The following is a 112,815-nucleotide window of genomic DNA, read 5'->3' on the forward strand; positions in this document are numbered from 1 at the left end:
CCTCACCCAGCGGAAGCGCACCGCCCCGTCCTGCCACGACGGCCGCGGCACTGCCACCGCGCCCTCAACCTCCCCCGTCGCCGAACGGAGTTCCGCCATGCCCAAACCCTGGGAGTACTCCCTCTACATCCCCAACGACCCCAGAGCCGTTCCCGTCTCCCGCCGCACCCTCCGCCTGATCCTCACCCTCCACGGGCTGATCCACCTGGCCGACACCGCCGAGCTGATCGCCACGGAGCTGATCGCGAACGCCGTGCGGCACACCACCGGCCCCGCCGCCCTCCGCGTCCGCTACGCCGACGGAGTCCTCCGGGTCGGAGCCTGGGACGCGGACCCCGAACCGCCCGACCCGCCCGCCAAGTTCGAGGAGCTGGCCGACGCGGAGGACGGCCGGGGCCTCGCCCTGGTGCGGGCCTGCGCGGACGTCTGGGGCTGGCAGCCGCTGTCCCGGTTCGGGCACCGGGGCAAGTACGTGTGGTGTGACCTGGCCGCCGCGTAACTTGTTTTGGCCGTTCGTCCTGGGGCCGGACAACGTGCCCGTGATCGCCGACCAGCAGGGGGCCGTGGACGACCCGCCCCTTGCGGTGCTGTCGGCCATGACGCACGGCCGGGGACCGAAAGCCGCAGCCATACTGGAATCCCTGGCAACTGCCCTGCGGACCATCGACGCGGACAGTGCCGCGGTCTTTGCTCACTCGTCGACTCGTGCCTGGCAGACCCCCAGGCCCAGCAGATGTGGAGGGACCTGATGACGGCGACTCAGTACTTCTGGCGGCACCCGCTCGCCGAGCAGGTTCGCGAACAAGGCCGCGAGGAAGGCAGGGAAGAAGGCCGGGTTCAGGAGAGGGCGGAGAGCATCCTGCGCAACCTCCGGTGGCGGCGGATCGACGTCCCCGACTCCGTCCGCGACCGCGTCCTCTCCTCCACCGACATGGACGAGCTGGGCACCTGGCTCGACCGCTCCTACCAGGTCACCGACGCGCGGGACTTGTTCGGCGAGGGGCCGGCCTGACTACTCAAGGGGACTCCGCCATGGGCCTTCATCCTGACGTGGCCGTACTGCTCGATCTGGTGTCGGCGGACTTGGCAGGTGGCGAGCGGATCGACTGGGATGCGGCTGAAGCCGCGCTGGGCACCAAGCTGCCGAGTGACTACAAGGCTCTGCTGGACACGTACGGCGTGGGCGATATCGGAGACCTCGTCATTCTGCCTCCGCTCCCGAGTGACGTGCGCGGGTGGGAAGCGTGTCACATCGGAAGCATGACAGTCGGCCTGCGCGGGCTCTGGGACGAGGACGCAGGTGTCCCGGGCGTGACGCTCGGTGCCGATGCCGTTCTGCCCTGGGGGTCCGGGATGAACGCCAACGAGATGGCTTGGCTGATGAACGACCCCGATCCGGACAAGTGGCCTGTCGTGGCCTGGCGTCGGCACCACTCATGGGACGAGTCGCCTTGGGCCTTGTTCGACTGCGGCATGGTCCGATTCATCACCCGCATGATGCTGGGCCGGTTCGACGCCTGCCCACTCGGCGATGCGTCCCTCTGGAAGCGGACAGACACGTTCGTCAGCTGGCGCGAGCAACGCCGACGGCTAGTGGCGGGCCTGGACCCGCGAACCGGCGAGCCCGACCCCTATGCCGACATGTACCCGATCGCTGACGACTGCTGAGGTTTTCGGTTCGGGTGATGGGAGCTCGCTGGTGGGTGTATCCCGGTCATGCGGTATCCCGATGGGGGCGGCCTGACCGCGAAGCAGCGGGCTCAGCGGAAGCAAGTACGGTTCGAGGCCGTCGAGTTATTCGCGCAGGGGGTGCCGCCGCCGCAGGTCGCGAGGCGGTTACGGGTCTCCCGTGAGTCCGCCTTTGCCGACGGAGGTTCCCACCCGCTGTCCTGTCGTGTCGCCGACGCGCTCGTTCGGCGTCTCGGACGCCACCGCCCTTACTGTGCGCCCTCCGTGCACTCGGCTGACCTCTCGACGGCCTCGGTGAAGGAGAGAATGAGACGCTTCATGGCTGCGGCATCCCGGTGTTCTGAGCCCTCTGCCTGGATCACGGTGTACAGCTCCTGCTTGTACTTCATGTCAACGCAGCCACGAGTCTTGCCGAACGCTTCGTGTCCCGAATACCTAAACCGTCCGTCCTCTGCTGATTGGTCGGGGGTGTCAAAGGACTGTCGGGCCGCAACATACGCCGTTGTCCTGCCCTCTTCCAGCCACATGCGCGCAGCGGTCACGATCAGCTTGTCGTCGACGACGACCTGGCAGCCCTCGGCTCCCGAGTAAGCCTTGCCCTTTACGGTGATCTTGCTTCCTGGCGGAAGGAAGGAAGTGAGAGCGTCGCTGTCGACAGCTGTTCCACACAGTGCTCCGGGAACCGCGTACTCGCGCTTCTGCTGCTCGTCGCTGCACCCCGTGAGGAGGAAAGCAAGGGCCGTGAGCACGGTGGCGGAAACCGCGCTGGCCTTCCTTGGGATCGCTCGGTGAGAGTTCATCGGTGTCTTTCTGTGGGGGTGAACGGAATCAGAAGTCCGTCATGCTGCCGGGGGCTGCTCCCTCAACAATCGCTCGCGAATTCAGATAACCTTGCTGGGCGGCCGTGCGGGCAATCATCCCGGCATCGCCTACATCCACCGATCCGTACTTCTCGGCCGCAGTTCGCGCTCCGCCTTCCGCGATCACCGTGTTTCTCATCTGGCCTTCCTGCCAGAATTGCCCACCATCCTTGCGGGCATCCTCCAGGGCGTGTCCTTCGGCGTCCTGGAATACCGATTCCAAGATGACGCTGGTCGCCGTCCCAGCAGCTCCGCCGGTCAGTGCTCCCACCCACGGGGTAGCGACGAAGGAGGTTCCGACGCCGACAAGGGTGCCCACCCCACCGGAAATCCAGTTCTTGCGCTGGGCCACCGAGTGTTCGTACGCCTTGTCCTTGTCCGAGGCTTCGGATCCGATGGCCTCTCGGGCACCCAGGTTGAGGGTGCCGGATACTTCACCCGACTTCGACGCGATTTGCTCGATGATGAGCTTGTGGTCGTCGGAGACGCGCTGAGCTTCGGGCAGGCTGGGATCCAAGTGGTAGTCCATCAGCTTTCCCATGTAAGCCTTCTGGCCGACCTCGACGGCGGCGTAACCCTCTGCGTTCTGACCGACAGCGAAGAGCAGCTTGGTCACGTCCGTGTGCTGGAGCTCGGCCTCGGAGCCGGCGACCGGGTACAGCTTCTCGATGTCCCGCCACTGATCCGTCACCTCCCCGTTTTTGTCCTGTCTTGGTACGTCGCTCATGGCTCGGTTCATATCGGGCAGATACTCCGAGGTGATCTGACCGATGCTGTCGGACATGTATCCGTGCTTGGTCAGCCGCTCGGGATCGTCCCCGATCGAGGCCACCAAGCTCTCCATGAGCTTCGCCTGCCCGGCATTGTGAGGTGGCGCGTCCGCCGTCGGCATTTCCCCCGCCGGATGCCCCGTGGTCGCCGCCTCCAGGGCGAGGGCCAGATTGTTCCGTCCGGCGATGCTGTCCTCGCCCTTGTCGTCCTTGTCCTGGGGCCAGTCGCGTTCCTCGAAGAGGTAGTCGAAGTTGCTGAGGGTTCGCTTGCCCTGCTTGCCGTCGCCGTCCGTGTCGTGGGTGAAGTCGTGGTCCTCGTCCTTGGTGACGAAGGTGTCGTTGAAGAACTGGGTCGCCGCGTCCGGACTGTTGGACAGGGCTTTGAGGTAGCCGGTCATCGGGTCATGGCCCGAGTCGGTGCCCGTGTGGTTGAGGAGTTGGTCGGCGCCCGTGCGGCTCCAGGCGCCGTGACGGCCGTTGCTGGTGAACTTCTTCTCCGTCTGGATCAGCTTGTCGCCGTAGTCGACGAGGAAACGGTCGTCGTAGTCACCCCACCGCATGAGGTTGGACATGACCTGGCCGCCGAGCGGGAAGCCGCCGCCTCGGCCGGCCGGCTTGTCGACCAGGTCGACCATGGTCGACTTCCATGCCGTCATGTCGGCGGTGTCGCTCTGCGAAGCCGTGGCGAGGGTGAGGCTGAGATTCTTCTGCAGGTCGTCGTACTGGTCGGCCCGCGCCTGCCCGACCTGCCAGGCGCTGTGCCGGTCGTTGATGCCGGTCCAGAAGTCCAGGGTTCCCTGTGCCCCCAGGCGCGTGGCGAAGCGTTCCGCGAACAGTTCGTCGCCGGCGTGGTCCTTCAGACCCTTGTTGAGCCGGTCGAACTCCGCGGGCGACAGGTCCTCCGGCTTCTGCCTGGCCAGGTCCGCCAACTCCTCGGCGTTCTTCAGAGCCTTGGCCGCGGAGTCCCGGTCGGAGTAGTCGACGTCCGAGAACCCCAGCTTGCTCCGGTCGGCGATGGCCATGAGGACAGTGCCGGCCGTGGTGTCGCTCTCGGTGGCCTTGTCCAGGATCCCCTGGATCTCGTCACGCAGCGCGGTGATCTCGCCCTGGCTGTCCTGGTTCTGCTGGGCGCGGCCCTCCGGCGGGACGTTCGTGGTGACGGTGAACCCGCCCTCGTAGCCGATCACCGTCACATTCTTCTGACGGCCCCGCTCGATGGCGTCGTTCAGCTGCCCCTTGTAGAGCTTCAGCTCGTCCCGGGTATCACCGAGGATCTTGTGGATGGACGACGCCTGGCTGTGCGCGTCCGCGAACTCCCCGGCCGTCTTGCCGATGAACTCCTTCGACACGGCGGCGTTGACACCCGCCCAGTTCGCCTTGTTGGCAGCGCCCCGCAGCCCCTTCTCGGCGGCGTCCATCAGCGTTTCGAGGTCATCGACCATCTTCGACCAGTCATCGACGGCGTCGTCCAGCAGAGCTAAGTCGGCGTTGCGAAGGGCATCGAGATCCATCAGTCCTTCGTGCCCTTCTTCTCGTCCTTCTCGCCGTACACCGCGTTGGGCTTGCCGGGTTCACCCACCCGTTCGTCGAAGCCCGCGTCCAGCACGTCGATACTGCTCATCTGCCGACGGATGTAGTGGTCATCACCGACGTGCAGCTTCTTGGTGACCGTCATGTGGTTCGAGATGTGCGCGCACGCGTCCCTGAGGGACCCCAGCTGCTCGTCCCAGCGCAGCGCGACGTGCCGGAGCGCGCCCCCCAGGGCGAAACCCCCCTTGCTGAGCGTGCCGGCGGCACTCTCACTGGTGGGGACGGCCCTGCGGCCCTTGTCCCAGAGATCGTTGTACAGGTCGAACGCGTGAGTGCCGATCTTCGCCAGATCACCCTGGTTCGCCTTCAGCTCGCCGTACTGACCGGGATCCGGCGCGGGACGTACCGGACCGCTCCCGGGATCCAACTGGTTCAGCCGCATGCGGGACGAGCCCCCCGCGGCCGCCTCCGACTTCAGCTGTTCCCATTCGTCCCACGCCATGCGCGAACCCCTCCCCTGTCCCCGTGAAGCCGGCACATCGAGCGGGCCGGTCCCAGCAACTGTCAACAGCCTTGATCTGTAACACGATTCAGGTGTATTCGACGCACGTCACCATACTTTCGGCGAGTCACGCTGTACCCACCACCAGTACGTTGCCCAGCCACGCCCACAGCCGCCAGAACTTGGTTGCCCCCACCGCCCCCACCGCCTGCTTTCCCCTCATGCTGCCCCCGGTCGGGACAGACGAGGAACGGGACGTGATCGTCCCCGACGAGACGGTCATGCGTCCCGGCGCGGAAGCCCGCGCCGCCCGCCCGGGGGCCCGCCGGTGCCCCGCTCACCCGCTTCCCGGACGGCCCCCAGCCGGTCCACGCCGTCGGCGACGGCCACGTCCCCGAGCTGTTCCCCGGGGCCGCCGCCGAGGACGGCATCGCGGAGGTTCCCGGCCTCGCCAGGACTGGTTCGGGACCGTCTGACGCAGGCGGAGGGAGATCCGTCCGGGGCTGGACCCGCCGTGGACTCCAGCCCCGGACGGCACGGATGCACCGTTATTCCGCCCGAGGCGGTTCCCCCGTGGCCGGTCCCGCCGGTCCCGCCGGTCCCGCCGCCTCCGGCGGTACCGGCGGCAACGGCGGTGTCGGATGCGCCATCGGCCTCAGCTTCAGCCAGGCCAGGAAGAAGATCCCCAGCAGCAGCATTCCCAGGCCCGTCCAGAGGTTGATGTTGATCCCCTGGGCCTTGTCGATGGCCGCGTCGCCGTCCGTGAGGCCGGCGATCGTGACGATGACGCCGTAGACGACGAACAGGCCGCCGATGATGCGGCGCAGGTCGAAGATGCGGGCCGCGGTCGCGGACTTCTGTTCCAGCTCGGTGACTTCCCGCTGGACGTCGGCCTCGGAGTACCCCGCGTGCCGCAGCCGCTCGGCTGCCTTGGCGCGCTCGTCGGGTTCGTATTGCTCGGACATGGTCCTTCCATCCTCCCGCGATCAGCGTCAGCGGGCTCAGAACGAGAACGGGATGTAGCAGGCGGCCGCCAGGATCACCGCGCCCCAGCCCAGCAGGGCCGGCTTGCGGTACCAGGCGTCGTCGCCCGCCGCGGGTGGCTCGGCCATGCCGGGGGAGCGGGTGCCGTAGACCAGGCCCTGGAGTTCCTCGTCCGGTTTGGGGGCGGTGAAGAGGGAGACCGCGACCATCACCACCGCGCCCGCGACGAAGCCCGCGATGGCCGAGACGAAGTTCGCGCCCTGGTCGGAGGGGATGTCGATGATCTGCTGCTTGTAGAGGACGAAGTAGTTGACCATCGCCGCCGTGGTGCCGGCCAGCAGACCCCAGAAGCCCGACTTCATCGACGCCCGCCGCCAGAACATGCCGACGATGAAGACGACGAACATCGGCACGTTGAAGAAGGAGAACAGCGTCTGGAGGTAGGCCATGATGTTCGAGAACGACGACGCGAGGAACGCCGTGCCGATCGACGCCAGCACACCGATCGCGGTGATCAGCCGGCCGAAGCGGACGTAGTACGCGTCCGGCCGCCCCACCATCACGTACCTCGCCCAGATGTCGTTGGTGAACACCGTGTTGAAGGACGAGACGTTCGCCGCCATGCCCGCCATGAAGGCCGCGAGGAGACCGGTGACCGCGATGCCCAGGACGCCGTTGGGCAGCAGTTGTTCCATCAGGTACGGGATCGCGTCGTTGTACTGGAGGTCCGAGTCCGCGGTGCCGATCCTCGGGACCAGGACCGCCGCCACCAGACCCGGGATCATCACCAGGAAGACGATGAAGATCTTCGGGAACGCGGCGATCAGCGGCGTGCGCTGGGCCGCGGAGAGGTTCCTGGCGGACAGGGCGCGCTGCACCTCGGCGAAGTTCGTCGTCCAGTAGCCGAAGGAGAGGACGAAGCCCAGGCCCAGCACGATCGTCAGCCAGTTCGCGCCCAGCGGGTTGTCGGTGCCGATGCCGGTGCCGCCCCAGGCGGTGACGAAGTCGTCACCGCGGGTGCTCGTCAGCGAGTCCGTCAGGCCGCCCCAGCCGCCGACCCTCTTCAGGCCCAGCACCGTGAGCGGGATCAGGGCCGCCAGGATGACGAAGAACTGGAGCACCTCGTTGTAGATCGCCGAGGACAGGCCGCCCAGCGTGATGTACGCCAGGACGAAGAAGCCCGCCACCACGATCGCCACCCACTGCGGCCAGCCCAGCAGCGCCTCGACGACGATCGCGAGCGCGTACAGGTTCACGCCGGAGATCAGGATGGCGGCGAAGGCGAACAGCAGGGAACTCAGCAGGTGCGCTCCCTTGTCGAAGCGCAGCAGCAGGAACTCGGGGACCGAGCGGACCTTGGAGCCGTAGTAGAAGGGCATCATCACCAGGCCGAGGAAGACCATGGCGGGGATGGCGCCGATCCAGTACCAGTGGACCGTGTACGCGCCGTACTGAGCGCTGTTGGCGGCCATGCCCAGGATCTCCGTGGCCGCCAGGTTGGCCGAGATGAAGGCGAGACCGGTGATCCAGGCCGGCAGGGAGCGGCCGGAGAGGAAGAAGTCCAGGCTGGTCTTCACCGAGCGGCGGGCGGCGAAGCCGATGCCGAGGACGACCACGAAGTAGATCCCGAGGATCGAGTAGTCGAGCCAGTTCGTGGGGAGCCGTAGCTCCGCAGCGAGATAAGTGGGGGTTCGCATGCACTGCTCGCTTCGTTTGGTGTTCTTTGTTTGGTTGTGAGGGTGACTGCCGTGGGGATTTGTGGTTTGATGTGTTTGGTTCTGTTGAGTGATCTGAGTGGTGTACGGATGGGGAGTCCGGCGTGAAGAAGACTTCGACCCGGCTGGCCGACGGTCGTGAGCTGATCTACTACGACCTGAAGGACGACTCGCTGCGCGACGCGGTGGACCGCCGCCCCCTGGACCCCACGGTCACCACTTCGGAGGTACGCCGCGACCCGCTCCTCGGCGACTCCATCGCCGTCGCCTCGCACCGGCAGGGGCGCATCTACCACCCGCCGGCCGACGAGTGCCCCCTGTGCCCGTCGCAGGGCGACCGGCTCAGCGAGATCCCGGACTCGTCGTACGACGTCGTCGTCTTCGAGAACCGTTTCCCCTCCCTGGCCGGCGACTCCGGGCGGTGCGAGGTGGTCTGCTTCACCTCCGACCACAACGCCTCCTTCGCCGACCTCACCGAGGAGCAGGCGCGACTGGTGCTCGACGCGTGGACGGACCGGACGTCCGAGCTGTCGCATCTGCCCTCCGTGGAACAGGTGTTCTGCTTCGAGAACCGCGGTGCGGAGATCGGTGTGACCCTGGGTCACCCGCACGGGCAGATCTACGCCTACCCGTTCACCACCCCGCGCACCGCCCTGATGCTGCGCTCCGTCGCCGCCCACAAGGACGCCAGCGGCGGAGAGAACCTGTTCGACGCCGTCCTGGAACGCGAGCTCGCCGAAGAGCGGGTCGTCCTCGAGGGTGAACACTGGGTCGCCTTCGTGCCGTACGCGGCGCACTGGCCGTACGAGGTGCACCTCTACCCCAAGCGCCGTGTGCCCGACCTGCTCGGCCTCGACGAGGCGGCGCGCACAGAGTTCCCCAAGGTCTATCTGGAACTGTTGAGGCGCTTCGACCGGATCTTCGGGGAGAGCGAGCCTCCGACGCCGTACATCGCCGCCTGGCACCAGGCGCCGTTCGGCCGGCTGGAGGAGTTCGAGGGCGTCAACCGCGACGACTTCGCGCTGCACCTCGAGCTTTTCACCATCCGCCGTACCTCCGGCAAGCTGAAGTTCCTCGCGGGTTCCGAGTCCGGCATGAACGTGTTCATCAACGACGTGCCGCCGGAGCGCGCGGCCGAGCGACTGCGAGAGGTAGCGAGTTCATGAGCGGCAAGTATCTGGTCACGGGTGGCGCGGGGTACGTCGGCAGCGTCGTCGCCCAGCACCTGCTGGAGGCGGGACACGAGGTCGTCGTCCTCGACAACCTCGCCACCGGCTTCCGCGAGGGCGTCCCGGCCGGAGCGTCGTTCATCGAGGGCGACATCCGCGACGCCGCCAAGTGGCTCGACTCCTCCTTCGACGCCGTCCTCCACTTCGCCGCGTTCTCGCAGGTCGGCGAGTCGGTGGTGAAGCCGGAGAAGTACTGGGACAACAACGTCGGCGGCACCATGGCCCTGCTCGGCGCCATGCGCGAGGCGGGCGTGCGCAAGCTCGTCTTCTCCTCCACGGCCGCGACCTACGGCGAGCCGGTCAGCACCCCGATCACCGAGACCGACCCGACCGCCCCGACCTCCCCGTACGGCGCCTCCAAGCTCGCCGTCGACCACATGATCACCGGCGAGGCCGCCGCCCACGGGCTCGGCGCCGTGTCGTTGCGCTACTTCAACGTGGCCGGCGCCTACGGGGCGTACGGCGAGCGCCACGACCCCGAGTCGCACCTCATCCCGCTCGTCCTCCAGGTCGCGCAGGGCAGGCGGGACGCCATCTCGGTCTTCGGCGACGACTACCCGACGCCCGACGGCACCTGCATCCGCGACTACATCCACGTCGCGGACCTGGCCGAGGCCCACCTCCTCGCCGTCGGCGCCGCCACCCCGGGCGAGCACCTCATCTGCAACCTCGGCAACGGCAACGGCTTCTCCGTCCGCGAGGTCATCGAGACCGTCCGCGAGGTCACCGGCCACCCGATCCCCGAGGTCGTGGCCCCCCGCCGCGGCGGCGACCCGGCGGTCCTCGTCGCCTCGGCGGCCACCGCCCGCGAGCGGCTCGGCTGGAACCCGTCCCGCGCGGACCTCGCGGGTATCGTCGCGGACGCGTGGGAGTTCACGCAGAAGATCGCAAGGGAGCAGTAAGTGGGGGCACAGCAGCAGGTCAGGGACGCCTTCGTCGAGCTGTACGGGGCCGAGCCCGAGGGCGTCTGGTCGGCGCCCGGCCGCGTCAACCTCATCGGTGAGCACACCGACTACAACGACGGCTTCGTGATGCCCTTCGCGCTGCCGCACACCGCGGTCGCCGCGGTCTCGCGCCGCGAGGACGGCCGGCTGCGCCTGCACTCGGCGGACGTCGAGGGCGGCGTCGTCGACCTGGCACTGGACGACCTCGCCCCCGAGTCGGACAGCGACTGGACGGCGTACCCGGCCGGTGTGGTCTGGGCGCTGCGCGAGGCCGGCCACCCGGTCGACGGCGCCGACGTCCACCTCACCTCGACGGTCCCCTCCGGCGCGGGCCTGTCGTCGTCGGCGGCCCTGGAGGTCGTCGTGGCGCTGGCCCTCAACGACCTGTACGACCTCGGCCTCCAGCGCTGGCAGCTGGCCCGCCTGTGCCAGCGCGCCGAGAACGTCTACGTCGGCGCCCCCACCGGGATCATGGACCAGACCGCGTCCGCCTGCTGCGAGGCCGGCCACGCCCTGTTCCTCGACACCCGCGACCTCTCCCAGAAGCAGATCCCCTTCGACCTGGCCGCCGAGGGCATGCGCCTCCTCGTCGTCGACACCCAGGTCAAGCACGCCCACAGCGACGGCGAGTACGGCAAGCGCCGCGCCGGCTGCGAGAAGGGCGCGGCCCTCCTCGGCGTCGACGCCCTCCGGGACATCCCCTACGCCGACCTCGACGCGGCCCTGGCCCGCCTCGGCGACGAGGAGGAGGTCCGCCGCCTCGTCCGCCACGTGGTGACCGAGGACCAGCGCGTCGAGCGGGTGGTGTCCCTCCTGGAGTCGGGCGACACCCGCGCCATCGGCCCGGTCCTCACCGAGGGCCACGCCTCCCTCCGCGACGACTTCCGCATCTCCTGCCCCGAGCTGGACCTGGCCGTCGACACCGCCCTCGCCTCCGGCGCCCTGGGCGCCCGGATGACCGGCGGCGGCTTCGGCGGCTCGGCGATCGTCCTCGCGGAGGCGACCGACGTCGACACCATCACCAAGACGATCCTGGAAGCCTTCGCCACGGCGGGCTTCACCACACCACGCGTCTTCGAGGCGGTACCGGCGGCAGGCGCACACCGACTGAAGTGACACATCTTGCCCAACGGCCCCCCTGCCTGACGGCCCCTGCCCCGACGGCACCCGGCCCGACGACCCCCACATCGGCCCCGTACGCGATCGACGCGTACGGGGCCGATGCGCGGTGCGTCCGAAGTGGCCGATTCGCGCGGGAGGTCGGGGAGCGCCGGGTAGCGTACGCCTCGATCAACGCGGTGTTGCGTACGGGGTACCACGGGACACGGGGAGGGACCACGCATGGCGTGGGAGGAGTGGGAGCAGCTGAAGACCCAGGCGGCCGAGCAGCCCACGCGGATGCAGCTCAACCAGTATCCGGTCGATCAGGGAGGGGACGGCACGCAGGGAGACCTCGTAGCAGGGCAGAAGGACCTCCAGGCGGTCGGCAAGGCGGCCCACGACCTGTTCGAGGACTTCACGATCTACAGCGGGCACGCGCGCGTGGCGTCCACGGCGGCTGCGGGCGGACTCAAGGGGGAGGGCTTCGCCCTGGGGGCCGCGCTCGAGCACGTGACGGAGCGCTGGAGCGAGCAGACGAAGACCTTGCTGGACGCCTGCGCCCACATCTCCAACCACCTGCGCTTCACCAGGAACCAGCACGCCGCCGACGACTCGTACATCGCCGGCGCGGTCAGCAGCATCGCCACGCTCGACGAGGGCTTCGACGACCGGAAGGGCCACTGAAGCCGATGGACCTCGACGCGCTGCGCCACGGCACCTTCGCCAAACTCGGTGAAGCGGTCACCGACTGGGAGCAGATGACGAAGAAGCTGGCGGATCTGAAGAAGGACGCGGAGGGCAATCTCAAGGCCAGGGCGGACAAGGCGAAGTGGGCCGGGGTCAACGCCACGGTGACCCGCGAGTTCATCACCAAGACCGCCGCGGAGTTCGCCGACGCGCACACCCAGGCCGACTCCATCACCAAGATCCTCAGCGACACCCGCGGTGAGCTCATCGGCTACCGCACCCAGCTGAACGACGCCATCGCCCGCGGCGCGAAACAGGGTCTGACAGTGATCGACACGGGCGAGGGCACCTTCACCGTCACCGGGAACACCCGGCCCGACTACACCTCCGACCCCGGCGGAAAAACCGGCGCGACGGACCAGAAGGCGGCCGAAGCCCTCCGCGACGAGATCCAGGGCATCCTGAGCAAGGCCACGGAGAGCGACAACAGTGCCGCGAAGGTCCTGCGGCTTCTCGTCGACCAGGCCAAGTACGGCTTCGCCGACGCTTCCTACGCCGACCGGGACTCCGCGGCCGAGGCCGTCGCAGCGGCGGAGAAGCTGGCGAAGATCGCCAAGAACCCGTCCGACATGACCCTCGACGAGATCGCCGACTTCAATCGCACGATGGAGAAGTACAACGGCGACCCGCTGTTCGCGGAGCAGTTCGCGACCCGTTTGGGGCCCAAGGGGACGCTGCAGTTCTGGACCGAGATGACCCACGCCCACGCCGGTGCCAGGGACTCGGAACTCGAGACGATGAAGAGCCTCCAGGAGAACCTCGGCCTGACCCTGGCCACGGCCTCCTTCTCGGACTCCGACGCCATGCGGGACTGGAAGAAGGACCTCATCTCCGAGCGCAACACGAACTTCCGCGCGGCGGACTCGACGAATCCCGCCGGAGCCCTGGGCTCCCAGGTCATCAGCAGCCTCATGCGGCAGGGGCAGTACGACACCGAGTTCCTCGACGACTACCGGTCGAAGCTTTTCAAGGCGGACAAGGGAGCGGGGGATTCGAACACCGATGCCCTGTGGGTGGAGGGGTACGAGGGCCTGGACCTCGTCTTCGGCGACGGCACCGGTCGGGACCCCCTGGAGGGGCTGTTCGAGGGCCTCTCCCACAACCCCGAGGCGGCGACGAACGCGTTCGAGTCCCAGCCGGACCTGAACCACATGCTGGGCACGACCAGGTACACGGACCGGGGGGAGTCTTTGGGGCGCGCTCTGGAGGCCGCCACGACCGGCATCACCGTGGGCGACTCGACCCAGCAGGCCCTGCCGCACAGCGAGACGCAGGTGCGGATCATGAGGAACGTCATGGAGGCTGTCGCGCAGCCAGGCGGCGGGGATCTCGTGAGCAAGGGGCTGGGAGACAGTTTCGGCAATATGGCGGCTTCCTATATGCCGGAGATCAGTCAGAAGCTGGCTGGTCCCGGTGCGGAATCCGTGTTTCTCACGAATAGCGACGACTCCGATGGTCTGGGGGAGGTTCGCGACGTCGTCAGATTCCTTTCCTCGGTATCTGCGGATCCCGACGGAAGGGCAGGCATCATCCTCGGAGAAAGTATCTACACCAGCTCTCTTCTTGAATCCCACCTCACGGACCCCTCGCTGTTCGACGGCTCCACGGAGCAAGCCATCGCGGACATCGGAAAGAACGCCGGAATTATCGAGGGGATCGTCGCTCATTCTGTGGCGGACGACGAGGTGCGAGCTGCCGTCGCGAGTGAGAAGGAGTACAACGACGCCTTGAAGGCGAAGGGGGACTACGCCAAGACCTGGATGGCGATCGGCTTGGCCAATGTCTCCGTGCCCGCCCAGTACGGAGGGGCGGCAATGGGGGCCGTGGGCGGAGGAATGGTGGGAGCCCTCGCCGGCCTGGCTGTCGACCGTGTGCTTGAAGGCCAGCAGCTCGACGGTGCCAAGGACGAGGCGCTGTACACGAGCGCCCAGGATCTCTACGACTCACGGGATTCCGTGAACCAGCAGACGCAGTGGGCGGCGGCCGACATCATCGACCGGCACAGCCTGGATCTTCCCCAGGGCGGCACCGACGACCTGATCCGTAATGCGGTGAACGACGGCTGGGACGCCAGCAGTGAATTTCTGAGCCGCACGAAGGAGCGTCCCTAGTGGATAAGTCGACGTGGAGTCGAGAAAGAATCGCCACCTGGGAAAGTGGCAGAGGATTCCTGCTCTGCCTCGTGGTTCTGAGTCTTCTGGGTGGTGCCACTTGGCTCTTCTTCATCAAGGGGCTTTACCTGCTTCCGGATGAAATGTGCGAAGGTACGCTCGAGCGGGGAACTGTCACTCGGGTGCTGCCGCAGGCACGATCGGCAGAGGACGGCTCCGATCGTCGGGGCGCCGGAAGTGACTTCACATTTTCCTGCTACGTCACCACCAGCAATGATTCGTCCCTCTCCGGACAGGCGCGAGTCCAGCCCGTCTCCAGCGAGAAGTGGCTCGCGAGCTATCGGGGAAGCGGCGGCGACAACCGGTTCGTCCGCGTCTCCCTCGACGGCATAGAAGCTCTGGCCCGACTCGACACCGGGAACGCCGCGGTGTACGTGCCCTGCGATCCTCCCGTCGTCCCTTCGTACAACGCCTCCGAGGACTACGCGGTCACCACCGAGGCGAGCGTCAGCGGCGACACCAAGGCCACCGGCACGGCACTGCGACAGCTCCTGACCGACGTCGCCTATGAACTCGCCGAGCACGCCTACCAGCGGGCCGGATGCCGGCAGACCGTTGACTTTCCCGAGGAACTGCCCCGCTACGAGGACGGCTGACGAAGGGCGAGGAGATGCTCGCGCACCGGCACGTCCCTCCGCGGGGACGTCTCCCGCACTCAGGCCTCACCCCAACCTCTTCGTCAGCGTGAACTCCGTGATCCCCGGGGGATAGTCCTCGATCACGCACACCACCTCGTACCCGAGCTTGCGGTAGAAGTCCGGTGCCTGGAAGTCCCACGTCTCCAGTCGGACCCGGCGGCAGCCGCGCTCCCTGCGGGCGAGGCGTTCGGCCTCGGTCAGCAGGCGGGTGCCGAGGCCCGAGCCGCGGTGGCGTTCGTCGACCCAGAGGTAGGTGACGTGCAGCCAGGTGGTCCAGGTGTGGCCGACGAGGCCGCCGGCCAGGTCGCCGGCGTCGTCCATCGCCCAGACGTGCAGCGGGGCCTCGCGTTCGGCGGGGGTGCCGCGCAGCGCGCGCAGGACGGGGGAGGCGGCCGTGTTGGTGTCGAGGAGCCGTGAACGGAGCAGTTCACGCCGGGTCCTGTCGACTTCTGTCTCAAGACGAAACATGCGGCACACCATAAACGCGCTGGACGGCCAGTTCTGCAAATCGCCTTCCGCTCCCCGCCCACGGCCCTACCCTGTGAACAGCATCGGTGGGGGCCGGTGCTGATCAGGGGGCGAGACAGTCGGGTACGACGCCCGCGGTGGGGGTATCGATGTCTGCACGGCGGCGGCCGTGCGGTCCGCACCACCCCGCGGGCGTCGTGCCCGCGCCGGTCGTCGTTCTCCGGGCCTGGGGTATCCCCTGCTCCGTGAAGGAGCCTGGGGAAGGGGGTTTCGTGGTTCGCATCCGAGTTCTGGTCGTCGACGACCACCGTATCTTCGCCGAGTCGCTCGCCGCCGCCCTGGCCGCCGAGCCCGACGTCGACGTCTCCGCGGCCGGCAGCGGCCCGGCGGCCCTGCGCAGCATGGAGCGCGCGGTCGCCGAGGGGCGCCGGTACGACGTGCTGCTCGTCGACGCCGACCTGGGCGGCCAACTGCCGGGCGTGCGGCCCGCGGTGCCGGTGCCCGTGCAGGAGGTGGGCGAGGACGGGCTCGTCGACGGGATATCCCTCGTCGCCGGGGTCCGCGGAGCCCATCCGCACGTCCGCGTCGTCGTCCTCGCCGAGAAGGACGACCCGCGTCGCGCGGCGCTCGCCCTCCAGGCCGGGGCGTCCGGCTGGGTCGCGAAGGACTGCTCGCTGTCGCGGCTGCTCACCGTCATCCGCGGGGTGCTGCGCGAGGAGACGCATCTGCCGCCCGCCCTGCTCACGGGCGTGCTCAAGGAGCTGACCGCCGCGCGCAAGCACCGCACCGAGAGCGAACGGCTCGTCGAGTCCCTCACCCCGCGCGAGCGGGAGGTGCTGCGGTGCATGGTGGCCGGGCTGGGCAGGAAGGCCGTCGCCGAACGCCTGTTCCTCTCCCCGCACACGGTCCGCACCCACATGCAGAACGTCCTCGGCAAGCTGGGCGTCCACTCCACCCTGGCCGCCGTCGCCCTGGCCCGCCGGGCGGGCGTGGGGCCCGCCGAGCTGGGGCCCACCGGGCGGATCAGGCCGGAGGAGACCAACAGCGCCTGAGCGACGCGGGATCCGCCGGGCCGGTCCTCAGCCGGGGATGTTGTCGAAGGGGGCGGTCAACTGCCGGAGCAGGCCCGCCAGTTCGCCCCGCTGGGCGTGGGACAGCTCGGCCAGGATCGCCCGCTCCTGGTCGAGCAGCCCGGCGAGTGCCTGGTCGGCGCGGTCCTTGCCGTCGTCCGTGAGGCGCACCAGCACGCCGCGCCGGTCACTCGGATCCGGCAGCCGCTCCACCAGGCCCTTCTTCGCCAGCCGGTCGATGCGGTTCGTCATCGTGCCCGACGTGACGAGCGTCTGCGTCAGCAACTGTCCCGGCGACAGCTGATACGGCGCCCCGGCGCGCCTGAGCGCGGTCAGGACGTCGAACTCCCACGGCTCCAGCTGGTGCTCGGAGAACGCCAGCCGGCGCGCCCGGTCCAGATGCCGGGCCAGTCTGCTCACCCGGCTGAGCACTTCCAGCGGCTCCACGTCGAGGTCCGGGCGCTCCCGGCGCCACGCTGCGACCAGCCGATCGACCTCGTCCTCCATGACGATCAGTGTAGTGGTTGTGTCGATGTGAAGTCTCTTGATGTCGAGTATCTTGACGTCAAGGTATAGCCTCGTCATGCTGGAACCGTCGAACCCGGCCACGACGAGGAGGCCCGATGTCCAATCCCACCTGGGACCCGGCCCAGTACCTGCGCCACGCCGGCCACCGCGCCCGCCCCTTCGCCGACCTCCTCGCCCGCGTCCCCGACCTGCCCGGTGACCCGCCCCGCATCGCCGACCTCGGCTGCGGCCCCGGCAACGTCACCGCCGTCCTCGCCGACCGCTGGCCCACCGCCCGCATCACCGGCTACGACAACTCCCCGCAGATGCTCGACCGGGCCCAGGCGTACGCGGGCGCACACCTCGACTTCGCCCACGCCGACCTCACCACCTGGGCGCCCGCGGAGACGTACGACCTGATCGTCTCCAACGCGGCCCTGCACTGGGTCCCCGGCCACCTCGACGCCTTCCCCGCCTGGCTCGACGGCCTCGCCCCCGGCGGCACCCTCGCCTTCCAGGTGCCCCACAACATCGACGCGCCCCTGCACGCCCTCCTGCGCGAACTCGGCACCACACCCCGCTGGGAGAACCGCGTCGGTCACGTCCTGCGCCACGAGGACTCCGTCCACGCCCCCGGCGTCTACCTCGACCGGCTCGCCCGCCTCGGCTGCGAGACCGACGTGTGGACGACGACGTACCACCACGTCCTCCAGGGTGCCGACCCCGTCCTCGACTGGGTCAAGGGCACCGGACTGCGCCCCGTTCTCGACGCCCTCGCCGACGACCCCGACGCCCGCGACGCCTTCGTCGCCGAGTACCGCGACCGGCTGCGCGAGGCCTACCCGAGCCACGACTACGGCACCGTCCTGCCCTTCCGCCGCCTGTTCGCCGTGGCCCGCAAGGCGTTTGAACCGCACGGAAAAGCTCACTCGTACACGTAGTGACACACCGACGTCGAAACCGGCTTGGAGTGATCGACGGTGGCACGACAGCAGAAGTCCAAGGCGAAGATGGAGCAGGCCAAGGGCAAGGCCAAGGAAGCGGCCGGCCGCGCCGTGGGCAACGAGCAGATGGAGGCCGAGGGCCGCGCCGCGCAGGCCAAGGGTGACGCTCGCCAGACGAAGGAGAAGGCGAAGGACACCTTCAAGCACTGAACACCTGCGAGCACCGACGAGTGCGCGCAAGGGCCCCCGTCCGGCGGACGGGGGCCCTTCCCTGCCCGGTCTTGCCTGCCCGGTCTTGCCTGTCGGTCTTGACTGCCGGGCGTGCCTGTCGGTCAGCTCTTGCGGTGCCCGATCAGCCGCGGCTTCTGCTCCAGCCCGTCCAGACCGTGCCACGCCAGGTTCACCAGATGCGCCGCGACCTCCGCCTTCTTCGGGCGGCGCACGTCCAGCCACCACTGGCCGGTCAGCGCCACCATGCCCACCAGCGCCTGGGCGTACAGCGGCGCCAGCTTCGGGTCGAAGCCACGGCTCTTGAACTCGCGGCCCAGGATGTCCTCGACCTGCGTGGCGATGTCGGAGATGAGGGACGCGAAGGAACCCGTCGACTGCGGGATGGGGGAGTCACGGACGAGGATGCGGAAACCGTCCGTGTACTCCTCGATGTAGTCCAGGAGGGCGAAGGCGGCCTGCTCGCACAGTTCACGGGGATGGCCGGCGGTCAGCGAACTGGTCACCATGTCCAGCAGACGCCGCATCTCCCGGTCCACCACCACCGCGTACAGGCCCTCCTTGCCGCCGAAGTGCTCGTACACCACCGGCTTCGACACCCCGGCCTTCGCCGCGATCTCCTCCACCGACGTGCCCTCGAAACCCTTTTCCGCGAAGAGGGTACGGCCGATCTCCAGCAGTTGCTGACGGCGCTCGGCACCGGTCATCCGGGTGCGACGCGCTCGCCGCGGCTTCTCATTGCTCGGGGTACTGCTGGAGTCGGTCGCCACGGCGTCCATCATGCCGCTTCGGCGGCCGCCTTCCGGCGCCGGGAGCCGTCCCCGTCCGTGTTCCGGCGCGAATCGATACGCGAGCGTGACGGCCAGCGCACGTCGTACGCCCAGCCGAGCATCTCGAACCAGCGGATGAAGCGCGCCGAGGAGTCCAGCTGCCCGCGCTCCACCCCGTGCCGCGCGGACGTCGGGTCGGCGTGGTGCAGGTTGTGCCAGGACTCGCCGCACGACAGGATCGCCAGCCACCACACGTTGCCCGAGCGGTCACGCGACTTGAAGGGACGCTTGCCCACCGCGTGACAGATCGAGTTGATCGACCAGGTCACGTGGTGCAGCAGCGCCACCCGCACCAGCGAGCCCCAGAAGAACCCGGTGAACGCCCCCCACCAGGACATCGTCACCAGACCGCCGATCAGTGCCGGCAGCGCCAGGGAGAGCGCCGTCCACAGGACGAACTGCCGCGAGATCGCCCGGATCGCCGGGTCCTTGATCAGATCCGGCGCGTACTTGTCCTGCGGCGTCTGCTCCTCGTCGAACATCCAGCCGATGTGTGCCCACCACAGGCCCTTCATCAGCGCCGGGACGGTCTCCCCGAACCGCCACGGGGAGTGCGGGTCGCCCTCCGCGTCGGAGAACTTGTGGTGCTTGCGGTGGTCGGCCACCCAGCGCACCAGCGGGCCCTCCACCGCCATCGACCCCATGATCGCGAGCGCGATCCGCAGGGGCCGCCTGGCCTTGAAGGAGCCGTGCGTGAAGTAGCGGTGGAAACCGATGGTGATGCCGTGGCATCCGAGGAAGTAGAAGAAGACCAGCAGCCCGAGGTCCAGCCAGCTCACCCCCCAGCCCCACGCCAGCGGCACGGCCGCGAGCAGCGCCAGGAACGGGACGGTGATGAAGAGCAGCAGCGTGATCTGCTCGATCGAACGCTTCTGCTCGCCACCCAGCGTGGCGGAGGACGTGGAGGAGTCGTCGGGTGCCTTCGAAGGGTCTTCGATCACGTCGGAGCTTGTGGTCATGCGCGTCCCCTGTGGGGTCGTGGATTGAGACAGATGCCGCGGCGGCGGGCAACCGCGGAGTACTTCCTACGGTTCCGTAACCTACGGCGTCGTAAGTATGGCAGTGCGTTGTCCGGCGGCAAGAGCCCGAAAGCCTGCGCGTCCACACGGACACCTATCCTTGGAGTCGGTCGGACAGCGCGGTCCGCTCTGTTTTCTTCCCTCATGTCCGGCCCGTATGCGGCACAGCCGCCCGGCCGGCCTGACGAGTTCCCCTCCCGGACGAGCTTCAACACTGCAAGGAGCCGCACCTGTGAGCAGTGCCGACGACCAGACGACGACCAGCACCGAGCTGCGCGCCGACATCCGCCGACTGGGTGACCTTCTCGGGGAGACCCTCGTCCGCCAGGAAGGCCCCGAGCTCCTGGACCTGGTCGAGAAGGTCCGCCGCCTCACCCGCGAGGACGGCGAGGCAGCCGCCGAACTGCTGCGCGGTATCGAACTGGAGACCGCGGCCAAGCTGGTCCGCGCCTTCTCCACCTACTTCCACCTGGCCAATGTCACCGAGCAGGTCCACCGCGGCCGTGAACTGCGTGCCCGGCGCGCCGCCGAGGGCGGCCTGCTGGCCCGTACCGCCGACCGGCTCAAGGACGCCGACCCCGACCACGTCCGCGAGACCGTCCGCCACCTCAATGTCCGGCCCGTCTTCACGGCCCACCCCACCGAGGCCGCGCGCCGGTCGGTACTGAACAAGCTCCGGCGCATCGCCGCGCTGCTGGAGACCCCGGTCATCGAGTCCGACCGCCGCCGCTACGACACCCGTCTGGCGGAGAACATCGACCTCGTATGGCAGACGGACGAGCTGCGCGTCGTACGCCCCGAGCCGGCCGACGAGGCCCGCAACGCCATCTACTACCTGGACGAACTGCACGCGAACGCCGTCGGTGACGTCCTGGAGGACCTCACCGCCGAACTGGAGCGCGTCGGCGTCACCCTCCCGGCGGACACCCGCCCGCTGACGTTCGGCACCTGGATCGGCGGCGACCGCGACGGCAACCCCAACGTCACCCCCCAGGTCACCTGGGACGTCCTCATCCTCCAGCACGAGCACGGCATCAACGACGCCCTGGAGATGATCGACGAGCTGCGCGGCTTCCTCTCCAACTCCATCCGCTACAGCGGAGCCACCGAGGAACTGCTGGACTCCCTCCAGACCGACCTGGAGCGGCTGCCCGAGATCAGCCCCCGCTACAAGCGGCTCAACGCCGAGGAGCCCTACCGGCTCAAGGCCACCTGCGTCCGGCAGAAGCTGGAGAACACCAAGCAGCGCCTCGCCAAGGGCACCCCCCACGAGCCCGGCCGCGACTACCTCGGCACCGGCGAGCTCCTCCAGGACCTCACCCTCATCCAGACCTCCCTGCGCGAGCACCGCGGCGGCCTCTTCGCCGACGGCCGTATGAACCGCACCATCCGCACCCTGTCCGCCTTCGGGCTCCAGCTCGCCACCATGGACGTCCGCGAACACGCCGACGCCCACCACCACGCCCTCGGCCAGCTCTTCGACCGCCTCGGCGAGGAATCCTGGCGGTACGCGGACATGCCCCGCGACTACCGTACGAAGCTGCTGGCGAAGGAGCTGCGCTCGCGCAGGCCGCTCGCCCCCAGCCCGGCGCCCGTCGACGCGGCCGGTGAGAAGACCCTCGGCGTCTTCCTCACCGTCAAGCGCGCCCTGGAGGTCTTCGGACCCGAGGTCATCGAGTCGTACATCATCTCCATGTGCCAGGGCGCCGACGACGTCTTCGCCGCCGCCGTGCTCGCCCGCGAGGCCGGCCTGATCGACCTGCACGCCGGCTGGGCCAGGATCGGCATCGTGCCGCTGCTGGAGACCACGGACGAGCTCAAGGCCGCCGACACGATCCTGGAGGACATGCTCTCCGACCCCTCCTACCGGCGTCTCGTCGCCCTGCGCGGAGACGTCCAGGAGGTCATGCTCGGCTACTCCGACTCCTCCAAGTTCGGCGGCATCACCACCTCCCAGTGGGAGATCCACCGCGCCCAGCGCCGCCTGCGCGACGTCGCGCACCGCTACGGCGTCCGGCTCCGGCTCTTCCACGGCCGCGGCGGCACCGTCGGCCGCGGCGGCGGCCCCTCCCACGACGCGATCCTCGCCCAGCCCTGGGGCACCCTGGAGGGCGAGATCAAGGTGACCGAACAGGGCGAGGTCATCTCCGACAAGTACCTGATCCCGTCCCTGGCCAGGGAGAACCTGGAACTGACCGTGGCGGCCACCCTCCAGGCCTCCGCCCTGCACACCGCTCCCCGCCAGTCCGACGAGGCCCTCGCCCGCTGGGACGCGGCCATGGACGTCGTGAGCGACGCCGCCCACGCCGCCTACCGCCGGCTCGTCGAGGACCCCGACCTCCCGGCGTACTTCTTCGCCTCCACGCCCGTCGACCAGCTCGCCGACCTGCACCTGGGATCGCGGCCCTCCAGAAGGCCCGACTCCGGCGCCGGCCTGGACGGTCTGCGCGCCATCCCCTGGGTCTTCGGCTGGACCCAGTCCCGGCAGATCGTCCCCGGCTGGTTCGGCGTCGGTTCCGGACTGAAGGCCCTGCGCGAGGCCGGTCTCGACACCGTCCTCGACGAGATGCACCAGCAGTGGCACTTCTTCCGCAACTTCGTCTCCAACGTCGAGATGACCCTCGCCAAGACGGACCTGCGGATCGCCCGGCACTACGTCGACACCCTCGTCCCCGACGAGCTCAAGCACGTCTTCGAGCGCATCCAGGCCGAGCACGAGCTGACCGTCTCCGAGGTCCTGAAGATCACCGGCGAGAGCGAACTGCTCGACGCCCAGCCCGTCCTCAAGCAGACCTTCGCCATCCGCGACGCCTACCTGGACCCCATCTCCTACCTCCAGGTCACCCTGCTCAAGCGCCAGCGTGACGCCGCGGCCGCCGGCGAGGAACCCGACCCCGTCCTCTCCCGCGCCCTGCTCCTCACCGTCAACGGCGTGGCGGCGGGCCTGCGCAACACCGGCTGACCCGCCGCCCGCACACGAGGGTGCCCCCGAGCCCGTACCGGCTCGGGGGCACCCTCGTCCCGTACGTCAGCCCCGGCGCGCGCCCCTGCGGCGGTGGAAGACCAGGAAACCGCCCGCGGCGACCAGCACGGCCGCGACCGCGGACAGGGCACCGACCGGGGCACCGTTGCCCGTCTCGGCGAGGTCACCGCCGGTGGCCCCCGCGGCCGGGGACGAGGACGGGGTGGCGGCACCGCCGGCGCTGGGCGACGCCGCGCCGGTCGACGTGGCCGGCTCCGTGCTCGTGCCGGTCGACGGCTCCGCGCTGGTGCTCGACGACGGCTCCGTGCTCGTGCTCGACGACGGGTCGGCGGAGCCGCTCGGTGTACCCCCGGTCACCGGGCAGGTGTGCGAAAGATTGAACAGGTCCAGCTCACCGCCGCGCACCTCGGCGACCGCCGACGTCAGCTCCGCCCCCGGCAGCGACCACACGTAGGCGTGCTTGTCGCTCGGCGGGCCGAAGCTGGTCAGCACCTGCTGCCCGCCCGGCTCGAACGTCACCGTCAGCTTCACGAACTCCGGCTCCTTGCCGGGCAACACGAAATGCCAGCCGTCCTTGCCGTCGGGGACACCGGGGCACTCGTCCCGCGACTCCCGCGGGGCACCCCCGTCGTCGGTGGTCGCGGTCCGCGGCAGCTGCTGGCGCAGCTGCACGGTGTACGTGTCGTCACCCGTGGCATGGGCGGCGGGAGCCAGCAGGAAAACGGCCGAGGAAGCGGCAACGAGGACACCGGCGCGAGGGAAGGTACGCATGGGGCAATCCATCTTCGAGTGACGAAAGGGGAAGATGTGGAGGGGGCGGTTCAGCATCCAGCCCGCGCTGACTCCTGGTCAAGGCACGAACCGGCAACGAATCCCCGCTCCACACATGGGAGAACGGCGCCACCCTCAGATCGTCACGAAAGCCGCCGTCAACAACGCCACACCCGACCCCGCCAGCACCCACCCGGCCCGCGTACGCCCCAGCCCGCCCGCGACCACCACCGACGCCAGCAACAGCGCACCGCCCATCGGGATCCACGCGTACAACACCCCCGCCGGACCCGACCGCACCACCTCGTCACCGTCCGGCTTCACCACCACGGTGTACGTCTGCCCGGCCCGCACCGCCACCGACTTCTCGATCACCACCCGCGCCCGCACCGTCGACCCCGCCGACAGCGGCGCGTACGGCCCCCAGCACATCTCCGCCCCGCACCGGGCCACCTCGATCGTGCCCTGCTCGCGCCCCTTCGTCAGCATCACGTGCTGCGCCGTGCCCCAGGACCCCCACACCCCCGCGATCAGGATGAGTACGGCGACCGTCCCCATCGCCGCGAACCGGCCCAACCGCAACACGGCGGCCGAGGCCGGACGGGAGGACCCCCGGCCCCTGTGCGACGACGCCCGGTGTGACGACGCCCTGCGTGACGACGCCCGACGGGAGGAGACGGCTGTGGCAGGCATGGCGGGGATCATTGGCCATGCCCGAACGGCCCGTCAACCTCGGTGGGTGACAAGTCGGGAGTTGTCCGTACCTTTCCCTGACCGGCCCCCGGCCTCAGGAGTTGTACGTCCCCTGCGCCCGCTCCAACCCCTCGATCACCAGGCACTCCACCGCGTCCGCCGCCCGGTCCACGAAGTAGTCCAGCTCCTTGCGCTCCGCCGACGAGAAGTCCTTCAGCACGAAGTCCGCCACCTGCATCCGCCCCGGCGGCCGCCCGATCCCGAACCGCACCCGGTGATAGTCCGAGCCGAACGCCTTCGTCATCGACTTCAGCCCGTTGTGCCCGTTGTCACCGCCGCCCAGCTTCAACCGCAGCGTCCCGTAGTCGATGTCCAACTCGTCGTGGACCGCCACGACGTGCGCCACCGGCACCTTGTAGAAGTCCCGCAGCGCGTTCACCGGACCGCCCGACAGATTCATGAACGACATCGGCTTCGCCAGGATCACCCGCCGGTTCGCCGGCCCCGGCGGCCCGATCCGCCCCTCGATGACCTGTGCCTGCGCCTTGCCCGCCCGCTTGAACCTGCCCCCGATCCGCTCGGCCAGCAGATCGGCCACCATGAACCCGACGTTGTGCCGGTTCATCGCGTACTCCGGCCCCGGGTTGCCCAGCCCCACGATCAGCCAGGGGGCGTTGGGGTCGCTCGTCACGTCTGTGTCTCCTTGATACGCGCCAGCCGCTGCCCCCAACGGGAACAGCGGCTGACGCACGAACGACGACGGTGAGGATCAGGCCTCGGCGGAAGCCTCTTCGCCCTCGGCGGCCTCGCCCTCCGGGGCCTCCTCGGCCTGCGCGGCCAGGACCTGAAGGACGACCGCGTCTTCGTCGACGGCCAGCTTGGTGCCGTTCGGCAGCGGGATGTCCTTGGCGAGGATGGAGTCACCGGCCGTCAGACCCTCGATGGAGACGGTCACGGACTCCGGGATGTGCGTGGCCTCGGCCTCGACCGGCAGCGCGTTCAGCACGTGCTCCAGCAGGTTGCCGCCGGGGGCCAGCTCACCCTCGGTGTGGACGTAGATCTCGACGTTGACCTGCTCGCCGCGCTTGACCAGCTGGAGGTCGACGTGCTCCAGGAAGCCCTTCAGCGGGTCACGCTGCACGGCCTTCGGAATCGCCAGCTCGCTGGTCTTGCCGTCGATGTCCAGGGCGATCAGGACGTTCGGCGTACGCAGCGCCAGGAGCAGGTCGTGGCCCGGCAGCGTCAGGTGCAGCGGGTCGGAACCGTGACCGTACAGAACGCCCGGGACCTTGTTGTCGCGGCGGATGCGGCGCGCGGCACCCTTGCCGAACTCGGTGCGCGTCTGGACGGCGAGCTTCACTTCGGACATATGGATCACTCCTCGTAGAAACTGGGAACGGACGTGGTCACCCGGCCACGAACGGCCTGCTACGAAGAGCGCGTCGATAACGGACCGCCGAACCCCATCAACGGGAACGGCCTCCCTCGCCGAGCAACTGGAGCAGTCTACTCGGGGAGGGAGGCCCCAGAAAAATCGATCAAGCAGAAGCCCCGACGGCCTACTGCTCGTCGAACAGGCTCGTCACCGAACCGTCCTCGAACACCTCGCGCACCGCGCTGGCGATGGTCGGCGCGATCGACAGCACCGTGATCTTGTCCAGCTCCAGCTCACCCGGAGTGGGCAGGGTGTCGGTGAAGACGAACTCGCTGACCTTGGAGTTCTTCAGACGGTCGGCGGCGGGACCGGACAGCACACCGTGCGTCGCCGTCACGATGACATCCTCCGCACCGTGCGCGAACAGCGCCTCCGCGGCCGCGCAGATCGTGCCACCCGTGTCGATCATGTCGTCGACCAGGACACACACCCGGCCCTCGACCTCACCCACGACCTCGTGGACCGTCACCTGGTTCGCCACGTCCTTGTCGCGCCGCTTGTGCACGATCGCCAGCGGCGCGCCCAGACGGTCGCACCAGCGGTCCGCGACCCGCACCCGGCCGGCGTCCGGCGACACGACCGTCAGCTTCTTGCGGTCCACCTTGCCGCCCACGTAGTCCGCCAGCAGCGGCAGCGCGAACAGGTGGTCCACCGGACCGTCGAAGAAGCCCTGGATCTGGTCCGTGTGCAGATCCACCGTCAGGATCCGGTCCGCACCCGCCGTCTTCATCAGGTCCGCGATCAGACGCGCCGAGATCGGCTCACGCCCGCGGTGCTTCTTGTCCTGACGGGCATAGCCGTAGAACGGCACGATCACCGTGATGCTCCGGGCGGACGCCCGCTTCAGAGCATCGATCATGATCAGCTGCTCCATGATCCACTTGTTGATCGGAGCCGTGTGGCTCTGGATCAGGAAGCAGTCCGCACCACGAGCCGACTCCTGGTAACGGACGTAGATCTCACCATTGGCGAAGTCGAAGGCCTTCGTCGGGACGACCCCGACACCCAGCTGGTGGGCGACCTCCTCGGCAAGCTCGGGGTGGGCGCGGCCGGAGAAGAACATCAACTTCTTCTCGCCGGTCGTCTTGATCCCGGTCACAGCACTGTCTCCTCAGAGGTGTCTCAGCCGGCTGGCGGGAGACCTCGCCGCTGGGCGCGACGGGGCCGTCTCAGCTGGTGGGGGTGCGGGTGTGCACTTATCACGGTACGCCGTGTTTGACGCGCCCGTTTCCGGTCAGTCCTCGCCGCCGGCCTGCTGGGAGGCCGCCTCGGCCGCCTTCGCCGCCGCGCTGCCCGGACGCTTGCGAGCCACCCAACCCTCGATATTCCGCTGCTGACCACGGGCCACGGCCAGCGAACCGGGGGGCACGTCCTTGGTGATCACGGACCCGGCGGCGGTGTACGCGCCGTCCCCGACCGTGACAGGAGCCACAAACATGTTGTCCGAGCCCGTACGGCAGTGCGAGCCGACCGTGGTGTGGTGCTTGTCCTGCCCGTCGTAGTTCACGAACACGCTGGCGGCACCGATGTTCGTGTAGTCGCCGATGGTCGCGTCCCCGACGTAGGAGAGGTGCGGCACCTTGGTGCCCTCGCCGATCGACGCGTTCTTCGTCTCGACGTAGGTACCGATCTTGGACTTGAGCCCGAGGCGGGTGCCGGGACGGAGGTAGGCGTACGGACCGACGGTCGCCTGCGGACCGATCTGCGCACTGTCGGAGACGGTGTTGTCGACCCGGGCCCCCGCCCCGACGGTCGTGTCCCTCAGCCGGCTGTTCGGGCCCACCTCGGCGCCCTCGCCCACGTGGGTCGCCCCGTGCAGCTGCGTCCCCGGGTGGATCACGGCGTCCTGCTCGAACGTCACGGTGACGTCCACCCACGTGGTGGCCGGGTCGACGACGGTCACGCCGGACAGCATCGCGGCGGTCAGCAGCCGCTCGTTGAGCGTCCGACGGGCCTCGGCGAGCTGGACGCGGTTGTTGATGCCGGCGATCTCACGGTGGTCGGCCGCGACGGACGCGCCGACCCGGTGACCGGCCTCGCGCAGGATTCCGAGGACGTCCGTCAGGTACTCCTCGCCCTGGCTGTTGTCCGTGCGGACCTGCTTCAGCGCCTCCGCGAGCAGCTGCCCGTCGAAGGCGAAGACACCGGAGTTGATCTCCCGGATCTCCCGCTGGACCTCGGTCGCGTCCTTGTGCTCCACGATCGCCGTGACCGCACCGGAGGCCTCGTCCCGCACGATCCGGCCGTAACCGGTCGCGTCCGGCACCTCGGCGGTCAGCACGGTCACGGCATTGCCGTCGGTGTGGTGGGTGGCGGCGAGCTGGGCGAGCGTCGCGCCGGTCAGCAGGGGGGTGTCGCCGCAGACGACGACCACCGTCCCGTCGACCCCGCCCCCGAGCTGCTCCAGGCCCATCCGGACGGCGTGCCCGGTGCCGTTCTGCTCCGCCTGGATCGCGGTCCGTACCCGCGGGTCGATCCCGGTGAGGTGCGCGGTGACCTTCTCCCGCGCGTGCCCGACCACGACGACCAGGTTCTCCGGGTCCAACTCGCGGGCCGCGGCCAGCACATGACCCACGAGGCTGCGGCCGCAGATCTCGTGCAGGACCTTCGGTGTGGCCGACTTCATACGGGTGCCCTCACCCGCTGCGAGAACGACGACGGCTGCCGGGCGAATGGCGCTCACGGAGTTGCCCTTCGGCTGTGTAGGGGTGGGGACACCCGAAGGATACCGGGGCGTTTCCCGGGCGACATGGGAGTGGGCCCCGACGGTGCTGTCGGGGCCCACGGGGAGGTCCGCGTGCGGTGGCTCCCCCGCAAGGATTCGAACCTTGTCCTGCTAGATCCAAAATCTAGTGTGCTGCCAGTTACACCACGGGGGAATGTGCATCAGACCTTACCGGAGTCGGGTGTCCGCGCCAGCACGGTGATCGGACGCCGGTGCCCGCCCGAGCGGCCCTCGCGGTCCGCGTACTTGCCCCGTGAATGTGCCCTGTGCCTACCACCTGGCCGGAATGATGGGTTCCGGGATCGAACAGGCGCTGGATCGGCAGTTCGAGGGATACCGGTGGGTTTCGGGGCTGTTCGGTTACGGAGGGTGGAGTGGGCCGCTCGCGGAAACTCGCCGGAAAAGCCGGGGCGGGCGCCCGTAGGCTGGAGGCATGACCACGACGGGGGAAGAGCACGCGACGGCTCGGGGAGGGCCGTTGTGGTGGAGCAGGCGCCGCAGTGCGGTGTTCGACTGGAGCCTCGCGGTGGTGTCCGCCGCGGAGTGCGCGGTGGAGGGGGTTCCGTTCGCGCGGGACGCGGGGATCCCGGTGCCGGCGGGGGTCGTCTTCGGACTCCTCGCGGGGTCGGTGCTGCTGGTGCGCAGACAGTGGCCCATCGCCGTGGTGCTGGTGTCGATCGCGATCACGCCCGCGCAGATGGGCTTCCTGATGGGCATCGTGGGCCTCTATACGCTCGCCGCGTCCGAGCTGCCCCGGCGGATCATCGGGTCGCTCGCGGGGATGCAGCTGGTGGGGACGTTGATCGTGACGTTCGTGCGGGTGCGGCAGGACATGGTGCGGGGGGATCTGGACCTGGGGGACTGGTTCGTTCCGTTCGCGTCGATCGCCACCTCGCTGGGGCTGACCGCGCCGCCGGTGCTGCTCGGGCTCTATGTGGGGGCCCGGCGGCGGCTCATGGAGAGCCTGCGGGAGCGGGCCGACAGTCTGGAGCGGGAGTTGCAGCTCCTCGCCGAGCGGGCGGAGGAGCGGGCCGAGTGGGCGCGCAATGAGGAGCGGACGCGGATCGCGCGGGAGATGCACGACGTGGTGGCTCACCGGGTGAGCCTGATGGTGGTGCACGCGGCCGCGTTGCAGGCGGTCGCGCGGAAGGACCCCGAGAAGGCCGTGAGGAACGCCGCGCTGGTGGGGGACATGGGGCGGCAGGCGTTGACCGAGTTGCGGGAGATGCTCGGGGTGTTGCGGAGCGGGGACGGGGAGCGGCGGGCGACGGTGCCGTCGGCGGCGGTGACCGCGGTGGCCGCGCGCGCCGCGGAGGACGGTGAGGGGCCGTGTCTGTCGGAGCTGGACGAGCTGATCGGGCAGTCGGCGGCCGCGGGAATGGTGGTGGATCTGTCGGTCGAGGGGGAGGTGCGGGGGTACGCGCCGGAGATCGAGCAGACGGCGTACCGGGTGGTGCAGGAGGCGCTGACGAACGTGCACAAGCACGCGGCGGGGGCGAAGACGCACGTGCGGTTGGCGCACCGGATGGCGGAGATCGCGATGCAGGTGGAGAACGAGCCGCCGCCGGAGGTGGGGTCGGCGTCGTCGGCGAGGCTGCCGTCGGGGGGCAACGGGCTGGTCGGGATGAAGGAGCGGGTGGTGGCCCTGGGCGGGGTGTTCGTGTCGGGGCCGACGGAGGCGGGCGGCTTCCGGGTGTCGGCGGTGATTCCGGCGGCGTAGGGCTCGGGTACCGCTGCGGCCTCGGCGCAGGGCTCGGGTGGGTGCGGTTCAGCCCGCGGTGAGGCGGACGGGTTCGGTGCCGGAGACGAGGGCGCCGAGGGCCTGGTCGATGTCGGGGCCGAGGTACCAGTCGCCGGTGTGGTCGAGGGCGTAGACGCGGCCTTCGGCGTCGATGGCGAGGAGGGCCCGGTCGTCGGTCTCGGTGCCGAGCGGGCTGACGTCGGTGCCGAGGGCGCGGCCGAGGTCGCCGAGGGTGCGGGCCAGGTGGAGACCGTGGAGGGGGTTGAGCTCCAGGGCGACCGGGGCGATCTGGCGGCCGGGTCCTGTGGGCGTGATGCGCAGGCCGCCGAACTCGGCCCAGGCCTCGACGGCGGCGGGGAAGACGGCGTGGCGGTGACCGGCGGGGGAGCTGTGGTCGCGGAGGGCGTCGGCCCAGATCTCGGCCTGCTTGATGTCCCAGCGCCCGGGTTGCCAGCCGGCGGCGCGCAGGGCGGCGTCGACGGGCACGGGGAAGCGCGTGGTGGAGGTGCGGTCGGGGTGCATCTGCCCTTCGTCCTTGGAGGTCATGGACCGGCGCGGGGCCGTCGTGCGGGTCTGCCGGGGCTGCCGGGTCTGTGGGGTCTCTCGCGTCCGGCGGGTCCGGCGGTTCTGTCCGGGGTTCAGCCCTCTGCCGCCGTCGGGTTGACGATGCGGACGCCGAAGTGGGCGCTGAGGGCGGTGCAGGCGCGGCAGGGGGTGGCGAAGCTGCCGTGGAGGGGGTCGCCGTCCTCGCGGATGCGCCGGGTGGTGAGTTTGGCCTGCTTGAGGGCTTTGCGGGCTTCGCCGTTGGTCATCGGTCTGCGGGCGGCGCGTTTGCTGCGGGCGGCGTCGACGGCGGCGATGTGGCGGGAGATGAGGAGCGCTTCGGCGCAGCGGCCGGTGAAGCGGTCGCGTTGGGCGCTGGTGAGCGTGTCGAGGAAGTCCTGGACGAGGGGGTGGAGCGCGGGGGGCTGGTCGCCGCGGGCGGCGGTGCCGGTGAGGGTGGCGCCGCGGACGGAGAGGGCGGCGGCGACGGTGGGGAGTATGCCGTCGCGGCGGTGACGGAGGGTGGGGGCATGGGGGGTGTCGTCGTGGCTCCAGCCGATGCGGGGGTCGCCGGAGTGGCTGGTGTGCGGTCCCGTTTGTGTGGCGTTCATGATCGTCTTTCCCCTCCGTGCATCCCCCGGACGACACAGAGTGCCAAATGGCGTGGCTGGTGCGGAAGCTGGGGCGGCGCGACACGCCCGGGCCGGGGCGGGCTGTCACGGCAGGGTGACGGCTGGTCACCGAAGTGGAGGGCCGGTGACCGGTGTCGTCGTACCGCTTAGGCTGTCGGCACCGCCTGGCGCGCGGTTGACGCGCGTTGGAGACCGTTGGAGACAGTCGAATACGGGACGTGGTGGTCGGAACCGGAAGCGGGGCCGGCGGCTGTGGTCCGTACAGAGTGCCGCAGGGGGCAACCGCCATGACGACAGGTCGGCTCGGGCAGCAAGCCGCGCCGCCGAACGCGGCCTATGCCGGGCAGGTCGTGCATTTCCCGGATCCGGTCCGGGCCGCGCGTCACCCGAGAGGGGTACGGGTGGACGAGCGCGGTTACCCCGACTTCTCGCCGTACGCGCGGGCGGCGGCGGAGATCGCGGAGCCGCCGGAGGGTTTCGGTGTCGACGAGTTGCGGTTGACGGACTACGTGTCGGCGAACGCGGCGCTCTCGGCGTCGGGGCACGAGCTGTGGGACACGGTGGTCCATGTGGCGACTCCGCACGGCTGGACGTGGCATCACGTGGCGGGTTCGCGGCGGCTGGAGCTGGTTCCGGTCGAGGTGAAGGCGTTGCTGCGGCATCACGGTGGGATCGCGACGGCCGCGGTGGACCAGTCGAAGCGCGGGACGCGTCCGTTGCAGGAGACGCGGCCGGCGCATGTCGGGCTGCCGAAGTCGGGTGTGGCGGTGACGGAGTCGCAGGTGCAGGGGGTCGAGGAGGACCTCGGGTACCGGCTGCCGGGTGCCTACCGGTCGTTCTTGAAGGCGGCGGGCGGGTGTGCGCCGGTGGGCGCGGCGCTGGACGCGGAGTTGGGGCTGCTGGTGGACCAGCCGTTCTTCACGGTGCGGGACGAGGCGGCGGTCAATGACCTGGTGTACGTGAACAAGTGCCTGCGTGACCACCTGACCAAGGACTACCTGGGGGTCGGTTTCGTGCAGGGGGGTCTGCTGGCCGTGAAGGTGAAGGGCGAGCGGCTCGGTTCGGTGTGGTTCTGCGCCTACGACGACGTGCGGGACGTGGATCCGGCGTGGTCGCCGGCGGAGCGGGTGGAGCGGTTGTTGCTGCCGTGCGGGGAGGATTTCGACGTGTTCCTGTCGCGTCTTGCGGGTCAGCCGCCGGAGTTGGAGACGGTGGCGAACCTGATGGTGGACGGTGGGTTCGCGCGGGCCGTTTCCGTGTCGTCCGTGGCTGTGGGGGAGTGATCCGGCGATGGTGACGTTCGCACAGGCGCAGGAGCGCGGTGAAGAGTGGGTCAACGGGGACGTTCCGGCGTACCAGCATCGTGAGGTGCGGGTACGGGAGTTCGGGCTCGGGTTCGTGGTGTGGGCCGAGGACCGTGCGGAGGGGCCGCGTTCGGACGGCGGCGCTCAGCGGTTGGTGCTCGCCCGGGACAGCGGGGAGGCCTCGTTGTGGCCTTCGCTGCCGGTGGGTGAGGTGATCCGGCGGTACGAGGAGGAGTACGGGCGTCCGGAGGGCGAGGCCGCGGAGCCCGCGCCGGCGCCCGCGGCCCGGGTGGATCTGAACCAGACGTCGTTCCTTTTGACGCCGCCGGAGTGGTTGCAGGAGGCGGCGGACAAGTTGGGGATCGGGGAGCGGCGGGGGGAGGGGGCTGCCGCGGGGTCCGGGGCCGGCTCCTCCGGCCCGGGTTCGGATTCGGACGCTGTCTCGGACGCGGTTCCGGCGGGCGCTTCGGCCTCTTCCGGCGGGGTGGCCTCTTCTGGTGGGCCGGGTTCCTCCGGTGGGGCGGCCGGGGCCGGCGGGTCCGTGACGCCGGATCCCTCGCTGCCTCGGACGCAGGCCGGGGTGCCTGTGGACGCGGGTGCCGGTGCGGGCCCGGGTGCCGGTGCGTCGGCTCCCGCGACGCCCGTCGGGGCCACGCCCTGGGCGGGCACGGACACCAACGCCGATCCCGGCGAGGACCGTTCCGTGCCGTTGCCGGCGACGGTGTTCGCGCCGCCGCTGAGCGGCTCCGACGACGATGCGCCGCCCTCCGCCCTGTCCGACGCCAAGACGGCTCTGATGTCGGGCGGCAGCCGGCTCCCGCCGACGGCGGTCGCACCGGCGCTCGACGACCCGAACGCGCCGGGTGGTGTTCCCGGTTCGCAGGGCGCGGGTGCTCCGGGCGGTGCGCCGGGGAGCACGCCGCCACCCCCGCCGGGTGCGCCGTCCTACGGCTCTCCGCAGGGGCCCGGTGCGCCGGGTGGTCCGGGGACTCCGCCTCCGGGCGGCCCGCACGGCACGCCGCCTCCGCCGCAGGGCATGCCCTCACCGCAGGGCACGCCCCCGCCCGGTGCGGCCTCGTACGGCTATCCGCAGGGTCCGGGCGCGCCGCAGGGTCCGGGTGCTCCGGGTGCTCCGGGCGTGCAGGGTGGTGCTCCGGGCGTCCCGGGGCGGCCGCTCGCGGCGAACGCCGGTGACATCGCCGACGCCGCGACCAGCAAGGCGGCGCCGCCTCCGCGTCGTGGGCGCGGTGGTGGGGCGACTCCGCCGCCTCCGCCGGGTGCGCCGGGGACGCCGGGCGCGCGGCCGGGCGCCACGCCTCCGCCTCCGCCTTCCTCCGGTCCGGGGGCGCCGGGTACTCCGGCGAGCGGCTATGTGCCTACGCAGCTTGTGTCGGCCCTCGGCCCCGAGGGCCTGGCGGGGCCCGGGGCTCCCGGTGCTCCGGGTGCGCAGGGTGGGGCCCCGGGCGCCCCGGGTGCGCCCAACCCGCCTGGCCCGCCGAACGCCCCCGGCGGTACGCCGCCGGGCGGGGTTCACCATGCCGCCACGATGCTGGCCGACCCCGGTCGGACGGGCTCGGGCGGCGGCGCACCGCAGCCTCCGGGCGCCCCGGGGTTCCCGGGCGCCCCGCAGGCGCCCGGCGCCCCCGGTGTGCCCCACACGCCGCACACGCCCGGCGCGCCGGGCGCTCCTGGTGCTCCCGGTGGGCCGCACGCGCCCGCCGCGCCGAACGCTGCCGGTGGTACGCCGCCGGGCGGGGTCCACCATGCCGCCACGATGCTGGCCGGGCCCCCGGCCGCCGGCCCCGGCACGCCCCCGCCGCCGCGCGCCCCCGGCGCGCCCGGTGTCCCGGGCGCCCCTGGGATGCCTCCGGGCCCGCCGCAGCCGATGCCGCAGGGTGCCATGCCGCCGGGTGCGATGCCTCCGGGCGGGATGCCGCCGGGTGCGATGCCGCCCCCGGGTGCGATGCCGCCGCCGGGCGCGCCCGGGCCGGGGCAGCCGCCGGCGTACGGGTATCCGCAGCAGGGGCAGCCGACGGTCGGCCCCGGCTACCAGGCCGTGTTGCGCTACCGCGCGCAGGACGGTTCGGAGCAGCAGCTGATCCGGCGTTCGGCGCCGGGGACACCGCATCCGGAGTGGCAGATCTTCCACGAGCTGCGGGCGATGAACGTGCCGCCGGACCAGGTGCTGGAGCTGCACACCGAGTTGGAGTCCTGCGAGCTGCCGGGTGCGTACTGCGCGCGGATGATCCGGGAGCAGTGGCCGCAGGCGCGCATCACGAGCATCGCGCCGTACGGCACGGACCACGCGAGCCGGCAGCAGGGGATGCAGCAGTTGCTGGCGCACCAGGGCGAGTTGCACCAGGTGGCCGACGGTCCCGCGCGCCCCGCGCCGGTGCGGGCGCCGTTGCCGCCGGTGCAGCCGGTGCCGCCGATCCCGCCGGAGGCGATCGGGCAGGAGCTGGCAGCGGCGTTCGGGCCGGGCCTGTTCCGGTTCGAGCAGGCGGCGGTGTCCCGGCAGGGTGTGCCGCCGGTCGTGGCGCACACGCTGGTGGTGGCGGGTCTGCCGATGGACATGGGCCCGTTCTTCTGGGCGCAGGCCCAGCCGGGGCGGCCGGTGCCGACGCTGGCGGAGCTGGCGGCCGAGCGGGGTGTGCAGCCGGCGCCGGACGCGGGCTCGTACCTCGTCATGGGCAGCGACTTCGGCAAGGCGATCTGCGTGCAGTACGGCACGGCGAACATCGTCGCCGTGCCCGTGGAGGCGGGGCCCGGCGGGGCGCCCGTACCGCCGCAGTTCGTGAACACCGGGCTGCCGGAGTTCGCGCGCTGCCTGGCGCTGCTCGGGCGGATGTGGCGGCTGCGCTTCGGGCTCAACCAGGAGCAGGCGGGCCGGTGGACGGTCGACTTCCAGGCGCAGTTGGCCGCGTTGGACCCGGCGGCGCTCGGTTCGCCGGAGAGCTGGTGGTCGGTGCTGCTGGAGCAGATGTGGGACGGGTTGCTGTGAGGCGTACGCCCCGCTGACGCGAGTGTGCCGAGGGCCGGGCCCGGTCGTGTGACCGGGCCCGGCCCTTTCGCGTGCGCAATTGCCGCACCGTTTGTCCGGAGTGTCGCGTTATGGACCCTTAAGCCCGATACATCAAGATATACGGGAAATCATTATTTCGCGTCTGTCTGGTGGAGAGGGGTTGCAGGATGAGCAGCGCAAAGGTGTCACCGCAGGGGTTCGATACCGTTCGCGGGCGCGGCTACCGGCCCAAGGAGGTCGAGGCGTACACCGGCGCACTCTCCGCCGAGCGCGACGCGGCCTGGGAGCGGGTCGCCCGGCTCACCGTGCTCGTCAAGGAGATGATGGTGGAGGCCGAGCGGTTGCGTGAGTCCGTGAAAGGGCTCGCACCGCAGACGTACGACACCCTCGGCGAGCGCGCCAAGCACGTCTTCCAGCTCGTCCAGGAAGAGGCGGCGGAGGTGGTCGAACAGGCGCGGCGCGAAGCTCGGGAGCATCTCGCGCAGGCCGAGGCGTGCGCTCTCGTCGTCCGCCGGGGAGCGCAGGAACAGGCGGAGACGCTCCGCGCGGAGGCCAGGGAACAGGCCCGGCTGCGGCTGCTCGCCGCGCGTGCCGAGGCGCACGGGATCCGCGTCAGCGCCCGGCGCAAGGTGAAGGAGTTCCGCGGCGAGGCGCTCACGGCGCTGCGCGAGGTGCGGCAGCGCACCGCCGCCATGCTCGTCGAACCGAAGAAGGAGTACGCCGAGCGGCTGGCCGCGGAGGAGCGCGAGGCCGCCGAACGGGTCACCGCCTTCGAGGCGCACCACGCCCGGTCGGTGGCCCGCGCCGAGGAGGCCCTGGCCGAGGCGGAGCGGGAGTTCGCCGAGGCCGAGGAGGCGTCCCGCCGACGCCAGGAGGAGGCCGGCGCGCGTGCCGCCGAGATCCTCGCCGAGGCACGTCTGCGCAAGGACCGCATCGAGCGCGAGACGGAGCGGGTGCTGCGCGAGCACGGTGAGCGGTGGGACCAGGTGCAGGCGCACATGGACTCCGTACGCAACAACCTGAGCGCGCTCACGGGACGGCGGGTGGTCGAGTAGACGGCCGTTGCGTCCTCGGCTCCCTCTCGTCTGCTGCCTGCCTGCTCAACTGCCCGCCTGCCGCCGGCACCCTCTCCGCCTCAGCTCTCCCTCCGTACCGCCCCCGCCAGGATCCACCCCTCCACCGCCTCGTACTCGCGCCGCTGTTCCGCCGCCTCGCGGCGGCCCGAGGCGACCGTCCCGAGCCAGCCGAGGGCGAAGCCCAGGGGGATGGTGACGAGGCCGGTGGTGGTGAACGGGAACCAGGTGAAGTCGGCGTCGGGGAAGGCGGACGCGGGAGAGCCGGAGACCAGGTTGGTGCCCGGCATGAGGAGGAGGACGGACAGGGAGCCGCCGATGAGCGTGCTGAGCAGGCCCGTCCGGGTGTAGCGGCGCCAGAAGAGGCTGTAGACGAGGGCGGGTGCAAGGGCCGAGGCGCCGAGGCAGAAGGAGAGGGTGACCAGCGGCTGGAGGCTGCGGTGCTGGACCTGGGCGGCCAGCAGGATCGTCGGGACGCCGACGGCCAGGGCGGACAGGCGGGCCAGCAGCATCTCGCGGCGCGGGGACGTCTCCCGCGCGCGGGCGGCGAAGACGTCGTGGGCGAGGGAGTTGGCGCAGGCGAGGATCATGCCGGCGACCGAGGCCAGGACGGTGAGGAAGATCGCCGTCGTCACGGTGGTGAACAGCAGCGCCTCGGCCGTGGACAGGTCGGCGCCGAACGCGGCCCGGGAGCCCAGCAGATAGGCGGTGTTGCCCCGAGGGTCGGCCTGAGTGATCGCCGCGCGGCCGACCAGGGCCGTGGCGCCGAACCCGACGACCATCATGACCAGCACGAACAGGGCCACGCCCGACACCGCCCAGGACATCGAGCGGCGTACCTGAGGGGCGGAGGAGGCGGTGTACATGCGCATGGTGACGTGCGGCAGGCACGCGCCGCCGAGCACCACCGCGAGCTGGGAACTGATCATGTCGAGGCCGGGGTACGGGCCGGAGGAGAACTGCAGGCCCGAGTGGAGGAAGGCGTCGCCGACCCCGCTGCCGTCGGCCGCCGCGTCGAAGAGGGCGCCCGGGTTCCAGTCGAAGCGGTGCAGGACCAGGACGGCGACGACGGCGCCGGAGCCGAGCAGCATCACGATCTTCAGCATCTGGATGAGGGCGGTGCCCTTCATGCCGCCGATCGCCGCGTAGCTGATCATCAGCACGCCCATGCCGACCATGCAGGCCGTCTTGAGCGAGTCGCCGGAGAACCCCAGGAGGAACGCGAGGAGTTGGCCGGTGCCCGCGAGCTGGACCAGCATCATCGGCAGGAGCGTGGCGATCGTCACCGCGCACGCCGTGACGCGCACCGCGCGCCCCGGCATGCGCCGGGCGAGGGCGTCGCCCATGGTGAACCGGCCCGCGTTGCGCAGGGGTTCGGCGAGCAGGAACATCAGCAGCATCAGCGACAGGACCGTGCTCAGGGCGAGGACGACACCGTCGTGGCCGTACAGGGCGATCACGCCGCCGGTGCCCAGGACGGTGGCCGCGGAGATGTAGTCGCCGGCCACGGCGAGGCCGTTGCGCAGGGGGGACAGGGAGCGGTTGCCGGTGTAGAACTCGTCGAGGTCGTCGCGGTCGGGGCCCGTCGTCACGCACAGCAGCAGGGTGATCGTGACGACCGCGGTGAACGCGACGAGGGACATCGTCTGGGCGTCGCCGCTGAGTTCGGTGAGGGGCGCGGCCGCTCGCCGTACCGTGTCGGCTGCCGTCATCGTGCCGCCCCCGCGTGCCGGGCCGCGCGCCTGGCGTCGAGCGCGGACTGCTTGCGGATGCGGTCGGCGAGCGGGTCGACATGGCGGCGGGCGGTGTGCTCGTACAGGACGATCGCCAGCCAGGTGACGGGGAGTTGGAGCAGGGCGAGCAGCAGGCCGGTGGGGAGACCGGCGGCGACCCGGTGGGTCATCAGCGACGGGACGAAGGCGGACAGGACTAAGAAGAGGACGAAGTAGCCGAGCGCGGTGAGCGTGGCGACGCGCCGCTGACGGCGGTAGGCGCCGCGCAGGACCCGCAGATCGCTGTGGCGGCCCGACGGCGCGTGGTGGACCGGTGGCCGGCGGGCGGGTTCGGGCGGCGCCGGTGGCGGCTGCCAGGGATACGTCGGAGGGCGCGGGGGCGGGTCGTGGGACATCCCGGCTCCTTGCGTGGCTCGGGTCCATGGCGGCGGACCGCAGGGAGGTGGGGGCGGGCCACGCACGTTACCCGGGCGTACGCCCCCGTGCGAGGGTTTCGCCGAACTGACCGGTCGGTGTGCCGGGGTGACGTCGAACCGTTACTGACCTGGGGGTGTTACCCGGGGTTAACCCCTGGGGTCACGCCGACGCCCGTTCGTCCTCGGTCGCCTGGCTCCCCAGGACCGGGAAGCGGCGCGGCGCCACGCACAGCAGGACCAGGAAGGCGAGCGCGGCGGCGCAGGACGCGCCCAGGTAGACGGCGTACACGGCGTCCGCGACGGCGTGCCGGGTCGCTTCGGGCGCCGGCCCGGCGTCGAGGGCGCGCGTGACGGAGTCCAGGTCGCCCGCGCCGCCCAGCCGGGCGGCCAGGACGCCGTTGGCGACGGCGCCGAAGACGGAGGCGCCGACCGTCTGGCCCGTCTGGCGGCAGAAGAGGACGGACGCCGTGGTGGTGCCGCGCTCCGACCAGCCCACCGTCGACTGCACGCCGACGATCAGCGGCAGTTGGAACAGGCCCAGCGCGGCGCCGAGCAGCAGCATCAGCGCCGCCGGCTGCCAGGCCTGCCCGGGATACGGCAGGAACGGGAACGCCAGCAGCACCAGCGTGGCCGCGCCGATGCCGAGCAGGGCGGTGTCACGGAAGCCGATGCGCCGGTAGACGTGCTGGCTGAGGGCGGCCGACACCGGCCAGCTCAGCGTCCACACCGACAGCACGAACCCGGCGGTCACCGGATCCAGTTCCAGCACCGCCTGGGCGTACGTCGGCAGGAACACCGTGGGGGCCACCATCACCAGCCCCAGCGCGCCCAGCGCGAGGTTGACGGCCGCGATCGTGCGGCGGCGCCAGACCCAGCCCGGGATGATCGGCTGCGCGGCCCGGCGTTCGATGACGACGACGAGGGCGGCCAGCGCGAGGCCCGCGGCGAACAGGGCGAGGGACGGCGCCGACCGCCACGGCCAGGCCACCCCGCCCTGGACGAGCGCGGTCAGCAGCACCCCGCCGCACGCGAACACCGCCAGCGCGCCCGCCCAGTCGACGTCGGCACGCGCGCGTGCGGGCGACGCGACGGCCGACTCCCGTTCTGGCTCGTGCAGGTGACGCACGATCAGCCACAACGCCACGGCGCCGACGGGGAGGTTGACCAGGAAGATCCAGCGCCAGTCCGCGTAGGCCGCCAGCAGGCCGCCCACGCCCGGGCCGGCCACCGCGGACACCGCCCACACCGTGGACAGCTTCGACTGGATCTTCGGCCGCTCCTTCAACGGGTAGAGGTCGGCGGCGAGCGTCTGCACGGTGCCCTGCAACGCGCCGCCGCCCAGGCCCTGCACGACGCGGAACGCGATGAGCGCACCCATGTTCCAGGCGAGGGCGCACAGCAGCGAGCCCAGCAGGAACACGACCGTGCCGGCCACCAGCACCGGCTTGCGGCCGAAGGTGTCGGAGAGCTTGCCGTAGACGGGCAGGGTGACCGTCACGGCGAGGAGATAGCCGGAGAACAGCCAGGAGAAGACGGAGAACCCGCCGAGGTCGCCGACGATCTGCGGGACGGCCGTGGAGACGATGGTGGAGTCGAGGGCGGCCAGCGCCATGGACAGCATGAGCGCGGCGACGACCGCTCCCCGCTTCCCGGTGGCCGTACCCGGTGCGGCATGCCGTGTCGCGGGTCCCACGTCGCCCACCCGAGGCCTCCCGTAGTTCTCGTGTCCCTTGCAGCTATCTTCCGGGCACAGCTTCCCACTTGACCCTGACGCGGCGGCAGGGTGGAGCCTGAGGAGGCGCGAAGGTGGAGCCGACCCCGAGAAGCGCTCCACCCGCCGGTGGACTGCCCCTAGGGGTTCGTACGTACTACGGCGGGGGGAGGGTTCGTACCGCCGGAGGAGGAGACGGGCGGGGGCCCGTCCTTAATCTGGCTTTACGCCGTCGGGGGGCGGCAACCGCGGGTCCGGGGGGTGGGGTTAACCCCCCGGAAAGACGGGCCCGAGCACCAGCGCGCGGGACCTGGTCCCGTCGACAGACTGAGCGACGTCACCAGGAACACCCGCACCGGAACACCCGCACCACCAGGACCGCACGGGGACACCCGCACCGGAACACCCGCACCACCAGGACCGCACGGGGACACCCGCACCGCGAACCGGTGCACCTCATTCGAACCGACATAGGAGATTCACCGTGACTTCGGCTGTAACCATTCCCAGGCACGGGGGCACTGGAGGGCGTACGGCCGTTGCCGCACGGGCACGGCAGGTCGTCAAGGCGTACGGGTCCGGGGAGACCCGGGTCGTGGCCCTGGACCACGTCGACGTGGACATCGCCCGCGGTCAGTTCACCGCGATCATGGGCCCCTCGGGGTCGGGCAAGTCCACGCTGATGCACTGCCTCGCCGGGCTCGACACCGTGACGTCCGGGCAGATCTACCTGGACGAGACCGAGATCACCGGGCTGAAGGACAAGAAGCTCACCCAACTGCGCCGGGACCGCGTCGGGTTCATCTTCCAGGCGTTCAACCTGCTGCCGACGCTGAACGCGCTCGAGAACATCACCCTGCCCATGGACATCGCCGGGCGGAAGCCGGACAAGCCGTGGCTGGACCGGGTCGTGGAGACCGTCGGGCTCGCCGGGCGGCTCAAGCACCGCCCCACGCAGCTCTCCGGCGGCCAGCAGCAGCGCGTGGCCGTGGCGCGTGCCCTCGCCGCGCGCCCCGAGATCATCTTCGGTGACGAGCCGACCGGAAACCTCGACTCGCGCGCGGGCGCCGAGGTGCTGGGCTTCCTGCGCCGCTCCGTGGACGAACTGGGCCAGACCATCGTCATGGTCACCCACGACCCGGTGGCGGCCTCGTACGCCGACCGCGTGCTGTACCTCGCGGACGGCCGGATCGTCGACGAGATGTACAAGCCGACCGCCGAGACCGTCCTGGACCGCATGAAGGACTTCGACGCGCGGGGGCGTACCTCATGACCGTCATGAAGACCTCGATGCGCAACTTCTTCGCGCACAAGGGACGCATGGCGCTGTCCGCCATCGCCGTCCTGCTGTCGGTGGCCTTCGTCACGGGGACTCTGGTCTTCACGGACACCATGGGCACCACGTTCGACAAGCTGTTCGCGGCCACCTCCTCCGACGTCACGGTCAGCGCCAAGGGCGCCTCGGACACCGGTGAGACCCAGGCCGACAACGGCAGGCCGCCGGTCATGCCCGCGTCCGTCCTGGACGAGGTGCGCGAGGTGGACGGTGTGAAGTCGGCCGAGGGCACCGTCTTCTCGACCTCGGTGACCGTCGTCGACGTGGACAAGGACAGCCTCTCGCCCACGAGCGGCGCGCCGACCATCGTCGGCAACTGGAACGCCACCGACGCCCGCACCATGAAGATCGCCTCCGGCAACGCGCCGCGCGGGCCGGACCAGATCATGGTCGACGCGGACACCGCCGACAAGCACGACCTGAAGCTCGGCGACGAGATCGGCGTCATCACGGCGGTGGGCACGCACAAGGCGAAGGTCTCGGGCATCGCCGAGTTCCAGGTCACCAACCCCGGTGCGGCGATCTTCTACCTGGACACGAAGACCGCTCAGGAGGCCCTGGTCGGCGAGAGCGGCGTCTACACCAACGTCAACGTCACCGCGGCCTCCGGCGTCAGCGACGCGCAGTTGAAGAAGAACGTCGCGAACGCGCTCGACAGCGGCTACCGGATCCAGACGGCCAAGGAGGTCGCGGACGCCAACGCCAAGGACGTCGGCGAGTTCATGGGCGTGATGAAGTACGCGATGCTCGGCTTCGCCGGGATCGCCTTCCTCGTCGGCATCTTCCTGATCATCAACACCTTCTCGATGCTGGTCGCCCAGCGCACCCGTGAGATCGGCCTGATGCGGGCCATCGGCTCCTCCCGCAAGCAGGTCAACCGGTCCGTGCTGGCCGAGGCGCTGCTGCTCGGCGTGCTCGGCTCGGTCCTGGGCGTCGGCGCGGGCGTGGGCCTGGCGATCGGGCTGATGAAGCTCATGGGCGCCACCGGCATGAACCTGTCCACCGACGACCTCACCGTCGCCTGGACCACCCCGGTCGTCGGCCTGCTGCTCGGCGTCGTGGTCACCGTGCTCGCCGCGTACCTGCCCGCGCGGCGGGCCGGCAAGGTCTCCCCGATGGCCGCGCTGCGCGACTCCGGAGCACCGGTGGACGCCAAGTCCGGTGTCGTACGGGCCGTGCTGGGCCTGGTCCTGACGGGCGCCGGCGGCTGCGCCCTGTACCTGGCCGCTGAGGCCGACCGGGCGAAGGAAGGCTCGATGTGGCTGGGCGGCGGTGTCGTGCTGTCGCTGATCGGCTTCGTCGTCATCGGTCCGCTGCTCGCGGGTGGCGTGGTGCGGGTCATGGGCGCCCTGGTGCTGCGGATCTTCGGCCCGGTCGGACGGATGGCCGAGCGGAACGCGCTGCGCAACCCGCGCCGTACGGGCGCCACGGGCGCCGCGCTGATGATCGGTCTGGCGCTGGTCGCATGCCTGTCCGTCGTGGGCTCCTCGATGGTGGCCTCGGCGACGGACCAGCTGGACAAGACGGTCGGTACGGACTTCATCATCCAGTCGGACACCGGCCAGCTGATCACGCCGCAGGCGGTGCGGGCGGCGAAGTCGGCGGAAGGCCTGAAGGGCGTCACGGAATACAAGTGGACCGAGGCCGACTTCACCACGCCTGACGGCAGGACGGAGAAGAACACGGCGATCACGGCGGCCGACCCGAGCTACGCGACGGACCTGAGCACCGAGACGGTCGCCGGGAACCTCAAGGACGCCTACAAGCCCGACTCGATGTCCGTCCACGAGGAGTTCGCCGAGGACCACGGCATCAGCCTCGGCTCCGAGGTCTCCGTCGCCTTCAAGGGCGGCTCCACGGCCCGCCTCACGGTCCGTGCGATCACCAGCAGCGACGTCGTCATCGACCAGGGCGCCATGTACACGGCCATCGACACGATGGCCAAGTACGTCCCCGCCGACAAGATGCCGCTCGACACACTGCTCTTCGCCTCGGCGAAGGACGGCCAGGAGGCGGCCGCGTACACGTCGCTGAAGGCGGCGCTGGACGACTACCCGCAGTACAGCGTCCGCGACCAGACCGACTACAAGGAAGCCCTCAAGGACCAGATCGGCCAGCTCCTGAACATGATCTACGGCCTGCTGGCCCTGGCGATCATCGTCGCCATCCTGGGTGTGGTGAACACCCTGGCCCTGTCGGTGGTGGAGCGCACGAGGGAGATCGGCCTGATGCGCGCGATCGGCCTCTCGCGCCGCCAGCTGCGCCGCATGATCCGCCTGGAGTCGGTGGTGATCGCCCTGTTCGGCGCGCTGCTCGGCCTGGGCCTGGGCATGGGCTGGGGCGCCACCGCCCAGCAGCTCCTCGCCCTGGAGGGCCTGAACGTCCTCGACATCCCGTGGCCGACGATCATCGGAGTCTTCCTCGGCTCGGCCTTCGTGGGCCTGTTCGCGGCACTGGTCCCGGCGTTCCGGGCGGGCCGGATGAACGTACTGAACGCGATCGCGACGGAATAGCGACGACGGACGGCACCGACCACCGCACACGGGGGAGCCAGGGGGAGCCCGGCGCCGAGGAGTCACGGGGGACTCTTCGGCGCCGGGCCGCTGTATGTACCCCCTGGGCGTCCAGCCTGTCCGGGGCACCCCCTCCGGGGGAGTTCGAAGGACGAGGCCCGTCCAGGGCCGAAGGGGATCCGGGGGCGCAGCCCCCGGGGACGGGACGGGAAGGGGCGGCGGGGGCGAGAACCCGCCCCCCCACCCCCGGCGTTGTCCACAGCCCCAGCACACCGCCCCGCCCCGTCGTACTCTGGACACCCCCGGCCCGTGACACGCGTCGGGCCCTTCGCGTTGCCCACCTGGGATCCCGGTACGCCCGTACCCCGGACCCTCTGACGGAAAGCCCTCCATGAGCCTGCACGGTCTGCTGGACGCCGTAGTCAAGGACCCCGCCCTCGCGGAAGCGATCCCCGCGGCCGCAGACGGCAACCGCATGCACGTCGACCTGGTCGGCCCCCCGGCCGCCCGACCCTTCGCGATCGCCGCCCTGGCCCGCGAGACCGGCCGCCCGGTCCTGGCGGTGACGGCGACCGGCCGCGAGGCCGAGGACCTGGCCGCGGGCCTGCGCTCACTGCTGCCCCCGGACGGCGTCGTGGAGTACCCCTCCTGGGAGACCCTGCCGCACGAGCGCCTCAGCCCCCGCAGCGACACCGTCGGCCGCCGCCTCGCCGTCCTGCGCCGCCTGGCCCACCCCAGCACCGACGACCCCGAGACCGGCCCGGTCTCCGTCGTCGTGGCCCCCGTGCGCTCCGTGCTCCAGCCGCAGGTCAAGGGCCTCGGCGACCTGGAACCGGTCGCCCTGAGGTCGGGCCAGACCGCCGACCTGAACGAGATCGTGGAAGCCCTCGCGGCAGCCGCGTACGCGCGCGTGGAACTGGTCGAGAAGCGCGGCGAGTTCGCCGTGCGCGGCGGCATCCTCGACGTGTTCCCGCCCACCGAGGAACACCCCCTGCGCATCGAGTTCTGGGGCGACGACGTCGAGGAGATCCGCTACTTCAAGGTCGCCGACCAGCGCTCCCTCGAAGTCGCCGAACACGGCCTGTGGGCCCCGCCCTGCCGCGAGCTGCTGCTCACGGACGACGTCCGCGCACGCGCGCGTGCCCTCGCCGAGGAGCACCCCGAGCTGGGCGAGCTGCTCGGCAGGATCGCCGAGGGCATCGCCGTCGAGGGCATGGAGTCGCTGGCCCCGGTGCTCGTCGACGACATGGAGCTGCTGCTCGACGTGCTGCCCAAGGGCGCCATGGCCGTCGTCTGCGACCCGGAGCGGGTCCGCACGCGCGCCGCCGACCTCGTCGCCACCTCGCAGGAGTTCCTCCAGGCGTCCTGGGCGGCCACCGCGGGCGGCGGCGAGGCGCCCATCGACGTCGGCGCGGCCTCCCTGTGGTCCATCGCCGACGTGCGGGACCGCGCGCGCGAGCTGGACATGATGTGGTGGTCGGTGTCGCCGTTCGCCGCGGACCTCGAGCTGGAGGCGGACACCCTCCAGCTCGGCATGCACGCCCCGGAGTCGTACCGCGGCGACACGGCGAAGGCGCTCGCCGACACCAAGGGCTGGCTGGCCGACGGCTGGCGCGTCGTCTTCGTCACCGAGGGCCACGGCACGGCGGTCCGCACCGTCGAGGTGCTCGGCGGCGAGGGCGTCGCGGCCCGCCTGGACACCGACCTGACCGAGCTGTCCCCGTCGCTCGTGCACGTCTCCTGCGGCTCGATCGACTACGGCTTCGTCGACCCGGCGCTCCGGCTCGCCGTCCTGACGGAGACCGACCTGTCCGGGCAGAAGGCGGCCGGCAAGGACGGCGCCCGCATGCCCGCGCGCCGCAGGAAGACCATCGACCCGCTCACCCTGGAGGCGGGCGACTACATCGTCCACGAGCAGCACGGCGTGGGGCGCTACATCGAGATGGTGCAGCGCACCGTGCAGGGCGCCACCCGCGAGTACCTGGTCGTGGAGTACGCGCCCGCCAAGCGAGGCCAGCCCGGCGACCGCCTCTACATCCCCACCGACCAGCTGGAGCAGATCACCAAGTACGTCGGCGGCGAGGCGCCCACCCTGCACCGCCTGGGCGGCGCGGACTGGACGAAGACCAAGGCGCGCGCGAAGAAGGCGGTCAAGGAGATCGCCGCGGACCTGATCAAGCTGTACAGCGCGCGCATGGCGGCCCCCGGGCACGCGTTCGGCGCGGACAGCCCCTGGCAGCGCGAGCTGGAGGACGCCTTCCCGTACGCCGAGACCCCCGACCAGCTCACCACCATCGCCGAGGTCAAGGACGACATGGAGAAGTCGGTCCCGATGGACCGGCTGATCTGCGGCGACGTCGGCTACGGCAAGACGGAGATCGCGGTCCGCGCCGCCTTCAAGGCCGTCCAGGACGGCAAGCAGGTCGCGGTGCTCGTCCCGACCACGCTGCTGGTGCAGCAGCACTTCGGCACGTTCAGCGAGCGGTACGCGCAGTTCCCGGTGAGCGTGAAGGCCCTGTCGCGCTTCCAGAGCGACACCGAGGCGAAGGCCACCCTGGAGGGCCTGCGCGAGGGCTCCGTGGACGTCGTCATCGGCACCCACCGCCTGTTCTCCTCGGAGACCAGGTTCAAGGACCTGGGCCTCGTCATCGTCGACGAGGAGCAGCGCTTCGGCGTCGAGCACAAGGAGCAGCTGAAGAAGCTGCGGGCCAACGTCGACGTGCTCACGATGTCCGCCACGCCGATCCCGCGCACCCTGGAGATGGCGGTGACGGGCATCCGCGAGATGTCGACGATCACCACCCCGCCCGAGGAGCGCCACCCGGTGCTCACCTTCGTCGGCCCGTACGAGGAGCGGCAGATCGGCGCCGCCATCCGCCGTGAACTGCTGCGCGAGGGCCAGGTCTTCTACATCCACAACCGGGTCGAGTCGATCGACCGCGCGGCCGCCCGGCTGCGCGAGATCGTCCCCGAGGCGCGGATCGCGACCGCGCACGGCCAGATGTCGGAGGCGGCGCTGGAGCAGGTCGTCGTCGACTTCTGGGAGAAGCGGTTCGACGTGCTGGTCTCGACGACCATCGTCGAGTCCGGCATCGACATCTCCAACGCCAACACCCTGATCGTCGAACGCGGCGACACCTTCGGCCTCTCCCAGCTCCACCAGCTGCGCGGCCGCGTCGGCCGTGGCCGCGAGCGCGGCTACGCCTACTTCCTCTACCCGCCGGAGAAGCCGCTGACGGAGACCGCCCACGAGCGCCTGGCCACCATCGCCCAGCACACCGAGATGGGCGCGGGCATGTACGTGGCGATGAAGGACCTGGAGATCCGCGGCGCGGGCAACCTGCTCGGCGGGGAACAGTCCGGCCACATCGCGGGCGTCGGCTTCGACCTGTACGTCCGGATGGTCGGCGAGGCCGTCGCGGACTACCGGCGCCAGCTGGAGACCGGCGGGATCGAGGAGGAGCCGCCCCTCGAGGTCAAGATCGAGCTGCCCGTCGACGCGCACGTCCCGCACGACTACGCCCCCGGCGAGCGGCTGCGCCTCCAGGCCTACCGCGCCATCGCCTCGGCCAACTCCGAGGAGGACGTCAAGGCCGTACGCGAGGAACTCGTCGACCGCTACGGCAAGCTGCCCGAGCCGGTGGAGAACCTGCTGCTGGTGGCCGGCCTGCGGATGCTCGCGCGGGCGTGCGGCGTCGGCGAGATCGTACTCCAGGGCACCAACATCCGCTTCGCGCCCGTGGAGTTGCGCGAGTCGCAGGAGCTGCGGCTCAAGCGGCTCTACCCCGGCAGTGTCATCAAGCCGGCGGCCCACCAGGTCCTCGTCCCCCGCCCGAAGACCGCGAAGGTCGGCGGCAAGCCGCTGGTCGGGCGGGAACTGCTGGGCTGGGTCGGCGAGTTCCTGACGTCGGTGCTGGGCTCGTAGGACGCCGGGAGCCGGCCCCGGCCGCGGGGCGCCGAGCGCCGGCTTCCCCGGCCTTGGCCGGCTTCCCCGGGGCACCGGCCGGCTCCGTCCGCCGGTGGACTCCTTATGCCCGCCGTGACGCGAGGCCGCCCGCGCGACGACCGCCCGCGCGACACGAAGTCGCCCGCGGGCGGTCGGCCTCGCGGGCGGCTTCGTGTCCGAGTGACGATCCCTCGGGCTACGGCTGCTGTTCGGGGCGGTCGGGCCGGTCCTCGTCCATGCCGAGCCGCCGCTCCGCCTGCTGCTGGGCGGAGTCGACCTGGGACTCGTACTTGTTGCCCGTCCGCTCGTTGGCCTTCTTCTCCGCGGCATCGGACATGTGCTTGGCCTTGTCCCGCCCCTGGTGCCTGAACCTGTCGAAGATGCCCATCCCGAGCTCCTTCCGGAGGTGACTCACCACCGACGATATGCGCGGTTCACCCTGAATGCCCACTTGGAACCGGCGTGGTCTGGACCTCCCGTACCCCCTTACGCGCCCCTCGCCTACGGTGTACCCGAGCCCGGCGGGGGAAGCCGCCCTGTGCGGGGTGGCAGCGGTCGGGCAAGGGGAGGGGCGCACGTGAGGCGTCTGAGGGGTGGGGCGGCGGTCGCCGTCGCACGGATGGGTGCCGCGGCCGGCTGCACCGTCGGGGCCGCAGGAGCCGGAGGCGCCGGAGGGGGCCGGGCCACGGGCGGCGGAGCGGCCCTCGCCGCCGCCGAGTCGTCGCCGGTGAAGGGCCGGGCCCCAGGACCGGCTACGACCGCGACAGGGTCGGCACCCCTGGGCGGACACGTACTCCAACGACTGCGGCACCCGGGTCCCCTCTGTGCTCCGGCGGGCGATGGGCACGTTCGCGCGGCTCACGCGGGGAGGGGTGAGCCGTGCTGACTGAAGGGCATGTGCGTCACAAGGGGGCAGGGAACGCCCGCTTCCTCCACGCGGCGGCGATGGCGGCGGCTGCCGTGCTCCTGGTCTCGGGATGCGAGGGCCTCGGCGAAGCCGGCTCCTCCGCGGGATCCGGTCCGGCTGCGCCGGACGGGCGGGCGACCAGTCCGCTCAAGAATCCGGACGGTACGGAGCCGGGGCTCGCGCCCGTGACGACGGGCGCGGACAGGGCCGCGGCCCGCAAGCTCATCGGGGAGCTGTCCACGAAGGGGCGGGGGCCGAGGACGGGCTACGACCGCGACGAGTTCGGCTACGCATGGATGGACACGGCCGACGGGGTGCCGCTCGCGAGGAACGGGTGCGACACCCGGAATGATCTTATTCGTCGTGATGGTCGGGATCTCCGTTTCCGAGCCGGTTCCGACTGCGTGGTGATCGCCATGACGCTGGACGACCCGTACACCGGGACGACCATCGAGTGGCGCAAGCAGCAGGCCGCCGAAGTGCAGATAGACCACGTGGTGCCGCTGTCGTACAGCTGGCAGATGGGCTCCTCCCGCTGGTCGGAGGGCAAGCGCGAGCAGCTCGCCAACGACGTGCTGAATCTGATCCCCGTCGAGGGGCGGGCCAACTCGGCCAAGGGCGATTCGGGACCCGCGTCCTGGCTGCCGCCCAACAAGCAGGTCAGGTGCGCCTACGCGGTCCGCTTCGCCCAGGTCGCCATCAAGTACCGGATGCCGGTGACAGCCCCGGACAAGCAGATGATGCTGCGCCAGTGCGGCGGTTGACGAGCAGTACGGGTGCTCTCAACGGGGGCGGATCGGCCGAGTCCCGGCAGCGGCCGGTGACTGGCCTTTCGTCGCTGGGGGTCTGCGGCCGGACAGTGCCGCCCTGTGGTGGGCGAGGGCGAGCACCGTGAGCAGTGCCACGAGTGCGCACACGCCCCACCACCCGACCCGGCCGTACACCTGCACCCCGAGCCACGACCCTGCGCTGCCGCCCAGGTAGGCGCAGGTCATGTAGGTGGTGTTGAGCCTGCTGCGGGCGTCGGGACGCAGGGCGTAGAGCCGGGCCTGATGGGCGACCATGCCGGACTGCATGGCGATGTCGAGCAGCAGCGTGCCGGCGACCAGGGCAGCCAGCCCCGGCGCGCCGCCCAGGGCGCCCGCGGTCAGGACCGCGGCCGAGACGAGGACCCCCAGCATGCAGACGAGGTTCACCGGGTCCGGCCCACGGCGGTCCACCAGCCGTCCGGCGAGCGGTGTGCAGAGCATGGTTGCGCCGCCGACCAGGGCGAGCAGTCCTACGGCCTGGGCACCCAGGCCGTAGGCCGGACCGGTGAGGAGGAGCGCCAGGCACGTCCACACGGCCGAGAACCCGGCGAAGACCGCTGCCTGGGAGAAGCAGGAGCGTCGCAGGTCCGGCTCGGTGCGCAGCAGGCGCAGTGACTCGGCCAGGAGCGCCGGGTAGGGCTGACGCGAGTGCGGGGTCGTGGCCGGCACCGTGCGGGCCAGGACGCTCGCGAGAATGAGGACCAGGGCCGCGGCCACCAGGTAGGGAGCCCGCCACCCCAGCCATTCGCCGAGTGCCCCGCTGAAGGCGCGGGCCGTCAGCATGCCGCCGATCGACCCGCTCAGCAGGGTGCCGATCACCGCTCCGCGGCGGTCGTCGGCCACCAGTCCGGCCGCCAGCGGGCCGACCACCTGGGCGGCCACTGTGGTGAGCCCGATGACGGCACTGGCGGCGACGAGGAGCGGCAGGGTGGGAGCGCAGCCTGCGGCGAGCAGGCCCGCACCGGTCAAGGAGAACAGGGCCATGAGGAACGAGCGGTGCGGGAGCCGGTCGCCGAGCGGAACCAGCAGGAACAGTCCGGCCGTATAACCGACCTGGGTGGCGGTCACGGACAGGGAGGCGGCATCGGGAGATGTGTGCAGCGCTGCGGCAACCAAGGGAACGATCGCCTGCGGGAAGTAGATGTTGCCCACGGCCACCGCACAGGTCATGGCCAGGAGCAGGGTCGTCCGACGGCTCATCTCAGTCCACCGGTCCGCCGGCGACGTGGACGACCTGACCGGAGGCGAACCCGGCCTCGGGGTGCACCAGGAAGGACGTGGTGTGTGCGATGTCCTCCGGCTCGCCCACCCGTGCGACCGGGACGGACTGGGCCGCGCTACGCCGGTATCCGCCGAAGTCGAGGCCGAGACGTCGGGCGGACGCCCCGGTCGTGTCGCTCACGAGGAAGCCCGGGGCGATGGCGTCGGCGGTGATGCGGTGCCGTCCGAGCCGGAGGGCGAGCGACTTGGTGAAACCGGTCAGACCGGCCTTCGCGCTGCCGTGGTCGACGCGAGCGGCATCGCCGACCGCGGAGATGCCCGACAAGTGGCGCTCATGAGTTGTCCGTGTCATGGGCGGAAGTCCACGGCACCGACGTTCCGCCGCCAATCGATGTAGCGTGCGGCTTAATGATCAGCTTTGTGCTCGGCGTCGAGGACCTCGCGGACACGCGCTTCGCGCTCTCGCCCTTGCACGAAACCCTGTTCAGCCTGCGGGTGCTGCGGGATCCGGGCCTGTCCGCGCTGCACCTGCCCTGGCGCAGGTCCGTGCTCGGCACCCTCGGCACGCTTGACATCGATCTGCTGATGTCCCTGGTTGCCCAGCGGCGTACCCTCCCCGACTTCCTGACCCCGAATCCCACCAGCTTCGCACCGGCCTTCGAGGAAGAACTCGCCGTCGTCCGCCAGGCCGACCCCGCTCAGGTTCGCCACGACCTGCTGCTCGCGCACGCCCCCGACCCGCTCCCCGCGGCCTTGCGCGAAGCCGTGGCCGACGCCCCGCGCGTCGCCGGACTTCGCGACGCCATCTGTGAGGTCCTGCGGCAGTACTGGCGGGTGGCCATCGAGTCGCTGTGGCCGCGGATGCGACTGCTGCTGGAAGCCGACATGACCTACCGCGCACGTCAGCTCGCCCTGGGAGGCGCCCGGCTGCTCTTCGCCGACATGCACCCGAACCTGCGCTGGCAGGGCGGTGAGCTGTACATCGACAAGATGATCAGCAAGCACCGCGTCATGGCGTCCGGCCGGGGGCTGTTGCTCCTGCCGTCCGTGTTCGCACACAAGCCCGCGCCGCCCGTCAGCCCGGAGGAGCCGCCCAGTCTCGTCTATCCCTGCCGGGGAGTGGCCACGCTGTGGGACACCGCTCCACCCACGGACGGAACCGCCCTGGTGTCTCTGCTCGGCGCACCCCGGGCGAGACTGCTCGGTCTTCTCGAAGAGCCGCTGCCCACAGTGGAGCTCGCCCGCCGCCTCAGGGTCACCCCCAGCGCCGTCTCCCAGCACCTGCGCGTGCTGTACGCCACAGGCCTGGTCGCCCGGGCACGCGCCGGACGGCAGGTCCTGTACCGCCGCAGCCCCCTCGGCGACCAACTCGCGACCAGTACCGGCCCCACCCGTTCGTGACCTCTGGAGACGGGCCCCGCCGGCATGCCCGTGGCCGGCCGGAACCGAGGGACGAAGGCCTCACGTGGCAGGAGGCCGCCGCGTGCCGCCTGTTGCACCCGCGACGCTCAAGGACGCGGCGGGCTCGGCCCGTCGGCGGGGCAAAACCCGTTTTCCCGGCTCCGCCGCCCCGCCTACGGTGGCCGCATGGAACCGAAGGTCTCGTCACTCGCCGACCGGCCCGAGATGCTCGGGCCGGTGCTCGACATGCCGGACAGCTGGCCGCAGTTCATCACGCAGGACCCCGTGGGCAACGCCCACTACGGCCGGATCCCGGTCGAGCTCCCGGAGCACGTGCTGTTCGCGGAGGACGAGCGGGGCGAGGTCCTCGCGCACGCCTACAGCGTGCCCTTCGCCCTCCACGCCGAGGGCCGCGGTGAGCTGCCCGCGCGGGGCTGGGACCAGGTGCTGGTGTGGGCCTTCGCCGACCTGCGCCGCGGAGTGCGGCCGGACACGGTCAGCGCCATCTCGATCGTGGTCGCCCCGCACGCCCAGGGCCTGGGCCTGTCGGGACGCATGCTCGCGGCGATGCGGGACAACGCCCGTGCGCGGGGCTTCACCGAGGTCGTCGCACCGGTCCGCCCGAACGCCAAGCACCACGAACCGCACACCGCCGTCGAGGAGTACGCGCACCGGGTGCGGGACGACGGGCTGCCGTACGACCCGTGGCTGCGGGTGCACGCGCGGGCGGGGGCGACCGTCGAGCGGGTGGCGCCGGCGTCGATGACGGTGGCCGCCTCGCTGGCGGAGTGGCGCCGCTGGACGGGGCTGCCCTTCGACACGCGGGGGGACGTCGAGGTGCCCGGCGCGCTGGTGCCGGTGCGCTGCGAACCGGAGCGCGACCACGCGGTGTACGTCGAGCCCAACGTGTGGATGAGACACCGCCTGTGAGTCACGTCTTCACCATCAGGGACACCGACGAGGACGTCTGGGAACCGTCCATCGGCCTCGGCCGGTTGTTCCTGGGGCGGGTCGACACCCTCGGCGAACGCGTCAGGAACGCCGGCCTGATCGCCCCATGACATCGCCCCGGCCGAGCCCGGTGGCGAGGCGGCCGACAGCGCGTGGCACTCCGGTCGGCCGGACCGATGAGCGCGCCTCGCCGACGCGCCCACTACCTACCGGCCGTACGGATACCCCTGCTGATACGGGTACGGCTGCCCGGTCCCGTACGCCGGGACCTTCTTGTCGAACAGGACGAACAGCAGCATCCACGTCGCCATCAGCAACGTCACCAGCACCGCCACGCCCAGGAACGGATCCCCGTCCCCCTCGGCCGTGATCAAGGCCCACGGCAGGGTCAGGACCTCGTACAGCGCGAACGCGGCGAAGGCGCCCCAGTCCGAGGACCGGCCCCGCCGGATCGCCACGTACAGGAACGGCACCCACACCAGCAGGCCCAGGGAGCCCCACACCAGGGCGGTCCAGGCCAGCCGCTGGAAGACGCCGCCCTCCAGTCTCTTCTCCGCGCCCGCCGTCACCGTCGTCATACCGCCCCCCAAGTAGCCAGGGAGCAAGGGTAGGGCATGCCCGCGACAGCGACGGAGCTCCCTTTCTTTACCGCGGCATGAGGGATTCTTGTCGCTCCGAGAGGCATGTGTTTCCCGATCACAGGCCCGCCGCGGGCTACGGTGCGTTGCGACCCAGGGGGATCCGAACAGCCGTACTTGTCGACGATGGGGTGGGGAATGGCCGAGCACCGGCAGTCCAGGAAGCGCAGATACATCACGTGGGGCGTCGCCGGCGCCGCCGTCCTCGCGGGCGCGGGCATCGCCGCGCAGACCTCCATGGCGGCCACCACCTGGCCCGCCCAGAAGACCTTCACCGGCCGCGCCTTCGACACCTGCGCCGCCCCCTCCCTGGCCGCGATGAAGGCCTGGAACACCGGCTTCTACGGCGCCGCCGCCGTCTACGTCGGCGGCCGCAACCGCGGCTGCTCCCAGCCCAACCTCACCGCGTCGTGGGTGAAGTCGGTCAACTCGATCGGCTGGAAGCTCATCCCGATCTACGTCGGCGCCCAGCCGCCCTGCCAGACCGGCTCCAGCCCCGAGAGGATCACCGCCACCACCGCCGCCTCCCAGGGCGCGACCGACGCCGCGGACGCGGTCGCCAAGGCCTCCGCGCTCGGCATGAAGGCCGGCAGCCCGGTCTACCTCGACATGGAGCCGTACGACATCACCAACAAGGCGTGCAACGACGCCGTGCTGACGTACGTGCGCTCCTTCACCAAGACGCTGCGCGCCAAGGTCTACCGGGCCGGTTTCTACGGCTTCAGCAGCTCCAGCGCCAAGGCCATCGCCACCGCGACCGACAAGACGGACCTGCCGGGCAACCTCTGGTACGCGCTGTGGGACAAGCAGAACACCACCACCGCCGACTGGCCGTGGGGCTCCACCCAGTACACGAGCCACAGCCGCGGCCACCAGTACATGGTCAACAGCAAGGAGTCCCGCGGCGGCTACACGATCACCGTGGACCGCGACGCGTGGGACGCGCCGGTCGCGATCGTCGGCTGAGCCGGACCGCGCAGACGGGGCCGGATCACACAGGCGGTGCCGGGCCACACGGGCGACGCCGGGCCGCGCAGACGAGAAGGTCCCGTTCGTCCTCGTGGGCGGCACGTGGGCAGGGGCGAACGCGGCCGTCGTCGGCGCGGACGACGGCCCGCGCGCCGGGGTCGCCACGGCCGTCGAACGCGCGGTCGACGGGGCCGCGCCGACCGGCCAGGGCGCGGCGAAGCCGGAACTCCCGGTGAATCGTTGGTCGAATGGGTTGGCCACAGCCGTACCACTGCCTACCATCGATCACCGCAAGACTTTGTGCACCGTCGCACAATCTCCTCGGGAGGCTTCCTTGCACAGCCGCCGTCGTCGCACCGCGCTCCTGCTGTCCGCCGCGATCGTCGCGGCCGGGCCGCTCCTCACCGCCTGCGGAAGCGAGGCGCATCCCGGCGCGGCGGCCGTCGTCGGCGGCCAGCGGATCACCGTCTCCCAGCTGGAGAACCGGGTCAACGAGGTCCGCGCCGCGCAGCGCGCGGCGGTCACCGACGACACCCAGTACGCGCAGGCCGTCGCCCAGACCGGCAAACTCACCCGCGACACCCTGCACGGCATGGTCCTCGACCGGGTGCTGCACCGCGCCGCCGAGGACGCGGGCATCACCGTCAGCCGCAAGGAGGTCCAGGCGATGCGGGCCGGCCTCGAACAGCAGGCGGGCGGCGCGAAGGGCCTGGAGATGACCTGGCTCCAGCAGTACGGCATCCCGCCGCAGCGCCTCGAGGACAACCTCCGCCTCCAGCTCGAGGCCCAGAAACTCGCGGCCGAGCTCGGCACCGACACCAGCCAGCCCGTCTTCTGGGACGCCCTGTCGAAGGCGTCCCGGGAACTCGACGTCGACCTCAACCCGCGCTACGGCGACTGGGACGTCCAGAAGGTCAGCCGCGTCGACGCGAAGACGCCGTGGGTGCGGGACGTGACGACGGCGGAGAGCCCGCAGACGACGTGACGGCCGGCCGGCGGGGGCCTGCCTGTGGACAACCGGCCGGCCCCCGCGGCCTGCCTGTGGACAACGGCCGGGCTGTCGGCGGCGTGGGTTACGTTCGAGGTGTGAACGCCACCAGCAGCTCCGCAGACGGCTCCCAGGGGAGCGCCCCCGGCCGAATCGTCCTGCTCACCACCAGCCACCGCGTCGCCCCCGGCCTGCTGTCCTGGCCCGCCTGGCAGGCCCTGCGCGCGGCCGACCGCGTGCTGTGCGCGGACGGCGCGCACCCCCAGCTGCCGTACCTGCGCGAGGCCGGCATACGGGTCGAGGAGGCCGCCCCGACCGCCGAGGACCTGGTCGCCGCCTGCGCCGGCGGCCGCACGGTCGTCGTCGTGGCGACCGGCGAGGGCGAGCCGGCCCTGACGGACGGCCTCGCCCGCCTGGCGGGCTCCGGACGCGTCTCCATGCCCGAGCTGGAGCTGCTCCCCGCCTCCTACGACCTGCCCGGCGCCCGCCTCCTCGACCTCGTCCAGGTCATGGACCGCATCCGCGCCGAGTGCCCCTGGTCCTCCCGGCAGACCCACAAGGGCCTGGCGAAGTACGGCATCGAGGAGGCCTACGAACTCGTCGAGGCCATCGAGGACGGCGACCGCGACGAACTCCGGGAGGAACTCGGCGACGTCCTCCTCCAGGTCGTCTTCCACGCCCGTATCGCGGCGGAGGACGAGGAGTCCCCCTTCTCCATCGACGACGTCGCGGCCACGATCGTCACCAAGCTCATCCACCGCCACCCCCACGTCTTCGGCGACGCGACAGCGACGACACCGGAGGAAGTGAAGGAGCACTGGCTCCGCACCAAGGCGGTCGAGAAGCGCCGGGAGTCGGTGACCGACGGCATCCCCCTCCACCAGCCGGGCCTGGCACTCGCGGCCAAGCTCAGCTCACGCGTGCGCTCGGCGGACCTGGACGTCCCGCTCCCGCCGGCCGAGGGCATCGGCCACGAACTGCTGGCGCTGGCGGCCCGGGCGGAGTCGGAGGGGGTCGACCCCGAGGCGGCGCTCAGGGCCGCGGCCCGGGCTTACCGGGATGCGATCCGGGCGGCCGAGGGAGTGGGGGATTAGTACGGTGGGCTCCTGATTCCGGTGGCGGGCGCGGGGGGCGGGTATGGAACGGGAGCCGGGGGAGCCGACGGCTGAGCGGATGGTGCGTTCCGCCGGTGACCGCGTCGACCTGAGCCACGGCATCTTCCACGCCCCCGTGATCGGGGCCCAGTACAACTACGCGCCCGTTCCCCTCCCCGTGACGCCCGCCGACAGCTGGCCCCGCCTGCGCACGCTCCGCCGTCTCGCCCTCGGCATCCGCCCCGTCCGCCGCTTCGGCGACGAGCCCACCCTGCCGCCGTACGTGCGCCGCGACGCCGACGCCGAACTCGACCGGATCGTCGCGGACCGGCTGCGCGCCGGCGGACTGGTCGTGGTCACGGGTGAGCCGTTGTCGGGCAAGTCGCGCACGGCCTGGGCCGCGTTGCGACGGGTGGGCGGCAGGGTCCGAACCCGCGTCCACAACGCCCAGCCGGGCGCCGACCTGCGCGGCCTGCCCACCGCCCTGCGCGGCCGCGACCGCTCCGGACACCACGTCGTCTGGCTCGACGACCTCGAAGGGCACCTCGGCGAGCAGGGCCTGACAGCCGGCCTGCTGGCGGAGTGCGTCCACGAGGGCGTCCTCGTCCTGGCCACCATGCGCGACGAGGCGTACGACACCCACCGCTTCGGGGACGGGCCGGCGGCCCGCGTGCTGAGCGGGGCGGCCAGGGTGGAGCTGACCTGTCGCTGGAGCGGGACCGAACTGGCCCGTCTCGCCGAGGCCGAGGATCCGCGGCTCGTGGACGCGCGGCGGCATCGCGGCTCCCTGGGCGTCGCCCAGTTCCTCGCGGTGGGACCGGAGTTGTGGGAGGAGTGGCGGCGGGCGGGCCGGCCGACCGCGCGGCCGAGCGGGCACCAACTGGTGCACGCGGCCGTCGGCATGGCCCGCTGCGGGGTCACGGCGGCCCTGCGGTTGTCGGCGTTGGAGGCCCTGACGGGCGGACCCGTGGTGGCGGAGGACCTGGCCTGGGCAGCCAGGCCCCGGCTCGGCGTCGTCGGCCTTCTCGTCCCCGGCGCGGAGGTCGGCACCTGGCGGGCGAGCGGGCCCCTGGTGGCAGACGCCCTCCGATCGCCGGACATGCCACCGGTGCGGGCCGACGAGTGGCTGTTCGCGGCCAAACTGGCGCGGCAGCACAGCCGGGGCGACTTCGGCACGGTGGTGCAGGCGGGCCGCGAGGCCCTGCGCACAGGGGGAGAGGTGGGCAGCGAGTACTCCGCGCACGCCCTCGCCAGACTCGCCGCCCTGGCCGGGGACGACACCGACGCCAGGTTCTGGTACCGGAGGCTGGCCGACCTGAACCCGTCCTGGGGCGCTCACGTGTTCGCCGAGTACCTGGTTCAGCAGGGAGAGACGGCCGACGCCGTCTCCCACTACGAGACCGCGGCCCAGGCCGGTAACCGCATGGCGGCAGAGGCCCTCGGCCCCCTCCTCCTCGCCCGGGCCGAACACTGGCTGGCCAGAGCCGCCGAAGCCGGCTCGGAGCCGGCCGCCACCCGGCTCGCGGCCCTCCGCGAGGCCCTCGCCGAAATCCCCGCTACCGTCAAGGAGTGACCGACCAGCCCCACCCCCCGACCGACACCCCACCGGCGCCCGCCCTCTTCACCTGGGAGTTCGCCACCGACCCCTACCCCGCCTACGCCTGGCTCCGCGAGCACGCCCCCGTGCACCGCACGAAGCTCCCCAGCGGTGTGGAGGCCTGGCTGGTCACCCGGTACGCGGACGCCAAGCAGGCCCTCGCCGACCAGCGGCTGTCCAAGAACCCCGCGCACCACGACGAGCCCGCGCACGCGAAGGGCAAGACCGGTATCCCCGGTGAGCGCAAGGCCGAGCTGATGACGCATCTGCTGAACATCGACCCGCCGGACCACACCCGCCTGCGCCGCCTCGTCAGCAAGGCGTTCACCCCCCGCCGCGTCGCCGAGTTCGCCCCCCGCGTCCAGGAGCTGACCGACAGTCTGATCGACCGGTTCGCCCCGCGCGGCACCGCCGACCTCATCCACGACTTCGCCTTCCCCCTCCCCATCTACGCCATCTGCGACCTGCTGGGCGTGCCCCGGGAGGACCAGGACGACTTCCGCGACTGGGCCGGGATGATGATCCGGCACGGCGGAGGCCCGCGCGGCGGTGTCGCGCGGTCGGTGAAGAAGATGCGCGGCTACCTGTCCGAGCTCATCCACCGCAAGCGCCAGGCCCTCCCCGCCGAGCCCGTCCCCGGCGAGGACCTCATCTCCGGTCTCATCCGTGCCTCCGACCACGGTGAGCACCTCACCGAGAACGAGGCCGCGGCCATGGCCTTCATCCTCCTGTTCGCCGGCTTCGAGACCACCGTCAACCTCATCGGCAACGGCACCTACGCCCTTCTCACCCACCCCGACCAGCGCCACCGGCTCCAGGACTCCCTGGCCACCGGCGACCGCGCCCTCCTCGAAACCGGCGTCGAGGAACTCCTGCGCTACGACGGCCCCGTGGAACTCGCCACCTGGCGCTTCGCCACCCGCCCCCTGACCATCGGCGGCCAGGACATCGCCGCCGGCGACCCCGTCCTCGTCGTGCTCGCGGCCGCCGACCGCGATCCGGCGCGTTTCACCGACCCGGACACGCTCGACCTCTCCCGCCGCGACAACCAGCACCTCGGCTACGGCCACGGCATCCACTACTGCCTGGGCGCCCCGCTCGCCCGTCTGGAGGGCCAGACGGCGCTCGCCACCCTCCTCACCCGCCTGCCCGACCTCCGGCTCGCCGTCGATCCGGCCGAGTTGAGGTGGCGCGGCGGCCTCATCATGCGCGGACTGCGCACACTGCCCGTGGAGTTCACCCCCCGTCCCGCCCCCGGATCGTCCGCACCCCCCGCACCCGCCCGCTGACCGACCGTTATGTGCCGGTCCCGCGGAGCAAAGGTGACCATTCCTCAACTCTGTGATCTTCACGTGATCTGTGCGGCATTAACTTGTGACAAGTGATCGTCTGCCTATACGTTCACTCGTCAGCGCGGCGCCCCGGCATCACCCGCCGCGCGGGTCACTGCTGTCTCGAGAAAGGCCCCCCGCATGCTCTCCGGGAACGGTCGTCACCGTCGCCCCCGCCAGGCCCCGGCCCTCCTCGTCGCGGCCGGCGTGACCGGCTCCGCCATCGCCATCCCGCTGCTCGGCGCCACCGGTGCGAGCGCCGCCGACGGCACCGTGTGGGACAGGGTGGCGGAGTGCGAGACCGGTGGCTCCTGGAGCGCCGACGAGGGCAACGGCGAGTACGGCGGCCTGGCCCTGACCCAGGAGGACTGGGAGGCGTACGGCGGACTCGACTACGCCTCGCGGCCCGACCTGGCCAGCCGCAACCAGCAGATCTCCGTCGCCCAGAAGCTCCTCGCCGACCAGGGTGTCGGCGCCTGGGGCACCTGCGGGCTGACGTCGGGGCTGAGTGAGGACTCGGCTTCGGTGGACGTCGACACCGGCGTGGCGGAGGACTCGTCCGACTCCTCCATAACGTCCGGCTTGTCGGATCTGTCCAAGGGGTCGTCCGGCTCCTCGAACTCCTCCGGTTCCTCCGAGGGTTCCGGGGACGCCTCCGCCGACCCGTCCGCCGAATCCTCCGCGGACTCCGCGAATACGCCCTCCTCGCCCCCTTCGTCCTCTTCCTCCTCTACGCCGGACAACTCCTCCACGTCCGATACGTCCACCGGCTCCGGTGCGAGCGGCGTGCAGGCGGGGGGCGGCTCGGCCGCGGCGGCGCCCGAGGCGGACGACTCGGACAAGTCGGGTCAGAGTGCGGGTTCTTGGAGCCTCGTCGACACCGGAGCGGTCGACTCCGGGTCGACGGACAGCGGTTCCGCCGACACCGGTTCCACCGGCTCCGGCCGCCACCGGGGCGGCACCGCCGACGAAAGTGCGACCGACGGCACGTCGGCCGCCTCGTCCGGCCGTCACGCCGCCGGCACCCTCAGCGGCACGGCCGGCGCCTACACGGTCCGGGCGGGCGACTCGCTCACGTCCATCGCCGACTCCCTTGACCTCGACGGCGGATGGCGCGCGCTCTACGCCGAGAACAAGGACCTCATCGGTGCCGACCCGGGCAACATCGTCCCCGGTCAGACCCTTGCCACAGGGGTCCAATAGGGCGGAAAAGCCGAGAAAACGGCGGGAGTTCACGTCGCACTTCGCACTGAATGTCCGGTTTGGTGAAAGTGTGGGATGAGTCTCAGAAGCCCTGATCGTCTTTGAAATTCCGGCGATCGCGTGTCTACGGTCGTGACCGCTCGGCAACCCGAGCCCCGGCTGCCGCAACGCCGAATCCTGCCAGTGGCCGCCCGGGAACAGTCGTCGCGTCAAGCGCCGCAGGCAGGAGCGGGGGACCCAAGGTAAGTGCCGCACCGGGCAGTTGACGGCGGCGGCTAGGGGTGAAGCCACGCCTCCCGTGGAGGAGTGGCCGGGCAACTCAACCGGCCCGAACCCGACAGCTCACCTCGCAGGCGTCGGTGAGGGGATCGATCCATGCTGTTTTCCGTCAAGGGCAAGCACCGTCGTCCGTCCAAGGCCACTCGCGCCCTCGCCATCGCGGGTGTCACCACCGCCGCCGTGGCCGCCCCGCTGATGGCGGCCGGCACCGCCTCCGCCGCCACGGCCTCCGAGTGGGACGCCGTCGCCCAGTGCGAGTCCGGCGGCAACTGGTCCATCAACACCGGCAACGGTTACTACGGCGGTCTGCAGTTCTCCGCCTCCACCTGGGCCGCGTACGGCGGCACGCAGTACGCCTCCACCGCCGACCAGGCCAGCAAGGCGCAGCAGATCGAGATCGCCGAGAAGGTGCTCGCGGGTCAGGGCAAGGGCGCCTGGCCGGTCTGCGGCGTCGGCCTCTCCAACGCCACGTACAACGGCGGCTCCTCCTCGTCCTCCTCCGGCGGTTCCTCCAGCGGCTCCTCGGAGAGCACCCGCTCCACCGAGCAGCAGAGCGCCTCCCGCTCCGCCGAGCGTCCGGCCGCGAGCCAGAAGACGGTCACCACCCCGACCGGCAAGAAGGTCGAGAAGGGCGACGGCGAGTACAAGGTCGTCCAGGGTGACACCCTCAGCATCATCGCCGAGAAGCAGAACGTCGAGGGCGGCTGGGAGAAGCTGTTCCAGCTGAACAAGGACATCGTCGAGGACGCCGACCTCATCTACCCGGGCCAGCAGCTGCACCTCAAGTGACATCCGGCTGCCAGTAAGGCCGCAGGCCCCTCACGGACGAGGTCCGCACGCTGAAGACCTCGTGAGGGTCCCCCCCGTCCCCACGGGCTCCCCGCCCCGGTGCGTCTTCCCCCGTACGCACCGGGGCGGGGTTTTTCCATCCCGGGCGTGGTCCGCGGTTCGCTCCTTGTTCCCGGGATTCCCCCGCCCTCTTTGTTCCGACCGGGAACAATGTGTACCGTCAGTCTGTCCACGGGACGGTCGGTCGGCTGCCGACGGCCCCGGGACGGTTAGGCTCTAGTCGCTGGGCTCAGCGGGCTCCATCACGGTCCGCGTGCTCCGCACTACCAGCGTCACATCCCAAGAAGGAGATGCTCGTGCCGTCCATCGACGTCGTCGTAGCCCGGGAAATCCTGGACTCCCGAGGCAACCCCACGGTCGAGGTCGAGGTCGGCCTCGACGACGGCAGCACGGGTCGTGCCGCCGTCCCGTCCGGCGCCTCCACCGGCGCCTTCGAGGCCATCGAGCTCCGCGACGGTGACCCGAACCGCTACCAGGGCAAGGGTGTCGAGAAGGCCGTCCTCGCCGTCATCGAGCAGATCGGCCCGGAGCTGGTCGGCTACGACGCCACCGAGCAGCGCCTGATCGACCAGGCCATGTTCGACCTGGACGCCACCGACAACAAGGGCTCCCTCGGCGCCAACGCCATCCTCGGCGTCTCCCTCGCCGTCGCCCACGCCGCCTCCGAGGCCAGCGACCTCCCGCTCTTCCGCTACCTGGGCGGCCCGAACGCGCACCTGCTGCCGGTGCCGATGATGAACATCCTGAACGGCGGCTCGCACGCCGACTCCAACGTGGACATCCAGGAGTTCATGATCGCCCCGATCGGCGCGGAGTCCTTCTCCGAGGCCCTGCGCTGGGGCACCGAGGTCTACCACACCCTGAAGAAGGTCCTGAAGAGCAAGGGCCTGTCCACCGGCCTCGGCGACGAGGGCGGCTTCGCCCCGAACCTCGGCTCCAACCGCGAGGCCCTCGACCTCATCCTCGAGGCCATCAGGGAGGCCGGCTACACCCCCGGCGAGCAGATCGCCCTCGCGCTCGACGTCGCCGCGTCCGAGTTCTACAAGGACGGCTCCTACACCTTCGAGGGCAAGGAGCGCTCCGCCGCCGAGATGACCGAGTACTACGCCGAGCTCGTCGAGGCGTACCCGCTCGTCTCCATCGAGGACCCGCTGTTCGAGGACGACTGGGAGGGCTGGAAGACCATCACCGCCAAGCTCGGTGACAAGGTCCAGCTCGTCGGTGACGACCTGTTCGTCACCAACCCCGAGCGTCTGGCCCGCGGTATCGAGGAGGGCGCCGCCAACGCGCTGCTGGTGAAGGTGAACCAGATCGGTTCGCTCACCGAGACCCTCGACGCCGTCGAGCTGGCCCAGCGCAACGGCTTCAAGTGCATGATGTCCCACCGCTCCGGCGAGACCGAGGACGTCACCATCGCCGACCTCGCCGTCGCCACCAACTGCGGCCAGATCAAGACCGGCGCCCCGGCCCGCTCCGAGCGCGTCGCCAAGTACAACCAGCTGCTGCGCATCGAGGAGATCCTCGACGACGCCGCGGTGTACGCCGGCCGCAGCGCGTTCCCGCGGTTCCGCTCCGCGAATCAGTAGGCGCGGCACGGGCCGGCCCCTGCTCCGAGGGCGGGGGCCGACCCTCACCGGGCTCATCGTCAGCCAGTCGTACGTACGTCCCCGTACTCGGTCCCGTACCGTGTCCGGGGACGTACGCACGTGTGAGACGGGAGGCGGGGACAGATGGCCGTGAAGGACCGGGACCGTTTCTCCACCGCGACGAGGATCCGGTTGCTGGGCGAGCAGACGGCGGCCCGTGTCTACCGCTCCCAGACCCGGCGCCAGGCCCGCCGCTCCCGCCTCACCGGCCGCGCGGCCCTGCTCGCGCTGGTCCTGTGCTCGCTGGTCGTGGCCCTGGCCTACCCCATGCGGCAGTACGTCTCCCAGCGCGCCGAGATCGCCGATCTGGAGCGCGAGAAGGAGCAGGCCAGGGAGCGGGTGGAAGAACTGCGCGACCTCAAGGCACGCTGGCAGGACGACGCGTACGCCGAGCAGCAGATCCGGCTGCGGCTGCACTACGTGATGCCGGGGGAGACGGGCTACATCGTCATCGACCCGGCCGCGGCGAAGCAGACCCGCGCCGACCTGGGGGCCGCCGACCGCCCCTGGTACTCGAACGTCTGGGACGGGGTCGACAAGTCCGACGCCTCCGACCAGTGACGGACAGACGGACAGACAGAAAGACAGCCTGAAGACAGTCATGGAAACGCCCCCGCCGCCCACCCCGCGCACCGAGCCCACCGACGCGGACGTCGAGGCCTTCAAGCAGCAGCTCGGGCGCCCGCCGCGCGGTCTGCGCGCGATCGCGCACCGCTGCCCCTGCGGCCAGCCCGACGTCGTGGAGACGGCCCCCCGCCTCCCCGACGGCACGCCCTTCCCCACGCTGTACTACCTGACGTGTCCGAAGGCGAACTCCGCCATCGGCACGCTGGAGGCGAACGGCGTGATGAAGGAGATGACGGACCGCCTGGCGACCGACCCGGAGCTGGCCGCCGCCTACCGGGCCGCCCACGAGGACTACGTCCGGCGCCGGGACGAGATCGAGGAGCTGAAGGGCTTCCCGAGCGCGGGCGGCATGCCGGACCGGGTGAAGTGCCTGCATGTGCTCGTGGCGCACTCCCTGGCCGCCGGCCCGGGGGTGAACCCCCTGGGCGACGAGGCGCTGGAGATGCTGCCGGAGTGGTGGCGCAAGGGCGCGTGTGTGGGCCCGGGCGCGTCGCGGGCACCCGAAGCGGAGGAGGGCCGGTGACCCGCGTCGCCGCCGTCGACTGCGGTACGAACTCCATCCGTCTCCTCGTCGCCGACGCGGACCCGGAGACGGGCGAACTGGTCGAGCTGGACCGCCGTATGACGATCGTCCGCCTCGGCCAGGGCGTCGACCGCACCGGCCGGCTCGCGCCCGAGGCACTGGAGCGGACCTTCGCCGCCTGCCGGGAGTACGCGGCCGTCGTCAAGGAACACGGCGCGGAGCGCCTGCGTTTCGTCGCCACCTCCGCATCCCGGGACGCGGAGAACCGCGACGAGTTCGTGCGCGGCGTGCTGGAGATCCTGGGCGTGGAGCCCGAGGTCATCTCCGGCGACCAGGAGGCCGAGTTCTCCTTCACGGGCGCGACGAAGGAGCTGACCGGCCGGGAGGACCTGACGAGGCCCTACCTCGTGGTGGACATCGGCGGCGGCTCCACGGAGTTCGTCGTCGGCGACGACCACGTGCGCGCGGCACGCTCGGTCGACGTCGGCTGCGTACGGATGACCGAACGGCACCTGGTGCACGAGGGCGTCGTGAGTGACCCGCCGGGCGCGGAGCAGATCGCGGCGATGCGCGCCGACATCGAGGCCGCCCTGGACCTGGCGGAGCGGACGGTGCCGCTGCGCGAGGCGCACACGCTGGTGGGCCTGGCGGGCTCGGTCACCACGGTCTCGGCGATCGCGCAGGAGCTGCCGGAGTACGACTCCACGGCCATCCACCACTCCCGCGTCTCCCGGGACCGGGTCCGCGAGATCACCGACTGGCTGCTGCACTCCACGCACGCCGAGCGCGCGGCGGTTCCCTCGATGCACCCGGGCCGGGTGGACGTGATCGCCGCGGGGGCCCTGGTCCTGCTGTCGGTCATGGAGCGGATCGGCGCGGAGGAGGTCGTGGTGAGCGAGCACGACATCCTCGACGGCATCGCGTGGTCCGTGGCGTAGGGCGGGCGGTGCGGCCCGGCTCGCGGCGGGTGGCGTGGCTCTCTTTTATTACTGATCAGTAGCCTCTGCTGAGCAGTGCGGATAACGTATGAGCACGCCACAGGGGCCTGTACGGGCCCCTCGGTCGCACCCCGGCGGCACCCCGTCGGAAAAGTTCGTGAAGTTCTTCACAAGGAATTCGGCCCCCTCGGAGGGTGAGGGCGCCCCGGTTGACCCTTCCGGGCGTCCAGTGCCCTGGTGAACGCGTTCAAAAGTGGAAGGCGCGGACGTTTCGCGGAGCCCCGCACGGACGTGTTTCGCGGGCCTCACCCGGACCCTTTGAGCCCGGAGAGGCAGCTCACGCGGCATTGACAACGGGATCCCGTGCCCCCGGGTTCCCGTCCCCCACCATGATGTGGATCACGCGGGCCGCGGAGGATAGCACACCCCCTGCATAAGCTTGTGAAGGGGCGCACGAGCGACCCCCCTGAAGCGGGTGGATACTCGATGGCATGAGCACCACGGAGCGTCCCAGGATCCTCGTAGTAGGCGGTGGGTACGTAGGCCTGTACGCAGCTCGGCGCATTCTCAAGAAGATGCGCTACGGCGAGGCGACCGTCACGGTCGTCGACCCCCGGTCGTACATGACCTACCAGCCCTTCCTCCCCGAAACCGCCGCCGGCAACATCTCCCCGCGCCACGTCGTCGTCCCGCTGCGACGCGTGCTGCCCAAGGCGGAGGTCCTCACCGGCCGGGTCACCACCATCGATCAGGACCGCAAGGTCGCCACGATCGCCCCGCTGGTCGGCGAGGCGTACGAGCTGCCCTTCGACTACCTGGTCGTCGCCCTCGGCGCGGTCTCCCGCACCTTCCCGATCCCCGGCCTCGCCGAGCAGGGCATCGGCATGAAGGGCATCGAGGAGGCCATCGGGCTGCGCAACCACGTCCTGGAGCAGCTCGACAAGGCCGACTCCACCACCGACGAGGAGATCCGCCGCAAGGCGCTCACCTTCGTCTTCATCGGCGGTGGCTTCGCCGGTGCGGAGACCATCGGTGAGGTCGAGGACATGGCGCGCGACGCGGCCAAGTACTACAAGAACGTGTCCCGCGAGGACATGCGCTTCATCCTCGTCGACGCGGCGGACAAGATCCTTCCCGAGGTCGGCCCCAAGCTGGGCACCTACGGCAAGGAGCACCTGGAGAGCCGTGGCGTGGAGATCTACCTCTCCACCTCCATGGACTCCTGCGTCGACGGCCACGTGGTCCTGAAGAACGGCCTCGAGGTCGACTCCAACACCATCGTCTGGACGGCCGGCGTCAAGCCGAACCCGGTCCTGGCCCGCTACGGCCTCCCGCTGGGCCCCCGCGGCCACGTCGACTGCGCCCCGACCCTCCAGGTCCAGGGCACGGACTACATCTGGGCCGCCGGCGACAACGCCCAGGTCCCGGACGTCGCCGCCCGCAAGGCCGGTGTGGAGAACGCCTGGTGCCCGCCGAACGCGCAGCACGCGCTGCGTCAGGCCAGGGTCCTCGGCGACAACGTGATCTCCGGTATGCGGGGCTTCCCGCAGAAGGAGTACTCGCACGCCAACAAGGGCGCGGTGGCCGGCCTCGGCCTCCACAAGGGCGTGGCGATGATCGTCATGGGCAAGATGAAGATCAAGCTGCGCGGCCGCCTGGCGTGGTACATGCACCGTGGCTACCACGGTCTCGCCATGCCGACGTGGAACCGCAAGATCCGCGTCTTCGCCGACTGGACGCTCGGCATGTTCCTCAAGCGTGAGGTCGTCGCCCTCGGCGCCCTCGAGTCCCCGCGCGAGGAGTTCTACGAGGCCGCGAAGCCGGCCCCCGTCGCCGCGAAGCCGGCTGCCGGGAAGACGGGGAAGACCGAGAAGACGGAGGAGAAGGCGAAGGCCTCCTGACCTCCGCCCTCTCAACACCCCGAAGGGGCCGCCCGCCATCCGTGGTGCGGGCGGCCCCTTCGGGCGTTGTCGCACGATTTCCCTCCTGACGGTTGGTGGTCCCCGGAACTCCCTTGACGGGTGGACTGCGGGCGCTGCGCGGGGTGTGGGCCGGTGGCTTCGGGAGACGGGCGGGGGGCGGGCTTCGGGAGGCGGGCGGAGCCCCGGAGGCGGGTGGCTCTCGTCCGACCGAGCCGGACGGGTCGGGTGGGCAGGGGACGGGGTCCGGGGCGGAGCCCCGTGGGGGGACCGGTCCCCGCGTCAGGACGGTTTGCGCAGATGTAACGTGCGTGGGGGACTGCGACCGAGCCCCGCAGGTGTTTACGTGGTGTCAGGACATTCCGGGATCACCCCCACGGAGGTGTGCACCATGGCTGACGCCGCGCCGCGGCTCCATGCCCTCGTCGAACAGTTGCTGGGAGCCCCGTTCCCGATGCGGGTCCGTGCCTGGGACGGCTCACAGGCGGGCCCGCCCGACGCGCCAACCCTGGTCGTACGCAACCGCAGGGCCGTGCGCCGCCTCCTGTTCAAACCGGGCGAACTGGGCCTGGCCCGCGCCTGGGTGGCCGGCGACGTGGAGATCGAGGGCGACCTCTACGCCGCCCTCGACCTCCTCTCCGGCCTCGTCTGGGAGCGCGGCGAGGACGCCCGTACCCTCACCGAGGCCCTGCGCGACCCCCAGTTCCGCGCGGCGGTCCGCGGCCTGCTGAAGCTCGCCGGCCTCCCGCTGCCCCCGGCCCCGCCCCAGGAGGAGGTCCGCCGCACCGGCCACCTGCACACCCGCCGCACCGACAGACGCGCCATCAGCCACCACTACGACGTCGGCAACGACTTCTACGAGATCGTCCTCGGCCCGTCCATGGTGTACTCCTGCGCCTACTGGGAGTCCCCCGACAGCACCCTCGAAGCGGCCCAGCGAGACAAGCTCGAACTGGTCTGCCGAAAACTGGCCCTGACCCCCGGTCAGCGCCTGCTGGACGTCGGCTGCGGCTGGGGCTCGATGGCGATCCACGCGGCCCGCGACCACGGCGTGAACGTCGTCGGCATCACGCTCTCCCAGGAGCAGGCCGCGTACGCCCGCAAGCGCGTCGCGGACGCCGGGCTCACCGACAAGGTGGAGATCCGCGTCCAGGACTACCGCGACGTCACCGACGGCCCGTTCGACGCGATCTCGTCCATCGGCATGGCCGAACACGTCGGCGCCGAACGCTACCTGGCGTACGCGAGGGCCCTCCACGCGCTGCTGAGACCCGGCGGCCGCCTGCTCAACCACCAGATCGCCCGCCGCCCCCAGAGCGACGAGACCACCTACCACGTCGACGAGTTCATCGACGCCTACGTCTTCCCGGACGGCGAACTCGCCCCCGTCGGCACCACCGTCACCCAACTCGAACGCGCCGGCTTCGAGGTCCGCGACGTGGAGTCGATCCGCGAGCACTACGCCCTCACCCTGCGCCAGTGGGTCACCCGCCTGGAGGCCGACTGGGCCCACGCGGTGCGGCTCACCTCCCCGGGCCGCGCCCGGGTCTGGCGCCTGTACATGGCGGCCTGCGCCCTCGCCTTCGAACGCAACCGCATCGGCGTCAACCAGGTCCTGGCCGTCCGCACCCCGGCCGGCGGCGCCTCCGGCATGCCCCTGCGCGCCCGCACCTGGAACTGACCGCACGACACGAGAACACGACACGAGAACACGACACGGGAACACGACACGGGAACACGGCACGGGAACACGGCACGGGAAAAGGGGCCCCGCCGCACACCGCGACGGGGCCCCACCCTTCCCCCTACTCCGACTTGATCGCCGCCAGCATGTTGAGCCGGGCCGCCCGCCGCGCCGGCCACAGCGCCGCCAGGACGCCCACCGCGGCGGCGAGCGCCAGGAACGCGGCCATCCGTCCCCACGGCAGGACCAGCTCGTACGTCGCCATCTTCGTGCCGAGCAGCTCACCGGCCGCCCAGCCGAAGAACACGCCGAGCCCGATGCCGAGCACCCCGCCGAACAGGGAGATGACGAGCGACTCGAGCCGCACCATCCGCTTCACCGACCGCCGGTCCAGCCCTATGGCCCGCAGCATGCCGAGCTCCTGCGACCGCTCGAACACCGACATGGCCAGGGTGTTGATGACCCCGAGCACCGCGACGATCACGGCCATCGCGAGCAGCCCGTAGAGCATGTTCAGCATGAGCGTGAACATCTGCGCGATCTCGTTGGAGAGGTCCTTCTTGCTCTGGACCTTGATGGCCGGGTTGGAGCCGAGGGCCTTCTCCAGCCGGTCCTTCGTCGCGTCGGAGGCGCCACCGGACGTCTTGACCATGACCTGCATGTCGTACGGGTCGTCCTGGTGCGGGGCGAGGGCCGAGGTGTCCAGCATGATGCCCCGGATCAGCTCGTTGCCCTCGTAGACCCCGGCGACCGTCAGCCGCTGCTTCTCGCCGTCCTCGTACGCCACGGTGAAGGCCGAACCCGCCTTCCAGCCGTGGGACTTGGCGGTGTCGGCGTCGACGACGACCTGCGAACCGCCGACCTCGAAGGCGCCGTCGTCCACGGTGAGGTCGGTCAGCTCGCCGATGGCGGAGCCGTTGACCCCGGTGAGGTACTCGGTCGTGCCGTCGATGCGGGCGGGCGCGTTGCGCAGCGGGCTGGTGACGGTGACCCCGTCGGTGGCCCTCAGCTTCTCGTCGACGTCGGTGGAGAGGCCGTTGCCGTTCGCCATCGACACGACGTAGTCGGCCTTGATCGCGGAGGACGCCATCTTGTCGATGGACTTCTGGAGGCTGCCCGCCATCACCGTCATGCCGGTGATCAGGGTCAGCCCGATCATCAGCGCGGAGGCGGTGGCCGCCGTACGGCGCGGGTTGCGCACCGAGTTCTGCCGGGCCAGCTTGCCGGACACCCCGAAGATCCGCAGGACGGGCGCCGCCGCCGCGATGAGCGGGCGGGACAGCAGCGGCGTCAGGATGAACACGCCGATGATCAGCAGGACCGCGCCGAGGCCCATGGGGGCCTGGCCGTCGGAGCCGTCCATCGTCGTCGCGGCGAGGATCACGGCGACGCCCGCCGCCGAGAACAGCGCGCCCAGCGTGTTGCGCAGCACCAGCGACTTGGTGGTCGCCTGGGCGTGCACGCTGCTCATGGCGGCGACCGGCGGGATCTTCGCGGCCCGGCGGCCGGGCAGCCACGCGGCCAGCATGGTGATGACGACGCCGACGACGAGGGCGGCCACGACCGTGCCGGGCGAGACCACCAGGGGCCCGTCGGGGACGGTCTCCCCGAGCGTGCCCATCAGCGACCGCAGCCCCGCGCCGATGCCGATGCCGGCCAGCAGACCGGTCACACCGGCGACCGTACCGACCACGAACGCCTCGATCAGCACCGACCGGGTGACCTGCCGGCGCGAGGCACCCACGGCCCGCAGCAGCGCGAGTTCCCTGGTGCGCTGGGCGACCAGCATGGTGAAGGTGTTGGCGATGATGAACGTGCCGACGAACAGCGCGATCCCGGCGAAGACCAGCAGGCCCTGCTTCAGTCCGCTCATCGAGGCGGCGATCTGCTCGGCCTGGTCGTCGGCGAGCTCCTCGCCGGTGCTGGTCTCGACGAGCTTCGCCGGCAGCGCCTTGTCCAGCGCGGCCTTCAGCGCGGTCTGCGAGGTCCCGGCGGCGGCCTTGACGTCGATCTCGTCGTAGGTGCCGGGCTTGCCGAAGAGCCGCTGGGCGGTCGCCGTGTCGAACAGGGCGAGGCTGCCGCCGGCGGCGACGTTGCCGTCGTCGGTGGTGAAGATGCCGGTGATCCTCGGGGTGAGCACGGGACCGTCGACGGAGAGCCGTACGGTGTCGCCGACCTCGTATCCGGCCCGGCGGGCGGTCTCGGAGTCGATGGCGACCTCGTTGCTCCCGCGCGGGGCGGAACCCTCCTTCAGCGGGTACCGGGGGTCCTTGTCCCCCCAGTAGTTCCCGCCCTGTGACTGGAAACCGCCGCCGATGAGCTTGCCGTCCTTGTCGGCGATGGCGGTGAAGTCGCTGACGACGCCGATGGCGGACGCGGCGCCGGGCACCTCGGCGCTCCGCTCCAGCAGGGCCTGGGTCAGCTCGGGGGTCTTGCTGATGCGGTCGCCCACATCCTCCTGCACCTCGGACGTGACGGCCACGTCGACCTGGTCGAAGCCCTTGGCGGAGCTCTTCTGGTAGGCGTCGGAGATGGTGTTGGTGAAGACCAGGGTCCCCGACACGAAGGCCACGCCGAGCATCACGGCGAGCACGGTCATCAGGAGCCGGGCCTTGTGCGCGAGAACGGTGCGCAAGGCGGTACGGAACATGGGGTCTCTACTCCGAAGGTTCTTGACCGGATGTCAGCCGGACGTCAGCTGGTGCGGCCCTTGGCGTCGAACTGCTTCATCCGGTCCAGGACCGACTCGGCCGTCGGCCCGTACACCTCGTCGACGATCCGGCCGTCCGCGAGGAACACCACCCGGTCCGCGTACGCGGCGGCCACCGGGTCGTGGGTCACCATCACCACCGTCTGCCCGAGCTCCCGCACGGAGTTGCGCAGGAAGCCCAGTACCTCGGCGCCCGAGCGGGAGTCGAGGTTTCCGGTCGGCTCGTCGCCGAAGATGATGTCCGGCTTCGAGGCCAGGGCGCGGGCGACGGCGACGCGCTGCTGCTGGCCGCCGGAGAGCTGCGAGGGCCGGTGGCCGAGGCGGTCGGCGAGCCCGACCATCCCGATGACGGTGTCCAGCCACTGCTTGTCCACCTTGCGGCCGGCGATGTCCATCGGGAGGGTGATGTTCTCCAGGGCGGTCAGCGTGGGCAGCAGGTTGAACGCCTGGAAGATGAATCCGATCTTGTCCCGGCGCAACTTGGTGAGCTGCTTGTCCTTCAGCGAGCCCAGCTCGGTGTCACCGATGCGCACGGAGCCGGAGGAGAAGGTGTCCAGACCGGCCACGCAGTGCATCAGCGTCGACTTGCCGGAGCCGGACGGCCCCATGATGGCGGTGAACTCGGCCTGCCGGAAGTCGACGGAGACCCGGTCCAGGGCGACCACCTGGGTCTCGCCCTGTCCGTAGATCTTCGACAGGTCCGTGGCGCGTGCGGCCACGGCGGTGGTCCGGTCGGCGAGGGGGGTGGTGGGCACGGGAGTGACTCCTGTCGGGACGACGTCGTTGCATCAGGGACGTGAACCATCGTCCCGGCCACATGTCGCCGTGTAGTCAGCCGCTGTTCCGGTTCCGAAGGCAGACTCCGGTCGGACCGCGGACGGCCGTGTCATACCAGGGGATGACAGCCGACCCCGAGAGGGCGTTTCGCCGGAACCGTCAAGAACCGGTGGACCGCCCTTGTTCGGACGGTGAAATTCCGTCATTCCGTATACGCGGCCGCCCGTCGCCCGCGAGCCTACTGGCAAGTGCGGATGGCCGGTTCCCCTGGCTGATGCTCCCTCAGAACTCAATAAAATAAGACAACATCGAGCCACTCTTCCGCTGTTCGGGGGACGCGTCCCGATAGGCTCGGACCCTCGATGCGGAGCCCATGGCCTGCCCGGATGGTGGAATGCAGACACGGCGAGCTTAAACCTCGCTGCCCCTCGCGGGCGTACCGGTTCAAGTCCGGTTCCGGGCACCTCCCACGCCTCCCCCTTCGCTGCACCCTCCATTGAGGCCTTGACGGCCCGCGCGCGAAACCGTTGACACCCCGGGAAAGCGGGCGCACACTCACGTCCAGCGTTGGTGAAAAAAAATTCACCACACGAACACGCGAAGGGAAGCCCGATGCGCACCACCGTCGGCATCATCGGCGCCGGCCCGGCCGGCCTCCTCCTCGCCCGCCTCCTGCACAACGCCGGCATCGACTCCGTCGTCCTGGAGAGCCGCGACCGCGCCTACGTCGAGCAGCGGCAGCGCGCCGGGATCCTGGAGCAGGGCACGGTCGACGTCCTGCGCGCGGCCGGTGCCGGGCGGCGCATGGATCGCGAGGGCCTGCGCCACGACGGCATCGAGCTGCGGTACGCCAGGCAGCGCCACCGCGTCGACTTCCCCGCCCTCACCGGCGGCCGGTCGGTGATGGTCTACGCCCAGACGGAGGTCTGCAAGGACCTCATCGCCCTCCAGCTGAAGGAGGGCGGTCCGCTGCTCTTCGAGGCGGAGGCGCTCGCCGTCGAGAACGTCGGCGAGGAGGCCACCGCCGGCCCGCGCGTGCGCTTTGGGCACCGGGGCGCCGAGGACGTCCTGGAGTGCGACTACGTCGTCGGCTGCGACGGCTTCTGGGGCGTGGCCCGCAAGGCGATACCCGCCGAGCTGACCCGGGTCTTCGAACGGGCGTACCCCTTCGGCTGGCTCGGCATCCTCGCCGACGTGCCGCCCTCCCACGACGAACTGGTCTACGCCCGCCACGAGCGCGGCTTCGCGCTGCTGTCCATGCGCTCCCCGTCCGTCTCCCGCCTCTACCTCCAGGTGCCCGAGGGCACGGACGCCGAGGCGTGGAGCGACGACGACATCTGGGCCGAGCTGGAGCGCCGCTTCGAGACGGCCGACGACTGGCGACTGGAGCGCGGCCCGATCACCCAGAAGTCGGTCACCTCCATGCGCTCCTACGTCCACGAGCCCATGCGGCACGGCCGTCTCTTCCTCGCCGGGGACGCGGCCCACATCGTGCCGCCGACCGGCGCCAAGGGCCTGAACCTGGCCGTCGGCGACGTCGTCACCTTCGCGCGGGCGCTGACGTACGAGCGGGAGACCGGTTCGCCGGAGCTGCTCGACGCGTACTCGGAGACCTGTCTGCGCCGGGTGTGGCAGGCCGAGCGGTTCAGCCACGACATGACGACGCTCCTGCACCGCGCCCCGGACGCCACCCCCTTCGAGGACCGCCTCCAGCTCGCCCGCCTGGAGCGGATCGCGTCCTCCCGGGCGGCGGAGACCGACCTGGCCGAGGGGTACACGGGCTTCCCGTTCGGGTGAGTGGGGGCGAGGTGAGCGGGTGATCTCCGACCGGTTCCGGGCATGTACCGGGTCGGTCATGAATGAGCCCCTCCGGTGCCGGGAATCAGGGAGGGACGTAGCGTGTTGCGCAGCACGACGAGGGAAAGATCCTCCCCAAGCACTAGGGTCAATCCTTTGCCCACCTATTACTCTTGAGCCAAGGCTGCGCTGTGTGGCCATGGAGGAGTGAAATGAGGAGCAGAAACCCGGTCTTCTCGCGACGGGGGTTCAGCCGCGACAACGGCTACGCGGGCTTCAACGCCGCGCCGCAGGCCGGGGGTCCCGCTGTCGGTACGCAGCAGGGCAACCCGTACGCGCAGGGCAGCCCGTATGCCCAGCCGGCCGGCAACCCCTACGCGCAGAACCCCTACGCCCAGCAGGACGTGCAGTACGGCGCCCCGCAGGCCCCGGTCACCACCGCCGGTGTGATGACCATGGACGACGTGGTCGCGCGCACCGCGACGACGCTCGGTACCGTGGTCGTGACCGCCGTCCTGTCGTGGCTGCTGCTGCCCGTCGACGAGGCCAACCTCGGCAAGTCCTACGGCATCGCCATCGGCGCCGGTCTGGTCGCGATGGTGCTGGCGCTCGTCCAGTCCTTCAAGCGCCGCCCGTCGCCGGCGCTGATCCTGTCGTACGCCGCCCTCGAGGGCGTCTTCCTCGGCGTGATCTCCAGCGCGGTGTCCACGTACATCGCGGACGGGGTCGTCGCCCAGGCCGTCCTCGGCACCATGGCGGTCTTCGCCGGTGTGCTCGTGGCCTACAAGGCGGGCTGGATCCGCGTCAACCGCCGCTTCTACGGCTTCGTCATGGCGGCCGCGCTCGGCTTCGTCCTGCTGATGGCCGTGAACCTGCTGTTCACCGTCTTCGGTGGCGGCGACGGCCTCGGCTTCCGCAGCGGCACTCTCGGCATCGTCTTCGGTGTCATCGGCATCATCCTCGGTGCCTGCTTCCTCGCCCTGGACTTCAAGCAGGTCGAGGACGGCATCGCCTACGGCGCACCGCGCGAGGAGGCCTGGCTCGCCGCCTTCGGCCTCACGCTGACGCTGGTGTGGATCTACCTGGAGTTCCTGCGACTCCTCGCGATCCTGAACAGCAACGACTAGCGCGACCGGTCGCACATGAGGAAGGGCCCCGGGGAACCCCGGGGCCCTTCCTCATGTGCGTGTCCGGATGGGGGTGTCGTGCGAGCGCGCTACAGCAACTTGCGCGCGGCCCTCCTCAGGTCGTACTCGTGGATGATCGCCTTGGCGTGGCCGTACGCGAGGTTGTGCTCGTGGCGCAGCCAGCTGACCCTCTCCTCGAAGCGGAGAGCGGGGCCTTCGTGGACGGTGCGCAACCAGTCGGCGACTTCACGACCGGTGCAGTGGGGGATACGGGCTAGCAGGTTGCGATGGGTCTCCTCGGAGAAGACTTGGGACATCGGCGCCTCCGAACGCAATGGGCTGTAAGCCGGTCCTTCAGGTCACGGTGCCTGAGCGTTCGCCCGTTGGCAACAGTCTCGGTGCGACGCGTACGCTCACCGCGTGGTTGATACGACGCCTCTGTCCCGTGCGGTGGATCACTTTGCCGATCGTCTGAGGGCGGCACCCCAGAGCCGGCTCCAGAGAGGGGCCGCCGCCGAGGCCCTGGAACTGGCCAGAGAACTGGCCCGGTGGGCGCAGCGCATCGAGGAGCCCGGGGTCGAGCCCCGGGAGATGCCCGACGCCGGAATGTTCGCCGCCGCCGACCAGATCACCGTCGCCGGACACGACCTCGCGGTGGTGCTGACGAGCGAGGACGAGGTCGCCGAGGCGGTCGCCCGGGTGGAGGAGGCGCAGAAACGGGCGGGGGTATGAGCCGGCGTCCGGGCGCTAGAGGCTCGCTATGACCCGGTCCGCCAGGATGTAGACGCTCTCCTCGCCGCAGGCGAACGTCAGGGCGTACGCGCCCGAGATGCCCGAGCCGCCCAGCAGGTACGGGGTCTCGCCCGCCGTGAGGGCCCTGGCCAGGCGTTCTGCCGTCTCGCGGTGGCCGGGGGTCATGCACAGGGTGGTGCCGTCGGCGAAGACATAGACGTCGAGGGTGCCGAGCGGGCCGGGGCGGACGTCGGTCAGTTCGGTGCGGGAGGCGGCGAGGTCCTCCAGGGCGGCCACCGTGCGTTCGTGGTCGTTGACGACCGGCGACTGGACCGGGACGAAGTCGGGGTGCGAGGGGTGGCGGCGGCGGGCCGCGGCCAGCTCCGGGGACTCCCCGGCGAACTCGTCGGTGTCCGCGGTCGGCTCGCTCACCGGCTCCAGCGGCTCCAGGCCCACGAAGTCGGCCTGGCGGGGCAGGAACAGCTCGCTGTCCGGCAGGCCCAGCAGGGAGGGCGCGTCGGAGACGTCACGGGACTCCTGCGCGGCCCAGAACGCGCGCGCCTCGGCCAGCTCCCGCTCCCGCTCCTCGGCGAGCGCCTCGGCGACCGCGGCGCGTATCTCATCCGTGTCGGCCGCGCCGCGGGCGGCCGGAACGAAGCCGGGCGTCCCGAAGGCGTGGTTCTCGATGAGCTCGGCGCGCAGGGCCGCGACCTGACGGCGCAGCTGCACGAGGGTGCGCAGGACGGCGACACCCACGGCGCCCGTGGCGGCCGTGGTGACCAGCAAGGCGATCGGCATGGCGCTCACTGACGTACTCCCGGTTCAAAGTCGACCCCGACTTCCTACATCAGCTTGAAGGGCGGACTATCCAGCTGTCAGTGCGTAACGTCACGAAACGGACAGGACTTTGGGTCTGGGGTCTGTGGCGCAACGGCTCTGAGCTGGTGAATCCCTGCGGCGAGGGAGATAGGTCACATCCTGGGGGAGATTGGATCACAGAACGGCCCGGAGTCCAGGGGTTTCCCGGACTCCGGGCCGACCGTTCACGGTGGGTGCCGCAGCGGCTACCGAGAGGTCCGCGCGACGGCTGCCGGGTGGCTCAGCTGAGGCGCTCGATGACCATCGCCATGCCCTGGCCGCCGCCGACGCACATCGTCTCCAGGCCGAACTGCTTGTCGTGGAACTGGAGCGAGTTGATGAGCGTGCCGGTGATCCGGGCGCCGGTCATGCCGAAGGGGTGGCCGACGGCGATGGCGCCGCCGTTGACGTTCAGCTTGTCGAGGTCGATGCCGAGCTCGCGGTAGGAGGGGATCACCTGCGCGGCGAACGCCTCGTTGATCTCGACCAGGTCGATGTCGTCGATGGTGAGGCCCGCGCGGCGGAGGGCCTGCTGGCTGGCCTCGACCGGACCGAGGCCCATGATCTCGGGGGAGAGGCCGGAGACGCCGGTCGACACGATGCGGGCGAGCGGGGTGAGGCCGAGCTCGCGGGCCTTGGTGTCGCTCATGATGACGACCGCGGCGGCGCCGTCGTTCAGCGGGCAGCAGTTGGCGGCGGTGACCAGGCCGTCGGGGCGGAACACCGGCTTCAGGCCCTGGACGCCCTCCAGGGTGACGCCGGCGCGCGGGCCGTCGTCCTTGCTGACGACCGTGCCGTCGGGGAGGGTCACCGGGGTGATCTCGCGCTCCCAGAAGCCGTTCTTGAGGGCTTCCTCGGCGAGGTTCTGGGAGCGGACGCCGAACTCGTCCATCTCCTGCCGGGTGACGCCCTTCCAGCGGGCGAGGTTCTCCGCGGTCTGCCCCATCGCGATGTAGGCGTCCGGGACGAGACCGTCCTCGCGCGGGTCGTGCCAGGTGGTGCCCTCCTGCGCGGCGACGGCCGCCGTGCGGGCCTCGGCCTCGGCGAACAGCGGGTTGTGCGTGCCCGGCATGTCCGAGGTGCCGTTGGCGTAGCGGGAGACCATCTCGACGCCGGCCGAGAGGAAGACGTCGCCCTCGCCGGCCTTGATGGCGTGCAGGGCCATGCGGCTGGTCTGCAGGGACGAGGAGCAGTAGCGGGTGACCGTGCAGCCGGGCAGGTGGTCCATGCCCATCTGTACGGCGACGATCCGGCCGAGGTTGTGACCCTGCTCGCCGCCCGGGAGGCCGCAGCCGAGCATCAGGTCGTCGATGTCCTTCGGGTCCAGTTCGGGGACCTTGGCGAGGGCCGCCTGGATGATCGTGGCGGTCAGGTCGTCCGGGCGCAGGTCCTTGAGGGAGCCCTTGCCGGCGCGGCCGATGGGGGAGCGGGCGGTCGAGACGATGACGGCTTCGGGCATCACGGCTCCAGACAGGAAGGGGCGGCGCGCAGCGCCTCGTCGACGGGCGGTGGCCGGGCTGTGGGGCGCTGCGCGAGGGACAACTTCGGACACGGCTGTGTGGGAAGTTACCTGTACGTATGGTCAGGGTCACGGGCCTGACGGTGTGACCCTGACCGCACTTTCTAAGCGCTTGCTTGGTCCTCCGGTGGTCGCGCTGCCGATCGGGCCCCGCCCTCAGACGCCGGACGGACTGGCCGGCGTCGTCTCCGGTTCGGGTACCCGCCGCCGCCTCCTCCTCTTCAGCAGCGCCCACGGGCCCCGCGGCCCCGTCGGCATCGCCGCCGTGACCTCGGTGCCCGCCTCGGACGCCGCCTCGGCCGCGGCCCGGGCCACCGGCAGGAAGCCCTCGCGGCGGAAGACGTCCGGGCGCTCCTCCTCGGCCGGCCACAGACCCAGAGCGGCGCAGACCGTCGGCAGGACCGCCATCGCCGCCGTGGCGTAGCCCTCCGCCGAGGGGTGGTAGTGGTCGGGGCCGAACAGCTCGCGCGGGTTCGCCTCGAACTCGGGGCCCAGCAGGTCGCCCAGCGACACCGTGCGGCCGCCCTGTCCGACGACGCCGATCGTCTGGGCGGCCGCCAGCTGGCGGGAGGCGCGGCGGGCCAGCCACCGCAGGGGCTGGCCGACGGGTTCGATCGTGCCCAGGTCGGGGCAGGTGCCGACGATCACCTCCGCGCCGGCCGTGCGCAGCCGCCGTACCGCCGCCGAGAGGTGACGTACCGAACGGGTGGGCGGCATACGGTGGGTGACGTCGTTCGCGCCGATCATGATCACGCAGACGTCGGGCACCCGGTCGGCGTCGCCGAGGGTCAGCCCGACCTGCCGGTCGAGGTCGTCGGACTGGGCGCCGGGCAGCGCCACGTTCCGCAGCTTCACCGGGCGCTCCGCCACCGCGGCCAGACCGGAGGCCAGCAGCGCGCCCGGCGTCTGTCCCGCCCGGCGGACGCCCTGGCCCGCCGCCGTCGAGTCGCCGAGCAGGGTCAGCCGCAGGGCCTCGATGCCGGGGGCGGCGTAGGCTCGGCCGTAGAGGCCGTCGGCCTGCGGTACGCGTGGGTGGGCGCCGTTGCCGTTGACATGGCGCCGCGCCAGTTGCGCCTCCGCCAGCAGCAGTCCGACGACCGCTGCCCCGGCCAGCCCGATCCCGCCGCCACCGTAGGCCGCGCCGGCCGCGATGCGTCGGGCCACTCTTGCCCTGGACATGCTCGTCATGCCTCGACGCCACCTCCTCGTGTCCGTACACCCACTCCTTGCCCCGTACGGACCGTCCGCCAATCTCGACAGTGAGTGAACGTCACTGCCGGGGCCGTAGGCTGGCGGGACCACTGACGACCACTGTTTTGCAAGCAACCGGAGACAACGGTGCAATTCCACGACTCGATGATCAGCCTCGTCGGCAACACCCCGCTGGTGAAGCTCAACAGCGTGACCAAGGGCATCCAGGCGACCGTCCTGGCCAAGGTGGAGTACTTCAACCCGGGCGGCTCCGTGAAGGACCGCATCGCCCTGCGCATGATCGAGGCCGCCGAGCAGAGCGGGGAGCTCAAGCCCGGCGGGACCATCGTCGAGCCCACCAGCGGCAACACCGGTGTGGGGCTCGCCATCGTGGCGCAGCAGAAGGGGTACAAGTGCATCTTCGTGTGCCCCGACAAGGTGAGCACCGACAAGATCAACGTGCTGCGGGCGTACGGCGCCGAGGTCGTCGTCTGCCCGACCGCAGTGGACCCGGAGCACCCGGACTCCTACTACAACGTCTCCGACCGGCTGGTGCGCGAGACCCCGGGCGCGTGGAAGCCCGACCAGTACTCCAACCCCCACAACCCGCTCTCCCACTACCACTCCACCGGCCCCGAGCTGTGGGAGCAGACCGAGGGGCGGATCACCCACTTCGTGGCGGGCGTCGGCACGGGCGGGACCATCTCCGGCACCGGCCGGTACCTGAAGGACGTCAGCGACGGCGCGGTGCAGGTCATCGGCGCCGACCCCGAGGGTTCCGTCTACTCGGGCGGCTCGGGGCGGCCGTATCTCGTCGAGGGCGTCGGTGAGGACTTCTGGCCGACCGCCTACGACCGGACCATCGCCGACGAGATCGTGCCGGTCTCCGACAAGGACTCCTTCCAGATGACCCGGCGGCTGGCCAAGGAGGAGGGCCTGCTGGTGGGCGGCTCCTGCGGGATGGCCGTCGTCGCCGCGCTGCGGGTCGCCGAGCGGCTCGGCCCGGACGACGTCGTGGTCGTGCTGCTGCCCGACAGCGGACGCGGCTACCTCAGCAAGATCTTCAACGACGAGTGGATGGCCGACTACGGCTTCCTGGAGGACGAGGGCCCCAGCGCCCGCGTCGCCGACGTCCTCAACGACAAGGCGGCCGGCTCCATCCCGTCCCTCGTCCACATGCACCCCGACGAGACCGTCGGCCAGGCCATCGAGGTGCTGCGCGAGTACGGCGTCTCGCAGATGCCGGTCGTGAAGCCGGGCGCCGGCCACCCGGACGTGATGGCCGCGGAGGTCGTCGGCTCGGTCGTGGAACGCGAGCTGCTCGACGCCCTGTTCAACAAGAAGGCCTCCCTGGAGGACCCGCTGGAGAAGCACATGTCCGCCCCGCTGCCGCAGGTCGGCTCGGGCGAGCCGGTCGGTGACCTGATGTCCGTGCTGGGCACGGCGGACGCCGCGATCGTCCTCGTCGAGGGCAAGCCCACCGGCGTCGTCAGCCGTCAGGACCTGCTGGCGTTCCTCGCCAAGGGCGGGAAGTAGCTTCCGGGGCCCGGGAGCGGAACCTCCGGGAAACCTGCGGTGAACCGGGCCCTTCGGCGGTGAACTTCCGTTCGTCCACCGAAAGTCGTGGACTTCGCGGAAGTGGTACGAGCGCGTCACGTCCGCGCAGCACACGCTTAACACGGGTCCGGCACATTGGTGGGTGTCGGCAGGGCGCTGGGGCACCTCCCAGGCGTTAGCACGCAGGAGGCTCTCCGCCCCGGCCGGCACCGAAACGGCGTCACGGACCTCCGGAGCGGCTCCCGGACCTCCATGGACGCCATGGACGCGCAAGCCCGGCCTGACCCGGCCCGCGTCCCTCGCGGGGACCGCCGTCGTCCCGCCCCCCGGTAACGGGGGTGCGGCGGTCCCCGCGCACATCCTCTGAGAGCATCCGGGCATGCCACTGCCCCAGCCCCGAGACCTGACCTCGCTCGTGCTGCGCACCGACTTCACGGACGACGCGGCCTGGAACGCGCTGTGCGCCGCGTCCGACGCGGACCACGCCACCTTCGTCAGCGACCCGCGGTTCGCCGACGTGGGCATCCCGGCGTTGATGGACGAGGACAACGCGGCCGACGAGGACGAACAGCTCGCCCACCTGTTCCTCGCCGACGCCACCGCCCTGGCCGACCCGCAGCACCGGCTGCTCGCCCTCGACCTCTACGACGAGCCCGGCCGGACCTTCCGGGTGCCGGCCGCCTGGTTCCCGGAGGTCTCCGCGAACCTGTGCATCGCCAACCTGGACTTCGAGGACTACGCCGACTGCGCCGACGCCACCGGCACCTTCCGCGGCTTCGGGGACGGCTGACGGCCGGTCAGTCCTCCCAGTCCCCGCTCCGGGAGGACTTGCGGCGCAGGCCGCCGAAGAGACCCGGGGTGGTGCGGGCGGCCTGGACCACGTTGACGCCGACGATGCCCGCCCAGGAGACGAGCAGCCCGGGCAGGTCCGCGGCGCCCACGCCGATCGCGGACAGGGGCACCGCCAGCACCAGCGAGACGATGCCGAAGCCGAAGCGCTCGCCCCAGGAGTCCGTCGCCCCGGACGAGCGGCCGTCGCGGGCCGCCGCCATCTGCTGCTCCGCGAACTGCCGGCGCACCCGGCGCTCCACCGCGCCGTCGATGCGCTGGTCGACCTTCTCCAGGAACGACTCCACCAGCGCGGGCTCGTACTCCTCGCCCAGCTCCCTGCGCGCCTGCAGGGTGGCGTTGAGTTCCTTCTTCAGTTCGGCGTCCCGCGCGTCCATGGTGGTCTCCCGTCCCGTCATGCCGTCCACCGTAGGGACGGGCCGTGGCGGTGGCACTGGGGTTAGCCCCCGTTTCGGCCCGGGGGGTCGCCGACCGGGAGGCGGGAAGGGACGGGCGGGCGGACGTGGGTGGGATGCGGGAAGGGGGCGGGACGGCTTGCCTCGCTGTATAGCGTCATGCAGAGTTCTTGCTGGCTGAATAGGTACCGGTGGAGGGGGAGAGAGGCGCATGAGCGTGGACAGGGATCCGGGGGCCGGTGTGACGGACAGCCCCGCCACACGGCTGCAGGCGCTCTTCGAGGGGCACCGGCTGACGCCGACCCAGCGGCGCATCGCGCACAGCATGGTGCGGCGCGCCGCGGACGTGCCGTTCCTCTCCAGCGTCGAGCTGGCCGAACTGGCCGGGGTCAGCCAGCCCTCCGTCACCCGCTTCGCCGTCGCGCTCGGCTTCGACGGCTACCCCGCCCTGCGCAAGCACCTGCGCGAGGTCGCGCCCGTCGAGCAGACGGCGGACTCCGCCTCGTACAACGAGTACCAGCAGGCCGTCGAGGCCGAGATCGAGAACCTCAAGCACCTGGCGGAGCTGCTCTCCGACCCGCGGCCCGTGCAGCGGGCGGGACGGCTGCTGGCGGCCTCGCGGCCGCTGCCCGTGCTCGGCCTACGGGCGGCCGCCTCCCAGGCGTACGGCTTCGCGTACTTCGCCGCCAAGGTGCACCCGGACGTCCGGCTGCTGCACGAGGGCGGCTCGATGCTGCCCGACCGGATCGACGCGGCCGTGCGCGCCGGCGCCTCCGCCCTGCTGTGCTTCGCGCTGCCCCGCCACCCCCGCGAGGTCGTCGACGCCCTCTCCTACGCCAAGGAGGCCGGGCTGGCCGTGGTGACGGTCGCCGACTCGGCGTTCGCGCCGGTCGCCAAGGTGTCCGACCTGCTGCTGCCGGCCGCCGTCGGCACGGGGCTCGCCTTCGACACCGCGTGCGCGCCGATGCTGCTCGGGCGGGTGCTGCTGGAGGCGATGTGCGACGACCTGCCCGACGCGCAGGCGCGGCTCGAGGAGTTCGACACCAAGGCGGCGGTGCGGGGGCTGTTCGTGGAATGAGGGCTGGTTCTCAGACGGATCTCACGTTCGCTCGCTAATCTGCTCGACCAGAGATTTCGGTGTGTTGCCGAGGCGACGAGGAGGCGGAACGTGGCACGTGGAGGTCAGGGACTGGCTCGGGTGGCCGTCGTCGTACGGGCCGGGGCGGCGCCGCTGTGGTGGCTCGGGGCGTTCGCGGCCGGTATCGGCGTACTGGTCCCGGGTATGACGGGCCGGCGGATCGGGGTGACGGCGGGCGCCGCGCTGTTCGTCGTGGCGGTGGCGGTGGTGGCGCTGACGCGCCGCAGGCGGTACACCGCCCTCGCCCGTGCGGCCGCCCGTGCGGGCAGGCAGGACGTGCTCCAGGACCGCGGGGTGACCGTGCGGGCCTGGCGCCGTGGTCACCGCTGGTGGCTGCTGCTGGCCTTCGCCGCGGCGCTGGGCAGCGCCTTCGCCGTCCCCGCCGCGGGCGGCATGCTGCTCGCCGGGTGCGGTACGGGGCTGCGGCTGAAGGCGGCCTGGCTGGGTCGGCTGGAGCGGGCCGAGGAGGCGCTGCTGTGGGTGCGGGTCGACTGGCTCGCCGGGAACGGCGGCCGTCCGGCCGGCAAGGCGGTCAGGGCGTACCGCAGTACGGGTATCGCGGCGGGCGACGCGGCCCCGGGTGGGGCGCGCCGCCGCACCGCGGCACTCGTGTAGGGCGGTCCTTCGGACCTGGGGGCCGGATCGGTGGTCCTTGGGATCTGGAGGGCCGGGCCGGTGGTCCTTCGGGCCTGGAGGACCGGATCGGCGGGCCTTGGGATCTGGAGCACCGGATCGGCGGGCCTTGGGACCTGGAGGACAGGACCTGGAAGGCCGGACCTGGAGGGACGGGCCCGGTGGGTCAGACCTCCAGGTCCTCCTCGATCCGCTTCAGCTGGTGGCGGGCCATCGCCAGGTTGGCCCGCTTGGCGTCCAGGACGAGGTAGAGGAAGAGCCCGTTGCCGCCGCGGCCGCTGAGCAGACGGATCAGGTGGTACTGGTCGGACAGCGTGATCAGGATGTCCTCGATCTGCGCCTTGAGTCCGAGGTGCTCCATGGTGCGCATCTTGGCGCGCACCACGTCGGTGTTGCCGGCGGCGGCGACGTTGAGGTCGAAGGTCTTGCTGCCGCCCATCGTGCCCAGCGCCATGCCGCTGGTGTAGTCGACGAGCGCGACGCCGGTGGCGCCCTCGATGGAGGCGAGCGCTTCCTTGAGTGCGGTTTCGGTGTTGGCCATGACTGTTCCTCGTTTCCTAACTTTCGGTGGTGGTGCGGGCGGTGGGGGTCGTGGTGCGGGGGCTGTGCGCGCCGGCGGATCCTGCGGGGCCGGTGGTGCTGTCCGTGGTGCTCGGGGTGCTGTGGGTGCTCGGGGTGCCGGTGGTGCTGTCTGTCGTGCTCCGGGTGCCGGTGGTGGCGGGAGCCTTCACCAGGGCTTTCACCGGACCCTTGGCCGGGGTCTTCGCCGGGGTCTTCGCCGGACCCTTGGCCGGGGCTTTCACCGGACCCTTGGCCGGGGTCTTCGCCGGGGTCTTCGCCGGGGCCTGCGCAGCCGGTCCGGCCGGGTTGGCCGCCGGTGGTGCCGCCGCGGCGTCGACGAGCTCCCCGATGCGGGCGCCCGCCCGGCGGCCCTCCAGGTGCAGCCGGCCGACGTTGACGCGGTCCTGTGCGAGCACCGTCAGCACGGCGCCCTCCCCGGCCGCGTACGTCACGACGTAGCCGTACGCGCCCCGTACGAGCAGCTCGCGGAAGTCGCCCCGGCCGGTCGTGTCCGCCATCCGTACGGCGACGGCGAGGGCGGTGGCGGTGAGCGCGGCCACGCCCTCCGGTTCCCCGCCCGGTGTGTCGTGGGCGAGGACGAGGCCGTCCACGCCCGCCGCGAGCGCCCCGGTCAGCTGGGGCACCCGGGCCCGCAGCCGCCGCAGCTCCGCGCGTATCTCCGGCTCGGCCGCCATCAGCGCCCTCCTCTCGGCACGCGGTCGCTGCCGTTCAAAGGGCCTCCAGCGCATCCCTGAGCCTCTTCAGCAAGGTGATGTCGGGGTCGTCGACACGGGGCAGGGCCGGCCCCGGCGGGGGCTGCGGGACGGGCGGCGGGAACCGCGCGGTCAGCAGACCGGCGGCCGCCAGCCGGCGGACGTCCACCAGCGTGGCGAAGGCCTGCCGGCCCAGCGCCCGGGCGATGTCCGACGCGGTGCGCACACCGTCCACCAGTGCCAGCACCGCGCGCTGCCGGGCGGTGGGCCCCGGCGCGGCCACCGGCTCGGCCCGCAGCAGCGGCGCGGAGTCCGGCAGCGGGTCGGGCCACAGACGGTGCAGCAGCTCGCGGCGGCGCAGTGTCTCGCGCTCCACGGCGTCGACCGGGACGGGCCGCAGCGCCCCGAACCAGTGCCCGGTGCCGTACCGGAAGCGGCCCGGTGTGCTGCTGGGGGAGAGGGCGAAGTACGCGGCGTCGTACAGCGCCCCCAGGTGGCACACCTCCAGCGCGCCCCGCCCGATACGGCCCGAGTCGAGCAGCCGCCGGGCGGCGCCGTGCTCCTGGTCGGCCCGCTCCACCGCCTCCCACCAGACGGCGGCGTCGAGTGTGCCGTGGGCCGACAGGAGCACGTCGAGGCCGGGGGAGAGGGGGCTCTCGGCGTGCACCACCCGGCCCTCGGCGAGGTAGAGCGCGCCGCGCTCGCGCTCCAGGACACCGGTGGCCCGTTCGGCGGCGAGCCGTGTCAGCATCGGCGACACCCCGCCGCCCACGCTGTCCCGGGCCGTCACCTTGTCCCGCACCGGCAGCCGGGGCGGCGGGGTCGTCCCCACGACGGTCATCCCAGCACCAGCCGTCCGGCCATCTCGCCCAGCCGTATGCGGGCCAGTGCGAGATTGCCGTCCGACCGGCCCAGCCACACGTGCAGGAACACGCTGCTGTCGAAGGACGTCGGCACGAACCGCAGGACGTGGTAGCTGTCCCGGTTGCTGATGATCAGGTCCTCGACCGGCGGATCGGCGGCCTCCGCGCCGTCCCCGCCGTCGGGCGTGAACGCCCGCTGCTCCGCCGTGAGCCGCGCGACCTCCGCGGCCTCGGCGGCCGCGGCCTCGTGGTCACCGCCCGGGAACTCCCCGACCGTGCCCAGGGCCAGCCCGCTGGTCCAGTCGACCAGCGCGGCTCCCCGGGCCCCGGGCAGTCGCATGGCCTCCAGTAGGCACTCGTCGATTCCGGGCACCGTCAGCTCCCCTCCCGCCTGCGGTTCGGCTGAGTGAGGAAGACGCTACGCAACGTATGCGCGAGGGGTGAGGGTTCTGGCATTTTCCAGCGGAACATGCGCCGAGCTGACTAATGTGGGTCAACTGTCCCTCTTTTCCCGCCCGTTCACACCGTGTCCACGGGTGCGCGCCAGGGTGTGCGGGTGCGGGTGCAGGTGCAGGGTGGCGCGGGTGACCTGTGCGCTCCCCTGTGCTCCGGCTCTGCGGGTCGGCTCTGCGGGTCGGTTCTCGGTCGGTACTCCCCTTCCCTCCGGCGGTCGTGTCGGCGGCGTCCGGCTGCCCGGTCCGTATTGACTAGCTCTATTCAAGAAGTCAGGATGTGAATAACAGCACCACAGTCGCGAGGAGGCAGACCATGTCAGGACCCCGCTCCGTACGAGCGCCGCGTGGTACGGAACTGAGCGCCCTGGGATGGCAGCAGGAAGCCGCCCTGCGGATGCTCCAGAACAACCTCGACCCCGAGGTCGCCGAACACCCCGACAAGCTCGTCGTCTACGGCGGGACCGGGAAGGCGGCGCGTGACTGGCGCTCCTTCGACGCGATGGTGCGCACGCTGCGCACCCTGAAGCAGGACGAGACGATGCTCGTCCAGTCCGGCCGCCCCGTCGGCGTCATGCAGACCCACGAGTGGGCCCCGCGCGTCCTGATCGCCAACTCCAACCTCGTCGGCGACTGGGCCAACTGGGAGGAGTTCCGCCGACTGGAACAGCTGGGGCTGACCATGTACGGCCAGATGACCGCCGGCTCCTGGATCTACATCGGCACCCAGGGCATCCTCCAGGGCACCTACGAGACCTTCGCCGCCGTCGCCGCGAAGAAGTTCGGCGGCACCCTCGCCGGCACGATCACCCTCACCGCCGGCCTCGGCGGCATGGGCGGCGCCCAGCCGCTCGCCGTGACCATGAACGACGGCGTCGCGATCTGCGTCGACTGCGACCCGCGCGCCATCGAGCGCCGCATCGAGCACCGCTACCTCGACGTGAGGGCCGACTCGCTGGAGCACGCCCTGCACCTGGCCGTCGAGGCCCGGGACGCGCGCCGCCCGCTCTCCATCGGCGTCCTCGGCAACGCCGCCGACCTCGTCCCGCGGCTCCTCGCCATGGGCGCGCCCATCGACATCGTCACCGACCAGACCTCGGCCCACGACCCGCTGTCCTACCTGCCCACCGGCGTGGACATCGACGACATGGCGTCCTACGCGGCGAAGGACCCGGCGGGCTTCACCACCCGCGCCCGTGAGTCCATGGCCCGGCACGTCGAGGCGATGGTCGGCTTCCTGGACGCCGGCGCCGAGGTCTTCGACTACGGCAACTCCATCCGCGGGGAGGCCCGACTGGCCGGATACGACCGGGCGTTCGCCTTCCCCGGCTTCGTCCCCGCCTACATCCGCCCCCTCTTCTGCGAGGGCAAGGGCCCCTTCCGCTGGGCGGCCCTGTCCGGCGAGGCCTCCGACATCGCCAAGACCGACAAGGCGATCCTCGACCTCTTCCCGGAGAACGAGTCCCTGGCCCGCTGGATCAAGCTGGCGGGGGAACGGGTCCACTTCCAGGGCTTGCCCGCCCGTATCTGCTGGCTCGGCTACGGCGAGCGCGACAAGGCCGGCGAGCGGTTCAACGACATGGTCGCGAGCGGTGAGCTGGCCGCCCCGCTGGCCATCGGACGCGACCACCTCGACTGCGGCTCCGTCGCCTCCCCCTACCGCGAGACCGAGGCCATGCTCGACGGCTCCGACGCGATCGCCGACTGGCCGCTGCTGAACGCCATGGTCAACGTGGCCTCGGGCGCGTCCTGGGTCTCCCTCCACCACGGCGGCGGCGTCGGCATGGGGCGGTCCCTCCACGCCGGGCAGGTGACGGTGGCCGACGGCACGAAGCTGGGCGGCGAGAAGATCCGGCGGGTGCTGACCAACGACCCCGGCATGGGCGTCATCCGGCACGTCGACGCCGGATACGACATCGCCGAGACGGTGGCCGACGAGCGGGGCGTACGGGTGCCCATGCGCGAGGGTGACGACGCGTGAGCCGACGCCAGGGCGAGGACGGCCGGCCGGCCGCGCCACCGGCCGCACCTCCCGCCTCCTTCCAGGAGATGTGGCGCGACCTGCGCCCCATCGGCCGTCACCCCGCCTCCGGCGGCTACCGCCGCTACGCCTGGACCGCCGCCGACGCCGACTGCCGGGCCTGGTTCCGGGAGCAGGCCGAGGCGCGCGGCCTGGCCTACGAGGTCGACCGGAACGGCAACCAGTGGGCCTGGCTCGGGGACCCCGCCGCCGGGGGTGCCGTCGTCACCGGGTCGCACCTCGACTCCGTGCCCGACGGCGGTGCCTTCGACGGGCCCCTGGGAGTCGTGTCCGCCTTCGCCGCGCTCGATGAACTGCGCGCCCGGCGGACGACGTTCGCCAAGCCCCTCGCCGTCGTCAACTTCGGCGACGAGGAAGGCGCCCGCTTCGGCCTCGCCTGCGTGGGCTCCCGGCTCACCGCCGGACAGCTCACCGTCGACCGGGCCCACCGGCTGACCGACGGCGACGGCATCACGCTCCCGCAGGCCATGGAGGCCGCCGGCCACGACCCCGACGCCATCGGACCGGACCCCGAGCGGCTGGCCCGGATCGGCGCCTTCGTCGAACTGCACGTCGAGCAGGGGCGAGCCCTCGACCTCAGCGGCGACCAGGTGGGCATCGCCAGCGCCATCTGGCCGCACGGCCGCTGGCGGTTCGACTTCCGGGGCGAGGCCAACCACGCCGGCACCACCCGGCTCGCGGACCGGCGCGACCCCATGCTGTCCTACGCGCAGACCGTGCTCGCCGCCCGGCGCGAGGCGCGACTCGCGGGCGCCGTCGCCACCTTCGGCAAGATCTCCGTCGAGCCGAACGGCGTCAACGCCATCCCCTCCCTGGTGCGCGGCTGGCTCGACTCCCGCGCCGCCGACCAGGAGAGCCTGGACCAGGTGGTCGACGGCGTCGAGAAGGCGGCCCGCGAGCACGCCGCGGCCCACGGCGTCGACCTCGACGTCGTCCGCGAGTCCTTCACGCCCGTCGTCGAGTTCGACCACGCCCTGCGCGACGAACTCGCCCGCATCCTGGACACGGACACCGGCCTCAAGATCCCGGTCCTGGGCACGGGCGCCGGACACGACGCCGGGATCCTCTCCGGGAGCATCCCGACCGCCATGCTGTTCGTGCGCAACCCCACGGGCGTCTCGCACTCCCCGGCCGAGTCCGCGGCCGAGGACGACTGCGTGGCCGGGGTGCGCGCGCTCGCCGACGTACTGGAAGGGCTGGCCTGCACGTGACCCCCACGCAGCGGACACGGACGTACTGGCTGGAGCACGCCTGGCTCGGCACCCACGTCGAGCCCGGCGTCGTGCTGGAGGTGGCCGACGGCCGCATCACCGCCGCCCGCTCGGACACCCCCGTCCCGCCGCCCGGCGCGGAGGTGCTGCGCGGCCTCACCCTGCCGGGCCTGGCGAACGCCCACAGCCACGCCTTCCACCGCGCCCTGCGCTCCACCGTCCAGGTCGGCTCCGGCACCTTCTGGACCTGGCGCGAGGTCATGTACTCCGTCGCCGACCGGCTCACGCCCGACACCTACCACGCCCTCGCACGCGCGGTGTACGCCGAGATGGCCCTGGCCGGCGTCACGGCCGTCGGCGAGTTCCACTACGTGCACCACACCCCCGACGGCACCCCCTACGCCGACCCGAACGCGATGGGCGAGGCCCTCATCGAGGCCGCCGCCGAAGCCGGTGTCCGCATCACCCTCCTCGACACCGTGTATCTCTCCTCCGGCTTCGGACAGCCGCCCAACGCCCACCAGCTCCGCTTCTCCGACGGCAGCGCGGACGCCTGGGCCGAACGCTGTTCACTTCTCAAGGAACGGGATCACGCACGGATCGGGGCGGCGATCCACTCCGTACGGGCCGTGCCCGCCGGCCAGTTGGCGACCGTGGCGCGGTGGGCCGAGGAGCGGGGGGCGCCGCTGCACGTCCACCTGTCCGAGCAGACCGCCGAGAACGACGCCTGTCGCGAGGCCCACGGGTGCACGCCGGCACAGCTCCTCGCCGAACACGGCGTCCTCGGCCGGCGCACCACCGGCGTCCACAACACCCACCTCACCGACGAGGACATCGCCCTCATCGGCCGCTCCGGCACCGGCACCTGCATGTGCCCCACGACCGAACGGGACCTCGCCGACGGCATCGGCCCGGCGGTCGCCCTCCAACAGGCCGGCTCACCGCTCTCCCTCGGCTCCGACAGCCACGCCGTGATCGACCTGCTCGAAGAGGCCCGCGCGATGGAGCTGAACGAGCGGCTGCGCACCCGCACCCGCGGCCACTGGACGGCCGCCGCCCTGCTGCGGGCCGCCTCCGCCGACGGTCACGCGGCCCTCGGCCGGGACGACACGGGCACCCTGGAGACCGGCGCGGCCGCCGACTTCACGACCGTCGCGCTCGACTCGGTCAGGACAGCGGGCCCGCTGCCCCGGCTCGGCGCCGAGACGGCCGTATTCGCGGCGACGGCAGCGGACGTACGGCACACCGTCGTCGCGGGCCGGCACGTCGTACGCGACGGTGCGCACACGCTCGTCCCCGACGTGCCGCAGGCCCTCGCGCGGGCCGTGGCAGCCCTGCGCGCCTGACCACCGGCCCCGCCCCCACCTGCCCCGGCACCCACGAGGACACGATGAGCAGCAGCACCGTCATCACCAACATCGCCGCACTGGTCACCAACGACCCCTCCCTCGGTGACGGCTCCCCCCTCGGACTGGTCCGGGACGCGGCCGTCGTCATCGACGGCGACCGCGTCGCGTGGACTGGTGAATCAAGCAAAGCACCCGCCACTGACAACCGGTTCGACGCCGGCGGCCGGGCGGTCCTGCCCGGCTTCGTCGACTCCCACTCCCACCTCGTCTTCGCGGGCGACCGGACGGAGGAGTTCAACGCCCGCATGTCGGGACGCGGTTACACGGCGGGCGGCATCCGCACCACCGTCGCCGCCACCCGCGCCGCCACCGACGAGGAACTGGAGGCGAACCTCACCCGTTACCTCGCCGAGGCCCTCCGCCAGGGCACCACCACCTTCGAGACGAAGTCCGGCTACGGCCTGACGGTCGCCGACGAGGCCCGCGCCCTGCGTCTCGCCGCCCGCCACACCGACGAGGTCACCTACCTCGGCGCCCACATCGTCTCCCCCGACTACGCCGACGACCCGGCCGCGTACGTCGCCCTGGTCACCGGCGAGATGCTCGACGCCTGCGCCCCGCACGCCCGCTGGATCGACGTCTTCTGCGAGAAGGGCGCCTTCGACGGCGACCAGGCCCGCGCGATCCTCACGGCGGGCAAGGCCAAGGGCCTCCACCCCCGCATCCACGCCAACCAGCTCTCCCACGGCCCCGGCGTCCAGCTGGCGGTCGAACTGGACGCCGCCAGCGCCGACCACTGCACCCACCTCACCGACGCCGACGTGGACGCCCTCGCCCACAGCCGTACGGTCGCCACACTGCTCCCCGGCGCCGAGTTCTCCACCCGCGCCGAGTGGCCGGACGCCCGCCGTCTCCTCGACGCGGGCGTCACCGTCGCCCTGTCCACGGACTGCAACCCGGGCTCGTCGTTCACCTCGTCCGTGCCGTTCTGCGTCGCGCTCGCCGTGCGGGACATGCACATGACCCCCGACGAGGCCGTCTGGTCGGCCACGGCGGGCGGCGCGGCGGCCCTGCGCCGCACGGACATCGGCCGCCTCACCCCCGGCGCGTACGCCGACCTGACCCTCCTGGACGCCCCGAGCCACGTCCACCTGGCCTACCGACCGGGCGTACCGCTGGTGTCCGGGGTGTGGCGGCGGGGCGTACGCGTGGTCTGAGCGCCGACCCGGGCGGGGCCGAACACGCTCAGGAGCAGGTCGCACGTCTCCTCCAGCGGGCGTGCCGGGTCGTCCAGGAGGGCGAGCAGCGCCGGGCGTCCTGGTCGGCGGACACGGGGAGTTCGTGCGGACGGCGTGCGGGAGGTGGGGGATGGGGGCCGGGAGCGGTCGTGAGGACGATGCCGGGGTCGTCGGACGCACGGAGGCGGAAGGGCGGGGCGGGAAGGCCAGTTCGAGCGTCCGTGTGAACCGGGCCGGGCGCCGCGTGATGCGGAGCCGTGTGGCGGGGGTGTGGCACCGGCCGCCCGTCGGGTGCCGCGCCCCCTCGGCGCGGGCCGGGCGCCGCGTGATGCGGAGCGGTGTGGCGGGGGGCGTGGCACCGGCCCGCCCATCGGGCGCCGCGCCCCTCGGCCCCTGGACCACGCCCGCGCCCGGGTGAGCACACGACGTTGCTCACCCGGGCGCGGACCGCACTGGTCTGCGGTCGGAGGGTGGCTCACTCCTCCAGCGTCAGGCCCTTGCGCAGGCGCACCAGGGTTCGGGAGAGCAGGCGGGAGACGTGCATCTGGGAGATGCCGAGTTCCTCGCCGATCTCCGACTGGGTCATGCCGGCGACGAACCGCAGGGAGAGGATCTGCCGGTCCCGGGGCGGGAGCTCGGCGATCAGCGGCTTCAGCGACTCGACGTACTCGATGCCTTCGAGTCCGTGGTCCTCGTAACCGATGCGGTCCGCGAGGGCGCCCTCGGCGTCGTCCTCCTCGGGCTGGGCGTCCAGCGAGGAGGCGGTGTACGCGTTCGAGGCGGCCATGCCCTCGACGACCTCCTCGTTGGAGATGCCGAGACGTTCCGCCAGCTCGGCCACGGTGGGGGCGCGGTCGAGCTTCTGGGCCAGTTCGTCACCGGCCTTGGCCAGGTCGAGCCGCAGCTCCTGGAGCCGGCGCGGGACGCGCACGGACCACGAGGTGTCGCGGAAGAAACGCTTGATCTCGCCGACGATGGTTGGCATCGCGAAGGTGGGGAACTCCACACCCCGGCTGAGCTCGAAGCGGTCGATCGCCTTGATCAGGCCGATCGTCCCGACCTGGATGATGTCCTCCATGGGCTCGCTGCGGGAGCGGAAGCGGGAGGCGGCGAACTTGACCAGCGCGAGGTTCAGTTCGACGAGCGTGTTACGGACGTACGAGTACTCGTACGTCCCTTCCTCCAGCGACTCCAGCCGCTCGAAGAGGGTCTTGGACAGGGCCCGCGCGTCGACGGGTCCGACCTCGTCGTACGGGGGGATCTCCGGGAGCCCGGCCAGTAGGTCGGCGGGACCGTCGGTGGGATCGATGCCCTGGGTGAAGGGATTCAGTTGGTCCGGAGGGGGTGTCGACGTCGCCCTGTGGGTATGCGGTGCGTCGAGCCGGGATGACATGATGTCCTCCATCGTTCTCGGCATATGGCTGCCGAAGCCAGTGCGTGCACTACGGTGTGCGGCGCCTCCAAAGCCGGCCGTGTCGGGTACGTGTTCCTCTAGCCCTACCCGCTTTACTTGACCGATCGCAAGTGCGATTTGTTGGGTTATGTCCGTTTGTGGGTGATTGTTCGGCTGTTGGAGTGCGTATCGAAGGCGTAGTGTTCGAGGGCGTCAGTAAGCAGTCACGACCTCGGGAGAGACACGGCATGGACCGCGGGACGGTCGGCAGCGCACAGTCTGGCCGGCTTCTGGTGGAGGTGCGGGAAGAGGGCTCCAGCGCCGTCGTGATCCCGGCGGGGGAGCTCGACCACCACACAGCCGATTTGTTGCGTGAGCCATTGGAGGAGTGCCTCGCCAAGGGGCTGAGCCGCCTTGTCGTGGACTGCTCACGGCTGGAATTCTGCGACTCGACGGGGCTCAACGTCCTGCTCGGCGCCCGCCTGAAGGCGGAGGCGGCCGGGGGCGGGGTGCACCTGGCGGGTATGCAGCCCGTGGTGGCGCGGGTCTTCGAGATCACCGGCGCGGACGCCGTCTTCACCGTGCACGACACGGTCGAGTCGGCCCTCGCCGACGGGGACGGCTGACCCTGCGTGCGGCGGTGACCCTGCGTGCGGCGCGGCCCGGTGGCCCGCCCCGACGCCCCCACGACCACGACCCCGCGGGGCCGGCACGTGCCGTGTGTCACGGTCGCGTGCGGTGCCGCGGGACGGCCGGTCGGGCGGGCGGGGGGCGGACGGAGCGGCTCGTGACCGGGGAAACGAACCTGGCGGGCGATCCGGCGCACGATCCGGGCGAACGAGGGGTGTTCCGCCCGTTCCGTCGGGCAGGAGACATCCTGAACATGTCGGTGGCACAGCGCGTGACAGAGCACGACGCGCGAGAAGGGGGCGGGATGAGCGGACCGGCCGTGCGACGGCAGCGGGCCGTGTGTACTGGCTCCTGGGCCCGGTGCACCGGCTCCTGGGCCCGTGACATCTCGTGCACTCTGGAAGTCTCGAATCGTGTGAATCATGAACTGGTGAATCGGTGAGGTGAAGCGCTGATGAGCACCACCCGGCCTTACTCGCCGGGCGACCGCGGCCCGGAGCCCAGCGGCGCTTCCGGGGCGTCGGCGGGTCGTCAGGTCCGCAGGCTGAGCTTCGACGGCGAGAGCGGGGTGGTTCCGCTCGCCCGCGACTTCGCCCGCCAGGCGCTGTACGCGTGGGGCTGGCTGCCCGCCGCGACGGCCGACCAGCGGGCCGCCGCCGAGGACGTGCTGCTCGTCGTCTCCGAACTGGTCACCAACGCCTGCCTGCACGCCGAGGGTCCGGACCAGCTCCTCCTCGGCTGCGACAACAAGGTCATCCGCGTCGAGGTCTCCGACCGCGGCACGGGCCAGCCGGCCCCCCGCACCCCCCACCGCGCGGGCCGCCCCGGCGGCCACGGCATGTTCATCGTGCAGCGGCTCTGCCTGGACTGGGGGGTCGTCCGGACCCCCGGCGTCGCGGGCAAGACGGTGTGGGCGGAACTGGGCGCCCCGGCGTAAGCCACCCCCTGCCCCGACGTGACCTCACTCGGCCACGGGGGCCGGGCTCGCCCCGCGTGTTCCGGCTTGAGCCGAGCGGGCGTGAACAGGGCCGGCCTGAGCCGAGTGAGCCGAGCGGGTCTGAGCCGAGCCGAGCCGGTCTGAGCGAGCCGAGCCGGTCTGAGCCGAGCCGAGCGGGACTGAGTCGAGCCGGCCTGAGTCGACATGGTCCGGCCTGAGCCGTCCGATCCGACGTGCAGCGTCCGTCTTCCCCCAGCCCGCCCCGCGATGCCCCTCGCCCTCAGCCCGCCCCGGTTTCTCCCCCGGTCCGCCGCCCCCCTCCCGCGCCCCTGGCACCCGCCCCGCCGACGGCCTCCCACTGCCTCCCCACCCCCTTCCGCGCCCCCACGCCCACCCGGCCGCCTTCACGCCCCCTGCCCACGCCGGGGCGCCTCCGCACCCCACCCGCGCCTCCAAGCCGTCTCCGGCTCCCACACCCCCCTCTCACCCCCACGCGCGCCTCCAAGCCGTCTCCGGCCCCCGCACCCCCTCCCGCCCCCGCCGGATCGGCACAACTCCGGTGTGCGTCTGCCCTTCCTTCCTCGCGGACCCGGGCGTACCTTGACGGCCCGATCTGATGTGCCGTCAGTAACCGGCGGCGACGAGCTGTCAGGAATGAGGGGACCGTGTCGTACCGGAAGCGAACCGCCGCACTCGCGACTGTCGCGGCCCTGGCCGGCCCGGTGGTGTGGACGGCCGCCCCCGCGGCCAGGGCCGAGGTCGTCGACGTCAACTACGCCTGCAAGACGCCCATCGGCGACAAGAGCGCCGTCTCGCCGATCGACATCAGGGGCGTCGAGAGCGGCGGCGGATACAAGATCACCATGTCCTGGCAGAAGGGTGTCTCCTCCAGCCCGGTCGAACTCGGCAAGGGCGCCATGAACCCGAGCGCCACCATCAAGCTCGGCGGCGCCGACAGCGGCACCCTCGCCGTCTCCGGTCCGGCCAACCAGGAGGCCATCCCGGCCGACACCCCCATCAAGATCAACGACCTGAGCGGCACGTACACCCCGAAGCGGACCGGCAAGGTCACCTTCACGCCGGGTGTGCTCACCATCAAGGCGCTCGGTACGACCACCACCTGCGCTCCCACCAACGACCCCGGCCCCTCGCTCACCCTGGACGTGACGGCCACGGGCGGCACAACGACGAGCGGTGGCGGCACCACCGGCGGCGGCACCGGCGGCACCCTCCCGCAGACCGGCCCCGAGGACTCCGCGATCGCCCTCGCCACCCTCGGCGGCACGGTCCTCCTCGCCGGCGCGGCCGGAACCCTGTGGCTGACCCGGCGGAACCAGACGCGCTGACCGTCACCCCCGTACGACGTCCCGTACGACCGCTGGAGCCGCCGATGCCGTACGCCGCCGCCTGTGCCCTGCTGCTGACCCTGCCGCTTCTGCCGCCCCTGCCGGCCGCCGCGCCCGCCGCCGACGGCTGGTCCGCCGCGCCCTCCGGCGACGGGCGGCCGTCCTTCTACGCGGAGGGCGCGCCCGGCGCGGTGCTCGAGGACACCCTCGCCGTGACCAACCGGGGCGCGCGCCCGCTCACCGTCCGGCTGCACGGCACCCGCCTGCCGGTCACCCTCGCCGAGACCGCCCTGCGCGTCCCCGCCCGCACCCGCGCCGAGGTCCCCTTCACGGTCACGGTCCCCCCGGACGCGTCCCCCGGCGACCGCTCCGGCACGCTCGTCGTACGGGACGCGGCCGGCCGCGAGCGGACGGTACGGCTGCTGCTGCGGGTCGGCGGCCCGCGGCTGCCCGCGCTGACCGTCGAGCACGTGGCCGTGCGCGCCGACCGCATCACGTACGAGCTGGTCAACCGCGGTACCACGGTCGTCGTCCCGCGTCTCGCGGTGCGCGCCGACGGGGTCCTCGGCCCCGTCCTCGACCGTGCCCCGCGCACCCTGCCCGTCCGGCTGCCCCCGGGCCGCCGCCTGCACCTCGACGAACCCTGGCCCGACCGCCCCGCCCTGGACGCCGTCACCGTCCGCCTGACGGTCACCGCGTCCGGCGGCGCGCACGCCACGGCCCGCACGTCGGCACGGTTCGTGCCGTGGGACGCGGCCGCGGGAACGGCGGCCGGCGCGCTGCTGTGCGCCACGGTCCCCGCCGCGCTCGTACGCCGTCGCCGGCGCCGTACGAGCGCGGCGCGGCTCCCGGCCGCGGAGGGGGAGCCGGCGTGAGCGGGAAGGCGCGGTTCGTTGCGCTGGCGGCGGTGCTCGCCGCCCTGCTTCTGGCGCCCTGCGCGGGGTCGGCGTCGGCGGCCGGCACCCCGACCGTGAAGCTGTCCGAGTCCCAGGCGGGCACCGGGGGATCGATCACGGTCAGCGGCAGCGGCTGGCGGCCGCGCGCGCTGCTGATGCTGCTGATCTGCGGGCAGGCCGAGCCGTCGAGGGGCATCGTCGGCGGCACCAACTCCTGTGCCAACGCGGACGGCCGGGCCGTCACCACCGACGCCGACGGCCGTTTCAGCCGGGCCCTGCCGGTGGCCGAGCCGCCGGTGCCGTGTCCGTGCGTGGTGCACGTGGCCACCGCGACCGGGGCTAAGGCGCAGGCCGACGCGGTGTTCCAGGTGGCCGGACACGCCGTCGCACCGCTGCCCGCCGAGCCGGCCGGCGGACGTCTGTCGGTCCTCACCGACACCCGGCTGGAGGGCGGTGACGGTCTGCTCACCTGGTTCGGCGCCCCGCCCGCCCGCACGCTGGCCTTCACCGTCGGCAACGTCGGCACCGCACCCGTGAAGGACCCCGTCTTCCAGGTCGGCACCGCCCACGGGGTGTTCGCCCCCCAGTGGGACGAACGGCAGTGGCGCGGCACCATCGCTCCCGGCGCCAAGGCCCGCGTCGAACTGCCCGTCGAACTCACCGGCGGCGCCCACGGCGACTACACCGTCTCCCTGAAGTACGGCGGGAAGGTCCTCGCCGAGCAGCCGTGGGGCGTGGGCCGCCCCTGGGGCGTGACCCTGTTCTGGATCCTGGTCTGCCTGGTGGTGCCGGCGGCGGTGTTCCGCGTCGGGATGGCGGTGGTGGACCGCGTCCGGCCGCGCCCGGCGGGCGGTCACCCGGCGGGCGGTCACCGGGGTCCGCGGCCGGCGGACAAGCACCGGGGGACGCGCCGGTCCGCCGGCCGCCCACGCCCGTCCGTACGCCTCCCGGGCCTTCCCCGGCGCGGACCCGCCCGGGAGCGGGCGCCCGCACCGGCCTCGACCCTGCCGTGGTTCACCCCGGACTCCGACCCGGGTACGGCGGGCCGGCTCTCCGCACCGCACGACGACCATCCGACGAGTCCCACGACTCCCGGCAGGAAGGGAACCACGTGAGCGAGCGCGAGAGAGCCGAAAGGGCAGACGGCGCGGAGCGGGCCGGCAGGGCCAGGAGCGCCGGCAGAGCGGTGCCCCGCGGGCGGCGCGGCGCGGCCGCCGCGGCCGCCGCCGTGCTGGTCGGCGGAGCCGCCACCCTGCTGGCCGTGGCCGTCCCGCAGGCCCAGGCGGCCGAGGTGTCGTACGCCACCCGCTGCATCCCGCCCTCGGGCATCGGCCTGCCTCCCGTCGACGGCACCACCAAGGTGGAGATCACCGCGCCGGCCATGGCGAAGGTCGGGGACACCGTCGACGTCGTCTGGAAGTTCACCCAGGCCGCCTCCAAGAACCCCGACATCATCGACCTGCCCGCCAACTCGGTGCAGCCGTCCGGCACGCTCAAGGCGGCCGGTGCGCAGACCGCGGACATCGCCATGCGGGGCCCGCGCGAGAACCCGGCGATCCCCAAGGGCGGCGCCATGGTGCTGTCCGCGATGAAGGGCACGCTGAAACTCACGGCGCCGGGGCAGGTGACGCTGACGCCGGACGCGTACGTCGTCAACGCGATGTCGACCGACACCCGGTGCGCGCCGACGGAGCCGGTGCAGCCGGCGGCGACCATCACCGTGACGGCGGGGGAGGGCAGCCCGTCGAGCGGCTCGCCCGACCCTTCGCAGTCCACCTCGCCGAGCCAGTCGTCGTCACCGTCCGGCTCCCCGTCGAGCACCCCGTCCGCGTCGCCCCCGGCGTCCCCCTCGCCCTCCGGAACCGGCGACGGCGGCGGTCCGACGGACTTCACGGGCAAGGTCGTCCAGGTCCCCTACACCTGCGCCTCGCCCATCGGCGAGAAGAAGGCCACCTCGCCCGTGCAGATCAACGCGAGGAAGAACGGCGGCGCCTACGACCTCACCGTGCAGTTCAAGAAGTCGGTGATGGACAGCCCGATCGACATCCCGGCCGACTCCGTCAAGCCGTCGATGCAGGTGGTCCTCGGCGGTGCGGACCAGGGCTCGGTGAAGGTGACCGGACCGACCAACAAGGCGCCCATCAAGTCGGGCGACCCCATCGAGATCCCCGACCTGACCGGCACCTACAAGCCCGGCGCGACCGGCGTGTCCACCCTCGCCCCCGGTGTCCTCACCATCGAGGCCCTCGGCACGACCACTACGTGCACCCCCGACACCTCGGAGGTCTCCCTCACCCTCGACACCACCGAACAGGCGAGCGGCGCGTCCGGCGGCGACGGTTCGTCCTCCTCCGGCGGTTCGTCCTCCTCCGGCGGTACGGCGGCGGCCGGTGGCGGCCTCGCGGAGACCGGCGCGGCTGACCACGGCACCCTGAAGGCGCTGGGGCTGGTCGCCGGCACCGCGGTACTGCTGGGCGCGGCGGTGTTCACCTTCATGCCCGGGCGCGGGCGGCTGCGCTGAAACGCCCGGAGGGCCACCGCGGCCGAGGTCGCGGTGGCCCTCCGGGGGGGAGAGAACGGGCCGGACGTCAGTTGACGTTGCCCATGAGCTCCTTCACGCGCTTGCGGTACATCCAGACCGCCGAACCGGCCACGACGGCGAGCACGGCCTGCAGGGCCACGATGCCCGTCTTGTTGAGGTCGACGCCCGCGATGGAGAGCAGACCGGTCGTGGCGTCACCGGCGGTGACGGCCAGGAACCAGACGCCCATCATCTGCGAGGCGTACTTCGCCGGCGCCATCTTCGTGGTGACCGACAGACCGACCGGGGAGAGGGTGAGCTCACCGATCGTCTGGACGAAGTAGATGCCGACCAGCCACATCGCGGCCGCCTTGTGACCGCCGTCGGCGATCGCCAGCGGGGCGAGGAACAGGAAGAAGGACGCGCCGATCATGAACAGGCCCATGGCGAACTTCGTCGCGGTGCTCGGCTCCTTGCCGCGCCGGGCCAGGGCCAGCCACGCCCAGGCGAAGACCGGGGCCAGCGCCATGATCATGACCGGGTTGACCGACTGGTACCAGGAGACCGGGAACTCCCAGCCGAAGACCGTGTTGTCCGCCGAGGAGTCGGCGAACAGCGACACCGTGGAGCCGCCCTGGTCGTAGATCATCCAGAACACGGCCGCGGCGACGAAGAACCAGATGTACGCGGACATCCTCGACTGCTCGGCGCGGTCCAGCTCCTTGTCCCGCTTGATGCGGGCGATGACCAGGACCGGGATGACGAGGCCGGCGATGGTGATGGGGACCAGCAGCCAGTTCAGCGTGTAGTGGCCGGAGAAGCCGACGATCGCGTAGAAGACGATCGCGACGGCGGCCCACAGACCCGCCTTGCGGAGCGTGGCGGTCTTCTCCGCGGCGGTCATCGGGGTCGGCACGACGTCCGAGCGGGAGTCGAGGTGACGGCCGCCGAGCAGGAACTGGGCCAGACCCAGCGCCATGCCGAGCGCGGCGAGCGCGAAGCCCAGGTGCCAGTTGACGTTCTCGCCGATGGTGCCGATGACCAGCGGGGCGGCGAAGGCGCCGAGGTTGATGCCGATGTAGAAGATGGTGAAGCCACCGTCACGGCGCGGGTCGTCGGCACCCTCGTAGAGGTGGCCGACCATCGTGGAGATGTTGGCCTTCAGCAGACCGGAACCGATGGCGACCAGGCCGAGGCCCGCGTAGAAGGTGCCGGAGTTCGGCAGGGCCAGGGTGAGGTGGCCGAGCATGATGATGGCGCCGGCGACGGCGACGGTCTTGCGGGGGCCCAGGACGCGGTCCGCGAACCAGCCGCCGGGGAGGGCGAGCAGGTACACGAGGGACAGGTACACCGAGTAGATCGCGGTCGCGGTGGCCGCGCTCAGGTGCAGGCCGCCCGGTGCCACCAGGTACAGCGGGAGCAGAGCCTTCATGCCGTAGTAGGAGAACCGCTCCCACATCTCGGTCATGAAGAGAGTGGCCAGTCCGCGGGGGTGGCCGAAGAAGGTCTTCCCGGAGCCGGGGGTGCCCGGATGGGCCGAGTCCTTCGTCAGGCTGGACGCCATGGTCGTTCCTTGCTGGTCGGGACGCATGAGTGGAGCGTTACGCGCCCGGTGGGGCGGCCGGCACCGGCGTGATCGGCCCGTCCACCCCACGCCCGGGGGAGGTCCGCTCCGGGTGTCGGAGTGGCGGACGGCGACCACCGGGATCCACGCCCCGCGAGTGGGGCCCGGCCACAGGTCGTTCCTTCCAGGGCCGGCAGGGCACCGGCCCGCACACAAAAGAGACCCTCAGCGTCAAGTCGAGCGCCGAAGGTCCCTGCGTGCTACAGGCGTTCTTTCACCATACGACAGGACAGTGCCGGATAAGGAAGGACTTGAGACCGGGATCACAGGTGATCACGGAACCAGGGCTCCGTTTCCAAGGTCCATACCAGGATGACATCCCTCGACCACAGGTCCGTCCCACGATCGGCCGGACGGGGGAGCGGCGGCTGTCCGGGATGTCCGTAGGTAAGAAACGGAGGTCACCATCACACCTCTGGCCCTGCCCCGCGCGGACTACCATCAGCTCATGACCCGTGTACTGCTCGCCGAGGACGATGCGTCCATCTCGGAGCCGCTGGCCCGCGCACTGCGCCGGGAAGGGTACGAGGTCGAGGTACGGGAGGACGGACCGTCCGCGCTCGACGCCGGCATCCAGGGCGGCGTCGACCTGGTCGTGCTCGACCTCGGTCTGCCCGGCATGGACGGTCTGGAGGTGGCACGCCGGCTGCGCGCCGAGGGCCACAGCGTGCCGATCCTGATCCTGACCGCGCGCGCCGACGAGGTGGACACCGTCGTCGGCCTGGACGCGGGCGCCGACGACTACGTCACCAAGCCCTTCCGCCTCGCCGAGCTGCTCGCCCGCGTCCGGGCCCTGCTGCGGCGCGGCTCCGCCGAACCCCAGCAGCCGCCCGCCACCCACGGCGTGCGCATCGACGTCGAGTCGCACCGCGCCTGGATGGGCGACGAGGAGCTCCAGCTCACCGCCAAGGAGTTCGACCTGCTGCGGGTGCTCGTGCGGGACGCCGGCCGGGTCGTCACACGGGACCAGTTGATGCGCGAGGTCTGGGACACCACCTGGTGGTCGTCGACCAAGACGCTCGACATGCACATCTCCTGGCTGCGGAAGAAGCTCGGTGACGACGCGGCGAACCCGCGTTACATCGCCACCGTGCGCGGAGTGGGCTTCCGTTTCGAGAAGAGTTAGGCGATGACCGCGCGCGCCACCGCCGTGCGGGTCCATGGCGGTGCGCGACCGCGGGCCGTCGGGGGCCCGTCGCGCGGTTCCCCGCGCGCCCGCGGGGCGCTGCTCCACCGCTCGTCGTAAAGCCATCGCCCGGAGGGCCCCGTGCGTCGCCGTCTGATCCAGTCCACCCTCGCCGTGGTCCTCGTCGTGATCGCCGTCTTCGGCGTGTCGCTCGTCATCGTGGAGACGCGCACCATCAGCAGCAGCGCGCAGGAGCGCGTGGAGCTGGAGGCGGCGCGGCTGGCCAGCATCGTGGACAGCCGGCTGCTGGGCGCGGGGATCGTCGACGCGAAGGTGCTGCACGACCAGGTCACGGACGACCGCTACGCCGTGATCCGCATCCCCGGGCAGCGGGCCATCGAGGTCGGCACCAAGCCCGAGGGCGACGTCATCCGCGGAAAGGCGGTGGGAGAGGAGGGCGAGACGGTCGTCATAGAGGAGCCGCGCTCCTCGGTGACCCGGGAGGTCGGCCGCACCCTGCTGATCATCGGGCTTGTGGCGCTGCTCGCGGTGATCGCCGCGGTCCTCCTCGCCATCCGCCAGGCCAACCGGCTCGCCTCCCCCCTCACCGACCTGGCCGAGACCGCCGAACGCCTCGGTTCCGGCGACCCCCGCCCCCGCCACAAGCGCTACGGCGTCCCCGAGCTGGACCGGGTCGCCGACGTCCTCGACTCCTCCGCCGAGCGGATCGCCCGCATGCTCACCGCCGAGCGCCGCCTGGCCGCCGACGCCTCCCACCAGCTGCGGACGCCGCTCACCGCGCTGTCGATGCGCCTGGAGGAGATCACCCTCACCGACGACCCGGACACGGTGAAGGAGGAGGCCACCATCGCGCTCACCCAGGTGGAACGCCTCACGGACGTGGTCGAGCGCCTGCTCACGAACTCCCGCGACCCCCGCACCGGCTCCGCCGTCACCTTCGACCTCGACGAGGTCATCCAGCAGCAGCTCGCCGAGTGGCGCCCGGCCTACCGCAGCGTGGGCCGCGCCATCGTCAGCTCCGGCAAGCGCCACCTGGAGGCGGTGGGCACCCCCGGCGCGGTCGCCCAGGTGCTCGCCGCCCTGATCGAGAACTCCCTGATGCACGGCGGCGGCACGGTCGCCCTGCGCACCCGCGTCACCGGCAACCAGGCCGTCATCGAGGTCACCGACGAGGGCCCCGGCGTCCCCGCCGACCTCGGCGCCCGCATCTTCGAGCGCGCCATCAGCGGCCGCAACTCCACCGGCATCGGCCTCGCGGTCGCCCGCGACCTCGCCGAGGCCGACGGCGGCCGCCTGGAAATGCTCCAGGCCCAGCCCCCGGTCTTCGGCCTGTTCCTCTCCCGGACGACCCCGGAAAAGAAGACCCCGGAACCGGCGGAGCCGACGGTCAGATAGGGCCTGGGAGACCCTGCCGGGCGGAGGCGCGGGGGGTCACCTGGGCCGGGGTTCGCCGCACCGTGCCTCGGTGTGGGCCTCGCCGGGGGCGGCCGCCCCCGGACCCCCGCATCGGCCCTGAACGGACCTCGTCCTCAATCGCCGGACGGGCTGAGTTTGCGTACCCTCCGCCGACATCCGGCCGCCGGACGGACAGGGCGCCCTGGCCACCGCCGACACCCCGCGCGCCGGACGGACCGGATGTGCGCGGCCTCGACGGAACACCGGCCGCCGGACGGACAGGACCGCCCTGGCCACCGCCGAGAACCGGCCGCCGGACGCCCCGCACCAGCCCGGTCACCACTGCCGGACAGCCCCGCACCCGGACAGCCCTGCCCAGAAGGAGGCCGCTCAGCTCACCCGCTGCTTCGGCTTCGGGCGGCGTGACTCCGCCGCCAGCATCGACTCCGCCCCCGCCACGGCCTCCCGCACGGGAAGCGCCCGGAACACCCACGTCCGGTACGACCAGAACCGGAACAGCGTCGCGACCCCGATCCCGAGGAACTTGAACACGTTGCTCTGCAGCTGGCTGTCCCACCCGAAGCCGTACGTCGCCAGGAACAGCAACCCGTTCTCTATGACCAGCCCCACCACGCTGAACAGCAGGAACAGCGTCAGCTCACGCGTGCGCCCGCTCTTGTCCCGGTCGCGGTAGGCGAAGTACCGGAACCCCACGTAGTTGAAGACGATGGCGACGACCGTCGCGATGACGCTGGCCCGCACCACCGGCAGGTCGGTGACGTGCCGCACGAGATTGAACACACCGAGGTTGACCAGCAGCCCCGCTCCACCCACGGCGCCGAACTTGGCGAGCTCGTGGACGAGTCTCCGCAGCCGTCCTTCCCCCGAGGAACCATGTCCCATGGTCGTACAGGCCCCCGTCCGGGTTCGGTTTCGTCAACCCAGCCATGCTAACCACCACCCTTCCAGGTTTCCTGTGCTGAGCCTCGCGGGTCGGAAACCGGCCGGAAAGAAGCCCGGAACGGGAGGGTAAGGGGCAGGAAGGGGCAGGGTGAGAACCACGGAATCCGGCCGTCCGACGTGGCCGATACCCTAGGGGCGTGACGTTCCCGGTAGTCGGCATGGTCGGCGGAGGCCAGCTCGCTCGTATGACACACGAGGCGGGCATCCCGTTGGGCATCAGGTTCAAGCTCCTCAGTGACACTCCCCAGGATTCAGCGGCCCAGGTGGTGAGCGAGGTCGTCGTAGGCGACTACCGCGACCTGGACACGCTGCGTGACTTCGCGCGGGGCTGCGACGTGATCACCTTCGATCACGAGCACGTCCCCACCGAGCACCTCAGGGCCCTGGAGGCGGACGGCATCCCCGTGCGCCCCGGCCCGGAGGCGCTCGTGCACGCCCAGGACAAGGGCGTGATGCGCGCGAAGCTCGACGCGATCGGCATCCCGTGCCCCCGGCACAGGATCGTGAGCGACCCGCAGGACGTGGCGGCCTTCGCGGCGGAGGGCGACGGCTTCCCCGTCGTCCTCAAGACGGTCCGCGGCGGCTACGACGGCAAGGGCGTGTGGGTCGTCGACTCCGTCGAGGAGGCCGCCGACCCCTTCCGGGCCGGGGTACCCGTCCTCGCCGAGGAGAAGGTCGACTACGTCCGCGAGCTCGCCGCCAACGTCGTACGCTCCCCGCACGGCCAGGCCGTCGCCTACCCGGTGGTGGAGTCGCAGCAGGTCAACGGCGTCTGCGACACGGTCATCGCCCCGGCGCCCGACCTCGACGAGACCCTCGCGCTCCACGCCGAGAAGATGGCCCTGACCATCGCCAAGGAACTCGGCGTCGTCGGCCACCTCGCCGTGGAGCTGTTCCAGACCCGCGACGGCCGCATCCTCGTCAACGAACTCGCGATGCGCCCGCACAACTCGGGCCACTGGTCCATGGACGGCGCGATCACCAGCCAGTTCGCCAACCACGTCCGCGCGGTCCTCGACCTGCCGCTGGGCGACCCGCGCCCGCGCGCCAGGTGGACGGTCATGGTCAACGTCCTCGGCGGCGACTACCCCGACATGTACTCCGCGTACCTGCACTGCATGGCCCGCGACCCCCAGCTCAAGATCCACATGTACGGCAAGGACGTGAAGCCCGGCCGCAAGGTCGGCCACGTCAACACCTACGGCGACGACCTCGACGACGTGCTGGAGCGCGCCCGTCACGCTGCCGGCTACCTGAGAGGCACGATCACCGAATGAGCCCGGTTGTAGGCATCGTCATGGGGTCCGACTCCGACTGGCCCATCATGGAGGCCGCCGCCAAGGCCCTCGACGAGTTCGAGATCGACTACGAGGTCGACGTCGTCTCCGCCCACCGCATGCCGCGCGAGATGGTGGCCTACGGCGAGCAGGCCGCCGACCGCGGGCTGAAGGTGATCATCGCCGGCGCGGGCGGCGCCGCCCACCTGCCCGGCATGCTCGCCTCGGTGACCCCCCTGCCGGTGATCGGCGTCCCGGTCCCGCTGAAGTACCTCGACGGCATGGACAGCCTCCTGTCGATCGTGCAGATGCCGGCCGGTGTGCCGGTCGCCACGGTCTCGGTCGGCGGCGCCCGCAACGCGGGCCTGCTCGCCGCCCGCATCCTGGCCGCCCACGACGAGGACCTGCTGGCCCGCATGCGCGACTTCCAGCAGGAACTCAACGACCAGGCCACCGAGAAGGGCAAGCGGCTGCGCGCCAAGGTCGAGGGGTCCGGCAACGGCTTCGGCTTCGGGAAGTGACGCCGATGACCCCGCTGGAGGAGGCCCGGGAGCTGCTGCGCGAGTTCCCGGTCGTCGACGGGCACAACGACCTGCCCTGGGCGCTGCGCGAGCAGGTCCGCTACGACCTCGACGCCCGGGACATCGCCACCGACCAGCACACCCACCTGCACACCGACATCCCCCGGCTGCGCGCGGGCGGGGTCGGCGCCCAGTACTGGTCGGTGTACGTGCGCTCGGACCAGCCCGACGCGGTCCCGGCGACCCTGGAGCAGATCGACTGCGTCCGGCAGCTCATCGCCCGCCACCCCGGCGACCTGCGCGCCGCGCTCACGGCCGGCGACATGGAGGCGGCGCGCGCGGAAGGCCGTATCGCCTCGCTCATGGGCGCCGAGGGCGGCCACTCCATCGCCAACTCCCTGGGCACCCTGCGGGGCCTGTACGCGCTCGGCGTGCGCTACATGACGCTCACCCACAACGACAACGTGGACTGGGCGGACTCCGCGACCGACGAGCCGAGGAGCGGCGGCCTGTCGGCGTTCGGCCGTGAGGTCGTACGGGAGATGAACCGGCTCGGCATGCTCGTCGACCTCTCCCACGTGGCGGCGACGACGATGCGGGACGCGCTGGACGCGACGTCCGCGCCGGTGATCTTCTCCCACTCCTCGTCCCGGGCCGTCTGCGACCACCCGCGCAACATCCCGGACGACGTCCTGGAGCGGCTGCCCGCCAACGGCGGCGTCGCGATGGTGACGTTCGTGCCGAAGTTCGTGCTCCAGGCGGCCGTGGACTGGACGGCCGCGGCCGACGAGAACATGCGCGCCCACGGCTTCCACCACCTCGCCACCACACCGGAGGCCATGAAGGTGCACCGCGCCTTCGAGGAGCGGCACCCGCGCCCGACCGCCACGGTCGCCACGGTCGCCGACCACCTCGACCACATGCGCGAGGTGGCGGGCATCGACCACCTCGGCATCGGCGGGGACTACGACGGCACGGCCTTCACCCCCGAGGGCCTCAACGACGTCTCGGGTTACCCGAACCTCATCGCCGAACTCCTCGACCGAGGCTGGTCCCGGCCCGACCTCGCCAAGCTGACCTGGCAGAACGCGGTACGGGTGCTGGGCGCGGCGGAGGACGTGGCACGCGACCTCCGGGCGACGCGGGGGCCGTCCCACGCCAGGATCGACGAACTCGACGGCTGACGGGGACCCCGGCGGTACCCGCCCCCCGCCGGCCCGCGCCGCCCCGGCGGGGCACCCCGAACGCCCCTTCGCGCCCTCCTTCGCCACCGGTCACGGCGGCGCCAGGGGGCCTCGGGGCTAGGGGGCGTCGGGGTCCTCGATCCGGCAGAGGCAGAACGGATGCCCCGCCGGATCGGCGTACACCTGGAAGTCCTTCTTCTCCCGGTCCTCGAGGTCCAGCGGCCGCGCCCCCAGCGCCAGCACCCGCTCGTGGGCCGCGTCGACCTCCTCCCACGTGGCGCCCGCGTCGAAGTCGAGGTGGAACTGCTGCGCGTTCCGGTCGCCCCGGGGCCACTCGGGCGGGGTGTACTCCGCCACCTGCTGGAAGGAGAGCCGGGGACCGCCGGGGACCCGCAGGACGACCCAGTCGTCCTCCTCGGCCTCGGGCGTGCCGCCCAGGAGCGCCGCGTAGAAACCGGCGAGCGCGTGGGGGTCGGTGCAGTCGAGTACGACGGAACGGAGACGGACGACGGGCGCCATGCGCAACCTCCTCGGTGAGCGTCCGGCGGACGCACAGGAGGAACGGGTTCCCGGCCGCACGGGCGCCGTAACCCAGGGAGAAACCCCGAGGAACGCCTGAGGCCCCCGCGGGCCCCCGCGGGACGTTCACCCCTCACGCCCCGCGCGGGTGCGGCAGAATGCACCCAGACGCCGGTTCGGCCGACTGAGCCTCGGCCGAACCGGCGTCGCCGGCCGACGGGCCGCTCAGGCGGTCGGACGGCCCATCGCCCGGTACGTCCAGCCGGCCTTCCGCCACAGCTCCGGGTCGAGCGCGTTGCGCCCGTCGAGGATCAGCCGCGCCGCCGCGACCTCCCCGAGCACCTCCGGGTCCAGCTCGCGGAACTCCCGCCACTCGGTGAGGTGCAGGACGACGTCGGCGCCCCGTACGGCCCCCAGGGCCGAGTCGGCGTAGCCGAGGGTCGGGAAGACCCTGCGGGCGTTCTCCATGCCCTTCGGGTCGTAGACGGTCACCTGGCCGCCCTGGAGGTGGATCTGCCCGGCGACGTTGAGGGCCGGCGAGTCCCGCACGTCGTCGGAGTCCGGCTTGAAGGTCGCCCCGAGCACGGCGACCCGCCTGCCCAGGAAGGGCCCGCCGCCGAGGGCCTGCCGGGCCAGCTCCACCATCTGCCCGCGCTGGCGCATGTTGATCGAGTCGATCTCCCGCAGGAAGGTCAGCGCCTGGTCGGCGCCCAGCTCACCGGCGCGGGCCATGAACGCCCGGATGTCCTTGGGCAGGCAGCCGCCGCCGAACCCGATCCCGGCCCGCAGGAACTTCTTCCCGATCCGGTCGTCGTAGCCGATGGCCTCCGCCAGCTTGGCGACGTCACCGCCGGCCGCCTCGCACACCTCCGCCATGGCGTTGATGAAGGAGATCTTGGTGGCGAGGAAGGAGTTCGCGGAGGTCTTCACCAGCTCGGCGGTCGGGAAGTCGGTGACGACGAACGGCGAGCCCTCCTCGACCGGCGTGGCGTACACCTCCCGCAGCACCTTCTCGGCCCGCTCGCTGCGCACCCCGACGACGATCCGGTCCGGGTGCAGCGTGTCCTGGACCGCGAACCCCTCCCGCAGGAACTCCGGGTTCCAGGCCAGCTCGGCGTCCTCGCCGGCCGGCGCCAGCCGGGCGATCGTCCGGGCGAGCCGGTCGGCGGAGCCCACGGGCACGGTCGACTTGCCGACGACGAGGGCGGGCCCGTGCAGGTGCGGGGCCAGCGAGGCGATCGCGGACTCGACGTACGACATGTCGCAGGCGTACTCGCCGTGCTTCTGCGGTGTGTTGACGCAGACGAAGTGGACGTCGCCGAAGGCGCCGACCTCCGCCCAGTCCTGGGTGAAGCGCAGCCGCCCGCTGGAGCCCTCGAACCCGGGGACGTGGCGGCGCAGCAGCTCCTCCAGACCCGGCTCGTACATCGGGGTCTCGCCCCGCTCCAGCATCTCGATCTTCTCCGGCACGACGTCGAGGGCGAGGACCTCGAAGCCCAGCTCGGCCATGGCCGCGGCGTGCGTGGCGCCGAGATAACCGGTGCCGATCACGGTGATCTTGAGGGCCATGGGTGCTCCTGGGCTGGACGGGGATCGGACGCGGGACGAGCATAGTCGGGGCGTGGGGACGCCCCTCACCGGGCAGTTCTCCGGTGCGTTTCCGGGTGCGGATTCCCTTGTCGCCAAGGTCACGTATCCCTGTCGTGGGCAGGCCCCTAAAATTTGAGTTACTTAACGGTAATTAGCGAGATCACCCCAGTGTTTTGGAGCGTGAGAGACCTTGGCCGGATCGGCTGACTTCGACCTGTACCGCCCGTCCGAGGAGCACGACATGCTCCGCGACGCCATCCGCTCGCTGGCCGAGGCGAAGATCGCGCCGTACGCCGCCGCGGTCGACGAGGAGGCCCGCTTCCCGCAGGAGGCGCTCGACGCGCTGGTCGCCAACGACCTGCACGCGGTGCACGTCCCCGAGTCGTACGGCGGCGCGGGCGCGGACGCGCTGGCGACGGTGATCGTCATCGAGGAGGTCGCCCGGGTCTGCGTCTCCTCCTCACTCATCCCCGCGGTGAACAAGCTGGGTTCGCTCCCGGTGATCCTCTCCGGCTCCGAGGACCTGAAGAAGAAGTACCTGGCCCCGCTGGCCAAGGGCGACGCGATGTTCTCGTACTGCCTCTCCGAGCCGGAGGCGGGCTCGGACGCGGCCGGCATGAAGACGAAGGCGGTCCGCGACGGCGACCACTACGTCCTCAACGGCGTGAAGCGCTGGATCACCAACGCGGGCGTCTCCGACTACTACACGGTGATGGCGGTGACGGACCCCGAGAAGCGCTCGAAGGGCATCTCGGCCTTCGTCGTCGAGAAGTCCGACCCGGGCGTCTCCTTCGGCGCCCCGGAGAAGAAGCTCGGCATCAAGGGCTCCCCGACCCGCGAGGTCTACTTCGACAACGTCCGCATCCCCGCCGACCGCATGATCGGCGAGGAGGGCACGGGCTTCGCCACCGCGATGCAGACCCTCGACCACACCCGCATCACCATCGCCGCCCAGGCCCTCGGCGTCGCCCAGGGCGCCTTCGACTACGCCAGGAACTACGTCCAGGAGCGCAAGCAGTTCGGCAAGCCGATCGCCGACTTCCAGGGCATCCAGTTCATGCTCG

General features: G+C 71.4%; 100 protein-coding genes, 2 tRNA genes, 2 pseudogenes and 1 riboswitch (1 of these 105 running past the window's edge). Of the genes and pseudogenes, 62 read left to right on the forward strand and 42 right to left on the reverse strand.

What is annotated here, in order from left to right; all coding sequences use genetic code 11:
- Positions 1-97 precede the first annotated feature (97 nt).
- From ACF1A1_RS28485 to ACF1A1_RS28500, 4 genes and pseudogenes are all read left to right on the forward strand, one after another.
- Positions 98-499 (forward strand): ATP-binding protein, encoded by a 402-nt coding sequence (locus ACF1A1_RS28485; RefSeq protein ID WP_392003858.1) that lies wholly within the window; start codon positions 98-100, stop codon positions 497-499.
- A gap of 249 nt (positions 500-748) precedes the next feature.
- Complete coding sequence (locus ACF1A1_RS28490) at positions 749-1,012, forward strand: hypothetical protein (RefSeq protein ID WP_392003859.1); 264 nt, start codon at positions 749-751, stop codon at positions 1,010-1,012.
- A gap of 38 nt (positions 1,013-1,050) precedes the next feature.
- Positions 1,051-1,668 carry an SMI1/KNR4 family protein gene (locus ACF1A1_RS28495; protein WP_392003860.1) on the forward strand — a complete coding sequence of 206 codons (618 nt, stop codon included), beginning with the start codon at positions 1,051-1,053 and terminating at the stop codon, positions 1,666-1,668.
- A 48-nt stretch (positions 1,669-1,716) separates the two neighbouring features.
- A pseudogene (locus tag ACF1A1_RS28500) lies at positions 1,717-1,839 on the forward strand (DNA-binding protein); the annotation flags it as partial.
- A gap of 98 nt (positions 1,840-1,937) precedes the next feature.
- Here the strand turns inward: ACF1A1_RS28500 and ACF1A1_RS28505 are convergent.
- From ACF1A1_RS28505 to ACF1A1_RS28525, 5 genes are all read right to left on the reverse strand, one after another.
- Positions 1,938-2,489 carry a hypothetical protein gene (locus tag ACF1A1_RS28505; RefSeq protein WP_392003987.1) on the reverse strand — a complete coding sequence of 184 codons (552 nt, stop codon included), beginning with the start codon at positions 2,487-2,489 and terminating at the stop codon, positions 1,938-1,940.
- Between the two features lie 28 nt (positions 2,490-2,517).
- Positions 2,518-4,830, reverse strand: coding sequence for a hypothetical protein (locus ACF1A1_RS28510; protein WP_392003861.1), 2,313 nt, complete (start codon positions 4,828-4,830; stop codon positions 2,518-2,520).
- Positions 4,830-5,351: a hypothetical protein gene (locus tag ACF1A1_RS28515; protein ID WP_392003862.1), complete on the reverse strand. Its 522-nt coding sequence runs from the start codon at positions 5,349-5,351 to the stop codon at positions 4,830-4,832. The genes ACF1A1_RS28510 and ACF1A1_RS28515 overlap by 1 nt, the downstream gene beginning before the upstream one ends.
- Before the next feature lie 548 nt (positions 5,352-5,899).
- A complete protein-coding gene (locus ACF1A1_RS28520; protein WP_392003863.1) occupies positions 5,900-6,316 on the reverse strand; it encodes a hypothetical protein in 417 nt (138 codons plus the stop codon).
- A gap of 36 nt (positions 6,317-6,352) precedes the next feature.
- Entirely contained in the window at positions 6,353-8,032 is a 1,680-nt protein-coding gene (locus ACF1A1_RS28525; protein ID WP_392003864.1) for a sodium:solute symporter family protein, read from the reverse strand.
- Between the two features lie 122 nt (positions 8,033-8,154).
- Between ACF1A1_RS28525 and galT the strand changes: the two genes are divergently transcribed.
- From galT to ACF1A1_RS28555, 6 genes are all read left to right on the forward strand, one after another.
- The gene (galT, locus tag ACF1A1_RS28530) at positions 8,155-9,216 is read left to right on the forward strand and encodes a galactose-1-phosphate uridylyltransferase (RefSeq protein WP_392003865.1); all 1,062 of its coding nucleotides are present in this window, start codon (positions 8,155-8,157) and stop codon (positions 9,214-9,216) included.
- Positions 9,213-10,181: a UDP-glucose 4-epimerase GalE gene (galE, locus tag ACF1A1_RS28535; protein ID WP_392003866.1), complete on the forward strand. Its 969-nt coding sequence runs from the start codon at positions 9,213-9,215 to the stop codon at positions 10,179-10,181. Before galT ends, galE begins: the two co-directional genes overlap by 4 nt.
- Positions 10,182-11,339 (forward strand): galactokinase, encoded by a 1,158-nt coding sequence (gene galK, locus ACF1A1_RS28540; protein WP_392003867.1) that lies wholly within the window; start codon positions 10,182-10,184, stop codon positions 11,337-11,339. It begins immediately after the preceding gene.
- Positions 11,340-11,564: 225 nt separating this feature from the next.
- Positions 11,565-12,008: a hypothetical protein gene (locus ACF1A1_RS28545; protein WP_392003868.1), complete on the forward strand. Its 444-nt coding sequence runs from the start codon at positions 11,565-11,567 to the stop codon at positions 12,006-12,008.
- 74 nt (positions 12,009-12,082) lie between these two features.
- Positions 12,083-14,182 (forward strand): hypothetical protein, encoded by a 2,100-nt coding sequence (locus tag ACF1A1_RS28550; RefSeq protein ID WP_392003869.1) that lies wholly within the window; start codon positions 12,083-12,085, stop codon positions 14,180-14,182.
- Entirely contained in the window at positions 14,182-14,838 is a 657-nt protein-coding gene (locus ACF1A1_RS28555; protein WP_392003870.1) for a hypothetical protein, read from the forward strand. The genes ACF1A1_RS28550 and ACF1A1_RS28555 overlap by 1 nt, the downstream gene beginning before the upstream one ends.
- Positions 14,839-14,904: 66 nt before the next feature.
- Here the strand turns inward: ACF1A1_RS28555 and ACF1A1_RS28560 are convergent, their stop codons facing one another.
- Positions 14,905-15,360, reverse strand: coding sequence for a GNAT family N-acetyltransferase (locus tag ACF1A1_RS28560; protein WP_392003980.1), 456 nt, complete (start codon positions 15,358-15,360; stop codon positions 14,905-14,907).
- Positions 15,361-15,620: 260 nt separating this feature from the next.
- Between ACF1A1_RS28560 and ACF1A1_RS28565 the strand changes: the two genes are divergently transcribed.
- A complete protein-coding gene (locus tag ACF1A1_RS28565; protein WP_392003871.1) occupies positions 15,621-16,400 on the forward strand; it encodes a LuxR C-terminal-related transcriptional regulator in 780 nt (259 codons plus the stop codon).
- Between the two features lie 27 nt (positions 16,401-16,427).
- Here ACF1A1_RS28565 and ACF1A1_RS28570 read toward each other — a convergent pair whose 3' ends face one another.
- On the reverse strand, positions 16,428-16,925 hold the full coding sequence (locus ACF1A1_RS28570; RefSeq protein ID WP_057600602.1) for a MarR family winged helix-turn-helix transcriptional regulator: 498 nt from the start codon (positions 16,923-16,925) through the stop codon (positions 16,428-16,430).
- A gap of 116 nt (positions 16,926-17,041) precedes the next feature.
- Between ACF1A1_RS28570 and ACF1A1_RS28575 the strand changes: the two genes are divergently transcribed.
- Together ACF1A1_RS28575 and ACF1A1_RS28580 are read left to right on the forward strand one after the other, a co-directional pair.
- A complete protein-coding gene (locus ACF1A1_RS28575; RefSeq protein ID WP_392003872.1) occupies positions 17,042-17,866 on the forward strand; it encodes a trans-aconitate 2-methyltransferase in 825 nt (274 codons plus the stop codon).
- 39 nt (positions 17,867-17,905) lie between these two features.
- A complete protein-coding gene (locus ACF1A1_RS28580; RefSeq protein ID WP_392003873.1) occupies positions 17,906-18,079 on the forward strand; it encodes a CsbD family protein in 174 nt (57 codons plus the stop codon).
- A 122-nt stretch (positions 18,080-18,201) separates the two neighbouring features.
- On the opposite strand, the gene ACF1A1_RS28585 is transcribed toward ACF1A1_RS28580, so the two are convergent.
- Positions 18,202-18,879 (reverse strand): TetR family transcriptional regulator, encoded by a 678-nt coding sequence (locus tag ACF1A1_RS28585; protein WP_392003874.1) that lies wholly within the window; start codon positions 18,877-18,879, stop codon positions 18,202-18,204.
- Positions 18,876-19,886 carry an acyl-CoA desaturase gene (locus ACF1A1_RS28590; RefSeq protein ID WP_392003875.1) on the reverse strand — a complete coding sequence of 337 codons (1,011 nt, stop codon included), beginning with the start codon at positions 19,884-19,886 and terminating at the stop codon, positions 18,876-18,878. The genes ACF1A1_RS28585 and ACF1A1_RS28590 overlap by 4 nt, the downstream gene beginning before the upstream one ends.
- A 292-nt stretch (positions 19,887-20,178) precedes the next feature.
- On the opposite strand from ACF1A1_RS28590, the gene ppc reads away from it, so the two are divergent.
- Complete coding sequence (ppc, locus tag ACF1A1_RS28595) at positions 20,179-22,908, forward strand: phosphoenolpyruvate carboxylase (protein ID WP_392003876.1); 2,730 nt, start codon at positions 20,179-20,181, stop codon at positions 22,906-22,908.
- 66 nt (positions 22,909-22,974) lie between these two features.
- Here the strand turns inward: ppc and ACF1A1_RS28600 are convergent, their stop codons facing one another.
- The 7 genes from ACF1A1_RS28600 to ACF1A1_RS28630 form a co-directional block, all read right to left on the reverse strand.
- On the reverse strand, positions 22,975-23,700 hold the full coding sequence (locus ACF1A1_RS28600; RefSeq protein WP_392003877.1) for an LPXTG cell wall anchor domain-containing protein: 726 nt from the start codon (positions 23,698-23,700) through the stop codon (positions 22,975-22,977).
- A 135-nt stretch (positions 23,701-23,835) separates the two neighbouring features.
- Complete coding sequence (locus ACF1A1_RS28605; RefSeq protein ID WP_392003878.1) at positions 23,836-24,405, reverse strand: hypothetical protein; 570 nt, start codon at positions 24,403-24,405, stop codon at positions 23,836-23,838.
- 82 nt (positions 24,406-24,487) lie between these two features.
- Positions 24,488-25,084, reverse strand: a complete 597-nt coding sequence (pth, locus tag ACF1A1_RS28610; RefSeq protein WP_392003879.1) for an aminoacyl-tRNA hydrolase — start codon at positions 25,082-25,084, stop codon at positions 24,488-24,490.
- Between the two features lie 78 nt (positions 25,085-25,162).
- Positions 25,163-25,762: a 50S ribosomal protein L25/general stress protein Ctc gene (locus ACF1A1_RS28615; RefSeq protein WP_392003880.1), complete on the reverse strand. Its 600-nt coding sequence runs from the start codon at positions 25,760-25,762 to the stop codon at positions 25,163-25,165.
- Positions 25,763-25,952: 190 nt separating this feature from the next.
- Entirely contained in the window at positions 25,953-26,927 is a 975-nt protein-coding gene (locus ACF1A1_RS28620; RefSeq protein WP_392003881.1) for a ribose-phosphate diphosphokinase, read from the reverse strand.
- Positions 26,928-27,062: 135 nt separating this feature from the next.
- Positions 27,063-28,511 (reverse strand): bifunctional UDP-N-acetylglucosamine diphosphorylase/glucosamine-1-phosphate N-acetyltransferase GlmU, encoded by a 1,449-nt coding sequence (gene glmU / locus ACF1A1_RS28625; RefSeq protein WP_392003882.1) that lies wholly within the window; start codon positions 28,509-28,511, stop codon positions 27,063-27,065.
- Between the two features lie 120 nt (positions 28,512-28,631).
- Positions 28,632-28,707 (reverse strand) — tRNA-Gln (locus tag ACF1A1_RS28630).
- 279 nt (positions 28,708-28,986) lie between these two features.
- On the opposite strand from ACF1A1_RS28630, the gene ACF1A1_RS28635 reads away from it, so the two are divergent.
- A complete protein-coding gene (locus ACF1A1_RS28635; RefSeq protein ID WP_392003883.1) occupies positions 28,987-30,273 on the forward strand; it encodes a sensor histidine kinase in 1,287 nt (428 codons plus the stop codon).
- Positions 30,274-30,321: 48 nt separating this feature from the next.
- Here the strand turns inward: ACF1A1_RS28635 and ACF1A1_RS28640 are convergent, their stop codons facing one another.
- Both ACF1A1_RS28640 and ACF1A1_RS28645 read right to left on the reverse strand, forming a co-directional pair.
- Positions 30,322-30,816, reverse strand: a complete 495-nt coding sequence (locus tag ACF1A1_RS28640; protein WP_392003981.1) for an SUKH-3 domain-containing protein — start codon at positions 30,814-30,816, stop codon at positions 30,322-30,324.
- A gap of 116 nt (positions 30,817-30,932) precedes the next feature.
- Positions 30,933-31,448: a YwqJ-related putative deaminase gene (locus ACF1A1_RS28645; protein WP_392003884.1), complete on the reverse strand. Its 516-nt coding sequence runs from the start codon at positions 31,446-31,448 to the stop codon at positions 30,933-30,935.
- Positions 31,449-31,756: 308 nt separating this feature from the next.
- Between ACF1A1_RS28645 and ACF1A1_RS28650 the strand changes: the two genes are divergently transcribed.
- Positions 31,757-32,752, forward strand: coding sequence for an SMI1/KNR4 family protein (locus ACF1A1_RS28650; protein ID WP_392003885.1), 996 nt, complete (start codon positions 31,757-31,759; stop codon positions 32,750-32,752).
- Positions 32,753-32,917: 165 nt separating this feature from the next.
- On the opposite strand, the gene ACF1A1_RS28655 is transcribed toward ACF1A1_RS28650, so the two are convergent.
- The gene (locus ACF1A1_RS28655) at positions 32,918-33,127 is read right to left on the reverse strand and encodes a hypothetical protein (RefSeq protein ID WP_392003988.1); all 210 of its coding nucleotides are present in this window, start codon (positions 33,125-33,127) and stop codon (positions 32,918-32,920) included.
- A gap of 1 nt (position 33,128) precedes the next feature.
- On the opposite strand from ACF1A1_RS28655, the gene ACF1A1_RS28660 reads away from it, so the two are divergent.
- Positions 33,129-35,774: an SUKH-4 family immunity protein gene (locus ACF1A1_RS28660; RefSeq protein ID WP_392003982.1), complete on the forward strand. Its 2,646-nt coding sequence runs from the start codon at positions 33,129-33,131 to the stop codon at positions 35,772-35,774.
- Positions 35,775-35,962: 188 nt separating this feature from the next.
- Positions 35,963-36,850 (forward strand): cellulose-binding protein, encoded by an 888-nt coding sequence (locus tag ACF1A1_RS28665; protein WP_392003886.1) that lies wholly within the window; start codon positions 35,963-35,965, stop codon positions 36,848-36,850.
- An 80-nt stretch (positions 36,851-36,930) separates the two neighbouring features.
- On the opposite strand, the gene ACF1A1_RS28670 is transcribed toward ACF1A1_RS28665, so the two are convergent.
- The 3 genes from ACF1A1_RS28670 to ACF1A1_RS28680 form a co-directional block, all read right to left on the reverse strand.
- Entirely contained in the window at positions 36,931-38,580 is a 1,650-nt protein-coding gene (locus ACF1A1_RS28670) for a cation acetate symporter (protein WP_392003887.1), read from the reverse strand.
- Positions 38,577-38,996: a DUF485 domain-containing protein gene (locus ACF1A1_RS28675; protein WP_392003888.1), complete on the reverse strand. Its 420-nt coding sequence runs from the start codon at positions 38,994-38,996 to the stop codon at positions 38,577-38,579. The genes ACF1A1_RS28670 and ACF1A1_RS28675 overlap by 4 nt, the downstream gene beginning before the upstream one ends.
- A gap of 181 nt (positions 38,997-39,177) precedes the next feature.
- Entirely contained in the window at positions 39,178-40,719 is a 1,542-nt protein-coding gene (locus ACF1A1_RS28680; protein WP_392003889.1) for an MFS transporter, read from the reverse strand.
- Between the two features lie 493 nt (positions 40,720-41,212).
- On the opposite strand from ACF1A1_RS28680, the gene ACF1A1_RS28685 reads away from it, so the two are divergent.
- The 3 genes from ACF1A1_RS28685 to mfd all read left to right on the forward strand — a co-directional run bounded on the left by ACF1A1_RS28685 (position 41,213) and on the right by mfd (position 48,502).
- A complete protein-coding gene (locus ACF1A1_RS28685; protein ID WP_392003890.1) occupies positions 41,213-42,001 on the forward strand; it encodes an ABC transporter ATP-binding protein in 789 nt (262 codons plus the stop codon).
- Entirely contained in the window at positions 41,998-44,577 is a 2,580-nt protein-coding gene (locus tag ACF1A1_RS28690) for an ABC transporter permease (protein ID WP_392003891.1), read from the forward strand. Before ACF1A1_RS28685 ends, ACF1A1_RS28690 begins: the two co-directional genes overlap by 4 nt.
- Before the next feature lie 391 nt (positions 44,578-44,968).
- Positions 44,969-48,502 carry a transcription-repair coupling factor gene (gene mfd, locus ACF1A1_RS28695; protein ID WP_392003892.1) on the forward strand — a complete coding sequence of 1,178 codons (3,534 nt, stop codon included), beginning with the start codon at positions 44,969-44,971 and terminating at the stop codon, positions 48,500-48,502.
- A gap of 217 nt (positions 48,503-48,719) precedes the next feature.
- On the opposite strand, the gene ACF1A1_RS28700 is transcribed toward mfd, so the two are convergent.
- Positions 48,720-48,911, reverse strand: coding sequence for an antitoxin (locus ACF1A1_RS28700; protein WP_392003893.1), 192 nt, complete (start codon positions 48,909-48,911; stop codon positions 48,720-48,722).
- A 557-nt stretch (positions 48,912-49,468) separates the two neighbouring features.
- Between ACF1A1_RS28700 and ACF1A1_RS28705 the strand changes: the two genes are divergently transcribed.
- Positions 49,469-50,194, forward strand: a complete 726-nt coding sequence (locus ACF1A1_RS28705) for an HNH endonuclease family protein (RefSeq protein WP_392003983.1) — start codon at positions 49,469-49,471, stop codon at positions 50,192-50,194.
- An 18-nt stretch (positions 50,195-50,212) separates the two neighbouring features.
- Here ACF1A1_RS28705 and ACF1A1_RS28710 read toward each other — a convergent pair whose 3' ends face one another.
- Together ACF1A1_RS28710 and ACF1A1_RS28715 are read right to left on the reverse strand one after the other, a co-directional pair.
- Positions 50,213-51,439, reverse strand: coding sequence for an MFS transporter (locus ACF1A1_RS28710; protein WP_392003894.1), 1,227 nt, complete (start codon positions 51,437-51,439; stop codon positions 50,213-50,215).
- A gap of 1 nt (position 51,440) precedes the next feature.
- Complete coding sequence (locus ACF1A1_RS28715; RefSeq protein WP_392003895.1) at positions 51,441-51,812, reverse strand: SDR family oxidoreductase; 372 nt, start codon at positions 51,810-51,812, stop codon at positions 51,441-51,443.
- A gap of 56 nt (positions 51,813-51,868) precedes the next feature.
- Between ACF1A1_RS28715 and ACF1A1_RS28720 the strand changes: the two genes are divergently transcribed.
- The 3 genes from ACF1A1_RS28720 to ACF1A1_RS28730 all read left to right on the forward strand — a co-directional run bounded on the left by ACF1A1_RS28720 (position 51,869) and on the right by ACF1A1_RS28730 (position 53,922).
- The gene (locus tag ACF1A1_RS28720) at positions 51,869-52,861 is read left to right on the forward strand and encodes a helix-turn-helix domain-containing protein (protein ID WP_392003896.1); all 993 of its coding nucleotides are present in this window, start codon (positions 51,869-51,871) and stop codon (positions 52,859-52,861) included.
- A gap of 186 nt (positions 52,862-53,047) precedes the next feature.
- On the forward strand, positions 53,048-53,791 hold the full coding sequence (locus ACF1A1_RS28725; protein WP_392003897.1) for an N-acetyltransferase: 744 nt from the start codon (positions 53,048-53,050) through the stop codon (positions 53,789-53,791).
- Positions 53,788-53,922 (forward strand): hypothetical protein, encoded by a 135-nt coding sequence (locus ACF1A1_RS28730; protein WP_392003898.1) that lies wholly within the window; start codon positions 53,788-53,790, stop codon positions 53,920-53,922. The genes ACF1A1_RS28725 and ACF1A1_RS28730 overlap by 4 nt, the downstream gene beginning before the upstream one ends.
- Before the next feature lie 96 nt (positions 53,923-54,018).
- On the opposite strand, the gene ACF1A1_RS28735 is transcribed toward ACF1A1_RS28730, so the two are convergent.
- Complete coding sequence (locus ACF1A1_RS28735) at positions 54,019-54,390, reverse strand: hypothetical protein (RefSeq protein ID WP_392003899.1); 372 nt, start codon at positions 54,388-54,390, stop codon at positions 54,019-54,021.
- Positions 54,391-54,588: 198 nt separating this feature from the next.
- On the opposite strand from ACF1A1_RS28735, the gene ACF1A1_RS28740 reads away from it, so the two are divergent.
- The 13 genes from ACF1A1_RS28740 (at position 54,589) to ACF1A1_RS28800 (ending at position 70,094) form a co-directional block, all read left to right on the forward strand.
- Entirely contained in the window at positions 54,589-55,416 is an 828-nt protein-coding gene (locus ACF1A1_RS28740; protein WP_392003900.1) for a glycoside hydrolase domain-containing protein, read from the forward strand.
- A 337-nt stretch (positions 55,417-55,753) separates the two neighbouring features.
- Positions 55,754-56,404 carry a SurA N-terminal domain-containing protein gene (locus tag ACF1A1_RS28745; protein WP_392003901.1) on the forward strand — a complete coding sequence of 217 codons (651 nt, stop codon included), beginning with the start codon at positions 55,754-55,756 and terminating at the stop codon, positions 56,402-56,404.
- A gap of 101 nt (positions 56,405-56,505) precedes the next feature.
- On the forward strand, positions 56,506-57,501 hold the full coding sequence (locus tag ACF1A1_RS28750) for a nucleoside triphosphate pyrophosphohydrolase (protein ID WP_392003902.1): 996 nt from the start codon (positions 56,506-56,508) through the stop codon (positions 57,499-57,501).
- 43 nt (positions 57,502-57,544) lie between these two features.
- Positions 57,545-59,074, forward strand: a complete 1,530-nt coding sequence (locus ACF1A1_RS28755; RefSeq protein ID WP_392003903.1) for a sel1 repeat family protein — start codon at positions 57,545-57,547, stop codon at positions 59,072-59,074.
- Positions 59,071-60,387, forward strand: coding sequence for a cytochrome P450 (locus ACF1A1_RS28760; RefSeq protein ID WP_392003904.1), 1,317 nt, complete (start codon positions 59,071-59,073; stop codon positions 60,385-60,387). The genes ACF1A1_RS28755 and ACF1A1_RS28760 overlap by 4 nt, the downstream gene beginning before the upstream one ends.
- A 183-nt stretch (positions 60,388-60,570) precedes the next feature.
- Positions 60,571-61,632: a transglycosylase family protein gene (locus ACF1A1_RS28765; protein WP_392003905.1), complete on the forward strand. Its 1,062-nt coding sequence runs from the start codon at positions 60,571-60,573 to the stop codon at positions 61,630-61,632.
- 204 nt (positions 61,633-61,836) lie between these two features.
- A riboswitch (cyclic di-AMP (ydaO/yuaA leader) is annotated at positions 61,837-62,003 on the forward strand.
- Positions 62,004-62,007: 4 nt separating this feature from the next.
- Positions 62,008-62,700, forward strand: a complete 693-nt coding sequence (locus tag ACF1A1_RS28770; RefSeq protein ID WP_392003906.1) for a transglycosylase family protein — start codon at positions 62,008-62,010, stop codon at positions 62,698-62,700.
- Between the two features lie 356 nt (positions 62,701-63,056).
- The gene (gene eno, locus ACF1A1_RS28775; protein WP_392003907.1) at positions 63,057-64,346 is read left to right on the forward strand and encodes a phosphopyruvate hydratase; all 1,290 of its coding nucleotides are present in this window, start codon (positions 63,057-63,059) and stop codon (positions 64,344-64,346) included.
- 144 nt (positions 64,347-64,490) lie between these two features.
- Entirely contained in the window at positions 64,491-64,967 is a 477-nt protein-coding gene (locus ACF1A1_RS28780) for a septum formation initiator family protein (RefSeq protein WP_392003908.1), read from the forward strand.
- A 40-nt stretch (positions 64,968-65,007) separates the two neighbouring features.
- Positions 65,008-65,556, forward strand: a complete 549-nt coding sequence (locus ACF1A1_RS28785) for a DUF501 domain-containing protein (protein WP_392003909.1) — start codon at positions 65,008-65,010, stop codon at positions 65,554-65,556.
- Positions 65,553-66,494, forward strand: coding sequence for an exopolyphosphatase (locus tag ACF1A1_RS28790; RefSeq protein ID WP_392003910.1), 942 nt, complete (start codon positions 65,553-65,555; stop codon positions 66,492-66,494). Before ACF1A1_RS28785 ends, ACF1A1_RS28790 begins: the two co-directional genes overlap by 4 nt.
- Before the next feature lie 491 nt (positions 66,495-66,985).
- Positions 66,986-68,395 (forward strand): NAD(P)/FAD-dependent oxidoreductase, encoded by a 1,410-nt coding sequence (locus ACF1A1_RS28795; protein ID WP_392003911.1) that lies wholly within the window; start codon positions 66,986-66,988, stop codon positions 68,393-68,395.
- A gap of 409 nt (positions 68,396-68,804) precedes the next feature.
- Positions 68,805-70,094 (forward strand): class I SAM-dependent methyltransferase, encoded by a 1,290-nt coding sequence (locus tag ACF1A1_RS28800; protein ID WP_392003912.1) that lies wholly within the window; start codon positions 68,805-68,807, stop codon positions 70,092-70,094.
- A gap of 124 nt (positions 70,095-70,218) precedes the next feature.
- Here the strand turns inward: ACF1A1_RS28800 and ACF1A1_RS28805 are convergent, their stop codons facing one another.
- Both ACF1A1_RS28805 and ACF1A1_RS28810 read right to left on the reverse strand, forming a co-directional pair.
- Positions 70,219-72,747, reverse strand: a complete 2,529-nt coding sequence (locus ACF1A1_RS28805; protein WP_392003913.1) for an ABC transporter permease — start codon at positions 72,745-72,747, stop codon at positions 70,219-70,221.
- A 44-nt stretch (positions 72,748-72,791) separates the two neighbouring features.
- A complete protein-coding gene (locus ACF1A1_RS28810) occupies positions 72,792-73,562 on the reverse strand; it encodes an ABC transporter ATP-binding protein (RefSeq protein WP_392003914.1) in 771 nt (256 codons plus the stop codon).
- Between the two features lie 402 nt (positions 73,563-73,964).
- Here ACF1A1_RS28810 and ACF1A1_RS28815 point away from each other — a divergent pair.
- The 3 genes from ACF1A1_RS28815 to ACF1A1_RS28825 all read left to right on the forward strand — a co-directional run bounded on the left by ACF1A1_RS28815 (position 73,965) and on the right by ACF1A1_RS28825 (position 76,508).
- Positions 73,965-74,047 (forward strand) — tRNA-Leu (locus ACF1A1_RS28815).
- Positions 74,048-74,196: 149 nt separating this feature from the next.
- Positions 74,197-75,381, forward strand: a complete 1,185-nt coding sequence (locus tag ACF1A1_RS28820; RefSeq protein ID WP_392003915.1) for a 4-hydroxybenzoate 3-monooxygenase — start codon at positions 74,197-74,199, stop codon at positions 75,379-75,381.
- A 212-nt stretch (positions 75,382-75,593) separates the two neighbouring features.
- Positions 75,594-76,508, forward strand: a complete 915-nt coding sequence (locus ACF1A1_RS28825) for a Bax inhibitor-1/YccA family protein (RefSeq protein WP_392003916.1) — start codon at positions 75,594-75,596, stop codon at positions 76,506-76,508.
- An 89-nt stretch (positions 76,509-76,597) separates the two neighbouring features.
- On the opposite strand, the gene ACF1A1_RS28830 is transcribed toward ACF1A1_RS28825, so the two are convergent.
- Complete coding sequence (locus ACF1A1_RS28830) at positions 76,598-76,825, reverse strand: DUF4287 domain-containing protein (RefSeq protein WP_392003917.1); 228 nt, start codon at positions 76,823-76,825, stop codon at positions 76,598-76,600.
- A 103-nt stretch (positions 76,826-76,928) separates the two neighbouring features.
- On the opposite strand from ACF1A1_RS28830, the gene ACF1A1_RS28835 reads away from it, so the two are divergent.
- Entirely contained in the window at positions 76,929-77,240 is a 312-nt protein-coding gene (locus ACF1A1_RS28835; RefSeq protein ID WP_392003918.1) for a hypothetical protein, read from the forward strand.
- Between the two features lie 15 nt (positions 77,241-77,255).
- On the opposite strand, the gene ACF1A1_RS28840 is transcribed toward ACF1A1_RS28835, so the two are convergent.
- From ACF1A1_RS28840 to ACF1A1_RS28850, 3 genes are all read right to left on the reverse strand, one after another.
- Positions 77,256-78,038, reverse strand: coding sequence for a hypothetical protein (locus ACF1A1_RS28840; protein ID WP_392003919.1), 783 nt, complete (start codon positions 78,036-78,038; stop codon positions 77,256-77,258).
- 301 nt (positions 78,039-78,339) lie between these two features.
- Positions 78,340-79,557: an acetyl-CoA C-acetyltransferase gene (locus ACF1A1_RS28845; protein WP_392003920.1), complete on the reverse strand. Its 1,218-nt coding sequence runs from the start codon at positions 79,555-79,557 to the stop codon at positions 78,340-78,342.
- 216 nt (positions 79,558-79,773) lie between these two features.
- Positions 79,774-80,805, reverse strand: a complete 1,032-nt coding sequence (locus ACF1A1_RS28850) for an SGNH/GDSL hydrolase family protein (RefSeq protein ID WP_392003921.1) — start codon at positions 80,803-80,805, stop codon at positions 79,774-79,776.
- Between the two features lie 150 nt (positions 80,806-80,955).
- On the opposite strand from ACF1A1_RS28850, the gene ACF1A1_RS28855 reads away from it, so the two are divergent.
- Entirely contained in the window at positions 80,956-82,344 is a 1,389-nt protein-coding gene (locus ACF1A1_RS28855) for a cystathionine beta-synthase (protein ID WP_392003922.1), read from the forward strand.
- A gap of 400 nt (positions 82,345-82,744) precedes the next feature.
- Positions 82,745-83,155: a DUF6924 domain-containing protein gene (locus tag ACF1A1_RS28860; RefSeq protein ID WP_392003923.1), complete on the forward strand. Its 411-nt coding sequence runs from the start codon at positions 82,745-82,747 to the stop codon at positions 83,153-83,155.
- A gap of 7 nt (positions 83,156-83,162) precedes the next feature.
- Here the strand turns inward: ACF1A1_RS28860 and ACF1A1_RS28865 are convergent, their stop codons facing one another.
- The gene (locus ACF1A1_RS28865) at positions 83,163-83,591 is read right to left on the reverse strand and encodes a hypothetical protein (protein ID WP_392003984.1); all 429 of its coding nucleotides are present in this window, start codon (positions 83,589-83,591) and stop codon (positions 83,163-83,165) included.
- Positions 83,592-83,820: 229 nt separating this feature from the next.
- On the opposite strand from ACF1A1_RS28865, the gene ACF1A1_RS28870 reads away from it, so the two are divergent.
- Together ACF1A1_RS28870 and ACF1A1_RS28875 are read left to right on the forward strand one after the other, a co-directional pair.
- Positions 83,821-84,687, forward strand: coding sequence for a MurR/RpiR family transcriptional regulator (locus ACF1A1_RS28870; protein ID WP_392003924.1), 867 nt, complete (start codon positions 83,821-83,823; stop codon positions 84,685-84,687).
- Positions 84,688-84,777: 90 nt separating this feature from the next.
- Positions 84,778-85,362 carry a hypothetical protein gene (locus tag ACF1A1_RS28875; protein WP_392003925.1) on the forward strand — a complete coding sequence of 195 codons (585 nt, stop codon included), beginning with the start codon at positions 84,778-84,780 and terminating at the stop codon, positions 85,360-85,362.
- Between the two features lie 184 nt (positions 85,363-85,546).
- Here ACF1A1_RS28875 and ACF1A1_RS28880 read toward each other — a convergent pair whose 3' ends face one another.
- From ACF1A1_RS28880 to ACF1A1_RS28895, 4 genes and pseudogenes are all read right to left on the reverse strand, one after another.
- Complete coding sequence (locus ACF1A1_RS28880) at positions 85,547-85,921, reverse strand: hypothetical protein (protein WP_392003926.1); 375 nt, start codon at positions 85,919-85,921, stop codon at positions 85,547-85,549.
- Positions 85,922-86,138: 217 nt separating this feature from the next.
- A pseudogene (locus ACF1A1_RS28885) lies at positions 86,139-86,636 on the reverse strand (roadblock/LC7 domain-containing protein); the annotation flags it as partial.
- Between the two features lie 34 nt (positions 86,637-86,670).
- On the reverse strand, positions 86,671-87,495 hold the full coding sequence (locus ACF1A1_RS28890) for a transcriptional regulator (protein WP_392003927.1): 825 nt from the start codon (positions 87,493-87,495) through the stop codon (positions 86,671-86,673).
- Positions 87,492-87,890 carry a hypothetical protein gene (locus tag ACF1A1_RS28895; RefSeq protein ID WP_392003928.1) on the reverse strand — a complete coding sequence of 133 codons (399 nt, stop codon included), beginning with the start codon at positions 87,888-87,890 and terminating at the stop codon, positions 87,492-87,494. The genes ACF1A1_RS28890 and ACF1A1_RS28895 overlap by 4 nt, the downstream gene beginning before the upstream one ends.
- A gap of 395 nt (positions 87,891-88,285) precedes the next feature.
- On the opposite strand from ACF1A1_RS28895, the gene hutU reads away from it, so the two are divergent.
- From hutU to hutI, 4 genes are all read left to right on the forward strand, one after another.
- On the forward strand, positions 88,286-89,950 hold the full coding sequence (gene hutU, locus ACF1A1_RS28900; RefSeq protein ID WP_392003929.1) for a urocanate hydratase: 1,665 nt from the start codon (positions 88,286-88,288) through the stop codon (positions 89,948-89,950).
- 68 nt (positions 89,951-90,018) lie between these two features.
- A complete protein-coding gene (locus tag ACF1A1_RS28905) occupies positions 90,019-91,221 on the forward strand; it encodes an allantoate amidohydrolase (protein WP_392003985.1) in 1,203 nt (400 codons plus the stop codon).
- A complete protein-coding gene (locus ACF1A1_RS28910) occupies positions 91,218-92,567 on the forward strand; it encodes a formimidoylglutamate deiminase (RefSeq protein ID WP_392003930.1) in 1,350 nt (449 codons plus the stop codon). Before ACF1A1_RS28905 ends, ACF1A1_RS28910 begins: the two co-directional genes overlap by 4 nt.
- 44 nt (positions 92,568-92,611) lie before the next feature.
- Positions 92,612-93,787, forward strand: a complete 1,176-nt coding sequence (gene hutI / locus ACF1A1_RS28915; protein WP_392003931.1) for an imidazolonepropionase — start codon at positions 92,612-92,614, stop codon at positions 93,785-93,787.
- 496 nt (positions 93,788-94,283) lie between these two features.
- Here hutI and ACF1A1_RS28920 read toward each other — a convergent pair whose 3' ends face one another.
- Positions 94,284-95,213: an RNA polymerase sigma factor SigF gene (locus tag ACF1A1_RS28920; protein ID WP_392003932.1), complete on the reverse strand. Its 930-nt coding sequence runs from the start codon at positions 95,211-95,213 to the stop codon at positions 94,284-94,286.
- Between the two features lie 236 nt (positions 95,214-95,449).
- Here ACF1A1_RS28920 and ACF1A1_RS28925 point away from each other — a divergent pair, with 236 nt between their 5' ends.
- The 6 genes from ACF1A1_RS28925 to ACF1A1_RS28950 all read left to right on the forward strand — a co-directional run bounded on the left by ACF1A1_RS28925 (position 95,450) and on the right by ACF1A1_RS28950 (position 101,531).
- Positions 95,450-95,827: an STAS domain-containing protein gene (locus ACF1A1_RS28925; RefSeq protein ID WP_392003933.1), complete on the forward strand. Its 378-nt coding sequence runs from the start codon at positions 95,450-95,452 to the stop codon at positions 95,825-95,827.
- Positions 95,828-96,285: 458 nt separating this feature from the next.
- On the forward strand, positions 96,286-96,768 hold the full coding sequence (locus tag ACF1A1_RS28930; protein WP_392003934.1) for an ATP-binding protein: 483 nt from the start codon (positions 96,286-96,288) through the stop codon (positions 96,766-96,768).
- Positions 96,769-97,433: 665 nt separating this feature from the next.
- Complete coding sequence (locus ACF1A1_RS28935; RefSeq protein WP_392003935.1) at positions 97,434-98,114, forward strand: LPXTG cell wall anchor domain-containing protein; 681 nt, start codon at positions 97,434-97,436, stop codon at positions 98,112-98,114.
- A gap of 44 nt (positions 98,115-98,158) precedes the next feature.
- Entirely contained in the window at positions 98,159-98,989 is an 831-nt protein-coding gene (locus ACF1A1_RS28940; protein WP_392003936.1) for a hypothetical protein, read from the forward strand.
- Complete coding sequence (locus tag ACF1A1_RS28945; RefSeq protein ID WP_392003937.1) at positions 98,986-100,125, forward strand: hypothetical protein; 1,140 nt, start codon at positions 98,986-98,988, stop codon at positions 100,123-100,125. The genes ACF1A1_RS28940 and ACF1A1_RS28945 overlap by 4 nt, the downstream gene beginning before the upstream one ends.
- 116 nt (positions 100,126-100,241) lie before the next feature.
- Entirely contained in the window at positions 100,242-101,531 is a 1,290-nt protein-coding gene (locus ACF1A1_RS28950) for a hypothetical protein (RefSeq protein WP_392003986.1), read from the forward strand.
- 67 nt (positions 101,532-101,598) lie between these two features.
- Here the strand turns inward: ACF1A1_RS28950 and ACF1A1_RS28955 are convergent, their stop codons facing one another.
- Positions 101,599-103,095, reverse strand: a complete 1,497-nt coding sequence (locus tag ACF1A1_RS28955; RefSeq protein ID WP_392003938.1) for an oligopeptide:H+ symporter — start codon at positions 103,093-103,095, stop codon at positions 101,599-101,601.
- A 508-nt stretch (positions 103,096-103,603) separates the two neighbouring features.
- Here ACF1A1_RS28955 and ACF1A1_RS28960 point away from each other — a divergent pair.
- Both ACF1A1_RS28960 and ACF1A1_RS28965 read left to right on the forward strand, forming a co-directional pair.
- A complete protein-coding gene (locus ACF1A1_RS28960; RefSeq protein ID WP_392003939.1) occupies positions 103,604-104,281 on the forward strand; it encodes a response regulator transcription factor in 678 nt (225 codons plus the stop codon).
- 141 nt (positions 104,282-104,422) lie between these two features.
- A complete protein-coding gene (locus ACF1A1_RS28965) occupies positions 104,423-105,697 on the forward strand; it encodes an ATP-binding protein (RefSeq protein WP_392003940.1) in 1,275 nt (424 codons plus the stop codon).
- 390 nt (positions 105,698-106,087) lie between these two features.
- Here the strand turns inward: ACF1A1_RS28965 and ACF1A1_RS28970 are convergent, their stop codons facing one another.
- Positions 106,088-106,600 (reverse strand): GtrA family protein, encoded by a 513-nt coding sequence (locus tag ACF1A1_RS28970; protein WP_392003941.1) that lies wholly within the window; start codon positions 106,598-106,600, stop codon positions 106,088-106,090.
- Between the two features lie 197 nt (positions 106,601-106,797).
- On the opposite strand from ACF1A1_RS28970, the gene ACF1A1_RS28975 reads away from it, so the two are divergent.
- From ACF1A1_RS28975 to ACF1A1_RS28985, 3 genes are read left to right on the forward strand one after another with little or no spacing between them, the layout of a single operon-like run.
- Positions 106,798-107,937: a 5-(carboxyamino)imidazole ribonucleotide synthase gene (locus tag ACF1A1_RS28975; RefSeq protein WP_392003942.1), complete on the forward strand. Its 1,140-nt coding sequence runs from the start codon at positions 106,798-106,800 to the stop codon at positions 107,935-107,937.
- Positions 107,934-108,458 carry a 5-(carboxyamino)imidazole ribonucleotide mutase gene (gene purE / locus ACF1A1_RS28980; RefSeq protein ID WP_392003943.1) on the forward strand — a complete coding sequence of 175 codons (525 nt, stop codon included), beginning with the start codon at positions 107,934-107,936 and terminating at the stop codon, positions 108,456-108,458. Before ACF1A1_RS28975 ends, purE begins: the two co-directional genes overlap by 4 nt.
- A gap of 5 nt (positions 108,459-108,463) precedes the next feature.
- Positions 108,464-109,642 carry a dipeptidase gene (locus ACF1A1_RS28985; protein WP_392003944.1) on the forward strand — a complete coding sequence of 393 codons (1,179 nt, stop codon included), beginning with the start codon at positions 108,464-108,466 and terminating at the stop codon, positions 109,640-109,642.
- Positions 109,643-109,759: 117 nt separating this feature from the next.
- Here ACF1A1_RS28985 and ACF1A1_RS28990 read toward each other — a convergent pair whose 3' ends face one another.
- Positions 109,760-110,161, reverse strand: a complete 402-nt coding sequence (locus ACF1A1_RS28990; protein ID WP_392003945.1) for a VOC family protein — start codon at positions 110,159-110,161, stop codon at positions 109,760-109,762.
- A 225-nt stretch (positions 110,162-110,386) separates the two neighbouring features.
- Positions 110,387-111,730, reverse strand: a complete 1,344-nt coding sequence (locus ACF1A1_RS28995) for a UDP-glucose dehydrogenase family protein (protein ID WP_392003946.1) — start codon at positions 111,728-111,730, stop codon at positions 110,387-110,389.
- A gap of 211 nt (positions 111,731-111,941) precedes the next feature.
- Here ACF1A1_RS28995 and ACF1A1_RS29000 point away from each other — a divergent pair, with 211 nt between their 5' ends.
- Positions 111,942-112,815, forward strand: partial view of an acyl-CoA dehydrogenase gene (locus tag ACF1A1_RS29000; RefSeq protein ID WP_392003947.1) — the 5' portion only. The gene runs 284 nt beyond the window's last position; only the first 874 of its 1,158 coding nucleotides appear in the window; it begins with the start codon at positions 111,942-111,944; its stop codon lies beyond the right edge, outside the window.

Origin of the sequence: Streptomyces sp. NPDC014995 (assembly GCF_043080745.1) — a bacterium.
Taxonomy (GTDB): Bacteria; Actinomycetota; Actinomycetes; order Streptomycetales; family Streptomycetaceae; genus Streptomyces.

What these genes read in the sequence shown, in the direction of transcription:
- ACF1A1_RS28675 (WP_392003888.1), bottom strand. Translation starts at nt 38,996, where the DNA reads ATGTCCCACGACCCGCCCCCGCGCCCTCCGACGTATCCCTGGCAGCCG.
- ACF1A1_RS28715 (WP_392003895.1), bottom strand. Translation starts at nt 51,812, where the DNA reads ATGACACGGACAACTCATGAGCGCCACTTGTCGGGCATCTCCGCGGTC.
- ACF1A1_RS28770 (WP_392003906.1), top strand. Translation starts at nt 62,008, where the DNA reads ATGCTGTTTTCCGTCAAGGGCAAGCACCGTCGTCCGTCCAAGGCCACT.
- ACF1A1_RS28890 (WP_392003927.1), bottom strand. Translation starts at nt 87,495, where the DNA reads ATGACCGTCGTGGGGACGACCCCGCCGCCCCGGCTGCCGGTGCGGGAC.
- ACF1A1_RS28720 (WP_392003896.1), top strand. Translation starts at nt 51,869, where the DNA reads ATGATCAGCTTTGTGCTCGGCGTCGAGGACCTCGCGGACACGCGCTTC.
- ACF1A1_RS28725 (WP_392003897.1), top strand. Translation starts at nt 53,048, where the DNA reads ATGGAACCGAAGGTCTCGTCACTCGCCGACCGGCCCGAGATGCTCGGG.
- ACF1A1_RS28740 (WP_392003900.1), top strand. Translation starts at nt 54,589, where the DNA reads ATGGCCGAGCACCGGCAGTCCAGGAAGCGCAGATACATCACGTGGGGC.
- ACF1A1_RS28525 (WP_392003864.1), bottom strand. Translation starts at nt 8,032, where the DNA reads ATGCGAACCCCCACTTATCTCGCTGCGGAGCTACGGCTCCCCACGAAC.
- ACF1A1_RS28570 (WP_057600602.1), bottom strand. Translation starts at nt 16,925, where the DNA reads ATGGAGGACGAGGTCGATCGGCTGGTCGCAGCGTGGCGCCGGGAGCGC.
- ACF1A1_RS28585 (WP_392003874.1), bottom strand. Translation starts at nt 18,879, where the DNA reads ATGATGGACGCCGTGGCGACCGACTCCAGCAGTACCCCGAGCAATGAG.
- ACF1A1_RS28905 (WP_392003985.1), top strand. Translation starts at nt 90,019, where the DNA reads ATGTGGCGCGACCTGCGCCCCATCGGCCGTCACCCCGCCTCCGGCGGC.
- ACF1A1_RS28600 (WP_392003877.1), bottom strand. Translation starts at nt 23,700, where the DNA reads ATGCGTACCTTCCCTCGCGCCGGTGTCCTCGTTGCCGCTTCCTCGGCC.
- ACF1A1_RS28865 (WP_392003984.1), bottom strand. Translation starts at nt 83,591, where the DNA reads ATGGACGCGCGGGACGCCGAACTGAAGAAGGAACTCAACGCCACCCTG.
- ACF1A1_RS28560 (WP_392003980.1), bottom strand. Translation starts at nt 15,360, where the DNA reads ATGGTGTGCCGCATGTTTCGTCTTGAGACAGAAGTCGACAGGACCCGG.
- ACF1A1_RS28615 (WP_392003880.1), bottom strand. Translation starts at nt 25,762, where the DNA reads ATGTCCGAAGTGAAGCTCGCCGTCCAGACGCGCACCGAGTTCGGCAAG.
- ACF1A1_RS28795 (WP_392003911.1), top strand. Translation starts at nt 66,986, where the DNA reads ATGAGCACCACGGAGCGTCCCAGGATCCTCGTAGTAGGCGGTGGGTAC.
- ACF1A1_RS28520 (WP_392003863.1), bottom strand. Translation starts at nt 6,316, where the DNA reads ATGTCCGAGCAATACGAACCCGACGAGCGCGCCAAGGCAGCCGAGCGG.
- galE (WP_392003866.1), top strand. Translation starts at nt 9,213, where the DNA reads ATGAGCGGCAAGTATCTGGTCACGGGTGGCGCGGGGTACGTCGGCAGC.
- ACF1A1_RS28880 (WP_392003926.1), bottom strand. Translation starts at nt 85,921, where the DNA reads ATGGCCAACACCGAAACCGCACTCAAGGAAGCGCTCGCCTCCATCGAG.
- ACF1A1_RS28550 (WP_392003869.1), top strand. Translation starts at nt 12,083, where the DNA reads ATGACGAAGAAGCTGGCGGATCTGAAGAAGGACGCGGAGGGCAATCTC.
- ACF1A1_RS28755 (WP_392003903.1), top strand. Translation starts at nt 57,545, where the DNA reads ATGGAACGGGAGCCGGGGGAGCCGACGGCTGAGCGGATGGTGCGTTCC.
- ACF1A1_RS28705 (WP_392003983.1), top strand. Translation starts at nt 49,469, where the DNA reads ATGGCGGCGGCTGCCGTGCTCCTGGTCTCGGGATGCGAGGGCCTCGGC.
- ACF1A1_RS28920 (WP_392003932.1), bottom strand. Translation starts at nt 95,213, where the DNA reads ATGGAGGACATCATGTCATCCCGGCTCGACGCACCGCATACCCACAGG.
- ACF1A1_RS28840 (WP_392003919.1), bottom strand. Translation starts at nt 78,038, where the DNA reads ATGCCGATCGCCTTGCTGGTCACCACGGCCGCCACGGGCGCCGTGGGT.
- hutU (WP_392003929.1), top strand. Translation starts at nt 88,286, where the DNA reads ATGTCAGGACCCCGCTCCGTACGAGCGCCGCGTGGTACGGAACTGAGC.
- ACF1A1_RS28970 (WP_392003941.1), bottom strand. Translation starts at nt 106,600, where the DNA reads ATGGGACATGGTTCCTCGGGGGAAGGACGGCTGCGGAGACTCGTCCAC.
- ACF1A1_RS28780 (WP_392003908.1), top strand. Translation starts at nt 64,491, where the DNA reads ATGGCCGTGAAGGACCGGGACCGTTTCTCCACCGCGACGAGGATCCGG.
- hutI (WP_392003931.1), top strand. Translation starts at nt 92,612, where the DNA reads ATGAGCAGCAGCACCGTCATCACCAACATCGCCGCACTGGTCACCAAC.
- ACF1A1_RS28515 (WP_392003862.1), bottom strand. Translation starts at nt 5,351, where the DNA reads ATGGCGTGGGACGAATGGGAACAGCTGAAGTCGGAGGCGGCCGCGGGG.
- ACF1A1_RS28670 (WP_392003887.1), bottom strand. Translation starts at nt 38,580, where the DNA reads ATGACGGCAGCCGACACGGTACGGCGAGCGGCCGCGCCCCTCACCGAA.
- ACF1A1_RS28640 (WP_392003981.1), bottom strand. Translation starts at nt 30,816, where the DNA reads ATGCACCCCGACCGCACCTCCACCACGCGCTTCCCCGTGCCCGTCGAC.
- ACF1A1_RS28690 (WP_392003891.1), top strand. Translation starts at nt 41,998, where the DNA reads ATGACCGTCATGAAGACCTCGATGCGCAACTTCTTCGCGCACAAGGGA.
- ACF1A1_RS28850 (WP_392003921.1), bottom strand. Translation starts at nt 80,805, where the DNA reads ATGACGAGCATGTCCAGGGCAAGAGTGGCCCGACGCATCGCGGCCGGC.
- ACF1A1_RS28710 (WP_392003894.1), bottom strand. Translation starts at nt 51,439, where the DNA reads ATGAGCCGTCGGACGACCCTGCTCCTGGCCATGACCTGTGCGGTGGCC.
- ACF1A1_RS28940 (WP_392003936.1), top strand. Translation starts at nt 98,159, where the DNA reads ATGCCGTACGCCGCCGCCTGTGCCCTGCTGCTGACCCTGCCGCTTCTG.
- ACF1A1_RS28830 (WP_392003917.1), bottom strand. Translation starts at nt 76,825, where the DNA reads ATGTCCCAAGTCTTCTCCGAGGAGACCCATCGCAACCTGCTAGCCCGT.
- ACF1A1_RS28820 (WP_392003915.1), top strand. Translation starts at nt 74,197, where the DNA reads ATGCGCACCACCGTCGGCATCATCGGCGCCGGCCCGGCCGGCCTCCTC.
- ACF1A1_RS28955 (WP_392003938.1), bottom strand. Translation starts at nt 103,095, where the DNA reads ATGGCGTCCAGCCTGACGAAGGACTCGGCCCATCCGGGCACCCCCGGC.
- ACF1A1_RS28990 (WP_392003945.1), bottom strand. Translation starts at nt 110,161, where the DNA reads ATGGCGCCCGTCGTCCGTCTCCGTTCCGTCGTACTCGACTGCACCGAC.
- ACF1A1_RS28575 (WP_392003872.1), top strand. Translation starts at nt 17,042, where the DNA reads ATGTCCAATCCCACCTGGGACCCGGCCCAGTACCTGCGCCACGCCGGC.
- ACF1A1_RS28665 (WP_392003886.1), top strand. Translation starts at nt 35,963, where the DNA reads ATGAGCAGCGCAAAGGTGTCACCGCAGGGGTTCGATACCGTTCGCGGG.
- ACF1A1_RS28765 (WP_392003905.1), top strand. Translation starts at nt 60,571, where the DNA reads ATGCTCTCCGGGAACGGTCGTCACCGTCGCCCCCGCCAGGCCCCGGCC.
- ACF1A1_RS28845 (WP_392003920.1), bottom strand. Translation starts at nt 79,557, where the DNA reads ATGCCCGAAGCCGTCATCGTCTCGACCGCCCGCTCCCCCATCGGCCGC.
- ACF1A1_RS28860 (WP_392003923.1), top strand. Translation starts at nt 82,745, where the DNA reads ATGCCACTGCCCCAGCCCCGAGACCTGACCTCGCTCGTGCTGCGCACC.
- ACF1A1_RS28785 (WP_392003909.1), top strand. Translation starts at nt 65,008, where the DNA reads ATGGAAACGCCCCCGCCGCCCACCCCGCGCACCGAGCCCACCGACGCG.
- ACF1A1_RS28645 (WP_392003884.1), bottom strand. Translation starts at nt 31,448, where the DNA reads ATGAACGCCACACAAACGGGACCGCACACCAGCCACTCCGGCGACCCC.
- mfd (WP_392003892.1), top strand. Translation starts at nt 44,969, where the DNA reads ATGAGCCTGCACGGTCTGCTGGACGCCGTAGTCAAGGACCCCGCCCTC.
- ACF1A1_RS28700 (WP_392003893.1), bottom strand. Translation starts at nt 48,911, where the DNA reads ATGGGCATCTTCGACAGGTTCAGGCACCAGGGGCGGGACAAGGCCAAG.
- ACF1A1_RS28925 (WP_392003933.1), top strand. Translation starts at nt 95,450, where the DNA reads ATGGACCGCGGGACGGTCGGCAGCGCACAGTCTGGCCGGCTTCTGGTG.
- ACF1A1_RS28510 (WP_392003861.1), bottom strand. Translation starts at nt 4,830, where the DNA reads ATGGATCTCGATGCCCTTCGCAACGCCGACTTAGCTCTGCTGGACGAC.
- ACF1A1_RS28870 (WP_392003924.1), top strand. Translation starts at nt 83,821, where the DNA reads ATGAGCGTGGACAGGGATCCGGGGGCCGGTGTGACGGACAGCCCCGCC.
- ACF1A1_RS28735 (WP_392003899.1), bottom strand. Translation starts at nt 54,390, where the DNA reads ATGACGACGGTGACGGCGGGCGCGGAGAAGAGACTGGAGGGCGGCGTC.
- ACF1A1_RS28985 (WP_392003944.1), top strand. Translation starts at nt 108,464, where the DNA reads ATGACCCCGCTGGAGGAGGCCCGGGAGCTGCTGCGCGAGTTCCCGGTC.
- ACF1A1_RS28605 (WP_392003878.1), bottom strand. Translation starts at nt 24,405, where the DNA reads ATGATCCCCGCCATGCCTGCCACAGCCGTCTCCTCCCGTCGGGCGTCG.
- ACF1A1_RS28545 (WP_392003868.1), top strand. Translation starts at nt 11,565, where the DNA reads ATGGCGTGGGAGGAGTGGGAGCAGCTGAAGACCCAGGCGGCCGAGCAG.
- ACF1A1_RS28960 (WP_392003939.1), top strand. Translation starts at nt 103,604, where the DNA reads ATGACCCGTGTACTGCTCGCCGAGGACGATGCGTCCATCTCGGAGCCG.
- ACF1A1_RS28825 (WP_392003916.1), top strand. Translation starts at nt 75,594, where the DNA reads ATGAGGAGCAGAAACCCGGTCTTCTCGCGACGGGGGTTCAGCCGCGAC.
- ACF1A1_RS28805 (WP_392003913.1), bottom strand. Translation starts at nt 72,747, where the DNA reads ATGTTCCGTACCGCCTTGCGCACCGTTCTCGCGCACAAGGCCCGGCTC.
- ACF1A1_RS28800 (WP_392003912.1), top strand. Translation starts at nt 68,805, where the DNA reads ATGGCTGACGCCGCGCCGCGGCTCCATGCCCTCGTCGAACAGTTGCTG.
- purE (WP_392003943.1), top strand. Translation starts at nt 107,934, where the DNA reads ATGAGCCCGGTTGTAGGCATCGTCATGGGGTCCGACTCCGACTGGCCC.
- ACF1A1_RS28930 (WP_392003934.1), top strand. Translation starts at nt 96,286, where the DNA reads ATGAGCACCACCCGGCCTTACTCGCCGGGCGACCGCGGCCCGGAGCCC.
- ACF1A1_RS28490 (WP_392003859.1), top strand. Translation starts at nt 749, where the DNA reads ATGACGGCGACTCAGTACTTCTGGCGGCACCCGCTCGCCGAGCAGGTT.
- ACF1A1_RS28995 (WP_392003946.1), bottom strand. Translation starts at nt 111,730, where the DNA reads ATGGCCCTCAAGATCACCGTGATCGGCACCGGTTATCTCGGCGCCACG.
- ACF1A1_RS28650 (WP_392003885.1), top strand. Translation starts at nt 31,757, where the DNA reads ATGACGACAGGTCGGCTCGGGCAGCAAGCCGCGCCGCCGAACGCGGCC.
- ACF1A1_RS28505 (WP_392003987.1), bottom strand. Translation starts at nt 2,489, where the DNA reads ATGAACTCTCACCGAGCGATCCCAAGGAAGGCCAGCGCGGTTTCCGCC.
- ACF1A1_RS28485 (WP_392003858.1), top strand. Translation starts at nt 98, where the DNA reads ATGCCCAAACCCTGGGAGTACTCCCTCTACATCCCCAACGACCCCAGA.
- ACF1A1_RS28635 (WP_392003883.1), top strand. Translation starts at nt 28,987, where the DNA reads ATGACCACGACGGGGGAAGAGCACGCGACGGCTCGGGGAGGGCCGTTG.
- ACF1A1_RS28590 (WP_392003875.1), bottom strand. Translation starts at nt 19,886, where the DNA reads ATGACCACAAGCTCCGACGTGATCGAAGACCCTTCGAAGGCACCCGAC.